The organism is Thioclava electrotropha, from assembly GCF_002085925.2.
Classification (GTDB): domain Bacteria; phylum Pseudomonadota; class Alphaproteobacteria; order Rhodobacterales; family Rhodobacteraceae; genus Thioclava; species Thioclava electrotropha.
Genome location: NZ_CP053562.1, coordinates 1,302,524 through 1,417,866, shown reverse-complemented (window position 1 = coordinate 1,417,866; position 115,343 = coordinate 1,302,524). Strand labels below are relative to the sequence as shown.

The 115,343-nt window shown below is 64.7% G+C and carries 80 protein-coding genes, 1 tRNA gene and 1 pseudogene (2 of these 82 running past the window's edge); 32 read left to right on the top strand and 50 right to left on the bottom strand.

The window, feature by feature from the left end; genetic code table 11:
- A protein-coding gene (locus tag AKL02_RS06780; protein ID WP_083074946.1) for an acetyltransferase domain-containing protein crosses the window boundary here: on the top strand, positions 1-121 show its end. The gene continues 632 nt to the left of window position 1, outside the view; the window shows 121 of its 753 coding nt (coding positions 633-753); its start codon lies beyond the left edge, outside the window; it ends in the stop codon at positions 119-121.
- A 121-nt stretch (positions 122-242) separates the two neighbouring features.
- A complete protein-coding gene (rnd, locus tag AKL02_RS06775) occupies positions 243-1,406 on the top strand; it encodes a ribonuclease D (protein ID WP_078599356.1) in 1,164 nt (387 codons plus the stop codon).
- A gap of 231 nt (positions 1,407-1,637) precedes the next feature.
- Here the strand turns inward: rnd and AKL02_RS06770 are convergent, their stop codons facing one another.
- Positions 1,638-2,135, bottom strand: a complete 498-nt coding sequence (locus AKL02_RS06770; protein WP_078599357.1) for a hypothetical protein — start codon at positions 2,133-2,135, stop codon at positions 1,638-1,640.
- 138 nt (positions 2,136-2,273) lie between these two features.
- Between AKL02_RS06770 and AKL02_RS06765 the strand changes: the two genes are divergently transcribed.
- The gene (locus AKL02_RS06765; RefSeq protein WP_078603846.1) at positions 2,274-2,702 is read left to right on the top strand and encodes a SufE family protein; all 429 of its coding nucleotides are present in this window, start codon (positions 2,274-2,276) and stop codon (positions 2,700-2,702) included.
- 247 nt (positions 2,703-2,949) lie between these two features.
- Here the strand turns inward: AKL02_RS06765 and AKL02_RS06760 are convergent, their stop codons facing one another.
- From AKL02_RS06760 to AKL02_RS06745, 4 genes are all read right to left on the bottom strand, one after another.
- Entirely contained in the window at positions 2,950-4,383 is a 1,434-nt protein-coding gene (locus AKL02_RS06760; RefSeq protein WP_083074943.1) for an NAD(P)(+) transhydrogenase (Re/Si-specific) subunit beta, read from the bottom strand.
- 15 nt (positions 4,384-4,398) lie between these two features.
- On the bottom strand, positions 4,399-5,973 hold the full coding sequence (locus tag AKL02_RS06755; RefSeq protein WP_083074942.1) for a Re/Si-specific NAD(P)(+) transhydrogenase subunit alpha: 1,575 nt from the start codon (positions 5,971-5,973) through the stop codon (positions 4,399-4,401).
- Between the two features lie 287 nt (positions 5,974-6,260).
- Complete coding sequence (locus tag AKL02_RS06750; RefSeq protein ID WP_232621728.1) at positions 6,261-6,707, bottom strand: methyltransferase family protein; 447 nt, start codon at positions 6,705-6,707, stop codon at positions 6,261-6,263.
- Between the two features lie 8 nt (positions 6,708-6,715).
- Positions 6,716-7,204, bottom strand: a complete 489-nt coding sequence (locus AKL02_RS06745; protein ID WP_083074940.1) for a hypothetical protein — start codon at positions 7,202-7,204, stop codon at positions 6,716-6,718.
- Between the two features lie 135 nt (positions 7,205-7,339).
- Here AKL02_RS06745 and moaA point away from each other — a divergent pair.
- Positions 7,340-8,348, top strand: a pseudogene (gene moaA / locus AKL02_RS06740) (GTP 3',8-cyclase MoaA).
- A gap of 152 nt (positions 8,349-8,500) precedes the next feature.
- Positions 8,501-8,908 (top strand): universal stress protein, encoded by a 408-nt coding sequence (locus tag AKL02_RS06735; protein ID WP_078570191.1) that lies wholly within the window; start codon positions 8,501-8,503, stop codon positions 8,906-8,908.
- 32 nt (positions 8,909-8,940) lie between these two features.
- Here AKL02_RS06735 and AKL02_RS06730 read toward each other — a convergent pair whose 3' ends face one another.
- The 7 genes from AKL02_RS06730 to AKL02_RS06700 form a co-directional block, all read right to left on the bottom strand.
- A complete protein-coding gene (locus AKL02_RS06730) occupies positions 8,941-10,113 on the bottom strand; it encodes a M20 aminoacylase family protein (protein ID WP_083074937.1) in 1,173 nt (390 codons plus the stop codon).
- Positions 10,114-10,170: 57 nt separating this feature from the next.
- The gene (locus tag AKL02_RS06725) at positions 10,171-11,013 is read right to left on the bottom strand and encodes an energy transducer TonB family protein (protein ID WP_083074934.1); all 843 of its coding nucleotides are present in this window, start codon (positions 11,011-11,013) and stop codon (positions 10,171-10,173) included.
- Positions 11,010-11,423, bottom strand: a complete 414-nt coding sequence (locus AKL02_RS06720; protein ID WP_083074931.1) for an ExbD/TolR family protein — start codon at positions 11,421-11,423, stop codon at positions 11,010-11,012. The genes AKL02_RS06725 and AKL02_RS06720 overlap by 4 nt, the downstream gene beginning before the upstream one ends.
- Positions 11,420-11,803, bottom strand: a complete 384-nt coding sequence (locus AKL02_RS06715; protein ID WP_083074928.1) for an ExbD/TolR family protein — start codon at positions 11,801-11,803, stop codon at positions 11,420-11,422. Before AKL02_RS06715 ends, AKL02_RS06720 begins: the two co-directional genes overlap by 4 nt.
- A 10-nt stretch (positions 11,804-11,813) precedes the next feature.
- Positions 11,814-12,503 carry a MotA/TolQ/ExbB proton channel family protein gene (locus AKL02_RS06710; RefSeq protein ID WP_083074925.1) on the bottom strand — a complete coding sequence of 230 codons (690 nt, stop codon included), beginning with the start codon at positions 12,501-12,503 and terminating at the stop codon, positions 11,814-11,816.
- Positions 12,504-12,539: 36 nt separating this feature from the next.
- Positions 12,540-12,615, bottom strand: a tRNA-Thr gene (locus AKL02_RS06705).
- A gap of 48 nt (positions 12,616-12,663) precedes the next feature.
- Positions 12,664-14,226, bottom strand: a complete 1,563-nt coding sequence (locus AKL02_RS06700; protein ID WP_083075559.1) for an ABC transporter permease — start codon at positions 14,224-14,226, stop codon at positions 12,664-12,666.
- 278 nt (positions 14,227-14,504) lie between these two features.
- Here AKL02_RS06700 and AKL02_RS06695 point away from each other — a divergent pair, with 278 nt between their 5' ends.
- Positions 14,505-15,380, top strand: a complete 876-nt coding sequence (locus tag AKL02_RS06695) for a hypothetical protein (protein WP_078539602.1) — start codon at positions 14,505-14,507, stop codon at positions 15,378-15,380.
- A gap of 48 nt (positions 15,381-15,428) precedes the next feature.
- Here the strand turns inward: AKL02_RS06695 and AKL02_RS06690 are convergent, their stop codons facing one another.
- On the bottom strand, positions 15,429-15,680 hold the full coding sequence (locus AKL02_RS06690) for a DUF2312 domain-containing protein (RefSeq protein ID WP_078539603.1): 252 nt from the start codon (positions 15,678-15,680) through the stop codon (positions 15,429-15,431).
- A 206-nt stretch (positions 15,681-15,886) separates the two neighbouring features.
- On the opposite strand from AKL02_RS06690, the gene AKL02_RS06685 reads away from it, so the two are divergent.
- Positions 15,887-16,102 (top strand): hypothetical protein, encoded by a 216-nt coding sequence (locus tag AKL02_RS06685; RefSeq protein WP_083074923.1) that lies wholly within the window; start codon positions 15,887-15,889, stop codon positions 16,100-16,102.
- Positions 16,103-16,131: 29 nt separating this feature from the next.
- Here AKL02_RS06685 and AKL02_RS06680 read toward each other — a convergent pair whose 3' ends face one another.
- Positions 16,132-18,117, bottom strand: a complete 1,986-nt coding sequence (locus AKL02_RS06680; RefSeq protein ID WP_165756912.1) for an enoyl-CoA hydratase-related protein — start codon at positions 18,115-18,117, stop codon at positions 16,132-16,134.
- Between the two features lie 167 nt (positions 18,118-18,284).
- Entirely contained in the window at positions 18,285-18,623 is a 339-nt protein-coding gene (locus AKL02_RS06675) for a TraR/DksA family transcriptional regulator (protein ID WP_083074916.1), read from the bottom strand.
- Positions 18,624-18,817: 194 nt separating this feature from the next.
- Here AKL02_RS06675 and AKL02_RS06670 point away from each other — a divergent pair, with 194 nt between their 5' ends.
- On the top strand, positions 18,818-19,243 hold the full coding sequence (locus tag AKL02_RS06670) for a YeeE/YedE family protein (protein WP_078519514.1): 426 nt from the start codon (positions 18,818-18,820) through the stop codon (positions 19,241-19,243).
- Positions 19,243-19,743: a DUF6691 family protein gene (locus AKL02_RS06665; protein ID WP_078539606.1), complete on the top strand. Its 501-nt coding sequence runs from the start codon at positions 19,243-19,245 to the stop codon at positions 19,741-19,743. The genes AKL02_RS06670 and AKL02_RS06665 overlap by 1 nt, the downstream gene beginning before the upstream one ends.
- Before the next feature lie 46 nt (positions 19,744-19,789).
- Here AKL02_RS06665 and AKL02_RS06660 read toward each other — a convergent pair whose 3' ends face one another.
- The 6 genes from AKL02_RS06660 to AKL02_RS06635 form a co-directional block, all read right to left on the bottom strand.
- The gene (locus AKL02_RS06660) at positions 19,790-21,022 is read right to left on the bottom strand and encodes a FliM/FliN family flagellar motor switch protein (RefSeq protein ID WP_083074913.1); all 1,233 of its coding nucleotides are present in this window, start codon (positions 21,020-21,022) and stop codon (positions 19,790-19,792) included.
- A gap of 81 nt (positions 21,023-21,103) precedes the next feature.
- Positions 21,104-23,830: an ATP-binding protein gene (locus tag AKL02_RS06655; RefSeq protein WP_083074911.1), complete on the bottom strand. Its 2,727-nt coding sequence runs from the start codon at positions 23,828-23,830 to the stop codon at positions 21,104-21,106.
- Between the two features lies 1 nt (position 23,831).
- Positions 23,832-24,170, bottom strand: coding sequence for a hypothetical protein (locus tag AKL02_RS06650; protein WP_232621727.1), 339 nt, complete (start codon positions 24,168-24,170; stop codon positions 23,832-23,834).
- On the bottom strand, positions 24,170-24,565 hold the full coding sequence (locus AKL02_RS06645) for a response regulator transcription factor (RefSeq protein WP_078539609.1): 396 nt from the start codon (positions 24,563-24,565) through the stop codon (positions 24,170-24,172). Before AKL02_RS06645 ends, AKL02_RS06650 begins: the two co-directional genes overlap by 1 nt.
- Positions 24,566-24,616: 51 nt before the next feature.
- Entirely contained in the window at positions 24,617-25,975 is a 1,359-nt protein-coding gene (locus AKL02_RS06640; protein WP_083074908.1) for a helix-turn-helix transcriptional regulator, read from the bottom strand.
- A 74-nt stretch (positions 25,976-26,049) separates the two neighbouring features.
- Positions 26,050-26,217, bottom strand: a complete 168-nt coding sequence (locus tag AKL02_RS06635; protein ID WP_165756911.1) for a hypothetical protein — start codon at positions 26,215-26,217, stop codon at positions 26,050-26,052.
- A 171-nt stretch (positions 26,218-26,388) separates the two neighbouring features.
- Here AKL02_RS06635 and AKL02_RS06630 point away from each other — a divergent pair, with 171 nt between their 5' ends.
- Complete coding sequence (locus AKL02_RS06630) at positions 26,389-27,537, top strand: mechanosensitive ion channel family protein (protein WP_083074905.1); 1,149 nt, start codon at positions 26,389-26,391, stop codon at positions 27,535-27,537.
- A 44-nt stretch (positions 27,538-27,581) separates the two neighbouring features.
- On the opposite strand, the gene AKL02_RS06625 is transcribed toward AKL02_RS06630, so the two are convergent.
- The 8 genes from AKL02_RS06625 to AKL02_RS06590 all read right to left on the bottom strand — a co-directional run bounded on the left by AKL02_RS06625 (position 27,582) and on the right by AKL02_RS06590 (position 35,045).
- Positions 27,582-28,046, bottom strand: a complete 465-nt coding sequence (locus tag AKL02_RS06625) for a hypothetical protein (RefSeq protein WP_083074902.1) — start codon at positions 28,044-28,046, stop codon at positions 27,582-27,584.
- A 108-nt stretch (positions 28,047-28,154) separates the two neighbouring features.
- The gene (locus AKL02_RS06620) at positions 28,155-29,141 is read right to left on the bottom strand and encodes an ABC transporter substrate-binding protein (RefSeq protein WP_078519523.1); all 987 of its coding nucleotides are present in this window, start codon (positions 29,139-29,141) and stop codon (positions 28,155-28,157) included.
- A 71-nt stretch (positions 29,142-29,212) separates the two neighbouring features.
- Positions 29,213-30,061, bottom strand: a complete 849-nt coding sequence (locus AKL02_RS06615; RefSeq protein ID WP_078519524.1) for an ABC transporter permease — start codon at positions 30,059-30,061, stop codon at positions 29,213-29,215.
- Positions 30,058-30,921, bottom strand: a complete 864-nt coding sequence (locus tag AKL02_RS06610) for an ABC transporter permease (RefSeq protein WP_078519525.1) — start codon at positions 30,919-30,921, stop codon at positions 30,058-30,060. Before AKL02_RS06610 ends, AKL02_RS06615 begins: the two co-directional genes overlap by 4 nt.
- Positions 30,922-31,023: 102 nt before the next feature.
- Positions 31,024-31,812, bottom strand: coding sequence for an ABC transporter ATP-binding protein (locus AKL02_RS06605; RefSeq protein WP_078546451.1), 789 nt, complete (start codon positions 31,810-31,812; stop codon positions 31,024-31,026).
- Positions 31,809-32,231 (bottom strand): VOC family protein, encoded by a 423-nt coding sequence (locus AKL02_RS06600; protein ID WP_078539616.1) that lies wholly within the window; start codon positions 32,229-32,231, stop codon positions 31,809-31,811. The genes AKL02_RS06605 and AKL02_RS06600 overlap by 4 nt, the downstream gene beginning before the upstream one ends.
- A gap of 6 nt (positions 32,232-32,237) precedes the next feature.
- The gene (hydA, locus tag AKL02_RS06595) at positions 32,238-33,689 is read right to left on the bottom strand and encodes a dihydropyrimidinase (protein ID WP_078569361.1); all 1,452 of its coding nucleotides are present in this window, start codon (positions 33,687-33,689) and stop codon (positions 32,238-32,240) included.
- 105 nt (positions 33,690-33,794) lie between these two features.
- Complete coding sequence (locus tag AKL02_RS06590; protein ID WP_083074899.1) at positions 33,795-35,045, bottom strand: Zn-dependent hydrolase; 1,251 nt, start codon at positions 35,043-35,045, stop codon at positions 33,795-33,797.
- A 127-nt stretch (positions 35,046-35,172) separates the two neighbouring features.
- On the opposite strand from AKL02_RS06590, the gene AKL02_RS06585 reads away from it, so the two are divergent.
- Positions 35,173-35,835 (top strand): TetR family transcriptional regulator C-terminal domain-containing protein, encoded by a 663-nt coding sequence (locus AKL02_RS06585; RefSeq protein WP_083074897.1) that lies wholly within the window; start codon positions 35,173-35,175, stop codon positions 35,833-35,835.
- A gap of 4 nt (positions 35,836-35,839) precedes the next feature.
- Here the strand turns inward: AKL02_RS06585 and AKL02_RS06580 are convergent, their stop codons facing one another.
- A complete protein-coding gene (locus tag AKL02_RS06580; protein ID WP_083074894.1) occupies positions 35,840-36,691 on the bottom strand; it encodes a hypothetical protein in 852 nt (283 codons plus the stop codon).
- A 173-nt stretch (positions 36,692-36,864) separates the two neighbouring features.
- On the opposite strand from AKL02_RS06580, the gene AKL02_RS06575 reads away from it, so the two are divergent.
- The gene (locus AKL02_RS06575; RefSeq protein ID WP_083074891.1) at positions 36,865-37,446 is read left to right on the top strand and encodes a VOC family protein; all 582 of its coding nucleotides are present in this window, start codon (positions 36,865-36,867) and stop codon (positions 37,444-37,446) included.
- A gap of 256 nt (positions 37,447-37,702) precedes the next feature.
- Here the strand turns inward: AKL02_RS06575 and AKL02_RS06570 are convergent, their stop codons facing one another.
- Positions 37,703-39,028, bottom strand: coding sequence for an omega-aminotransferase AptA (locus AKL02_RS06570; protein WP_083074888.1), 1,326 nt, complete (start codon positions 39,026-39,028; stop codon positions 37,703-37,705).
- Between the two features lie 201 nt (positions 39,029-39,229).
- On the opposite strand from AKL02_RS06570, the gene AKL02_RS06565 reads away from it, so the two are divergent.
- The gene (locus tag AKL02_RS06565; protein ID WP_176535974.1) at positions 39,230-39,880 is read left to right on the top strand and encodes a TetR family transcriptional regulator C-terminal domain-containing protein; all 651 of its coding nucleotides are present in this window, start codon (positions 39,230-39,232) and stop codon (positions 39,878-39,880) included.
- Between the two features lie 112 nt (positions 39,881-39,992).
- Entirely contained in the window at positions 39,993-40,634 is a 642-nt protein-coding gene (locus tag AKL02_RS06560) for a hypothetical protein (RefSeq protein ID WP_083074885.1), read from the top strand.
- A gap of 10 nt (positions 40,635-40,644) precedes the next feature.
- Here the strand turns inward: AKL02_RS06560 and preA are convergent, their stop codons facing one another.
- Both preA and AKL02_RS06550 read right to left on the bottom strand, forming a co-directional pair.
- On the bottom strand, positions 40,645-41,946 hold the full coding sequence (gene preA / locus AKL02_RS06555) for an NAD-dependent dihydropyrimidine dehydrogenase subunit PreA (protein WP_078519535.1): 1,302 nt from the start codon (positions 41,944-41,946) through the stop codon (positions 40,645-40,647).
- Positions 41,947-41,949: 3 nt separating this feature from the next.
- A complete protein-coding gene (locus AKL02_RS06550; protein ID WP_083074883.1) occupies positions 41,950-43,293 on the bottom strand; it encodes an NAD(P)-dependent oxidoreductase in 1,344 nt (447 codons plus the stop codon).
- Positions 43,294-43,587: 294 nt separating this feature from the next.
- Between AKL02_RS06550 and accB the strand changes: the two genes are divergently transcribed.
- Positions 43,588-44,088: an acetyl-CoA carboxylase biotin carboxyl carrier protein gene (gene accB, locus AKL02_RS06545; protein ID WP_078540411.1), complete on the top strand. Its 501-nt coding sequence runs from the start codon at positions 43,588-43,590 to the stop codon at positions 44,086-44,088.
- Between the two features lie 10 nt (positions 44,089-44,098).
- Positions 44,099-45,442 carry an acetyl-CoA carboxylase biotin carboxylase subunit gene (gene accC / locus AKL02_RS06540; RefSeq protein WP_078546441.1) on the top strand — a complete coding sequence of 448 codons (1,344 nt, stop codon included), beginning with the start codon at positions 44,099-44,101 and terminating at the stop codon, positions 45,440-45,442.
- Positions 45,443-45,487: 45 nt separating this feature from the next.
- Here accC and AKL02_RS06535 read toward each other — a convergent pair whose 3' ends face one another.
- Positions 45,488-46,198: a DUF1698 domain-containing protein gene (locus tag AKL02_RS06535; RefSeq protein WP_083074881.1), complete on the bottom strand. Its 711-nt coding sequence runs from the start codon at positions 46,196-46,198 to the stop codon at positions 45,488-45,490.
- Positions 46,199-46,269: 71 nt separating this feature from the next.
- Here AKL02_RS06535 and aat point away from each other — a divergent pair, with 71 nt between their 5' ends.
- Entirely contained in the window at positions 46,270-46,908 is a 639-nt protein-coding gene (aat, locus tag AKL02_RS06530) for a leucyl/phenylalanyl-tRNA--protein transferase (RefSeq protein ID WP_083074878.1), read from the top strand.
- Here the strand turns inward: aat and AKL02_RS06525 are convergent.
- From AKL02_RS06525 to AKL02_RS06505, 5 genes are all read right to left on the bottom strand, one after another.
- The gene (locus AKL02_RS06525; protein WP_078519540.1) at positions 46,872-47,282 is read right to left on the bottom strand and encodes a DUF2155 domain-containing protein; all 411 of its coding nucleotides are present in this window, start codon (positions 47,280-47,282) and stop codon (positions 46,872-46,874) included. The two genes, aat and AKL02_RS06525, sit on opposite strands and share 37 nt — an antisense overlap.
- Positions 47,279-47,749, bottom strand: coding sequence for an outer membrane lipid asymmetry maintenance protein MlaD (mlaD, locus tag AKL02_RS06520; protein WP_078519541.1), 471 nt, complete (start codon positions 47,747-47,749; stop codon positions 47,279-47,281). Before mlaD ends, AKL02_RS06525 begins: the two co-directional genes overlap by 4 nt.
- Positions 47,750-47,761: 12 nt before the next feature.
- Positions 47,762-48,136, bottom strand: a complete 375-nt coding sequence (locus AKL02_RS06515; protein ID WP_078519542.1) for an NADH:ubiquinone oxidoreductase subunit NDUFA12 — start codon at positions 48,134-48,136, stop codon at positions 47,762-47,764.
- Between the two features lie 292 nt (positions 48,137-48,428).
- The gene (gene clpX / locus AKL02_RS06510; RefSeq protein WP_078519544.1) at positions 48,429-49,694 is read right to left on the bottom strand and encodes an ATP-dependent Clp protease ATP-binding subunit ClpX; all 1,266 of its coding nucleotides are present in this window, start codon (positions 49,692-49,694) and stop codon (positions 48,429-48,431) included.
- Positions 49,695-49,812: 118 nt separating this feature from the next.
- Positions 49,813-50,442, bottom strand: coding sequence for an ATP-dependent Clp protease proteolytic subunit (locus AKL02_RS06505; RefSeq protein WP_078519545.1), 630 nt, complete (start codon positions 50,440-50,442; stop codon positions 49,813-49,815).
- A gap of 222 nt (positions 50,443-50,664) precedes the next feature.
- Between AKL02_RS06505 and AKL02_RS06500 the strand changes: the two genes are divergently transcribed.
- Positions 50,665-53,268: a methyl-accepting chemotaxis protein gene (locus AKL02_RS06500; RefSeq protein WP_083074875.1), complete on the top strand. Its 2,604-nt coding sequence runs from the start codon at positions 50,665-50,667 to the stop codon at positions 53,266-53,268.
- A 42-nt stretch (positions 53,269-53,310) separates the two neighbouring features.
- Here the strand turns inward: AKL02_RS06500 and AKL02_RS06495 are convergent, their stop codons facing one another.
- Both AKL02_RS06495 and uraH read right to left on the bottom strand, forming a co-directional pair.
- Complete coding sequence (locus tag AKL02_RS06495) at positions 53,311-54,609, bottom strand: urate hydroxylase PuuD (protein ID WP_083074872.1); 1,299 nt, start codon at positions 54,607-54,609, stop codon at positions 53,311-53,313.
- 122 nt (positions 54,610-54,731) lie between these two features.
- Entirely contained in the window at positions 54,732-55,088 is a 357-nt protein-coding gene (gene uraH, locus AKL02_RS06490; protein WP_083074869.1) for a hydroxyisourate hydrolase, read from the bottom strand.
- Positions 55,089-55,414: 326 nt separating this feature from the next.
- Between uraH and AKL02_RS06485 the strand changes: the two genes are divergently transcribed.
- From AKL02_RS06485 to AKL02_RS06465, 5 genes are read left to right on the top strand one after another with little or no spacing between them, the layout of a single operon-like run.
- Positions 55,415-56,218: a UDP-2,3-diacylglucosamine diphosphatase gene (locus AKL02_RS06485; RefSeq protein WP_083074866.1), complete on the top strand. Its 804-nt coding sequence runs from the start codon at positions 55,415-55,417 to the stop codon at positions 56,216-56,218.
- Entirely contained in the window at positions 56,215-57,354 is a 1,140-nt protein-coding gene (locus tag AKL02_RS06480) for a ceramide glucosyltransferase (RefSeq protein ID WP_083074863.1), read from the top strand. The genes AKL02_RS06485 and AKL02_RS06480 overlap by 4 nt, the downstream gene beginning before the upstream one ends.
- A 4-nt stretch (positions 57,355-57,358) precedes the next feature.
- Positions 57,359-57,934: a DedA family protein gene (locus AKL02_RS06475; protein ID WP_078519551.1), complete on the top strand. Its 576-nt coding sequence runs from the start codon at positions 57,359-57,361 to the stop codon at positions 57,932-57,934.
- Entirely contained in the window at positions 57,931-58,674 is a 744-nt protein-coding gene (locus AKL02_RS06470) for a glycosyltransferase family 2 protein (protein WP_083074860.1), read from the top strand. Before AKL02_RS06475 ends, AKL02_RS06470 begins: the two co-directional genes overlap by 4 nt.
- Positions 58,675-58,708: 34 nt before the next feature.
- A complete protein-coding gene (locus AKL02_RS06465; protein WP_083074857.1) occupies positions 58,709-60,133 on the top strand; it encodes a dihydrolipoyl dehydrogenase in 1,425 nt (474 codons plus the stop codon).
- Here AKL02_RS06465 and AKL02_RS06460 read toward each other — a convergent pair.
- Together AKL02_RS06460 and AKL02_RS06455 are read right to left on the bottom strand one after the other, a co-directional pair.
- Positions 60,130-60,882, bottom strand: coding sequence for a beta-keto acid cleavage family enzyme (locus AKL02_RS06460; protein WP_083074855.1), 753 nt, complete (start codon positions 60,880-60,882; stop codon positions 60,130-60,132). The two genes, AKL02_RS06465 and AKL02_RS06460, sit on opposite strands and share 4 nt — an antisense overlap.
- Positions 60,879-62,201: an aspartate aminotransferase family protein gene (locus tag AKL02_RS06455; RefSeq protein WP_078603876.1), complete on the bottom strand. Its 1,323-nt coding sequence runs from the start codon at positions 62,199-62,201 to the stop codon at positions 60,879-60,881. The genes AKL02_RS06460 and AKL02_RS06455 overlap by 4 nt, the downstream gene beginning before the upstream one ends.
- A 141-nt stretch (positions 62,202-62,342) precedes the next feature.
- Here AKL02_RS06455 and AKL02_RS06450 point away from each other — a divergent pair, with 141 nt between their 5' ends.
- From AKL02_RS06450 to AKL02_RS06435, 4 genes are all read left to right on the top strand, one after another.
- Positions 62,343-63,206: a MurR/RpiR family transcriptional regulator gene (locus AKL02_RS06450; protein ID WP_232621726.1), complete on the top strand. Its 864-nt coding sequence runs from the start codon at positions 62,343-62,345 to the stop codon at positions 63,204-63,206.
- 57 nt (positions 63,207-63,263) lie between these two features.
- Positions 63,264-64,238 (top strand): TAXI family TRAP transporter solute-binding subunit, encoded by a 975-nt coding sequence (locus AKL02_RS06445; RefSeq protein WP_078519556.1) that lies wholly within the window; start codon positions 63,264-63,266, stop codon positions 64,236-64,238.
- 108 nt (positions 64,239-64,346) lie between these two features.
- Positions 64,347-66,962: a TRAP transporter permease gene (locus tag AKL02_RS06440; RefSeq protein ID WP_108722302.1), complete on the top strand. Its 2,616-nt coding sequence runs from the start codon at positions 64,347-64,349 to the stop codon at positions 66,960-66,962.
- Positions 66,959-67,390: a universal stress protein gene (locus tag AKL02_RS06435; RefSeq protein WP_083074852.1), complete on the top strand. Its 432-nt coding sequence runs from the start codon at positions 66,959-66,961 to the stop codon at positions 67,388-67,390. Before AKL02_RS06440 ends, AKL02_RS06435 begins: the two co-directional genes overlap by 4 nt.
- A 102-nt stretch (positions 67,391-67,492) precedes the next feature.
- Here the strand turns inward: AKL02_RS06435 and AKL02_RS06430 are convergent, their stop codons facing one another.
- Entirely contained in the window at positions 67,493-68,158 is a 666-nt protein-coding gene (locus tag AKL02_RS06430; protein WP_083074849.1) for an acyl-homoserine-lactone synthase, read from the bottom strand.
- 73 nt (positions 68,159-68,231) lie between these two features.
- On the bottom strand, positions 68,232-68,807 hold the full coding sequence (locus AKL02_RS06425; protein ID WP_165756909.1) for a response regulator transcription factor: 576 nt from the start codon (positions 68,805-68,807) through the stop codon (positions 68,232-68,234).
- Positions 68,808-68,933: 126 nt separating this feature from the next.
- Here AKL02_RS06425 and AKL02_RS06420 point away from each other — a divergent pair, with 126 nt between their 5' ends.
- The 5 genes from AKL02_RS06420 (at position 68,934) to AKL02_RS06400 (ending at position 74,033) form a co-directional block, all read left to right on the top strand.
- Positions 68,934-69,365, top strand: a complete 432-nt coding sequence (locus AKL02_RS06420; RefSeq protein ID WP_078539643.1) for an autoinducer binding domain-containing protein — start codon at positions 68,934-68,936, stop codon at positions 69,363-69,365.
- A gap of 316 nt (positions 69,366-69,681) precedes the next feature.
- Entirely contained in the window at positions 69,682-70,734 is a 1,053-nt protein-coding gene (locus tag AKL02_RS06415) for a UDP-glucuronic acid decarboxylase family protein (RefSeq protein ID WP_083074843.1), read from the top strand.
- Positions 70,731-72,545 (top strand): glycosyltransferase family 2 protein, encoded by a 1,815-nt coding sequence (locus AKL02_RS06410; protein WP_083074841.1) that lies wholly within the window; start codon positions 70,731-70,733, stop codon positions 72,543-72,545. The genes AKL02_RS06415 and AKL02_RS06410 overlap by 4 nt, the downstream gene beginning before the upstream one ends.
- A 32-nt stretch (positions 72,546-72,577) precedes the next feature.
- On the top strand, positions 72,578-73,489 hold the full coding sequence (locus tag AKL02_RS06405) for a glycoside hydrolase family 26 protein (RefSeq protein WP_108722301.1): 912 nt from the start codon (positions 72,578-72,580) through the stop codon (positions 73,487-73,489).
- A gap of 253 nt (positions 73,490-73,742) precedes the next feature.
- On the top strand, positions 73,743-74,033 hold the full coding sequence (locus AKL02_RS06400; protein ID WP_083074838.1) for a hypothetical protein: 291 nt from the start codon (positions 73,743-73,745) through the stop codon (positions 74,031-74,033).
- A 54-nt stretch (positions 74,034-74,087) separates the two neighbouring features.
- Here the strand turns inward: AKL02_RS06400 and AKL02_RS06395 are convergent, their stop codons facing one another.
- From AKL02_RS06395 to AKL02_RS06375, 5 genes are all read right to left on the bottom strand, one after another.
- The gene (locus AKL02_RS06395) at positions 74,088-74,894 is read right to left on the bottom strand and encodes an efflux RND transporter periplasmic adaptor subunit (protein WP_078603883.1); all 807 of its coding nucleotides are present in this window, start codon (positions 74,892-74,894) and stop codon (positions 74,088-74,090) included.
- Positions 74,895-74,906: 12 nt separating this feature from the next.
- Entirely contained in the window at positions 74,907-76,901 is a 1,995-nt protein-coding gene (locus tag AKL02_RS06390; RefSeq protein WP_083074835.1) for a preprotein translocase subunit SecA, read from the bottom strand.
- Complete coding sequence (locus tag AKL02_RS06385; protein WP_083074833.1) at positions 76,894-79,044, bottom strand: hypothetical protein; 2,151 nt, start codon at positions 79,042-79,044, stop codon at positions 76,894-76,896. Before AKL02_RS06385 ends, AKL02_RS06390 begins: the two co-directional genes overlap by 8 nt.
- Before the next feature lies 1 nt (position 79,045).
- Entirely contained in the window at positions 79,046-80,761 is a 1,716-nt protein-coding gene (locus tag AKL02_RS06380; RefSeq protein WP_133051912.1) for an efflux RND transporter periplasmic adaptor subunit, read from the bottom strand.
- A 287-nt stretch (positions 80,762-81,048) separates the two neighbouring features.
- Positions 81,049-115,343: the 3' portion of a matrixin family metalloprotease gene (locus AKL02_RS06375; protein ID WP_133051911.1), read on the bottom strand. It continues 5,005 nt past the right edge of the window; the window shows 34,295 of its 39,300 coding nt (coding positions 5,006-39,300); its start codon lies off the right edge, out of view; it ends in the stop codon at positions 81,049-81,051.

The following is a 115,343-nucleotide window of genomic DNA, read 5'->3' as shown; positions in this document are numbered from 1 at the left end:
TCAGACGCGCGGGGTGATGAAAGTCGCGCTGTTCGCAGGCCGTCACACCCTCCCGATCTACCTGATCCACCAGCCCATCCTCTATGGGCTGACCTGGGCCGCGTTCCTCCTGCAGCACTGAAACTGGCGCTTCTGCCACGCAAACCGGGCCGCAACACGCGCCACCCTTCCCTTTTGCCCCATGAAGGTCTAGGGAATTTGCACCTGCGCGGGATGAGCCCGCACCGAATTGAAAGCGCGATATGCAGACCATCACCACGACCGAGGCCCTCGCGGCCTTCTGCGAAAAGGCCAAGCAAGAGCCCTACGTCACCGTCGACACCGAATTCCTGCGCGAGCGGACCTACTGGTCCAAGCTGTGCCTCGTGCAGATGGCGCTCCCCAATCATGGCGAGACCGAAGGCGAGGCCGTTCTGGTCGACCCGCTGTCCGACGATCTCTCGCTCGAGCCGCTCTACGATCTTTACCGCCACAAGGAGACCGTGAAGGTCTTCCACGCCGCGCGGCAGGATCTGGAGATTTTCTACACCGACGCGCAGGTCTTCCCCGATCCGCTGTTCGATACGCAGATCGCCGCGATGGTCTGCGGCTTCGGCGAGCAGGTGGGCTACGAGACGCTGGTGCGCAAGATCGCCAAGCAGTCGCTCGACAAGTCCTCGCGCTTCACCGACTGGTCGCGCCGTCCGCTGACCGAGGCGCAGAAGAAATACGCCATCGCCGATGTGACCCATCTGCGCGTGATCTACGAATTCCTAGACGAACAGCTGAAGAAAACCGGCCGCGACGCCTGGGTCGAAGAGGAAGAGGCGGTTCTGCTGAACCCCGAGACCTATATCAACCGCCCCGAAGAGGCGTGGAAGCGCGTGAAGACGCGGACCAATTCGGGCCGCTTCCTCGCCATCGTGCGCGAGCTGGCGCAGTTCCGTGAGGGGTACGCCCAGAACCGCAACATCCCGCGGAGCCGTATCTTCAAGGATGACGCGCTGCTGGAGCTGGCCTCGACCAAGCCCTCTTCTATCGAAGAGCTGGGCAAGTCGCGACTGCTGCTGCGCGAAGCCCGCAAGGGCGAGATCGCCGAGGGCATTCTGACGGCGGTGCGTGAAGGGCTGGAGATGCCCAACGAGAAGCTGCCCCGCCCCGACAATCAGGCCCAGCAATTGCAGGTCGACACCGCGCTCGGCGATCTGCTGCGGGTGCTTCTGAAGGCGAAATCGCAGCAGGCAGGCGTCGCCGCGAAGCTGATCGCGACGTCCTCCGATCTGGATCGCATCGCCGCTGGCAAGCGCGACGTCGCCGCCCTGCAGGGCTGGCGTGCGGAAGTCTTCGGCAGTGACGCGCTGCGTCTGGCCAAGGGCGAAGTGGCGCTGACCGCCGATAGCGGCGCGGTGAAGCTGATCGACGTGTGAGGTCACCGGAGGGCTGCGCCTGACCGCCGGGTGGGCGCACCCTTCTTTGGTGGTCTTCGCTTTATCCCTGAAAGTTTCGGACGCGTTCAGTGCGCGCGCTGACACCCCACAAGCGCCCGCCCGAGGGGGCGGTCGGGCGCTGCCCGGGCCGCTGTCGCGGCTGATCCGGGCAAGATGACAAGAAAAAGGCCCGGGTCGCCCCGAGCCTCACCTATTCAGATCAAGCCAAGCTCAACGCGCGACGGACCGCGCGTTGGAGACGCCCTGCACCACGATTTTGCGCACGCCCTGCAGCTTGTAAGTGCTCAGGAACGCAGCCGCCGAGACCTCGCGCGACTGCGGGGTCATCACACGGCGCGCATCGGGGCTTTCAGCGGGCGGCGGCGAGACCATGAAGACATAGGTCACCGTGCCGTTCTCATCCGGCGCACCGCCATTCAGCGGGACCAGATCGGTATCCCAATAGCCCTGCGTCGGCGGCAGGCCCATCGCGGTGATGATCGCACCCGAGGGGATCTTCTCGACCGAGAGCGAGGAAACCTGCGACACCTGCTGCTGGTTCGGCTTGCCGACCTTCACGGGGTAGCCGCCGCGCGGCGCGAGTGTTTCCACCGGTGCAGCCGTGTCGCGCCCGAACCAGTTGAACGGGTTGAGCTTGCTGTCACGGATTGTGCCGCAGCCTGCGGTGGTGAGCGTCAGGGCAAGTGCCGCGATCAGGGCTTTGTTCATGATGGCTCCGATACTGTCCCGGGTCTGGACCCGGATTTGTGGTAGCCCATTGTAGCGCTTTTGAAAAGCCGCGTCTGGACCCTCGGGCGCGAACCCGTTACCCAATAGGCAATTCCCTGTCCGTAGGAGCGAGTAACCATGGCGCGCGAAGCCTTTGAAGAGATTGCCGAGACCTTCGAATTTCTCGACGATTGGGAGGACCGCTACCGTCACGTGATCGAGTTGGGCCGCGAATTGCCGCCCCTGGACGATGCGGTGAAAGTGCCCGCGACCAAGGTGGAGGGCTGTGCGAGCCAGGTCTGGCTCCTGCCCCGGATCGAGGGCGAGGGCCCGCAGGCGACATTCGATTTTCAGGGCGAGAGCGACGCGATGATCGTGCAGGGCCTGATCGCGATCCTGCATGCGCTCTATTCCGGGCTGACGGCCGAGGATGTACTGAAGGTCGACGCCCCCGCCGAGCTGGGCCGTCTGGGCCTGAACGACCACCTCTCGGCGCAGCGTTCGAACGGGTTGCGCGCGATGGTGGAGCGGATTCGCAAGCTGGCCGGTGAAGCCGTGGGGGCGTAAGGCCCTAGATTTTCCACCTAGCGACAGAGGGACGCGCCCGAGCCTCGGGTGGGCGCGTTGCAACGAATGTGGCTGGGCAGTTTATCTCGTAAGCCCGCACTACCTCCATACCCGCGCCGACATCGCCAATGCGCCCTCCCGGGGGGAGGGTCGGGCGCGGCCCGGGGCTGGTCGCCCCGAGCCAGTCATCCCAAACGAAAACGGCCGGTCCATCGACCGGCCGTTTCCAATTTCCTCGCCCTGCCGATCAGTCGATCAGCGGCAGCAGCTGGTTCACCGAGTCCTTGGCGTCGCCATAGAACATCCGGGTGTTCTCTTTGTAGAAGAGCGGGTTCTCGATGCCCGAATAACCGGTGCCCTGACCGCGCTTCGAGACGAAGACCTGCTTGGCCCTCCACACTTCCAGAACCGGCATGCCAGCGATCGGCGAGTTCGGATCTTCCTGTGCGGCGGGGTTCACGATGTCGTTCGAGCCGATGACGATCACCACGTCGGTATCGGGGAAGTCCTCGTTGATCTCGTCCATTTCCAGAACGATATCGTAAGGCACTTTCGCCTCGGCCAGCAGCACGTTCATGTGGCCCGGCAGACGGCCCGCGACCGGGTGGATCGCGAAACGGACTTCCTTGCCTTGGCTGCGCAGCTTGCGGGTCAGTTCCGACACCGCTTGCTGAGCCTGCGCCACCGCCATGCCGTAGCCCGGCACGATGATCACGCTATCGGCGTCGCGCAGCGCGGAGGCCACGCCGTCGGCGTCGATCGCGATCTGCTCGCCCTCGACTTCCATCGCGGGACCGGAGGTGCCGCCGAAGCCGCCGAGGATGACGCTGATGAACGAGCGGTTCATCGCCTTACACATGATGTAGGACAGGATCGCACCCGAGGAGCCGACCAGCGCGCCGACGACGATCAGAAGATCGTTGCCCAGCGAGAAGCCGATCGCCGCCGCGGCCCAGCCCGAATAGGAGTTCAGCATCGACACCACGACCGGCATATCGGCGCCGCCGATACCCATGATCAGGTGGTAACCGATGAAGAAGGCCAGAAGCGTCATCGCGATCAGCGCCCAAGCGCCTGCCCCGTTCAGGAAGGCGATCAGCAGGATCACCGAGAGGATCGCGGCTGTTGCGTTGAGGATGTGCCCGCCCGGCAGCTTGGTCGCCTTCGAGGTCACCTTGCCGGCGAGCTTGCCGAAGGCCACGACCGAGCCGGTGAAGGTCACGGCCCCGATGAAGACGCCAAGGAACAGCTCGACGCGCAGGATCGACAGCTCGACCGGCGTCTTATGCGCGATCAGAGCGGCAAAGCCCTTCAGCGCGTGCTGTTCTTCCATGCCCATCGCGCCGACGCGCGCCATCTCGATATAGGCGTTGTAGCCCACGAAGACGGCGGCGAGACCGACCAGCGAGTGCATCGCCGCCACAAGCTGCGGCATTTCCGTCATCTGCACCCGGTTCGCGACGAACCAGCCGATGATGCCACCGGCCGCGATCAGGATGACCGAGAGAAGCCAGAGGCCCGAACCGGGGCCGATCAGCGTCGCCAGAACCGCGAGGCCCATGCCGACGATGCCATACCACACGGCCCGTTTCGCGCTTTCCTGCCCCGAAAGGCCGCCCAGCGAGAGGATGAAGAGAACTGCCGCGACGACATAGGCGGCGGTCGAGAATCCGTTTTCCATTACGCTCTCCCCCTCTTACGACTTCTGGAACATGGCGAGCATGCGCCGGGTGACCATGAAGCCACCGAAGATGTTGATCCCGGCCATGAACACCGACATCGCAGCGAGCAGGATCACGAGCCACGAGCCCGATCCGATCTGCAACAGCGCGCCGAGGATGATGATCGACGAGATCGCGTTGGTCACAGCCATCAGCGGCGTGTGCAGCGAGTGCGAAACGTTCCAGATCACCTGGAAGCCCACGAAACAGCTGAGCACGAAGACGATGAAGTGCTGCATGAAGCTGGCCGGTGCGACGAGGCCCACGCCCAGAAGCACGATCGCGCCCACGGCGAGCAGCGTCACCTGATTGCGGGTCTGCTTCTTGAACTCGGCCACCTCGGCGGCGCGCTTCTCTTCCGGCGTCAGCTCCTTGGCCTTTTCCTTCGGCTTCTGCGCCGCGATCGCGGCCACCTTGGGTTTCGGCGGCGGGAAGGTGATCTCGCCCTGATAGGCCACGGTCGCGCCGCGGATCACGTCGTCTTCCATGTCATGGACGACGACACCGTCCTTCTCGGGCGTCAGGTCCGTCATCATGTGACGGATGTTGGTCGAGTAGAGCGCGGAGCTCTGCGTCGCCATGCGGCTCGGGAAATCGGTGTAGCCGACGATGGTCACGCCATTGTCGCTCACGATCTTCTGGTCCGGCACGGTCAGTTCGCAGTTGCCGCCGCGCTCGGCGGCGAGGTCCACGATCACGGAGCCCGGCTTCATTGCCTCGACCATGTCCTTGGTCCACAGCACCGGGGCGTCACGGCCCGGGATCAGAGCGGTGGTGATGACGATGTCGATATCGGGCGCCAGTTCGCGGAATTTGGCAAGCTGGGCTTCACGGAACTCCGGCGAGGACGGCGCAGCATAGCCACCCGTCTCCGCGCCGTCTTTCGCGGCCTCCTCAAAGTCGAGATAGACGAACTCGGCGCCCATCGACTCGATCTGTTCGGCCACTTCGGGACGCACGTCGAACGCGTAGGTGATCGCACCCAGCGAGGTCGAGGCGCCGATCGCGGCGAGACCCGCGACGCCTGCGCCCACCACGAGCACTTTCGCCGGCGGAACCTTACCTGCCGCCGTCACCTGACCGGTGAAGAAACGGCCAAAGTTGTTGCCTGCCTCGAGCACCGCACGGTAGCCCGCGATATTGGCCATGGACGACAGCGCATCCATCTTCTGCGCGCGCGAAATCCGCGGGACCATGTCCATCGCGATCACGTTCGCACCGGTCTTCTCCGCGGCTTTCAGAAGCTCTTCGTTCTGGGCCGGGTAGAAGAACGAGATCAGGGTCTGGCCGGGCTTGAGGCGCTTGACCTCTGTATCGTTCGGCGGCCGAACCTTGATGACGAAATCCACCTCTTTGAACAGCGCGGCGGCGGTCTTGATGACGGTCACGTTCGCGGCCTCATAGGCCTCGTCTGTGAAGCCGGCCCGGACGCCTGCTCCGGTCTCGATGAAGCACTCATGGCCCAGCTTTTGCAGCTGCAAAGCCGAGTCGGGCGTCATGGCGACCCGCGCCTCGCCCTCGAAAATCTCCTTTGGAGCTCCGATTTTCACTCTAACTCCCCCTTGGATAGCGGTGCGTTTAGCCGATGGCCTGCGCACCCGGAATCTTGCGTCGTACTCCTTAGCATCGCGCAATAATGTTTCACAAGCACCGATGGGCCGTAAAACCTTGTTAATCGGTCACGGCGCGCCTCACCGGTTCGTGTATACCATTGAATACCGAACTTTGGGGCTTTTTTTCTTTTTATATCCGAGCCTTACCGGCACTTTCTTACGCTGCGACCCGATTGCACCGTCATCAGCTTTTTTGACGGGCGCAGCACTTTGCCGCGGCTCGATCAGAGCCAGCGGCGGGTCCGGGCGCGGTAGGCGGCGAAAGCCTCGCCGAAATGCGCGGCGATCCTAGCTTCCTCGCCGAGAATGTAGCGCCGCGTGATGAACCACATAAAGACCGGCACCAGCAGCAGCCCCAAAGGCGCGTGCCAGATCAGCGCCAGCCCCGCCAGCACCAGCGCATCGCCGAGATAGATCGGGTTGCGCGACAGCGCGAAGACGCCGGAGGTCACGAGGTCCGACGGGTCACGGCGCGGGATGAAGGTGGTGCGGTGAAGCAGCATCTGCCACACCGCGGCCAGCATGAGTGCGAGCCCAAGCGCGATCGCGATCATCCCGAGCGCGCGATCATAGCGAAACGGCATCGGCACGATCTGCCCCAGCGCCCAGACCAGCGCCGCGAAGAGCACCAGCCAGAGCGGCGGAATGTCGATCTCGCGCAGAGGGTTCATCGCGCTGCTTACAGTTTGTAGACGGTGAGTTCAGGCAGATCGGTCAGCGGCACCTCGAGCAGGCGCAGCGCCGGCAGCGACACTTCCGAGCCCGAGCCAGCCGCCTTGCCCGACGGGATCAGCGTGACCTTCGCGGATTTGCCGGTTTTCGGGTCTTCGATCCGACCGGGGGCTTCGCTTTTGACCAGCCCGGTCTTTACCCAGAAGCCCGGATCGGCCGGATCGCCAAGGCTCGCGATGGTGGTGCCAAGCTTGGTCTCGCCGCCCACGGGTTTCTTCGCCGCCTCCGCGCGCTGCTCCGCGGTGGTGGTATCAAGGGAATCGGCGGTTTTCGCACTCGGCTTCGGGATCGGCGCTGCGACCGGAGCGGCGGCGTCGGGGGCTGCCGTGGTCGCCGGGCCCGCGGCGTTTGGGCCGTTGAGTCCCAGCGTGGCGCAGCCCGCCATCGGCATCATCAGCGTGAGCGCCAAGATCGGGCGGGAGAGGGGTTTGCGCATTCGAAATCTCCTTAAAATTTCGTCGAGCCTATGCGCAGTCCGAGGCGACTGCCACCCCCCGCTCTGCGCCCTGCCCGCACGTGATCCACGCGACGACCCTTGCCGCCCCGCCCGCCGCGCCTTACTTTCCGAACCATGGATAACACGCCCCTCATCGACCCCTTCGCCCGCCCTATCGACTACTTGCGGGTGTCGGTCACCGATCGCTGCGATTTTCGCTGCACCTATTGCATGGCCGAGCACATGCAGTTCCTGCCGAAAAAGGAACTGCTGACGCTCGAAGAATTGGACCGGCTCTGCTCGACCTTCATCCCGCCTTGGCGTGAAGAAGCTGCGGATCACCGGGGGCGAGCCGCTGGTGCGGCGCGATATCATGACCTTCTTCCGCTCGATCTCGCGGCATCTGGAGACCGGCGATCTGCGCGAGTTGACGCTGACCACCAATGGCTCGCAGCTTGCGAAATTCGCCGATGATCTCGCGGCACTGGGCATGAAGCGGATCAACGTCTCGCTCGACACGCTCGATGCCGACAAATTCGCGAAGATCACGCGCTGGGGGCGGCTCGAACAGGTGCTCAAAGGTCTCGAGGCCGCGAAACGCGCGGGCCTCAAGGTCAAGATCAACACCGTCGCGCTGAAGGGCTTCAACGAAGACGAGCTGTTCACCCTCATCGACTGGTGCGCGGCGGAAGGCTTCGACCTGACCTTCATCGAAGTGATGCCGATGGGCGAGATGGGCGACGATCTGCGGCTCGATCAATACTGGCCGCTCTCGGATGTGCGCAAGGCAATGGCCGAGCGGTTTACCCTGACCGATCTGGCGGAATCGACCGGGGGCCCGGCGCGCTACGTGCGCCTTGAGGAAAGCGGTCAGAAGGTCGGCTTCATCACGCCGCTCACGCATAATTTCTGCGAGAACTGCAACCGTGTGCGGGTGACCTGCACGGGCGAGCTGTTCATGTGCCTCGGCCAGGAGGACAACGCCGATCTGCGCGCGCCCCTGCGGGCCAGCGAGGACGATGCAGCCCTGGAAGCCGCGATCCGCGAGGCGATCTCGCGCAAGCCTAAAGGCCATGATTTCGACTATTCGCGCCAGACCGTCTCGGGCCAGATGTCGCGCCACATGAGCCATACCGGCGGCTGAGCCTCACCAAACCTGCGTCGGCTACGCGCGTGGCGCAGGTCTCGGGCAACTCACGGGAATTTGGTGGCGCTGCCCACCTCCGGGGTGACTCAAATCAATGCGCAGGGCCAGACCGTCTGGCAGGCTCCCGACAAAGAAAGGGAGCCAAACCAATGTATTCCAACATTCTCGTGCCCGTCGCCTTCGACGAAGATCACAACCCCGATGCCGCGCTCAATGTCGCGCGGGCGCTGGCAGGCGACGGGGCGCGCATCACCTTGCTGCATGTGATGGAAGACGTCCCCGCCTATGCGATCAACTACATGCCCGAGGGCTATGCGGAGGAATTGCGCGAGACGCTGGAGCATGACCTCGCCACGCGCGCGGCGGAGTTCGACGCGGGCGCCTGGGCGATCGTCGAAGGTCAGCCCGGCCATGAAATTCTCGACTACGCGGAAAATATCGGGGCCGATTGCATCGTGATCGCGTCGCACCGTCCGGGATTTGGCGATTACCTGATCGGCTCGACCGCCTCGCGCGTCGTGCGCCATGCGAAATGCGCGGTCATGGTCATGCGCTGAGACCAGCGCGGGCTATGGTGATGCGCTGAGGCTCACTCGGCAGGCAGACGCGCCTCGATCATGCCGACGAACCAGCTTGCACCCGCAGGCAGGATCGCGTCGTTGAAATCGTATTCCGCGTGATGGAGCGGCGCGCTGGGGCCGTTGCCGATGAAGCCATAGGCCCCGGGGCGCACCTCCAACATATAGGCGAAATCCTCCGCCCCCATCATCGGATCGACGTTGCGATCGCAAGTGCCTGCCACGGCCTCGGCCACCTGCGCTGCGACCTCGGCCGCCGCCGCATCGTTGCGGGTGACGGGATAGCCGCGCCGGTAGTCGACCTCTGCCGTCGCCTCATGGGTCGCAGCCACGCCCTGCGCAATCTCGCGCAGTCGGCGCTCGGCCAAATCGCGGGTCGCGGCGCTCATCGTGCGCACCGTCCCACCAAGGCTCACCGAATTGCCAATCACGTTGAGCGCTTTCGAGTCGGTCTCCAGCGTCGTGACCGACAGCACGATCTCCTCCAGCGGATCGGTCGCGCGGGACACGATGCTTTGTAGCGCGAGGATCAGGTGGGCGGAGATCGGCACCGGGTCGATCACTTCCTGAGGTTTCGCGGCATGGCCGCCCTTGCCGGTCACCACAATGTCGAAGAAATCCGCCGCCGCCATCATCGCGTCAGGCCGGATGCCGAAGCTGCCCGGTTCCATCCCCGGCATGTTGTGCAGCGCGTAGACCTCCTCGATGCCGAAGCGCTCCATCAGACCGTCCTCGATCATCGCCTTGGCCCCGGCCCCGCCCTCTTCGGCGGGCTGGAAGATCACCACGGCACGGCCCGCGAAAGCGCGCGTCTCGCAGAGGTATTTCGCCGCTGCGAGCAGGGTCGACGTGTGCCCGTCATGGCCGCAGGCATGCATCTTGCCCTCGACCTCGGAGGCATGTTCAGCGCCGGTTTTCTCGCGGATCGGCAGCGCATCCATATCCGCGCGCAGCCCGACACAGCGCAGCCCACCCTGGCGCGAGCCCTGCCCCTCGATCACGCCGACGACGCCCGTGCGCCCGATCCCCTCGACCACCTCATCGCAGCCGAATTCGCGCAGCAGCTCGGCCACGCGCGCGGAGGTCCGCGGCAGATCGTAGAGCAGTTCGGGATTGCGGTGAAAATCGTGCCGCCATGCGGTGGCTTCCGCGTGCATTTCGGCAAAACGGTTCTTGATCGGCATGCTCGCTCCTTGGTTGCGCGCACCCTGCCTCGCCTTGCCGGCGGGTGCAAGCCGCGCTCAGCGGAAGGCCATCGGCAAGGAGAAGCTGTAGCTGGGTTTGCCCAAGCCTTGCGGCGCTGCGGGGAAACGGCCTGCCCGGCGCACGGCGTCGAGCGCCGCCCGGTCGAGCGCCGCATCGCCCGAGCTTTGTGCAACCGACGCGCCGAGGAGCCGCCCGTCGCGCGCGATATTCAGCGCCACCACCACGCGGCCCGCGCCTGCCCCGGAGGGCGTTTGCTTGGCGCGTTCGATCCGGGCGCGGATTTCTCCGCCCCACGATCCCATCAGGGACCGGATCTGTCCCGCCGAGAGCGTCGCCGCCGGGGCCGCGCGCCGGTCGCCCGCCGCCCCTGTGTCGCCCTGCCCCTTCGCCTTCTGCTTCGGCCGGGCCGGGGCGGGCTGCGAGGCCTGTTTCTTCGCGGGTGCTTTGGGTTTCGGCTTCGCTGGTTTCGGTACCGGCGGCGTGGGCTTGGCTTCGGGTCGCGGCATGTCGGGTGGTGCGGGCTCGGCCTGTTCGGGCAGCGCCGCATCGGGCGCAGGTGGCGCGGTCAGCGTGGGGGCATTCGCGGTTCGCGGCGCGGGGTCGGTTGGCTCGGTCGGGGGTTGAGGCGCTTCGGGCGCGGTTGGAGCCTCAGGCTGTGTCGCCGCGACCTCCGTCTCGACCTCGGGCGGGCGCTCCCACTCCGCCACGCGCGCGGCCATGGACGGCGAAGACGGCGCAAGCGAGACGAGCGCGTCGCCCCCGTCGCCTGCCGATTGCGCCCCGCCCGCAGGCGCAGGCTCCCAGACCATCAGCACGCCCGCATGGACCGCCAACGCCGCGCCGAGCGCGCCCGCGAAGGCCAACCCGCGCAGCGTCATTTGCCCCGCACCACGAGTTTGAGATCGGTGAAACCGAGACCCGCCAGCTGCGGCATCAGCTTCGCCAGCGCGTCGCCGGGAAGCTGCCCGTCCGCGCGCAGCGTCAGGCTGTCGGCGCAATCGCCGCAGTCCGCGCGCGCATCCTGCGCAGCCGCCCCCAGCGCCGCAATCGCCACATCGCCGCGCGCCTCTCCATAGGCGATCTCGCCTTCGGAATTCGCAAACAGGACCAGCGCGCCGGGATCGGCCTTGCCCTCACCCGAAGCCTCGGGTGGCGTGACTTCGAAGGGTGTCGGCTGGGCCAGCGTCGCAGCCAGCAGGAAGAAGATCAGCAGCAGGAAGACAACGTTGATCATCGGCAAAAGCGGCTCGGGAAGACTGCGCCGCGGCGGATCGGTGAAGAGCCTCATGGCACCAGCACCAGATTGCTCAACCCCGCGCCCCGCAACGCCTCGATCACTTGGGTCAACGCGCTCAGATCGCCCTCTTTCGGACGCAGCACGACCGGATCGGAGGGTTGATCCATCAGCGGCTGCAGCGCGCCTGCCAGATCAGAGAGCGCGACCGACTGCCCGTTCAGGCTGACCGTACCGCCTTCGCCCACATCGACCAGACGCGGCGGCCCGGACCATTCCGCGCCAGACGTGCCGCCGCCCAAAGTCAGGTCGAGCGTGCGCTCCACCCCGAAGCGCGAGGCGAGCATGAAGAACACCAGAAGCAGGAAAACCACGTCGATCATCGGCGTCAGCGCCGGGCGACGGCGGGGGCGCGGTTGACCGAAGGCGAACATCGCGCGCGCCTCACTCGGCGGCGGCGCGGGGCCGCTCGGTGAGCGTGGCGGGCGCGCGGGCGAAAATGCGGGTCGCGGCGTCTTCCATATCGTGGCGCAAGCGGTCCACCACCGCGTCGAAGCCCGACAGCGCGATCTGCGCCGGGATCGCCACCGCCATGCCCGCCGCCGTCGTCAGAAGCGCCTCCCAGATGCCGCCTGCAAGCGTCGCCGGATCGGCCTGAACGCCCGCCTCCTGCAACGCGCGGAAAGCCGCGATCATCCCCGCGACCGTGCCCAGAAGCCCCAGAAGCGGGCCGATCACCACAGCCAGTTCCAGTGCGCGAAGGCCCGAGCGTGCCCGTGCCAGCAGGTCGCGCGCGACGCGGCCGGTCTCGGCCTCGGCCCCGGCCCGATCAAGCTGCGGATCACGCAGGCTCGCCATCGCCGCTCGGGCCAGCTGCGCGCGCAACGAGCGCCGCCCGGCCAAAGCCGCCTCGGCCCCGTCGGGATCGCCTGCCGCCCAGGCCGCGATCGCCGTCTGGCTATGCGCTCCGCCCGACCACGCGCCGGCGGCCAGCAAATCCCAGATTTTCCAGATAATCACCGCGAGCGAGATCACAGACAGCGCCGCAATCGCCCACATCGCCGGACCTCCAAGCACGAGCGCATCGAACATGCGCCCCGGAAGAGCTCCGGAAATCTGAGCGGTGTCGTCCATCGCGCCCTCCAATGCACGCCCACTGGCGCGGTGAGGTGGTGCCGGCGGAGGGACTCGAACCCCCGACCCCCTGATTACAAATCAGACGCTCTACCAACTGAGCTACGCCGGCGTGACGGGCCCGCAATAGCGCGGCTTGGAAATTCGCGCAAGACGCCGCTCAGCGGGAACGGGCAAGATCGGCACGGGCCTGATCCGCACGAGCGAGGATCGCGACCGCGACAAGGCCCACCGCGCAGACCAGCAGTGCGGCGGGCGAGGCATCGCCGAGGTTCTCGAGGCTCGCCTTTTCCTGCGTGCGCGTGGCCAGCGTCTCGAAATTGAACGGGCGCAGCAGCAGTGTCGCGGGCAGCTCCTTCACGCAATCGACGAAGACCAGAAGCAGCGCCGAGCCGACCGAGCCGCGCATCAGTGGCAGGTAGAGGCTGCGCAGAACGCCGCCCGGCGTGCGCCCCAGCGAACGCGCGGCCATCGGCAGCGAGGGCGGCACGCGCCCGAAGGCGGCGTCGCTCGCGCCTTGGGCGATGGCGAAGAATCGCACCACATAGGCGAGGATGATCGCAAAGGCCGAGCCTGTCAGCAGCAGCCCGGGATCGTGGCCGGTGATTGCCAGCACGGTGTCGGCCAGCATGTGATCGAGACCGGCGAGCGGGATCAGGATGCCGACCGCCAGCACCGCCCCCGGCGCGGCATAGCCCAGCGTCGTCAGCGGCAGCACCGCGCGCGGCAGGCGCTGCCCCGACAGGCGCACCCCGTAGACCATGAACAGAGCGAGCGTCACCGTGATCACGGCGGCCGCACCCCCGGTCAGGATCGTGTGCCACAGCGCGAGCCCGAGGCCCCGGCCGAACCACGCCTCGGGATTGGCGAGCGCATGACCGCCCATCACCGCGACCGGCAGCACGAAGCCCAAAGCCACCGGGAGGACGCAGGCCAACATCGCCACCCAGCCAGCCGCACCCTTCAGGCGCTGCGGCTGCACCGGGCGTGCCTGACGCGCGCTTTGGTAATAGTGGACGCGGCGGCGCGAGAGCTTCTCGAGCATAAGAAGCGCAAGGACGATCCCGAGGATTACCAGCGCGAGCTGCGCGGCCCCGCCCGCATTGCCGCCCGAAAGCCATGTCGAGAAGATGCCCGTCGTCAGGGTCTGCACGCCGAAATGATCGACGACGCCGAAATCCGCCACCGTCTCCATCATCGCGATCGCGGCGCCCGCGGCGATGGCGGGACGCGCAAGCGGCAGGCCCACGCGCCAGACCATCCCCCAAGGCCCGGTGCCGAGGGCGCGGGCGACCTCGTAGCTGGCACCGGATTGCTCGCGCAGGGCCGCGCGGGTGATCAGGTAGATATAGGGGTAAAGCGCGGCCGAGAGCACGACCACCGCCGCCTCGCGCGAGCGGATCTCGGGGAACCAGTAATCACGCGCCGAGGCCCAGCCGAAAGCGCCGCGCATCGCGGTCTGCACCGGGCCGGAATAGTCGAGGAAATCGGTGAGAGCGTAAGCGCCGACATAGGCCGGGATCGCGAGCGGCAGAAGCAACAACCATTGCAAGATGCGATGCCCCGGGAAGCGATACATCACCACGAGCCACGCAGCCCCCGCCCCGATGGCCGAGGCCAGAAGCCCCACGCCGCCCGTCAGCACCGCGGTGTTGATCAGGTAGCGCGGCAGCACCGTTGCGATCAGATGCGGCCAGATATTGTCGCGCGGATCGAGCGCCATCCACCCGACAGCCAGGATCGGCGCAAGCACCAGCACCGCGATCACCACGGCCCCGAGCGACCAGAGCCCGCCCGCCGCACGCAAGCGTCCGCGCAGGGCAGGCGCAGGGCGGACCGAGAGGGATTGGGCGGATTTGGGCACGGGCTTTCCCGATCAGTTTTGTCGGAATTGTCTCGCCCCTCCTACCCCGAAACACATTTGCCTGTCCAGAACGGAGCGGCTAGAGTGAGCGGCAACAATAAGGGCTTGACCGGCCAGACGATATTGAGGCGCGCAGAATGAAAGTCGTTTTCCATCTCGGAGCGCATTCGACCGATGAAGATCGCATCGTGGGCGCGCTTTCGAGCAATGACCGGCTCCTCGAGTCTCACCGCATCGCCGTGCCCGCGCCCCGCAGCTATCGGATGGTGCTGCGCGATGCGCTGGTCTCGCTGAAAGGCGGCCCTGCGCCGCAGGATGTGCAGGACGCGATCATCGAGGCGAGCACCGAGGCGCCGGTGCTGGATCGGCTGGTGTTCAGCCACGCGTTTTTCCTGTGCATCCCCGAGCGGGTGATCACCAAGCGCGGCTTCTACGCGATGGCACCGGGCAAGCTCGCGCCGCTGGCGAACCTCTTTCCCGATGCGGAGACCGAGTTCCATCTCGCGCTGATCAACCCCGCGAGCCTGATCCCGCAACTCGTCGCGCGGCTGCCCAAGCGCAGTTACGAGCAGATCATGGAAGGCCACGACCCGCGCGAGCTGCGCTGGGAGCCGCTGATCCGTCAGATGGTGGAAGCCGCGGGCGGGCGGCGCTTCGTGATCTGGTGCAACGAGGATTTGCCGCTGATCTGGCCCGAAGTGCTGCGTTCGGTCGGCGGGCTGCCGGAGGATCAGGCGCTCAAGGGCGACATGATGGTGCTGCGTCAGATCATGCCCGAGGAGGGGATCGAACGGCTGCGCAGCTATTTCGACGCGAACCCGCCGAAATCGGTGCTGCACCGGCGCAAGATCGTGGCGGCCTTCCTCGACAAATACGCCCAGCCCGAGGCGCTCGAGATCGAGGCACCGCTGCCGGGCTGGACCGATGAGCTGGTCGACGAAATCACCGCGCAATACGATGCCGACGTCGCCGCAATCGCGCGGATGCCCGGTGTGGAATTCATCGCCCCCTAAGCAAAGGGCGCGGTTCGCGCCGGATGATCGTCCGGCGCGCAATGGCGCTCAGCCCATCCCCAGCGCGGATTTGTAGAGGTCGAGAATCGCCTCTTCCTCGGCCACGTCATCCTTGTCGCGTTTGCGCAGGGCGACGATCTTCTTCAACACCTTGGTGTCGTAGCCGCGGGCCTTGGCCTCGGACATGATGTCCTTCTGCTGCTCGGCGATGTCTTTCTTCTCGGCTTCGAGGCTCTCGAACTGCTCGACAAACTGGCGCAGCTCATCGGCGGTGACATTGTAGGCGGCATCGTTGGGCATGGGCCTCTCCTGCTTGCGAACGGGGGTCGGCGCTCTGACTAGCCCGAGCGTCTGCGCGCATCAAGAGGCGGCGCGCGCGGATCGGCGGGTTATGGAAGGGCACCCGCCCCTCCCGCTTATTCCCGCAAGATCACGGGCGCCTGCGTTTTTCTTGCCATACCCCCCGCGACGGGCTAGGCAGGCGCGCGCAACTTTCGGAGGCCGCAATGGAAAATCTGATCTGGGCAGGGGCCGTCGTCTCGGTGATCGGGCTGTTCGGCATCCTGTATTGCATCGTCAAAGTGGCCAACGCCAAACGCGCCGGCCTGCCCGATGAAGAGCTGCGCGCACGGCTGCAAAAGATCATCGCGATCAATATGGGCGCGCTGTTCGTGTCGGTGATCGGGCTGATGATGGTGGTGCTGGGCATCTTCCTCGGCTGAGGCGGCCCTGCCCCCAACACCCACGCCCCTCAGGCGTCGTCGAGATCGGCGAAGCATTTCCCGTTGCGGATCAACACATCCCAGAGCGTGACCGGCTCGGGCGCGCCCTCTTCGGCCAGCTCGCGCAGCAGCTTTCGCGTCCCAAGAAGGCCCGCGCGGTCGGCGGCGAACATCACGCCACCCATCTGCGGTGCAAAGCCCAGCACATGGAGCGCCGCGACGTCGATATCGCCCGCCCGATGCGCCTGCGCGTGCTGCAAGAGCCCCGCGCCGCAATTGGCAAGCTCGGCCAGAATCCGGGCGCGGATGTGCGCATTAGACAGACGGCGCGGCACGATCCCGGCCTCGTCGCGCAAAGCCGCCAGCGCCTCGGCCTGATCGGGCACCGGGCGCGGCGTGCCCTCGGACCAATCGTAAAAGCCCTGTCGCCGCGCGCCGGTCGCCGCGGCATCGAGCGCGAGCAAGCTCAGAAGCGGGCCGAACGGACGATGCAGCCGCACGAAATCCTCCAGCACGGCGTCGACGCCCAACCGGTCGGCCAGTTCCAGCGGCGGGCGCGTGCCGCCTGCCTCGCGGACCGCCGCATCGACCTGCGCGACCGAAGCCCCAGCCAGCACCGCGCGCTCTGCCGCGGCGATATAGGCGACGCGCAGATGATCGGCGATGCCGCCCGCGCCCGGGCCACTGCGCAATACCTGCGCCCCACCCTGCCGGAGCAGCCCAGCCATCGCGTAGAGATCGGCAGGCAGCGCGCCCTCGGGCGGCACGAGCTCACACAGATCGCCGGTGCAGCGCAGCCCGAAGTCCTCCGCGCCGTCAGCCAGATCATCGGCGTTGCGCGCGCTCAGCGGCGCGGGCGGGAAATTTCCTTTGCCCGAGGCGATCAGCGCATCCGAGCCCGACAGCCCCTCGCGGGTCATCGCCGCGCCAAGCCGCGCCCAATCGGCCTCGCGAATGTCGGGTGACAGAGCGCCGGACTGCACCGCGATCTCCTGCTTGCGCGCGATATCGGCAAAAGCCGTCTCGATCGCGGCGGGGTCGCTTGCGCCGAACACGACTTCGTGCCCGGCGGCAAGCAAGCCTCCGGCCATCGCGGCGGGCTGATCCCAAAGGCCGATGCGCAGCGGCGCGGGCGCGGTAGGCGTGCCCTCGCCGGGCAGATGCGCGGCGCGGCGCGTGGCCCGTGCGGCGTGGCGCAACGCCTGTGACAGCGGCGCCTCGAGCAATTCCTGCAAGGCGACCGCCTCGACATCGAGCGCCTCGTCGAGCGGCAGCAACAGCGCGCCTTCGACCACTTCGAACAGGCGCGCGCCGACCGGCGCAAGCGCGCCCTTTCCCAGCTGTGCCCGCAGCGGCGCGAGATCGTTGAGATAGGTTGCGGGATCGTCGAGCGCGGTATCGGTGCGCGGTACACCCTCGGCGATCAGCATATCGAGAGCGGCGGCAATCTGGCTGCGATCGGTCGCGCCCAGCACAAGATCGCATTGGCCCTGTCCCCGGGCGGGCTCGGCCTCGACCTCCTCACCGGCGGCAACAATCGCAAGCGCCCGCGCGCCGCCGATCCGCCGCGCGAGCCGCACGAGGCCGCCTGCCCCGACGAAACCGCCAAGCGCGAATTCCGGTGCGGCGAAACAGGTATCGGGATCGGCGATGCGCAGATCGGCGGCCTGCGCCAGCGCCATCGAGCCGCCCGCGATCCGCCCGGAGAGCCGCGCAAGCACCGGCAGGTCGAGCGCCCCGAGTCGTCGGCAAAGCTCCGACAGGCTCGGCACCTCTTCGCCCTTCGCCGGGCGCGGCGTGATCGCGTCGAAATCTTCCAGCGGATCGGGCGCGCAGGGCCAGCCCGAAGCCCCGCCCTGCAGGACCAGACCGCGCAGGCTCGCGTCGCCTTCGACCCGGTCGAGCACGCCGCCGATCGCGCGGCGCATCTGGGCCGTGATACCGGCCCGCGCGCCCTGATCGTCAAGCGCCGCGAGCGTCAGCCAGGCCAGCCCGTCCTGTGTGCGAAATTTCACCCGGTTCGCCATCGTCCCCCACTTGTGGCGGGGCATTCCGTGCGAGCCACCGCCGCGCGAAGTTTAAAGCGAAGCAGGTTCAAAACAAAAGGGAAATCGCGCAACCCCGAGGGAGGCGCGCAGGGGCAAACGACTGCCCCTGCCCCTTTGAAACGATAGGCCAGAGGTTACTGGCGGGTCGCCTTCGCGCCCGGTGCATGCGCCCGGCAAAACGGCGTTGCGGGCAGCAGATCGAGCCGCGCCTCGTCGATACGCTCACCGCAGGTGACGCAATAGCCGTATTCGTCCGCCTCGATCCGGGCCAAGGCCGCGTCGATCGCGCGAATCTCGGACTGCGCCGACTGGCCGAGGTCTTCGAGAACCTCGTCGCTCTCATGCTCGATCGCGGCGTCGTCCCAATCTTTTTCTTCGTGGCTCTCAAGCTCGGATTCGACCTGCGCCATCCGCTCCGAGAGTTGCGCCCGGCGGGTTTCGAGTTCGCTCTTGCGCGTTTCAATCGACTTCATCCTGTCCTCCTTGATCGATACAACCACCTAAACAGGCAAGCATTTATCCGCCTTGACGCAAATCAACCGGTCGCACTCACGCACATATGCAGATATCAAATTGCTTGCACTCTCACGGGCGTGAGGTCTAGCATTACAACTCTGACGGGTCCGGGAGAGCCCGTTCGACACGCAATTGAGCACAGGGAGAGCTCATGCATCAAGATTGGATTTGGGGCCTCGTCGGAGGCCTGATGATTGGCGCGGGCGCGGGCCTGTTTCTGCTGGTCAACGGACGGATCATGGGCGCAAGCGGCATTATCGGCGGGCTGGTCGACGGCTCGGGCCGCGAGACCGTGTCCGAGCGCGTGGCCTTCCTCGGCGGGCTGATCGCGGTGCCACCGCTTCTCGTGCCGCTTTACACAACAGTCGACACCCATATGACCAGTTCAGTCTGGGTGATCGTAGCCGCAGGCCTGATGGTGGGCCTGGGCACGCGGATCGCGAATGGCTGCACCTCGGGCCATGGCGTCTGCGGCATCTCGCGATTTTCGCTGCGCGGGATCGTCGCCACCGCCTTCTACCTGCTCGGCGGTGCGCTGGTCCTCGTGATCTTCCGGCATTTTCTGGGAGTGATCTGATGCGCAATTTCTTCGCATTCCTCTCGGGAGGGCTGTTCGGCGCGGGGCTTCTCGTGGCGGGCATGGTCGACACGAAAAAGGTGCAAGGCTGGCTCGACGTATTCGGCGATTGGGATCCGACGCTGGCCTTCGTGATGGGCGGCGCGGTGAGCGTGATGTTCTTCGTCTGGATCTTCGCGAAGCGCCGCGAAACCTCGATGCTGGGCTCGCCGATGCCGGGGCCATTTCCGAGGCTCGTGGACCGCAATCTCGTGCTCGGCTCGCTTCTGTTCGGCGCGGGTTGGGGCCTTGCGGGGCTGTGCCCCGGCCCCGCGATGGGCTCGCTGTCCTTCAATGGCTGGGAAGGCTGGCTGTTCCTGATCGCCATGGGGGTCGGGATGGCGCTCGCACCGCGGGCGAAAGCGTGGCTGAGCCTGTTGGATCGCAGCACGCTGGAAGTGCCGCCCTGCGAGAACGGGACCAAAGAGACGCCCGCGACCTCGGCGACGCGCGGCGCATAAGCCGCCGCCGCAGACCGCATTCGCGCTCCCTTGGGCTGGGGTGCGATCACATGCCCGATTGGATCTTGAGCGGCGGCAGCGCGTCGTCTTCCGTCGAGGAGAGCGCATCAAGATCGAGTGGCTCGCCAAAATCCATGTCGGGCTCAAGCCCGTCCAACCCGCGCGGCTCGGGCGCCTGGGCGGCATCGACGCCCTCCTCCGGATTATAGGCCGGATCGAGCGGGTCGCCGAGGCTGGACAGGCCCGGCACCGCGTCGAGCGTCGGGGCCTCCGCATAGGGCGGCGCCCCGGCATCGAAAACGTCCGCCCCCCGGCCAACGCCATTTGCCGCCTCGTCTTCCTCGCGCAGGCGCAGCGCACGTAGCCCGTGGCTCTGGCCGAGACGGGCGAGCGAGAGCTTGCGCCGTCCCTGCGCCTCGAGCGTGATTTTCTCCAACGCGTCCTCCGGGATCGGGATCTCGGTGCCGGGGCGCAGTGTCAGCACGGCAGAAAGCGGCAGCGTGACGCGGTGCAGGACCGCTTCGAGCTGCGCGGAGGCCGCCAAAATGGAGCGTTCGAACGTGTCGGACCAGTCCCGCGCGGGGTCTTCGGGGATGAAGCTTTCCGCCTGCGGCCCCGCACCGCCCACCACATTCTCGGCCGCCGCAGACGCCGTGCGGCGCATCGCGGCGCCCCGCCCTTCGCGCGGAACCGCCCAAAGGAAGCCGCCGCTGCGTTCGCCCCCAGTGCCGAAGCCAAGCTGCGCCGTCCAGACGCGGTAGCTGACATCTTCCAGCAGTAGACCAAGCGGCCGGGGATCGTCGAGATGCGAGGCGAAACGGAAGCCCCCAGCCCAGGAAATCGCCGGGTCACTGATCAAACCCTCCTCGATCTCGGCCAGCACCGCATCGACGAAATCGGCGGCGATGGCGGCATCGATCCGGGTGGGTTTGCGCGGAGCAGGCATGGTCTTGCCGAACCGCCCCATCGTCTGCATCTCGATCAGCGTGGCCAAGGTGGCAGGCGGCAAGGCTAGCACGCCAAGCGCCTCCCCCGGCCCTTCGATCATCGCAAGCAGCGACAGATCTTCGAGCATCTCGGGCAGATCGGCGAGTGACCGCGTCGCCTCCTCGATCGAGGCGACCTGCAGCGGCAGTTCGAGCATATCCTGCGCGACCTTGGACAGCGCGAGCGTGATCGCGCGCGCAGGCGTAATCGGGGCCGCGCCCGCAACCGCCTTCGCCGCCTCGGTCTTACGCCGCAGCACCGATGTCTCGCGCTCGTGAACCATGGCCTCCATCCACCCGCCTTCGGGGTCTCATGGCTCAGCTTTGGCAGATCGAGGTTTACAAAACGTTGAAAATGCCCCGAGTTTCGCGGCTTAGCGAGAAAGGGCCGCGCTCTCGGGCGGCTGATCGGAGGGCGCGTGCTGATCGCTGCGCCTCAGCGGCAGACTGATACGGAATGCGGCCCCGCCCTGCCCGGGCACGTAATCGATCGTGCCGCCGAGATTGGTCATGATCTCGCGGCAGATCGCGAGGCCGAGGCCCGCGCTGCCGGCGCGGCTTTGATCGGTCAGGCGGGCGAATTTCTCGAAGATCAGCTTCTGGCTCTTCTTCGGAATGCCCGCGCCGTTGTCGATGAAGTCGATCTGCACGCGCTTGCCCCGGCGCTTCACCTCGATCCGCAGCACCGCCTTCTCGGCATCGCAATACTTCCGCGCGTTCGAGATGAGGTTGATCATCACCTGCACCAGCCGATCGGCATCGGTGAAGATCGGCATATGCTCGGTCGGGAAATCGCGCTCGATGCGGAAGGCGCGCTCGGGCTGGGTCGAGGAGGCCGATTGCACCGCGCGATTGATCAGATCGTGAAGATTGGCGACCGAGACATTGAGCTGCGCGCGGCGGTTTTCCAGCACGGAGAGATCGAGCAGATCGTCGAGCAGACGCGTCAGGCGGCGCGCTTCCTCATGGATGATCTCGGCATATTGCGCGCGCATCGAGTCCGGCAGATCTGGCTCCATCAGGATTTCCGAGAAGGCGCGGATCGAGGTCATCGGCGTGCGCAGCTCGTGGCTGATCTGGCTGAGGAAGCTGTCCTTCTGCACCGACAGGTCCTGCAGCTTGTCATTGGCCTCGCGCAGCGCCCGCGCCACCCGGGCCAGTTCCTCGGACTTCGCCTCGAGCCGCGCGGTGTATTCCTTGGCCTCCGCCGTCTCGCCCGCCACGGCGATCAGGTCCTGCATCGACACCGAGGTGCCCCCGGTCAGTTGCGCGATCATCGCATGCGCCGTCGACGCCCCGACCGAGCCCGCCAGTTTCCGCTCCAGCCGGGCGAGAAAATCGGGCGTGGTGTCGGGCAGGAACCCGGCCTTGCCCTGCCCCGCCGCCTGCGCCTGAAAGAAATGCTGCGCAGGCTCGGCGCCCAGAATACGCTGGGACATCGACAGCAGATCCTCGGCCTCGGCACCGCCTTGCACCCAAGAGCGCGCGGCGGGGCTTTGATCGTAGATATTGACGAAGGCCACGCCCTGCAGCCGCTCCATCGGGCCGGGGAAGGACAGCATCGAGAAGACTAGAAAGGCCAGCGTGTTGAACAGCAGCGACCAGAACAGCGCATGCAGCAGCGGATCAAGCCCCGCGATCCCGAACAGCGCATGCGGGCGCAGCCATTCGAACCCGAACAGCCCGTGATCCAGAACAATCTGCGGTATCAGCCCGGCATCGCCCACCGAGGGCAGAAAGAGCGTATAGGCCCAGAGCGCGAAGCCGATCACCAGCCCCGCCGCCGCCCCCACATGGGTCGCGCCGCGCCAGAAGATGCCGCCAATCAGCGCGGGAAGCACTTGAGCCGCGCCCACGAAGGCGATCAGGCCGATCGCCGCCAGCGCCTCGGAGCCGCCCGACATCCGGTAATAGGCATAGCCCATCGCGAGCACCGCGATGATCGAGACCCGGCGCGACATCAGAACCAGCCCACGCACATCACCCTGAGCGCGCGGCCCCTCCCGGCGCAGAGCCAGCCACAGCGGCGTTACGATATGGTTCGAGACCATCGTCGCGAGCGCAATCGCGGCGACGATCACCATCGAGGTGGCCGAGGAAAACCCGCCGAGGAAGGCCAGCAGCGCCAGCTTCCCCTGCCCCTCCGACAGCGGCAACGTCAGCACGAACAGATCGGGGTTCGCGCCCTCGGGCATCCGCTCCAGCCCCATCACCGCGATCGGCACGACGAAGAGGCTCATCAGCATCAGATAGGCCGGAAACGCCCAGCTTGCGGTCGCGAGGTGCCGCTCGTCGACATTCTCGACGACCAGCACCTGAAACATGCGCGGCAAGGTCAAGATCGCGGCCGCGGAGACGAAGGTCAGCCCCGCGAAACGTCCCGGATGGAGATCCCATTCCGCGATCTTCGAAGCGTCGATCCGCGAGAGCATGTCCATAGGCCCGCCACCCAGCCCCCAGACGACGAAGACGCCCACCGCGACAAGCGCGACCAGCTTGACCACCGCCTCCAGCGCAATCGCGGTGACGACGCCGTGGTGCCGCTCGTTGGCGTCGAGGTTGCGGGTGCCGAAGAGGATGGTGAAGATCGCAAGCCCGCCCGCGATCCACAGCGCCGTCGCCCCTTGGTCGGGCAGCGCCCAGCCCTCGGGCGTGCCAGCCGCGAAGACGCCGAAGCTCAGCGTCACCGATTGCAGTTGCAGCGCGATGTAGGGCGTGGCGGCGGCGACCGACATCAGCGTGACGATGACGCCCAGCGTATTCGACTTGCCGTAGCGGCTGGAAATCAGGTCCGCGATAGAGGTCACGCGATGGGTGCGCCCGATCCGCACCAGCTTGCGCAGCACCCACCACCAGCCGACGAAGACCAGCGTCGGGCCAAGATAGATCGTCAGGAATTCCAGCCCCGAGCGCGCCGCGTAGCCGACCGCGCCGTAGAAGGTCCAGGCGGTGCAATAGATCGACAGCGACAGCGTGTAGATCACCGGCGAGCGCAGGAAGCGCAGGCGGCGGCGCTGCGCGCGGCGTTCGGCCACGAACGCCACCGAGAAGAGCACGATCACATAGGTGAGGCAGACCGCGACGAGATTATTGAAGGGCATCTCAGCCCTCCGGCGGCGGCGCGTCCGACGCGCGGTCAGTGGGTGCGGCGGCGGTCGGGGCCTCGGCCTCGCCATTGCCTTCTGGCACGTCCTCTGCGTTGAGCACCGGGCCAAGCCCGCGGGAAATGGCGAAAGCCGCGACGATCAGTACGATCCAGACCGCGAAAAGGTAGAGCCCGCCGCGCCCGGTATCGGGCACCGGGGTCTGCGCAGGATGCCACAGACCCGGCATCATGATCAGCACCAGTCCGACAATCGGCAATAGCCGCGCCGCATCCATTAGGCGGCGGCGGCGATAGGAACGGCGGGCAAGAAAGAGCGGCTGGCCCGTCTGCGGCATCAGGCGGGCTCCCGGCGCGCAGCGCCCCCGCCGGTGATCGCTTCGAGCTGGTCGAGCACGTCGCCATTGGCAAATGGCTTGGCGAGGAAGGCCGTCGCCCCGGCGCGGGTCGCGGCATCGCGGTCGCGCCCCTGCCCGCGCGCGCTGAGCATCAGAACGGGCAAATCGCGCAGCGCGGCATCCGCGCGCATATCGGCAAGGATTTCGAGACCGGAGCGCCCCGGCAGCATCAGATCGAGGATGATTGCATCGGGCGGATCGCCAATGATGCGCGCCATTGCCCGCGCACCGTCTTCGAGCACCGACACCGTCCAGCCCGCACGCGTCAGGATGAACCGGATCGCTTCCGCGATATGCGGCTCGTCCTCGATCAACAGCACCTGTCTTTGCGCCATAGCCATCCCCCTCACCCGACTATCGCCACCGTGTCGCGCCCTGTCAAACCCTCACGCCCTCCCCGCCGACGCATCCGCGACGATCGAAGGCTCGCGCCGCCCAGGACACTCGCCACGCGGACAGATCCGGCACGACGCGCCGATCGGACGCGCTGGCGCATCAGCGCTCTGCGCGGGCGCCGGCAGGATCAGCATGGTGGCGCGCATCAGCACCGGACCGTCGAACCCCGTCGGGCGCGGCTCGGAGACGGCATAGGTCAGGAAGCGTTGCGGCAAGCGCCCCGCCATATCGACCAGCGCCCGGATCGGCTGCATCGGCCGCGCGAGCGCCTCATAGAGCGGCCAGAGCGGACAGGCGGCTGCGAAGCGCGGCAGCAGGAAACCGGGGGCTGCGCGGCGGAAGGTCAGCGTGCCCGAGCCGTCGCAGACCACCAGCCCCGGTTGCCCCAGACCCGGCGCGCCCGCAGGCAGCGCCGCGAGCCGCCGCAACACCTGCGCGAGCGGCACGGCGAAGCGCGCAGCCAGCGCGCCCGGATCGGGGCCGAGCTCGGCCAGAGCCGCCAGCACCGGGTCCAGCGGCAAGGCGCGCGCATCCTCCGCCTGCCTCTGCAGATGGCCGCGCGCCAGTTCCCGGGCCGCCGAGGACGCCAATTCCGGCGCGCCCGCGATCAGCTCGGCCGGATCGGTCCCGCCTCCCTCCAGTTCCGGGAAATGCCAGCCGCGCGCCTCGAGCCACGCCTCCAACTGCTCCTGCGGCGAGGACAGGCCGGTCTCGGCGGTTTCCATCTCGTCGAGATAGCCGACCAGAGCCTCCGCCGTTCCCGATAGGCGCAGGCTTTCCTCCTGGATCGTGTTGAGAAACCGCGCGCGCCATTCCGGCTCGATATCCTCGGTCTCGACAAGGATCGCGGCGGTGGAGCGCAGCGAGGTCACCGCCGAGAGCACCTCATGCAGCGAGGTCAGCAGGAACGGGTCCTGCGCCATCCGCTCGGCATAGGTTTCGACCACGCGCTCCAGCTCGGCCAGCCGCGCCTGACGGTTCACCAGAAGCGCGGCCCATGCGGGAAAGCGACCGACGAATTCCTCGATCCGCTCGAGATCGGGCGCGGCCTGACTGGCACTGCCCGCGCTATTGCCGCCGCCTGTCTCGGCCAGTTCCAGCGACGCGACCGCTTCGCGCAGCCCGGCGAACAGCGCGCCTTCCGCCCCCTCGCCCAGCGTGACCGGATCGACGCCCATCGCGCCTGCGATCCGCTCGATCAGGGCATCGCTGACCCGGCGGCGGTTGTGTTCGATCAGGTTGAGATAGGCGGCCGAAATCCTGGAGGCCCGCGCCAGTTCGGCCTGTTTCAAGCCAAGCGCATTGCGCCGCTCGCGGATGCGGGTGCCGGTCAGCGGGGAACGGGCCATGTAAACTCCTCCTGCACCCGTTTTTACAAACAAGTGCAGAAGAAGAAAATAGTTTTACAACGGTTTACAGGACCTCAGCAGGATCCCGTTCCAGAGGGCGCGACCGTGGCCATGCCCGATATGCCCCCGACACCCGGCTCGCATTCCCCGATATCGCGTTCAAGCTGCGTACAGCCTGCAAACGCGACCAACGCGACGAGCGCGGCAAGCTGTGCGGCGGTTGCGAAAAAGCGGTTTTTCATGGCTCTCTCCAATTCTCGGCATGGGACGATTTCCCCATATGTCATTCTACATTGCCGGCCTGTTCGCTCTATGATCGACGTCAATTCCCGGCCCGATTTGACAGCTCCGCCCGATGCGCCATCATCAATGCGGCAGCGCAGCATAGCGCGCGGCAATTCGCGGAGACCCGGATGGAGCCCGAGACGATCGAGACCGAACTGGCCAGCGCCATCGATACGGCGCAGAAATTCCTGCCGGACTGGGCGGTGGCGCTGATCGCCTATGTGATGGCGGCGCTGATCGCGCTGCTGCTGTTTAGGGTGTTGTTCACGGCGCTCAACCGCGCGGTGGCCGATCGCGATCTGTTCTGGCGCTCGCTGGTCGCCCGCGGGGCGCAACCGATGCGGTTGATCCTGCTGATCGCGGCGCTTGGCTTTGCGAACGGGCTCGCGCCAGCCAGCGCCGCAGTCACCGGTGCAATCACCCATATTCTGTTGGTCGCGCTGATCCTGTGCCTCGCCTGGATCGCCTATACCGCGCTCTACATCTGGACGACGATCCACCTGCGGCGTTTCAAGCTCGACGCGGAAGACAACCTGCTGGCGCGCAAGCACGTCACCCAGACCCGCATCCTGATGCGCGTGGCCAAGGTGATGATCGTGATCCTCGCGGTCGCAGCCGCCCTGATGACCTTCCCCGCCGTGCGCCAATATGGCGTGTCGCTTCTGGCGGCTGGCGGGGCCGCGGGTATCGTCGTGGGTCTCGCGCTGCAGCCGGTGCTCAAGAACCTGTTCGCAGGCATCCAGCTTGCCCTGACCCAGCCGATCCGCATCGACGACGCGCTGATCGTCGAGGGCGAATGGGGCAATGTCGAAGAAATTACATCCACTTACGTTGTCATCCGCATCTGGGATTGGCGGCGACTCGTGGTGCCCTTGAGCTATTTCATCGAGCAGCCTTTCCAGAACTGGACCCGCGAAAGCGCCGATCTGATCGGCACCGTCATGATCTATCTCGACCACACGGCCGACGTCGCCGCAATCCGCGCGAAGGCCGAAGAGATCACTCGCGCCGATCCGCTCTGGGATGGCAAGGTCTTCGCCCTGCAGGTGACCGATTTCCGCGAGCGGGTGATGGAGGTGCGTATCCTCGCCTCCGCGCGCAACGGTCCGCGCACCTACGATCTGCGCTGCCATATTCGCGAGGAGTTGGTGGCGTGGATTCAGGCCGAAATGCCGCATGCCCTGCCCCGCACCCGGGCCGATCTGTCGCCAGCGGAAGCGGCATTCCTCGGCACGCCCTCCGGTGAATCCGCATCCGGCGAGATGCCGCCCGCATAGGTGCTTGCCCCATCCGTCTTCCGTGAAGTCTCGGCATCCCGGCGCTAATCGAAGGCCCCGAAATGCGCCCCGTAATTCACCGCCCGGTTGGAGCACTTATCCATCGCATCCACGAGCCATTGGCGATCGGGCACAGGTCTGCCGATCAGATGGTGCCCGAGCGCATCTTCGCCCTTCGCGATATTGCCCGCGACATCGCCGCTGAATGTCAGCAGGCGCTTCAGCCAGAAATCCTGCGCCTGCCCGATATATCCCCCGCTTCCGCCGCCCGAGAGCGCACGGACCACGGCAAGGCAATAGGCGGCCTCGATCGGCTGGGTGGGCGTGTCGAAGAGGTAGCTCGGCGGGGCGGCGAACTGGCTTTTCCAGGCGAGGAAGAACAACCCGCCCGCGACCCCGATCGCGAGGACCGCGTAGAACGCGGTCAGGGCCGGGTGCGTGCGCTGCTGGCGCTTGCGGGCCCGTGCCCGGGCGCGCGCACGCTGCGCGGTCATTGATCGATCGGCCATGCGAGTGCCTCCTGGCGCTCAGCAAAGCCGATTCCCCTTAAGAAACCCCGAATATGAAAAAGCCCCCCGGCGCACCGGAGGGCTTCGTGTTTCGCGAGAGGGTCTCTCTTATTCGAGGCCAGCCTTGTCGGTCACATCATGGGTCCAAGCGCCTTCCGGCTTCTTGGTGATGACCGGGTCCGAACCGCCCGACATCAGAACGTCGACCGTGCGCTCGTAATCGGCGGGGTCGAGCGTGCCGTTCGAGCCAGCGGTCAGCTTGGAGACTTCTTTCATCATGCCGACTTGGTGCTCCATCGTCTGCGCACCGGTCTCGTCATTGTCGAGAATGATCTGTGCGGCCTCGTCGGGATGCTCCTCGGCGTATTTCCAGCCTTCCATCGAGGCTTTCACGAACTTCGCCATCTTGTCGACGAAGGCCGGGTCCTTGAGGTTCTCTTCGAGCACGTAAAGACCGTCTTCGAGCGTCGCGACGCCTTCGTCTTCATACTTGAAGGTCACCAGCTGGTCGGGCTGAATGCCCGCTTCGAGCACCTGCAGATACTCGTTATAGGTCATGGTCGAGATACAGGCCGCCTGCTTTTGCAGCAGCGGATCGACGTTGAAGCCCTGCTTGAGCACGGTCACGCCATCGTCGCCGCCCTCGGTCGAGATGCCGAGATGGTTCATCCAGCTCAGGAAGGGGTATTCATTGCCGAAGAACCACACGCCCAGCGTATGACCGGGGAAGTCCTCGGGGGTCTTGATGCCGCTTTCCTTGAGGCAGGTCAGCATCATGCCCGACTTCTTGAAGGGCTGGGCGATGTTCACGAGCGGCAGCCCCTTCTCGCGGGCTGCCAGCGCCGCCGGCATCCAGTCGACGATGACATCGGCGCCACCGCCTGCGATCACCTGCTCGGGCCCGATATCGGGGCCGCCCGGCTTGATGGTCACGTCGAGGCCCGCATCCTCGTAGAAGCCCTTGTCGAGCGCGACATAGTAGCCCGCGAACTGGGCCTGCGTGACCCATTTCAGCTGCAGCGTCACGTCCTCGTTGGCCCAAGCGGCCCCCGCCATGGTGAGGCTTGCGGCCACCCCTGCGATCAGTTTCTTCATCTTTCACTCCACTGTTGGCCCCGGATCTTTACGCCCGGGATTTTAGGTTTTTCTCAGGCTCTTCCTTGCCCTTACGTCCGGGCCCGTTGCGACGGGTGCCAGAAAGTCACCAGCTTCTCGATCAGGGCGACAAGCCCATAGAAGCCCGAGCCCGCGAGGGCCGCAACGGTAATTTCCGACCACACGAGCGGCAGATCAAGCTGCCCCACCGCGGTCGAGATGCGAAAGCCCATTCCTTTCGTCGGGCTGCCGAAAAATTCGGCAACGATCGCACCGATCAAAGCCAGTGTCGTCGCGATCTTCAACCCATTGAAGAGAAACGGCATCGCCGCAGGCAGGCGCATCTTGAAAAGCCCCTGCCAATAGCTTGCGGAATAGGTCGCCATCAGGTCGCGCTGCAGCGCATTCGTGGCCGCCAGACCCGCCACCATGTTCACGAGGACGGGGAAGAAGACCATGACCACGACGACCGCCGCTTTCGACTGCCAGTCGAAGCCGAACCACATCACGAGGATCGGCGCGATCCCGACGATCGGCAGGGCCGCGACGAAGTTTCCGATCGGCAGCAGCCCGCGTTGCAGGAAGGGCGAGCGGTCGATCAGGATCGCCACCACCACTGCAGCACCACAGCCGATGATATAGCCCGACAGCGCGCCTTTCAGGATCGTCTGCACGAAATCCTCGCGCAGCACATCGGTCGAGGCCATCAGGCTCGCCGCGATCTGGCTCGGGGCGGGCAGGATCACCGGGCTGATATTCAGCCCGCGCACCAGACCTTCCCACAGAAGCAGGAGAGTGATGCCGAACAAGGCCGGGATCAGGAAACGCGCCCAACGCTCCGAGCCATGATGGCGCGCGAGCCAGGTATTGAGGGCCCAGGCCGCCAGCCAGAAGACGATTGCGAAAATAAGCCAGCTCATTGCACCATCCCCATCCGCTTGAGGGTGATTTGTTCGATGATGCCGACCACCACCACGAGGATCGCCGCGAGCGCTGCCGCTGCGAACAGAGCGGACCAGATCTGCACCGTCTGCCCGTAATAGCTGCCCGACAGAAGCCGCGCGCCAAGCCCGCGGGTCGCGCCTGCGGGCAGTTCGGCAACGATCGTGCCGACGAGGCTCGCCGCCACACCCACTTTCAGCGAGGCGAAGAGATACGGCATCGACGACGGCAACCGCAGCTTCCAGAAGGTCGCGCCCTGGCTCGCATTATAGGTCTTCAGCAGATCGAGCTGCATGTGATCGGGCGCGCGCAGCCCCTTCACCATGCCGACGAGCACGGGGAAGAAGCTCAGGTACGCCGCGATGATCGCCTTGGGCAGCAGCCCGGTGATCCCGAGGCTCGCCAGCACCACGATCACCATCGGCGCGATGGCGAGGATCGGGATCGTCTGGCTCGCGATTGCCCAAGGCATCACGCTCAGATCCATCGCTCGGCTATGGGTGATCCCCACCGCCAGCAGGATGCCCAGACCGGTGCCCAGCGCGAAGCCCGCAAGCGTCGCCGACAGCGTGATCCAGCCGTGGAAGACAAGGCTGCGCTTGGAGGTGATCTTCTGCCCGGCCACACCTTCCCAAAGCCCGACAGCCACCTGATGCGGGGCGGGCAGGACGGGGCGTTTCTGGGTCAGCGTGTCGGTGACAAGCTCGGAGAACGTGACCTCTTCACCGGCGCGTGCCGCCTGATCGTAGGTCCATTGCGAGTTCATCCAGACGGTCGCTGCGTACCAAAGCAGCAAGATCGCGGCCAGAACCGTCAGAACGGGTGCGATCATCTTCATGAGACCGCCCTCCCCTTCGGCTTGGCCGAAATATCCTCGGGGGGTGAATGGCGCAGCCAGAGGGGGGCGGACACCCCCCCGCTCGCGGTAGAGGTCATCGCGTCATTCATCATAGGCATGCCCCGCCCGAAGCCCCTCGCGCACCCGGTGCGCGATTTGCAGGAATTCCTCGCTGTCGCGGATGTCGAGCGGACGCGGCCCTTTCGGCAACGTGCTCTCGATCACCTCGTGGATGCGGCCCGGACGGGGCGACATCACCACGATCTTGGTCGACAGATAGACCGCTTCCGGGATCGAGTGGGTCACGAAGCCGATCGTCTTGTTGGTGGCCGACCAGAGCTTGAGAAGCTCTTCGTTGAGCTTGTCGCGCACGATCTCGTCGAGCGCGCCGAAAGGTTCGTCCATCAGCAGGATCTCGGCGTCGAAGGCCAGCGCCCGCGCGATCGAGGCGCGCTGCTGCATGCCGCCCGAAAGCTGCCAGGGGAACTTCTTCCCGAAGCCTTCGAGGTCGACCAGCGAAAGCACTTTTTCAACACGCTCTTGCTGCTGCGCCTTGGAATAACCCATGATTTCCAGCGGAAGTTTCACATTTCCCGCAATCGTGCGCCAAGGGTAAAGACCTGCCGCCTGAAACACATAGCCGTAGCTTCGCGCCTTGCGGGCTTCTTCCGGCGAGATGCCGTTCACGGTCAGCGAGCCGCCCGTGGGCGTCTCCAGTGCCGCGATGCACCGCAGGAAGGTCGTCTTGCCGCAGCCCGAGGGGCCGATGAAGCTCACGAATTCGCCCTTCTCGATATCGAGATCGATATCTTTCAGCGCGTGAACCGAACCGTCCCCCGTCTGGAAAGTCAGATTGAGCCCGCGGGCCTGAATTACCGGTGCTGCCGTCATCCGCGCCTCCACAGGGTTTTATCCGCAATCTCGACGCTGTTGCCCGCCGGGTCGCGCAGGTAGATCGACCGCGCCCCGTTCGGCCAATAGAAGTCGGCCTCAATCTCTACGTTGTTGTCCCTCAAATGTCGTTCCCATTCGTTGAGTTGATCCGCGTCCGCCGCGAGGCATACATGCCCCGGTCCAACCGCGCCATGCGGTGGAACGGGCAGCGCCGCCTCCGGGTCGGGTGGCTGCTGCGTGGCCTGAGCGATGAAGGTCAGGATCACGCTGTCGCCACAGCGGAAAAAAACATGCCGCCCGTCGCGACGGGTTAGCCGCTCGAGCCCCAGCAGCCCGCCGTAGAAGGCTTCGGTCGCGTCGAGATCCTCGACGTAGACCGCAGCCTCCAAAACGCCGGAACTGACCGGGGCCGCCATTGCGCCTTATACCCCGGTCGCCGGGATACCGCTGCGTTCGACCGGACGCGGGGCGGTGAGCTCTTTCCAGGTGGACAGAGCCTTGGTCACTGGCATGCCCGGATCGCGGGCAACGAATTCGCCGTGGCCCTCGGGCGTCTGGATCTTGCCATCGGCCCAAGCGACGACACCGCGGCTGAGCGTGTAGCGCGGCAGACCTTTGACCTCTTTGCCCTCGAAGACGTTGTAATCGATGGCAGATTGCTGCGTCTCGGCCGAGATCGTCTTGGTCGCTTCCGGATCCCAGACCACGAGATCGGCATCCGCGCCGACCAGAACCGCACCCTTCTTCGGATAGACGTTGAGGATCTTCGCGATGTTGGTCGAGGTGACGGCCACGAATTCGTTCATCGTGATCCGGCCGGTCTCGACCCCATAGGTCCAGAGCATCGGCATCCGGTCTTCCAAACCGCCGGTGCCGTTCGGGATTTTGGTGAAATCGCCCACGCCATAGCGCTTCTGCTCCGTCGAGAAGGCGCAGTGATCGGTCGCGACCACCGAGAGCGAGCCCGACGCCAGACCCGCCCAGAGGCTATCCTGATGCTGCTTGTTGCGGAAGGGCGGCGACATCACGCGGCGTGCGGCGTGATCCCAATCCTTGTCGAAATACTCGCTCTCGTCGAGCGTCAGGTGCTGGATGAGCGGCTCGCCCCAGACGCGCTTGCCCTGCATCTTGGCGCGGCGGATCGCCTCGTGGCTCTCCTCGCAGGAGGTGTGCACGACATAAAGCGGCACGCCTGCCATATCGGCGATCATGATCGCGCGGTTGGTGGCCTCGCCCTCGACCTGCGGCGGGCGGGAATAAGCGTGCCCCTCGGGGCCGTTATTGCCATCGGCCAGCAGTTTCGCGGACAGCTCCGCCACGACATCGCCATTCTCGGCATGGACCAGCGGGATCGCGCCCAACTCGGCGCAGCGCTTGAAGCTCGAATAGAGCTCGTCATCGTTCACCATCAGCGCGCCCTTATAGGCCATGAAGTGCTTGAAGGTGTTGATGCCGCGCTCGGTCACTTGCTTCATCTCGTTGAAGACCTGCTCGCTCCACCAGGTGATCGCCATGTGGAAGGAGTAGTCGCAATGCGCGCGGGTCGACTTGTTGTCCCAGCGCTTGAGCGCTTCCAGCAGGCCCTCGCCCGGCGCAGGCAGCGCGAAATCGACGACCATCGTGGTGCCGCCCGCCAGCGCGGCACGGGTGCCGGATTCGAAATCGTCGCTCGAATAGGTGCCCATGAAGGGCATCTCGAGATGGGTATGCGGGTCGATCCCGCCCGGCATCACATAGCAGCCGGTCGCGTCGATCTCTTCGTCGCCTTTCAGGTTCGGGCCGATCTCGATGATCTTGCCGCTGTCGATCAGCACATCCGCCTTGTAGGTCAGATCGGCGGTGACGATGGTTCCGTTCTTGATGACTTTGGTCATTGTTTACCTCCCACGAAGGTCTTCCGCCTTCGATTTGGTTCAAATATCCCGGGGGTGAGGCGCATAGCGCCCGCCGAGGGGGCAGCGCCCCCTCCTCCGCCCGTCTCAGCTTACGATTTCCGCGGCCTCCAGCACGGCGTGGAACAGCACATCGGCGCCCGCGCCTGCCCAGTCCTTGGAGATATCCTCGGCCTCGTTATGGCTCAGCCCGTCGACGCAGGGGCACATCACCATCGCCGTCGGCGCGACCGCGTTGATCCAGCAGGCATCGTGGCCCGCGCCTGAGATGATGTCGCGATGCGAATAGCCCAGACGCTCGGCGGCGCTGCGCACGGCGCTCACGCAGGTCGGATCGAAGGTGACCGGGTCGAACCCGCCGGTCTTCTCGAACTCCACCTCAAGGCCCATCTCGTCGCAGATTTTCTTCGCTCCCTCGCGCAGTCGCTTTTCCATATCCTCGATCACGCTCAGATCGGGCGAGCGGAAATCGACGGTGAACACGGCTTTGCCGGGGATCACGTTACGCGAATTCGGGTAGATGTCGATATGGCCAGCCGCGCCCACCGCATGGGGCTTGTGCGACCAGGCGATTTCGTCGACCAGTTCCAGCACGCGCGCCATGCCGAGGCCCGCATTCTTGCGCATCGGCATCGGGGTGGAGCCGGTATGCGCATCCTTGCCGGTGATCGTCACCTGGGTCCAGCTGAGGCCCTGCCCGTGGGTGACGACGCCGATATCCTTGCCCTCGGCCTCGAGGATCGGGCCCTGCTCGATATGCAGTTCGAACATCGCATGCATCTTGCGTGCACCGACCTCTTCGTCGCCGACCCAGCCGACACGCTTCAGCTCGTCGCCGAACTTCTTGCCTTCCGCATCTTCGCGATCATAGGCCCAGTCCTGCGTGTGGATGCCCGCGAACACGCCCGAGGCCAGCATCGCCGGGGCGAAGCGCGTGCCCTCTTCGTTGGTCCAGTTGGTCACGACGATCGGGTGCTTGGTCTTGATCCCGAGATCGTTCATCGAGCGCACCGCCTCCAGCGCGCCGAGCACACCGAGGACACCATCGTATTTGCCGCCCGTGGGCTGCGTGTCGAGGTGGCTGCCCATATAGACCGGCAGCGCATCGGGGTCTTCGCCCGCGCGGGTCGCGAACATGTTGCCCATCGTGTCGACGCCCATCGTCATGCCGGCATCTTCGCACCATTTCTGGAACAGCGCGCGGCCTTCGGCATCCGCATCGGTGAGGGTCTGGCGATTATTGCCCCCGGCGACGCCGGGACCGATCTTGGCCATCTCCATGAGACTGTCCCAAAGGCGATCGGGATTGATGCGGAGGTTTTCTCCGGGTGCTGACATTTCATAACTCCCTGTCGGCTGCGTGGGGGTTATCCCCTCTTGCGACGAATCTTTTTCTGACCGTATGGTCAGGTTGAGTGGGCCACGGTCTGACCATTCGGTCAACAAAAATCAGGACGTATTTTGAATGAAAGATGATGAGAGCGGCAAGCGCACAAAAAATGGGCAAGCCAGCCGGGGAAGCCGCGCCGAGGCGCGGCGCGCCACCGAAGAGGCGATCCTGAAAGCCGCCGAGAGGGTCTTCGCCGAGGCCGGATTCGGCGGTGCCACGATGCAGTTGATCGCGGATGTCGCGGGGCTCCCGAAAGCCAATCTGCATTACTATTTCGAGACGAAAGAGTCGCTCTATCGCCGGGTCGTAGAGCGCATTTTCAACATCTGGCTGGAGGCGGCCGATGTGTTCGACGAGGCAAGCGGACCGGCCGAAGGGATCGGCGCCTATATCGACGCCAAAATGGAGATTTCGCGCAATCACCCGAACGGCTCGAAGGTCTGGGCGTCAGAGGTGATGCACGGCGCGCCGGTGATTCAGGATTACCTCGAGACGACGCTGCGCGACTGGACCGAGGGCCGCGCGGTGATCATCCGACGCTGGATCGCGGAAGGCAAAATGGCCGAGGTCGACCCGCATCACCTGCTCTACATGCTCTGGGCGACCACCCAGCACTACGCCGATTTCTCGCATCAGATCGAGACGCTGAACGGCGGCGCGCCGCTGAGCGACGCTCAGTGGGAGGAGGCGAAGAGCTGCGTGAAAAGCATCGTGCTGCGCGGGATCGGCGTGAGCTGATTGCTCAATTCGCCGCTGGGTCGGCGGTGATATTCGGCGCGCCGACGGGGGCGACATCCGATTTTGCATCCGCCGCCGGGGCTTGCGAAGCCGCCTCCGATGCCTCCGACTCTTCCGGCAGCGTCTCGGTCTCGACCGGGCGCATCGGTGCCCCGGCCACGCCCGCGGGCAGATGCGTGTCGGGCAGTTTCGCGCCCAGAAGCTCCTTTCCGTCCGAGATCGGCTCGACCGGATCGGCCTCCAGGCCCACCGCCTCCGCGCCGGTATCCGAACACACGTAAATCGCACCGCCCACGACCACCGCCGTGGCCGCGAGCGCAGGGGTCGAGGCCCCCGCCAGCACGCCAAGCCCGGCATCGCGCAGCTTCTTTTGCAGGTTTCCGGCCTGATCGGAGACGATCATGCCGCCGATTTTCTTGCCCAGAACCTTGCTCGCCGCATCGCCCACGGCGCTTTCGGCCTCATCGCGCAGATCGCCAGCGGCCTTTGCGGTGCCCTTGATACGTTCGCAGATGCTCTTCGACGGTTTGCGGCAGAGCCCGTAGGCGTCGCGCTCGCCCCGGTCATAGCCCAGATAGGTCTCGGCCTCCTTGTTCCATTGCAGACAGAACGGGGCGCGGCTTTCGTCATCCATCTCGGGTGTCAGGGCGCGCAGAGTGACCAGCGCCGGGCAGGTCACCTCCCCCTTCTCGCCAAACAGCTTCTCGCGCAGCGAGCGGCTTTCCTTCAGCGCCGCGTTATCCGCATCGTAGACGTAGGAATAGGTCTTGCCGCGAATGGAGGTCTCGCACGGGACCAGTTCTGCCATGGCAGGCAGCGGGCAGATCAGGGCAAGGACAAAGGTCAGGCGCAGCATCGCGAGTCTCCAAGCATCATTGCGCAACATAGCCCCCGCCTCCGCCGCCACAAGGTCGCGCAATTTGGCGAAACGGTGCTCGGCGGGGTTTCGCGCGGCACCGCACAGATCCTGTTTCTAGACCTGCGCCCAGCTTGGGTTAACTTGGTTGCAAGAGAGATAGGGAGAAAGACATGCGCAAGATGCAGGTGCAGGGCGTCCATCACATCACGCTGACCGGGGCGGACCGGCAGAGCTCGATCGATTTCTGGGAAGGGCTGCTCGGGATGCCGTTCATCTTCGACCAACCCAATCTGGACAATGCCGACGAGGGCCATCTCTATTTCGACCCGGGCGACGGGCGGCTGATCACCGTTTTTACGAATGAGAGCCGCAAGCCTGTCCATGACCGCACGCCCACCGATCCGGGCTGCGTGCATCACATCGCCTTCAACGTCTCAATGGCGACGCATCGGCAGGTCGTGGCGCGGCTCGATGCGCGCGGGATCGCGCATTCGGGCGTGAAGGATCGCGGCTTCATGGATTCGATCTATTTCAAGGATCCGCTGGGGCTGCTGATCGAACTGGCCACCTACAAGTTCGAGCCGCCGCGCGGATCGTCCCATGCCGAGGTGATGATCGAAGCGCATCGCATCCGCGTGGCCCGCGGCGACAAGGCGATCGGTGGGGAACATCTGGCCGATGCGATCGAGATGATCGTGGAGCGCTCGCAGCAATCGCTGAGCGAGGATCGCGGGGCGAAGAACCCGTATTGAGGTACCCATATTGGGGCGGCGCAGTGAGGGCCGCGCCCGACCTCGGGTGGGCGGTCGCGTCACCTGTGGCCAGGCACTTAATCTCGCAAGCCCGCATGTCGGCTATACCCGCGACGACATCGCCAATGCGCCCTCCCGGGGGGGAGGTCGGGCGCGGCCCGGGGCTGGTCGCCCCGCGCCCTCAAGCACCACGCCGCAACAAAAAAACGGCCGCGCAACCCTGCGCGGCCGTCTTGTCATCTCGGCTTGAGCCCGATCACTCGACCTCTTCGAGTACCTCTTTGAGCGTGCCGACCAGCTCGTCGATCTGCTCTTTCGAGATGATCAGCGGCGGGCTCATCGCAATGATGTCGCCGGTGGTGCGGATCAGGATGCCTTTGTCGTAGGCCTTCAGGAAGGCCGAGAAGGCGCGCTTCGTGGGTTCGCCCGCGATCGGCTCCAGCTCGACCGCGCCGATCAGACCCTCGTTGCGGATGTCGATCACGTTGCGCACGCCCTTGAGCGAATGCAGCGCCTCTTCCCAATAGGGGGCAAGCTCGGCGGCCCGCTCGAACAGGCCCTCTTCGCGATAGGTCTCGATCGTCGCGATCCCGGCGGCGGCGGCGATCGGGTTGCCCGAATAGGTGTAGCCGTGGAACAGCTCGATCATGTGCTCGGGGCCGTTCATGAAGGCGTCGTGAACCTCAGCCGTCGCCAGCACCGCGCCCATCGGGATCACCCCGTTGGTGAGACCCTTCGCGGTGGTCATCATATCCGGCACGACACCGTATTTCTCGGCGGCGAAGGCCGCGCCCGTGCGTCCGAAACCGGTGATCACCTCGTCGAAGATCAGCAGGATGCCGTGCTTCTTGGTGATGTCGCGCAGCTTCTGCAGGTAGCCTTTCGGCGGCAGCAGCACGCCGGTCGACCCCGCGACCGGTTCCACGATGACGGCGGCGATAGTCTCGGCGCCATGCAGCGCGATGATGCGCTCGAGATCGTCGGCCAGATGCGCACCATGCTCGGGACAGCCTTTCGACCAGCGGTTTTCCTCGGGCAGATGGGTGTGCGGCAGGTGATCGACTCCCGGCACGAGCGGACCGAAAACCTTGCGGTTGGTGACGATACCACCGACCGAGATGCCGCCGAAGTTCACGCCGTGATAGCCGCGCTCGCGTCCGATCAGACGGGTGCGAGCGCCGTCGCCGCGCGCACGGTGATAGGCAATCGCGAGTTTCAACGCTGTCTCGACCGATTCCGAGCCGGAATTGGTGTAGAAGACATGCGCCATCTCGTCGGGCGCGATGTCGAGGATGCGGTTCGCAAGCTCGAACGCGATCGGGTGGCCCATCTGGAAGGCGGGCGCGTAATCGAGCTCGGCCGCCTGTTTCTGGATCGACTCGGTGATCTTCGGACGGCAATGGCCCGCGTTGCAGCACCACAGACCGGCCGTGCCGTCGAGCACCTGACGCCCGTCCGAGGTGGTATAATGCATATCCTTCGCGCCCACGAACATGCGCGGGTTCTTCTTGAACTGGCGGTTCGCCGTGAAGGGCATCCAGAAAGCGTTGAGATCGTTGGGGGACTTGCGGTCGAGCGCCATGGAAAAACTCCGGTCGGGCGGCCGGGTCGAGACACGGCCGGATTGTCTAGTTTGACCGAACGGTCAGACTCACGCTAGCACAGCTTAGGAACCAGTCAAGCGGCCTTCAATGCGCTCTAAAAGCGCACTCTGCTTCCCCGTAGCGATTGATCCCGCAGCAACGCTTCGGTTAACATAAAACACGAACTGGGAGACAAATATTTGGCAGACGACCTCGACCCGCGCGACTTCACCAGCGACGACGACGGCAAGCGCCCGCTGACCCGCATACAAAAGGTCAATCGCGGCAAGATTCTCGAGGCGGCGCTGGACGTGTTCTCCGCGCATGGGTTCCGCGGCGCGACGCTCGACCAGATCGCGGCGGAAGCCGGGCTGAGCAAGCCGAACGTGCTCTATTACTTCCCCTCGAAAGAGGCGATCCACGCGGCGCTGCTCGAAGGTCTTCTCGATATCTGGCTTGCGCCGCTGCGCGCGATTGACCCCGCGGGTGAGCCGCGCGAGGAAATCATGCGCTACATGCGCCGTAAGCTCGAGATGAGCCGCGAGATGCCGCGTGAGAGCCGCCTGTTTGCCAACGAGGTCTTGCAGGGCGCCCCCCGGATGGGCGCGGGATTGTCCACCGATCTCAAGACCTTGGTGGACGAGAAAGCCAAGGTGATCGAGGGCTGGATCGCCGAGGGGCGCCTTGCGCCGGTCGATCCGCATCATCTGATCTTCTCGATCTGGGCGCTCACGCAGCATTACGCCGATTTCGATACGCAGGTGCGTGCGGTGCTCGGCCCGGGCAAGGACCCGATCGAAGGGGCCGCGCCGTTCCTCGACATGCTATTCGCGCGGCTGCTCGCCCCGTAAGCGGTTAAGCCTTCCGTAACTATCACCGAAGTTTCTGCCTGATCTTAACGGTTCGGTAACGCCCCCGGCGCAGTCTGAAGTTGCGTGGGGGCGCAGGAATATGGAGCTCGGGATGGACCGGATTTCGGGGTTGATGCCTCAGGTCGGGTGGTCGCCTCTGTTGACGGTGGCGGCCCCGAAGACAGCGCCTGCCAGCACGGTGGAGGCGGCGGCGAATGCGGCCAATACCAACGGCGGCCTCGGCGCGAATGTAGACACCCAAACGTCGCAGGATCGCGCGCAGCAGGTGCGTGCCCTGGAAGCGCGCGCGGCACGCGGCGCCAGCGCGCTGAAGGAGGAAGGGCAGGATCGCGGCACGGAGGATGCAAGCCAACCGTCCCGTTCAACTGGCAGACGCGATGGGGGTGCACGCCCCGATCCCGATGCCTTGACCGGCCCGATCCCGACATTCGAGGTCACGCCGCTCGAGGCTCAGGCCGCCGCGCTCTGGGCAGCGCCGGACCTCGTGGAATCTTCGGACACTTCCGTCCCGGAGCCCGTGCAGCCCGCCGACACGATCCAGACCACCGACACATCGGCGGAGGAGCGCGCGGAGGTCAAACCGCCCGACACCGCCAAGGAGTCGCGTGCCGAGCCTGCGCCGCAGGCGGAAGAGAAAAACGACGCGCCCTCAGATCATCGGAGCGGCGCGTCGCAGGAGGGATGGTCTCAGGTTGCCCCGCAGGTCGCGCCGAACCTCGACGTGACCCGCTAGGCCCCTGCCCTTACTCGGCTGCCGTCGCAGCCGAGGGGTTGTTGGGATGGCTCGTCCAGTTGGCGTAATCGCCGACCGTCTCGCCAGTGCGCGGATCCACCTCGCCCTTGTCCATCTTGCGCATCGTGATGCACTCGACCGGGCAGACTTCGACGCAGAGGTTACAGGCCACGCATTCCTCGTCCTTGACCGAGTAGACGCGATCTTCGGTCACCGCGATCGCCTGGTGCGAGGTGTCCTCGCAAGCGGCATAGCAGCGACCGCATTTGATGCAATCGTCCTGATTGATCTCGGCCTTGGTGACGTAGTTGAGGTTCAGATACTGCCAATCGGTCACGTTCGGCACCGCGCGCCCCACCAGTTCGGAGGTCGAGGTGAAGCCCTTGCGATCCATGTAATCGCTGAGGCCCGAGATCATTTCCTGCACGACCTTGAAGCCATAGGTCATCGCCGCCGTGCAGACCTGCACATTGCCAGCCCCGAGCGCCATGAACTCTGCCGCATCGCGCCAGGTGGTCACACCACCGATGCCCGAGATCGGCAGGCCCGCCGTTTCGGGATCGCGCGCGATCTCGGCCACCATGTTCAGCGCGATCGGCTTCACCGCCGGACCGCAATAGCCGCCATGAGTGCCCTTGCCGTCGATCGTCGGCTCCGGCGCGAAATCGTCCAGATCGACCGAGGTGATCGAGTTGATCGTGTTGATCAGCGAGACCGCATCCGCACCGCCGCGCTTGGCGGCCTCCGCCGGGCGGCGGATGTCGGTGATGTTGGGCGTGAGCTTCACGATCACAGGCAGGCTGCAATATTGCTTACACCAGCGAGTGACCATCTCGATATATTCGGGCACCTGCCCGACCGCAGAGCCCATGCCACGCTCGGCCATACCGTGCGGGCAGCCGAAGTTCAGCTCGATCCCGTCGGCACCGGTTTCCTCGACCAGCGGCAGGATCGCTTTCCAGCTCTCCTCGTCACAGGGCACCATCAGCGAGACGATGATCGCGCGGTCCGGGTAGTCCTGCTTGACCGCCTTGATCTCGCGCAGGTTGGTCTGCAGCGGACGGTCGGTGATCAGCTCGATATTGTTGAGACCGAGCAGACGGCGATCCGCGCCATAGATCGCGCCGTACCGCGGGCCGTTGACGTTGACGACGGGTGGACCTTCCGAGCCCAGCGTCTTCCACACGACCCCACCCCAACCGGCTTCAAACGCGCGGCGGACATTGTATTCCTTGTCCGTCGGCGGCGCGGAGGCGAGCCAGAACGGGTTGGGGGATTTGATACCGATGAATTCAGAAGTCAGATCGGCCATCTCTTAGCCCTCCATCAGGAATTGGTGGATTTCTTCAGCCGCATCGCGCCCCTGCGCGACCGCCGTCACGGTCAGGTCTTCGCCGGCATGGGTGCAATCGCCCCCCGCCCAGACCCGTTCGACCGAGGTGCGGCCTGCGCCGTCCACCTTGATCTTGCCGCCCGCGACTTCGACCTTCGGAGGCATGTCGCCCAGCGTCTGACCGATCGCCTTGAAGACCTGATCGGCGGATAGTTTGAAGGTCGCGTCGGTCATTTCCAGACCGTCGGGGCCCTTCTTCGTGTAGGCGAATTCGACCTGACGCACCGCGCCGTTGCCATGGATGGCGATGGGGGCGGCGTTCTCGATGATGTTCACGCCATGGGTCAGCGCGTGCTCCTGCTCGACCGTGCTGGCGGGCATCTCGGCGCGCGAGCGGCGATAAACGAGGGTCACGTTGAGCGCGCCCAGCAGTTTCGACTGCACGGCAGCGTCGACCGCCGTCATGCCGCCGCCGATCACGACCACGTCGCGCCCGATCGGCAGTTCGGCCAGATCGGAGGCCTGACGCAGCTCCGCGATGAACTCGGTCGCGGGGCGGATGCCGTCCTTGTCCTCTCCCTCGAGGCGCAGTGCGTTCACGCCCGACAGCCCCATCCCGAGGAAGACCGCATCGTAATCTCCCAGCAGCTCGGCCAGATCGCCATCCCCGACGCGGCCCAACTGCCAGTTCTCGACGATGGTGATACCACCGATCTGCATCAGCCAGTCGACTTCCGCCTGCGCGAAACCGCCCGGCGTCTTGTAGCTGGCGATACCGTATTCGTTGAGCCCGCCCGGCTTCGAGCGCGCATCGTAAACGGTGACCTCGTGGCCCTTCATCGCGAGACGGTGCGCGCAGGCGAGACCCGCAGGCCCGGCCCCAACGACCGCCACCGATTTCCCGGTGCGCTCGGCGCGGGTGTAGGGATGGCTCTGCTTGGCCATCAGCGTATCGGTCGCGAAACGCTGCAGCGCGCCGATCTCGACCGGCTCGCCTTCCGAATCCATGCGGACACAGGAGCCTTCGCAGAGGTTCTCGGTCGGACAGACACGGGCGCACATGCCGCCCATGATGTTCTGATCGAAGATCGTCTTCGCTGCGGCTTCCGGCGTTCCGGTCGAGATTTGCCGGATGAAGAGCGGAATATCGATCGCGGTCGGGCACGCTTCCATGCATGGCGCATCATAGCAGAAATAGCAGCGATCGGCCGCGATGCGGGCTTCTTGCGTCCCCAGCGGCGGCGCGTGATCGGCGAAATTGGTGCAGTAGCTTTCCGGGTCGAGCCGTGCTGGCGCGATCCCTTCGGTGAGCTGGCTATTGGACACTTGCGGGCTCCCTGTCAGTTTTTCTTATTCCCTACGCTCGCACAGGATTGAATTTTATCAAGTGGTAAAATATGCCGCAGCTCGGCGGGTCGCCAATTCCCGCCCGATTGCCCGGTAGTTCAGCGCCCCCTACCCCACCCTTGCTCAATTATCGGGCAATCACGAGATCGCGAAACCCTGACACGAGGACGGCCGATGCGGCTTTTCACCGCGCGTTACCTCGCGTATAACCGCCTCCAGCACCAAAGAGCCCCGCAGAATGGGCTCCATTTCAAAGCACCCTTCGAGGACCGCATGACCAAAAATACCCGTGACAACGACGTGGCCTTCATTCAGGCCCTTGCCGAACTGCTCAATTCGAACGAGCTGACGGAAATCGCCGTGACGCGCGATTACGCGCAAGATGACAGCCTGAAAGTGCGGGTGTCGAAACAGACCAATATTGTGCAGGCAGCCGCGCCTGCGCCCGCAGCTGCCCCCGCTCCGGCGCCCGCAGCGGCCCCGGCGGCGCAATCCGCAGCCTCCGAGCAAGCCGCCCCCGTCGAAGACCCCGCCGATCACCCCGGCGCCGTGGCCTCGCCCATGGTGGGCACCGCCTATCTCTCGCCCGAGCCGGGCGCATCGGCCTTCGTGAAGGTCGGCGATCAGGTCAAGGAAGGCCAGACGCTGATGATCGTCGAAGCGATGAAAACAATGAACCACATCCCCGCCCCGAAATCGGGCACGGTCAAGCGCATCCTCGTCGATGACGGTCAGCCGGTCGAATACGGTTCGACCCTGATGATCGTCGAATAAGGGGGCCGGTATGTTCGACAAGATCCTGATCGCCAACCGGGGCGAGATCGCGCTGCGCGTGATCCGTGCCTGCCGCGAGATGGGGATCGCCTCGGTCGCGGTCCATTCGACGGCGGATTCGGACGCGATGCATGTGCGCATGGCCGATGAATCGGTCTGCATCGGCCCGAATTCCTCGACGCAATCCTACCTCTCGGTCCCCGCCATCGTCGCGGCCTGCGAGATCACGGGCGCGCAGGCGATTCACCCGGGCTACGGGTTCCTGTCCGAGAATGCCGCCTTCGTGCAGGTGCTCGAGGATCACGGCATCACCTTCATCGGCCCGTCGGCCGCCCATATCCGCATCATGGGCGACAAGATCACCGCGAAGGAAACCGCGAAGAACCTTGGCATTCCGGTCGTTCCGGGCTCTGCGGGCGGTGTGCCCGATACCGAGGCCGCAAAGCAGATCGCCGGCGATATGGGCTACCCCGTCATCATCAAGGCCACCGCCGGCGGCGGCGGTCGCGGGATGAAGGTCGCGAAATCCGAAGAAGAGCTCGAGGTTGCCTTCCGCACCGCGCGCTCCGAGGCGAAAGCCGCCTTCGGCAACGACGAAGTCTATATCGAGAAATACCTGCAGAAGCCGCGCCATATCGAGGTGCAGGTCTTCGGCGACGGCAAGGGCCGCGGCGTCCATTTGGGCGAGCGCGACTGCTCGCTCCAGCGCCGCCACCAGAAGGTGCTCGAAGAGGCCCCCGGCCCCTCGATCACACCCGAAGAGCGCGCGCGCATCGGCGGCATCTGCGCCGACGCGATCGGTGAGATGGGCTATTCCGGTGCGGGCACGATCGAGTTTCTCTACGAGGATGGCGAGTTCTATTTCATCGAGATGAACACCCGTCTTCAGGTCGAACATCCGGTGACCGAGGCGATCTTCGGCGTCGATCTGGTGCGCCAGCAGATCAAAGTCGCAGCCGGCGAGCCGATGGAATTCGATCAGGACACGCTCTCGATCCGCGGTCACGCGATCGAGGTGCGGATCAATGCCGAGAAGCTGCCGAATTTCGCGCCCTGCCCCGGCAAGATCACCCACTATCACGCGCCGGGTGGCCTTGGCGTGCGGATGGATAGCGCGCTCTATGACGGCTATTCGATCCCGCCCTATTACGACAGCCTCATCGGCAAGCTGATCGTGCATGGCCGCGACCGCCACGAGGCGCTGCAGCGCCTGCATCGCGCGCTTGGCGAGCTGATTGTGGACGGGGTGGACACCACCGTGCCGCTGTTCAACGCGCTCCTGCAGGAGCCCGATATCCAGAGCGGCAACTACTCGATCCACTGGCTGGAACGGTGGCTCGAAAAGAACCTCTGATCGGTTCGAAATTTGCGAAAACGCCCCCGGTTTCGGGGGCGTTTTTCATTTCGGGGTCAGCAGGCAGGTGCCGCGCTTTTTCTCTTTGTCCTTAGGGCGATAGTAATCCCCGATATGCTGCCGCTGGCCATTCCCGATCTGCTCCCAGTCCAGCCAGTGGCAGTCGTAATCGAGCACATCGGCCATCGCACTCATCGCCGGGAAAGAGGGGACGCCGATCAGCGCCTTTTCCTGCCCCTCGATCTGCGGAATCGAGTTCAGCTCGTTATCGGTACGCTCGCGCATCAGCAGGATCACCGGACCAGGTCGCTGCGCGAATTCGCTGTCCACGATCACCAGTTCCGGCCCCAGTTGGCGCACCAGCTGGAATAGCCGGAAATGGTCCATGACATGGTAGAGGATACCGAGGACGCCCACGACGTCGAAGCGCTCGCCCGCGTCGATCAGCTTCTGCATCCCGTCGAAGATGTCGTCGCAGATCAGCTTCACCTTCTCGCGCAGATGCGCGCGGGGAAATTGGTCGAAGCGGTCGATCAGCTCCTGCCGCCCTTCGATTCCCACCACTTCCGACGCGCCCGCCGCCGCGAAGGCATAGGCCCAGCGGCCATCATGCGCCGCCAGATCGAGCACGCGCTTGCCCGCGATCTCCTGCTCCAGCGGCTTGATGATCATCTTGTGGCGCAGGTTCATCCGCTCCACCGTGCCGGGATCTTCGGCGTATCGGTCGATCTCGGGGAGGAAATCGTAGAAACCCATATTTGCGCTCGGCCCCGCTCTGGTTCATCTTGTTGGCGAGCCTAGGCGTAACGGGAAAACCGGGCAAGATAATGACGGACAGGTTGAGCGCGGAACTACTTTTGGCGGGCTATGCGCAGGGCATCTTTCCGATGGCCGAAAGCCGCGACAATCCGCAATTGCATTGGTTCGACCCGGCTTTGCGCGGGATCGTGCCCTTGGACAAATTCCACATTTCGCGCTCTCTGGCGAAGGTAATCCGGCGCGGGGATTACAACATTTCAACAAATGCGGCGTTTCGGGGCGTGGTCGAAGGCTGCGCGGATCGTGACGAGACGTGGATAAACGGCCCGCTCTTCACGCTCTACGATCAGCTCCATGCGGCGGGCTTCGCGCATAGTCTGGAGGTCTGGCAGGACGGTGACCTCGCGGGTGGCATTTTCGGGATCACATTGGGCGGCGCGTTCTTCGGCGAAAGCATGTTCTCGCGCCGTCCCAATGCCTCCAAAGTGGCGCTGACCTATCTGGTGGACCGGCTGCGCCAGACCGGTTTCACCTTACTCGACACGCAATACATCACACCGCATCTGGCCTCGATGGGCGCGATCGAAGTGACCCGGATCGAATATCGCGCGCGTCTGGCTCAGGCGCTGACGCGGGAATGCGACTTCACCTCAGGCGTGCCCCCTGCGCCTCAGTCGCTTTTACAGCGGATGACCCAGACGTCGTAACGCGGGTGATCGAGCGCCGACAGCGCGGGACTGGAAGCGATCATCCAACCTGAGAAATCAGGCTGCGGCTTGTCCTCTTCGGTCACCGTCACATAGGCATAGGCATCCGAGGAGGGATCGTCGGCCGGGTAACGGCATTCGCGCAGCGTCACCTTGATGAACCCGTATTTCACGCTCTGCCCGACATTCAGATTGATGTCCGAGGCGATGCCCGACACCTTGTCGAGCCCGCGGAGCATCGCGCCCGTACCGTCGGCCAGCCCTTTCGCGGGCTCATCCTGCGGAATCTGGTCGTCCGGCGTCGTTTGCGTGAAGTCCTGCGCCGCAGCGAGCCCGGGAACGAGCGCCGCGATCAAAACCAAAGCGCGGATCATTGCGCCCCCTCCCCTGCGCCGTCGCCACTGCCGCCACCTGCGAATTTCAACATCAGATTCAGCATCGAGACCGCGCTTTGCGTGTCGAGAATTTCATCGCCGGGCTTGAGGTCGTCGATCGCCCCGCCCGGGATCAAGTCGATATAATTCGAGCCCAGGAGCCCGTCTTGCGTCACGGCAATCACCGTATCCTCAGGCAGCGCGACGCCGTTTTTCACCGAAATCGTGGTATCGGCGAAGAAAGTTTTCGGGTTGAGCGCGACGTTCGTCACCGTCCCGACCTTCACGCCCGCAAGCCGCACATCCGTGCCGGGCACGACGCCCCCGATCGACCGGAACGACGCATGCAGCGGGTAAGAGCCGCCATCGGCGCCAATGCCCATGCCGCGCCCTGCCCAGACCAGAAAGCCCAGGGCCACGACCAGCACGATCGCGCCGGTGATGATCTCGGTGCGGTTTTCGCTCATAGCGGGTTGGCCTTACTCGGGCTGCCAAGCCTCGTAATCGCGGCGCTCGACCGGATGCGCGAGGCGAATCGACCCCGGCGGCACATAGGCCGCTTCGGTGCCGGTGTGGTTTGCCTCATGCGGCTTTTCCCAAGGCTTATGGGCCAGCGGCTTGTCGGTCGGCGGCTCGTCATAGGTGAAGTGCATCCAGCCATGCCAGTCCGGCGGGATGCGGCTCGCTTCGCTTTCGCCATTATAGATCACCCAGCGGCGCTTGGCGTCCTTGGTGCGGTAATAGATGTTGCCTTGCTCGTCCTCGCCAACTTTCACGCCCTTACGCGCGGTGAAAAGCTGCGTGCCGACGGTCGAGCCGTTCCACCAGGTGAGAATTCGAAGCAGAAACTTCATGGGGCAACCTCCGCAATGCGTCTCGCCTGTTATATCCGCTGGGGCGTCGAGGTCCAGTGCCCGTGCGGGGATCAGGGCGCCTGCGAAGCGGAATTTGGTACCTCCAGCACAGCACGGTGCAAAAATCGCATCGTCGAGCGGCCGTCCACAACGAGCCATTCGCCCCCGCACGCCTGTCTGTGGAAGGTTTAGCGAAGCCTTTTCACAGCAACACGGCCTACGTGAGGCACATGACAAAAACAAAAGGGCGAGCCGAAGCTCGCCCCTTGCCTAATTCTTGGCAGCACCGCGATCAGCTCGCCGATTTGCCTTCTTTCTTGGCTTCGGCATAGATCAGCAGCGGCTTGGCGTCGCTCTGGGTCACGGCCTCTTCGTTCACTACGACCTCTTCGACCTCTTCCATGCCCGGCAGTTCGAACATCGTGTCGAGCAGGATGTCTTCCATGATCGACCGCAGGCCACGTGCACCGGTCTTCCGCTCGATCGCCTTCTTGGCGATCGCGGTCAGCGCATCGTCGGTGAAGGTCAGCGATACGCCCTCGATCTCGAAGAGACGCTGATACTGTTTCACCAGCGCGTTCTTCGGCTCGGTCAGGATGGTCACCAGCGCCTCGGCATCGAGATCGGTGAGCGTCGCGATGACCGGCAGACGACCGACGAATTCCGGGATCAGGCCGAATTTCAGCAGATCTTCGGGCTCAAGCTCCTTGAACAGCTCGCCGATATTACGCTCTTCGCTATCCTTAACATCCGCTCCGAAGCCCATCGCTGAGCCCTTGCCGCGCTGCGCGATGATCCGGTCGAGGCCCGCAAAGGCGCCGCCACAGATGAATAGGATATTCGTCGTGTCGACCTGCAGGAATTCCTGCTGCGGATGCTTGCGCCCGCCCTGCGGCGGCACGGAGGCCACGGTGCCTTCCATGATCTTCAGAAGCGCCTGCTGCACACCCTCGCCCGACACGTCGCGCGTTATAGACGGGTTGTCCGACTTGCGGGTGATCTTGTCGACCTCGTCGATATAGACGATGCCGCGCTGCGCCCGCTCGACGTTGTATTCCGAGGCCTGAAGCAGCTTGAGAATGATGTTCTCCACATCCTCGCCCACGTAACCGGCTTCGGTCAGCGTGGTCGCATCCGCCATCGTGAAGGGCACATCGAGGATGCGCGCCAGCGTCTGGGCGAGAAGCGTCTTGCCGCAGCCCGTCGGACCGATCAGCAGGATGTTCGACTTCGCCAGTTCGATGTCGGTCTTCGTGCCGTGGTTGAGGCGCTTGTAGTGGTTGTGCACCGCAACCGAGAGCACGCGCTTGGCATGTTCCTGACCGATCACGTAATCGTCGAGCACCTGGCAGATATCGCGCGGGGTCGGGACGCCATCGGTGGATTTCAGCCCGGCCGATTTCGTTTCCTCGCGGATGATGTCCATGCACAGCTCGACGCATTCGTCACAGATGAACACGGTCGGGCCCGCGATCAGCTTGCGGACCTCATGCTGGCTTTTGCCGCAGAACGAGCAGTAGAGCGTGTTCTTGCTGTCGGAGCCGTTCGAGTTCGCCATCTCTTACCTCTGCTGCCCGGGCTGCCCCCGGGCTTCGTGAATTGGCCTGTCCCATCAAGACTAGGACAGGCCAACCGTCACCTCAATGTCAAAATCGCCCCGAAGTTAAGCGGGAGGATCACTTTTCTCCGTCGTCGCTGACGCGGCTCTCGAGGATCTCATCGATCAGACCCCAGGACTTCGCTTCTTCGGCGGACATGAAGTTGTCGCGCTCGAGACCGGCCTCGATCGTGTCGTAGTCGTTGCCGGTGTGCTTGACGTAGATTTCGTTCAAGCGACGCTTGAGTTTCTCGGTCTCGCGGGCGTGGATCATGATGTCGGTCGCCTGACCCTGATAGCCGCCCGAGGGCTGGTGCACCATGACGCGGCTGTTGGGCAGCGAGAAGCGCATTCCCTTTTCGCCCGCGGTCAGCAGCAGCGAGCCCATCGACGCCGCCTGCCCGATCACCAGGGTCGAGACCTTCGGCTTGATGTATTGCATCGTGTCGTAGATCGAGAGACCCGACGTCACCACGCCGCCCGGCGAGTTGATATACATCGCGATCTCTTTTTTCGGGTTCTCGGCCTCGAGGAAGAGAAGCTGCGCGCAGATCAGGGTCGACATGCCGTCATGGACCGGCCCCGACAGGAAGATGATGCGCTCTTTCAGCAGGCGCGAGTAGATGTCGTAGGCACGCTCGCCGCGCGAGGTCTGCTCGACCACCATCGGCACCAGCGTGTTCATGTAAAACTCGTGGGGATCTTTCATCTCGGCCCTTCCTGGTCGTTCGACGCTGTTCATAGCGTGTGATCTTTACAGAAGTCTTAGTGACCGCATCGGGGACCTTCAAGGGCGCTGACCCCGCGCGAAGGGCTGCCGCGGCGCAAATATTGGCCGTCGGCGGGTGCGTGTTAATCGCATGGAAAGGGTCTGGACGTAGCGTGTCGGCGATTTTGCGGGAATGCGCCCGTGTGGAAAAATGAGGCGGACATGTCCAAATCCGAGGCTGGTGCAAGCGCCTGGCACACCGTGATGCTCAAATTGCTGATCCTGATCGCGGCGGCGGGGTTCGTGTTCGCGACGCTGATGACGCTGCTCACGATCAATTCGAACCATCGTCGCGCCAATGAGGCAGCGCGGGCACATCTCGACCAAATCCTGCCGATGCTCGGCGATTCGGTGACGGATGCGCTGATCACGGGGCGGATCGCGGATGCGACGCATGAGTTAGAAAACGTGCTCGCGGGCTCGGACGGTGCAGGCCAATCCGCAATCGCGCTCAACAGACGCGGCACCGTTATGACCGAGGCGGGCGCGCCCGATCCCGCGCTTATCGCTCTGGCGCAAAGCGCGCTTGAGGCCAACGACAGGGCGGTCTCGGCAGATGGGCTGAGCGAGGCGATTCCGCTGCGCATCTCCCCGGAGGATCCGCCGATCGCCGCGATTGCCCTGCGCTGGAGTCCGGCCCCCGCCATCGCTCGAGCGCAGAAGGACATGGTGCGCAACCTCGCTTTCACCGCTTTGATTTTCGCGGGCATTCTCGGCGGTGTGATGCTGGGCGCGCGCTGGCTGATCACCCGCCCCCTCACCCGCGTGACGGAGGCGATGCGCTCCGTGGCCGGGGGACAACTCGATACGGACATCCCGGCTACCGGTCGCCGCGACGAAATCGGTGCGATCGCCCGCACTCTGGGGACCTTCCAGTCCGAGCTCGCGACCGCCGAATCGCATAACCGTGCCGCACGGATGCATAGCGCCGCGCTCGAAAGCGCCACCGTCGCGATCATTCTTACCAACAACGACCACGTCATCACCTTCGCCAATGAGGCGGCCGCGGAATTGCTGCGCCCCTTCGCTGCGGAAATTCGCGCCCACAACCCGGATTTCGATCCCGACAAGCTCTTGGGAACGCGCGCGGATCGCATCTTGCCGGCGGGCACGACAACGGCCGCCGCCCTCGACGATGGCGCGCGCGACACGCTCACGCTCGAAGGACGGATGCGTGCCGGGGCGATTCTCGCCCTCGTCAGTCCCGTCATCGACGAGGCCGGGGAGAAGATCGGCCATGTCTCGCAATGGCGCAACATCACCGAAGAACAGCGAAACGCCTCTTTGATTTCCGCGATCGACGCCAACCTGCTACGAGTCGATCTGCGCCCTGACGTGACGATCGACACGGTCAACGACGCATTTGCCGAGGTTTTTGGTGCGCCCCGCGCAAAGATGGAGGGAATGTCCGTCGCCGGTCAGATCACCTTCGAAGGGCAGCCAGTCTGCGAAATCCTCCAGCGCGACCCCCAGCCCTTTGCGGGCATGCTCGTGCTGCGCTGCGCCGATGGCCGTCAGGCCTGGCTCGAAGGCTCGGTCAATCCGATCCTCGATACGGACGGCAAGATGGTCATGTTCAGCGTTCTTGCGAGCGACCGAACGCAACAACATCTGGAAGCCGAAGCCCGGCGGGCCGAGCGAAGCGCGATGATGGCCGCCCAACAGAACATCGTGGAGACGCTGAAATCGGCCTTGGCGGGGCTCTCTGCCGGGGACCTCATGGCCGAGATCACCACCGAATTCGAAGGCGACTACAAGGCTTTGCGCAGCGATTTCAACAGCGCGATCGGCGATCTGCGGGGCGCGATGCGCAAGGTGCTCGACAATGCCGGATCGATCCGCACCGAGGCGCGGCAGATCTCGTCGAGCTCCGACGATATGGCGCGACGCACCGAACGGCAGGCAGCCACGCTGGAAGAAACCGCCGCAGCGCTCAACGAGATCACCGCCTCTGTCGAGGCCGCCGCCCGCGCTGCCGGTCGCGCCAACGACCTCGTCGAAACCGCCCGGCGCAGTGCCGAACAAAGCGGCCACGTCGTCTCTGAAGCCGTGCAGGCCATGTCGGAAATCGAGCAGAGCTCGGAACAGATCAGCCGGATCACCAGCGTCATCGACGAGATCGCCTTCCAAACCAACCTGCTCGCCCTCAATGCCGGGGTGGAGGCCGCCCGCGCTGGCGAGGCAGGGCGCGGCTTCGCCGTCGTCGCCTCGGAGGTGCGCGCACTCGCGCAACGCTCCTCGGATGCGGCGCGCGAAATCGCCGAACTGATCGCGAACTCCTCGGCGCAGGTCAAGCGCGGCGTCGGCCTCGTCGGCCAAGCGGGCGATGCGCTCGGCGGGATCCAGTCCTCCGTCTCCGATCTCCTCGCCTATGTCGCGGACAGCGCAAATGCGACACAGGAGCAAAGCGCAGGCCTGACGGAAATCAACTCCGCCGTGACCCAACTCGATCAGGTCACCCAACACAACGCGGCCATGTTCGAAGAAGCACTCGCCGCGAGCCAGGTTCTCGAACGCGAGGCGATGGAACTCGGCGCGGCAATGGGGCAATTTAAACTTGGCGAGGCTGCTCCGGATGAGGGGGCCGATAGCACGTCGCCTGCAGAAAATGCGGCTGCGGCAGAAACCTCCCCCGAAACGTCCGGGCCCACAGCATCCGCGCCGCAGCAATCAGCCCGCCCCAAATCGGCTCAGCAGGTCAGCATGTCGGGCAACACCGCGCTGGCGGTGCCACCACCCTCAGATGACGATTGGGAGGATTTTTAACCGAAGAAGGAACTTGCAGAATGCATTGACGCGGGACGCCAATCACGACGCGTTGGGATGGGGCGCAGCGATCATGGCCTCCGCCCGATCCGTCTCGCCTGCGCCTTTCGTCCCGGCCTCGCCCGCCCGGAACCAAGCCCGGATGGCGGCGCGCTCCTGCGGCTCCATGTAGCTCAAATTCGCGGGGGGCATCGCATCGGTCAGCCCGGCTTGCACATAGATCTGCCGTGCGGCGGCGGCAATTTCGCGCGGTGTCTCCAGCTTGATGCCCTTCGGCGCATGACCGATCCCTTCATAGCCGGGCTCGTTCGCATGGCACATCGAACAGCGCCCCATGACGATCCCGCTGACCTCGTCGAAGCCGGGTGCAGCGGCGAAGCGCTGCTCGAAGGGGGTAAGCATCGCGCTGTCCTCCATGTCCTCGCCAGCATCCGCTTTCGGAATCGCGGACAGCCAGACGATCGCGACGAACAGCGCCGCGGTCGCCCCCCATGTCCACCACGGCTTGCCCTTATGGGCGTGATGGGTGTTGAAGAAATGCCGGATCGTCACGCCCATCAGGAACACCAGAGAGGCGATCAGCCAGTTATACGCGCTAGCGAAGGCCAGCGGATAATGGTTCGACAGCATCAGGAAGATAACCGGCAGCGTCAGGTAGTTGTTATGCGTCGAGCGCTGCTTGGCGATCTTGCCGTATTTCGGATCGGGCGTGCGCCCCGCCATTAGATCCGCGACCACGATCTTCTGGTTCGGTATGATGATCAGGAACACATTCGCGGTCATGATCGTCGCGGTGAAGGCGCCCAGATGCAGCAGCGCCGCGCGGCCCGAGAAAACCTGCGTATAGCCCCAAGCCATCGCGACGAGAATGACGTAGAGGCCCAGCATCAGCCGCGTGTTGTTCTCGCCAAAGCTCGATTTGCAGATCAGATCGTAGAGGAGCCAACCCAGCGCGAGCGAGCCGATCGAGATCAGGATCGCCCCCCACACGGGCAACTCCATCACCCGCGGGTCGATCAGGTAGAACTGCGCTTGCGTCCAGTAGAGCACCACCATCATCGCAAAGCCCGAAAGCCACGTCATGTAGCTTTCCCATTTGAACCAGGTCAGCCGGTCGGGCATCTGCGCGGGTGCGACGAGGTATTTCTGAATATGGTAAAAGCCGCCGCCATGGACCTGCCACGCCGCGCCATGCACCCCCTTGGGGGCACCGGGCTCGGGCACCAGCCCCAGATCAAGCGCGATGAAATAAAAGGACGACCCGATCCACGCGATCGCGGTGATCACATGCAGCCAGCGCACCGCAAACTGCACCCATTCCAGAAAAAACGTGTAATCCATCCGTCATCCCTCGTTTTGCGCTCAGAGTTTCCCAAGCCACGCCCGAGCGCAAGCGATGGCGCGGCGGAACCGCCCGAATTTTGTCCGGATGCTCAAATCGCAAGCAGATGGAGGACCCGCGCTCAGCTGCCGCGATAGGTGGAGTAGCCATAAGGCGAGAGCAGAAGCGGCACATGGTAATGCGCCCCGGCGTCATTCATGCCGAACCGGATCGGGATTTCATCGAGGAACAGCGGCTCTGGCGCCCCCTGCCCGCTCGCCCTCAGATAGTCGCCTGCGGCGAAGACCAGCTCGAACTGGCCGGTGCGAAATCGCTCCACCGGCAGGATCGGCGAGTCGGTGCGCCCATCGGCATTCGTCACCATTTCGGCCAGCACCTCACGGTCGACCCCGTTGAGCGCGAAGAGCGTGATCTTGAGCCCTTCCGCCGGGCATCCCCGTGCCGTGTCGAGCACATGGGTGGTCAGATATCCTGCCATCGCGTTCTCCTTCGCCAATCGTCGAGACCGCGATCACTATGCTTTCGGGTGAAACAAACCGCAAGATATCGTGCGCTCACCGGAAGTTGCTTAGTATTTCACATGCTTATGGTTGATCACCGCACAGCTGCCTCTAGGTGACATTACAGGTTCACGTAGCCGTCACATCCATGTCACGTCGAAAGGCGATGGGCAGCGCAGCAACGAGCGGAAGGACCCTATGGGCAACAACATACAGCCTGTGATTTTCCCGACTGTTTCCGCTCCGCTTCTCCGCGCAGGCGCCGGGTGCCTGCCCTTCCCTGCAGATCCACCGGAGATGTGACATGAGCCGATCGCGCCATCACAACAAACAACGCTACCGCAGCCTTTTCCTGTCGGATTTCCACCTCGGTTCGCGCGGGTGCAGCCCTGGCCCGATCCTCGACTTCCTTCAAAGCGTTCAGGCCGACGCGATCTACCTCGTCGGCGATATCCTCGATCTCTGGCATGGCGGACCCGTGCAATGGGGCGACATTCATGCCGAGATCATCGAGACCCTCGAAGCTCATGCCGAAGCCGGGACGCGCATCGTCTATCTGCCCGGAAACCACGATGCGGCTTTGCGCTCGCCGGGGATGAATTTCCTCAGCTTCGAGCTTACCGAGACCGCGCTGCATGTCGGCGCGGACGGGCAACGCTACCTCATCGTGCATGGCGATCAATGCGATGCGCGCATCCTGCGCTGGCACGCGATGACCCGTTTCGGGAGCCGGATGGACGCGCTGTTCCGCGGCATCGATGCCTGGCTGCGCCGTCGCCGCGATGTCTCCGAGACCGAGCGCACCCTGATCCAACTCGCCATCGAAGGCATCAATCAGCTAATCGCGCGCGGCTCGGGCTATGAGCATCGGCTGATCGCGCTGGCCTCCGAAGCCGGGGTCGACGGAATTATCTGCGGCCACTCGCACAAGCCTGCTTTGCGCGATGTCGACGGGCTGACCTATGCCAATTGCGGCGATTGGGTGGACAGCCTGACCGCCCTGGCCGAGGATAGTTCCGGCGCATTGCAACTTCTTCAATGGGGCGCGGAGCCCGCTGCGGTCACCGAGACCGGCACCCGCCCCGCCGTCGCAAAGGTACGCGCATGACGATCCTTCTGCTGTCCCTCGCAGCCCTTCTGGGCCTCACCCTCACGGCGCATCTTCTGAGCGCCGCGATGACCGCGTGGCGCGAATCCCGCCCCGCTAAACCGGTGCCCGACGAGTTGCCCTTCATCGCGCTGATGCGCCCGGTCTGCGGGGTCGATCCCTTCGACGCGGAGACGCTGGGCTCCTCCTTCAACCTCGACTACCCGAATTACGAGGTGATCTTCTGCGCGCCGTCGGAGCGCGATCCGGCCTGCGCGCTGGTCCGCCGCCTGATCGAGGAGAACCCACAGGTGCGCGCGCGGCTTCTGACGGGGCTCGACGCGGTGTCGGGCAATCCGAAGCTCAACAACCTGCACAAGGGGCTGTCGGCGACCGAGGCGGAGTGGCTCGCGATGGCCGACAGCAATCTGCTGCTGCCGCGCGACTACCTGCAGCGGCTGGTGGCGGAATGGCGGCCCGGCACCGGGCTCGTATCCGCCCCGCCGGTGGCCGAGCGCCCGGGCAATCTCTGGGGCGCGGTGGAGGCGGCTTTCCTCAACACCAATCAGGCGCGCTGGCAGGTGACCGCCGACATGATCGGGATGGGCTTCGCGCAGGGAAAATCTCTGTTCTGGCGGCGCGATATTCTGATGGCGGGCGGCGGTTTCGCGGCGCTGGGGCGCAACATGGCCGAGGACGTGGCCTCGACCAAACTGGTGCGCCGTCAGGGCCTTAAGGTGCGGCTGACGCGGCACCTTTTCGCGCAACCGATCGGGATGCGCTCGGCCCGCGCGGTCTGGGACCGGCAGTTGCGCTGGTCCAAGGTGCGCCGCGACGGATTCGTGATGATTTTCGCAGCCGAGATCGCGCAGGGCCCGTTCCTGCCCTTCCTCGCCGCGCTTACCCTCGCCGCTTTGGGCGCGATGCCGTGGATCGCCCTGCCGCTTCTGGTGGCGCTGTGGTACGGTGCCGAGGTGCTGCTCGCCCGGATCGCGGGCTGGCCCGCCTCGGCGCGCGACATCGCGGGCTTCGCGATCCGCGACGCGATGCTGCCCGCGCTGTGGCTGATGACATGGTTCGGGCGCGATTTCACCTGGCGCGGCAATGACATGACCCACCGGGACGTCGCCCGCAGCGACGCCCCCGTCACGGAGTAACCTGATGATCGGCCTCGAGACGATCTCCGTATTGATGGCGAAACACGGTCTGGCCGTGCTGGCGCCGATTGCGGTGCTCGAAGGGCCGATCGTGACGGTGATCGCGGCGTGGCTCGCCAGCCAGAACATGTTCTCGGTCTGGTCGGTCGCGATCATCGTGATCCTTGCCGATCTCGTCGGCGATCTGGGGCTCTATGCGCTTGGCCGATGGGGGCTGAACCGGATGCCCAAGAAATGGCGCGACAAGCTGGGCCTGAGCCGCGCGCGGCTCGTGAGTGCGGCGCGGCACTTCCAGAACAAAGGGGTCAAGACGCTGGTCTTCGGCAAGCTGACCCATTCGGCGGGCGCGCCGGTGCTGGTCGCGGCCGGGGTCGCGCGGATGAATGTCTGGGTTTTCATGCTCACGAACCTGATCGCGACGATCCCGAAATCGCTGGCCTTCGTGGCGCTCGGCTATTGGCTCGGTTCGCATATCGGGAAGATCGACAGCTGGCTGTCGAAAGGCTCGCTGATCCTGCTGGTCGTGATCATTCTTGGTGGCACGATCTGGTTCTTTCGCCGCAAGAGGTCGCACACATGACGACGATCACCTGCATTCTGCCCGCCTATAACGAGGCCCCGCGGATCGGCGCGGTGCTGGAGCGTGTGCTGGACCATCGCCAGATCGCCGAGGTGATCGTGATCGACGACGGCTCGAGCGATGGCACCGCCGAGACCGCAGAAGGCTATCGCGACGCCCATCCGCATCTGCGGGTGCTGCGCCAGACGCAAAATGGCGGCAAGACGGCCGCCGTGGCCGCCGGGATCGCGGAGGCCGCGGGCAGCCATCTGCTGCTGCTCGACAGCGATCTGCTGGGGCTGACCCATGCCGATCTGGGCGCGCTGATCGCGCCGGTGGCGAGCGGGGAGGCCGATGTCACGATCAGCCTGCGCCGCAACGCGCCGCGCATCTGGCGGATGATCGGGCTCGATTACATCTCGGGCGAGCGGGTGATCCCGCGCGAGATGCTGGGCGCGCGCCTCGACGCGCTCAACGCCCTGCCCCGCTTCGGGCTGGAAGTGTTCATGAACCGGCTGTGGATCGCAGAGCGCGCCCGGATCGCCGTCGTCTCCTGGCCCGGCGTCGACAGTCCGATGAAATCCGCGAAGCTCGGCAACTGGCGCGCAGGCGTCGCCGCCGACGCACGCATGATCCGCGATATCTTCCGCACCATCGCGCCGCATCGCGCGTTGGGTCAGATCGTGGCGATGCGCAGCCTGCGGGTTCGCGGCGAGGCGCAGGCTTTACCGCGCAAGTGGTTGGAACGTATACCTCGCTGAACGGTTCGGTTCACGACAGATCAGCGGAGGTTTCATGTCACAACACGCGCGCGTCGTTATCATCGGCTCTGGCTCGGCCGGACTGTCTGCCCTGCGCGAAGTGCGCCATGCGACCGATGACTTCCTGATCGTCAACGATGGCCATTGGGGCACGACCTGTGCCGAAAGCGGCTGCATGCCCTCCAAGGCGCTGATCGAAGCCGCCAACGCCTTCCACCGCCGCCACGATTTCGAGGCCTTCGGGATTTCCGGCGCCGAGGCGCTGCGCATCGACGTACCCGCCGTGATGGCGCGGATGAAACGGATGCGCGACGGGTTCACGAAATCGCCGCGCAAGGTCCCCAAAGCCCTTGGCGACAAGGCGATCTCGGGTCGCGCCACGCTCCTCGGTCCGAACCGGATCGAGATTGAAGGCCATGGCGAGGTGACCGCCGATGCGATCATCCTCGCGACGGGTTCGTCGCCGGTGCTGCCGGGGCCGTGGAAGACCTTTGGCGAGCGCATCCTGACCACCGACACGCTGTTCACCCTCGACGATCTGCCCAAGCGGATCGCGGTGATCGGCATGGGCGCGATCGGGGTGGAGCTGGCACAGGCGATGGCGCGGATGGGGATCGAGGTCGCGGGTTTCGACGCGCTGGAAAGCGTCGCCGGCATGACCGACCCGGAGGTCGCAGCGGTCTTGCGCGACGCGATCGCGGCGGAGCTGCCGCTGCATCTGGGCGCCCCGGCGGAGATTTCCGAAGGCGATGCGGGCAGCCTGATCGTGAAAGGCGCAGGCGGCGTGGAATTCGAGGCCGATGCCGTGCTCGCCGCGATGGGACGCCGCCCCAATATCGCGGGGCTCGGGCTGGAGACGCTGGGCGTGCCGCTCGACGATCACGGGATGCCGGAGGTCGACGCCTCAACCACCCAGATCGGCGATCTGCAGGTCTTTCTGACAGGCGACGCGAATGCCATTCGTCCGATTTTGCACGAGGCCTCGGACGAAGGGCATATCGCGGGGCGCAACGCCGTGGCCGACGCCCCGCGCTGCTATAGCCGCCGGACCTCGATGGCCATCGCCTTCAGCGCGCCCAATGCGGTGCGCGTGGGGCAAAGCTTCAAGGACCTCGAGGGGCAGGACATCCTGATCGGCAGCGCGGATTTCGCAACGCAATCGCGCGCCCGGCTGGCCGAAGAGGCGTATGGCATGCTCCGCGTCTATGCCGAGCCCGAAACCGGCAAGCTGCTGGGCTGCGAGATGGCGCTGCCCGAGGGCGAGCATTTCGCGCATCTCTTCGGCCTCGCGATCCAGTCGGGCATGAGCGTTTTCGACATGCTGGCGATGCCCTTCTATCACCCGGTGGTCGAGGAAGGCCTGCGCAGCGCCCTGCGCGAAATTTCCAAGCAGCTTCCCGATGAGGACCGCTCGGACCTCTCCGATTGCCCCGAAAAAGGGCATCCGGCGCTCGATTAAAGGGCTGCGATCTCGGCCACGCGCGCGGCGTTGTCGGGCGCGGTGGTGCCGTCCGCCATCACCAGCGAGTTCTCGAACCCGACCCGCGCCTTGCCGCCCTTGGCGAGCGCATTGCGCAGGCAGTCGGTCTCGCCCGAACCGAAGGCGCAGATCGCCCAGTCCGGGGTGATCGCCTCGGCCTGCATCCAGTCGAGGAACGGGTCGAGCATCGCAGGCGTCGAGACCTGCCCCGCAACATAGCGACCCATCACGAAGATCAGTTGCAGCCCGGGATCGCGCAGCAGGCGATCCGGCAGTACATGCACCAGCGCCTCGGCATCCTCGCGGGAGTAGAGGATATGCTGGATCGCGATCCCACGTTCCGCCGCCTCTTCGTAAAACCGTATCGCCAGCAATTCATGGTCGCGCAGCATCTCGCGCGCCGAAACCGAAACCATCTGCGCGCCCGAGTTCAACGCGACGTAGCGCTGATGCCCCGGTTCGTAGCGCCCTGCGGACTCGGTGGTGATCTGGATCGCCATCTCGCCCAGACGCGGGTGCAGATGGGCCAGCGCCTCGGCATAGGCGCCAGTATCGAGCAGATGTCTGCCCGCATCGTCGCGCAGATGCAGATGCAGCGCCCCTGCCCCGGCGTCACGGCAGGCCAGCGCGGTCTGCGCGATCTCGTCCAAGGTGATCGGCAGCGCCGGGTGATCGGTCTTCGTCTTGGTCGCCCCGTTCGGCGCGACCATGATATGCGGCAGGCTCACCCGAGAACCTCGCGGATCGCGGTGCCGAGCTTGTCCACCAATTCCCCGATCTGGTCGTCGGTGATGATGAACGGCGGCGCGAGCAGAATGTGGTCGCCGCGCTGGCCGTCGATCGTGCCGCCCATCGGGTAGCAGACGAGCCCCGCCTCGAAGGCTGCCGCCTTGAGCTTCTTGTTGATGGCCTTGGCCGGGTCCATCGGCTCTTTCGTGGCGCGGTCGGCTACGATTTCGAGGCCGCGGAACATGCCCCGCCCGCGAATGTCGCCGATATGCGGATGCTGGCCGAACGCCTCGCGCAATGCCGCGTCGAGCACTTCGCCCTGCTGCGCCGCCCGCGCGACCAGTCCGCCCTCGGTCAGCTTCTTGACCACCGCATCGCCCGCAGCGGTCGCAGTCGGGTGGCCGATATAGGTGTGGCCGTGCTGGAAGAAGCCCGAGCCGTTGACGAAGGCGTCGTAAATCTCGGAGGTGCAGAGCGCCGCCCCGATGGGCTGGTAGCCCGCGCCGAGCCCCTTCGCGATGGTGACGATATCGGGCGCAATCCCGTCCTGCTCGCAGGCGAACAGCGTGCCGGTCCGGCCCATCCCGCACATCACCTCGTCGAGGATCAGCAGGATGCCGTATTGATCGCAGATTTCGCGGATGCGCTTGAAATAGCCCTTCACCGGGGGCACCGCGCCCATCGTGGCGCCGACGACCGGCTCGGCGATGAAGCCGATCACGTTCTCCGCCCCGAGGCGCTGAATCTCGGCCTCCAGCTCGTTGGCGACGCGCAGACCGTATTCCTCGGCCGTCTCGCCTTCCTCGCGCCAGCGGTATTCATGCACGGGCGCGATATGGCTCACATCGATCAGCAGCGGGTTGAACTTCTCGCGACGCCACGCATTGCCGCCAGCGGCCAGCGCGCCCAGCGTATTGCCGTGATAGGACTGGCGGCGCGCGATGAAATGCGACCGGCTCGGCTCGCCCTTCTCGACGAAATACTGCCGCGCCATCTTCAGCGCGCTTTCCACCGCCTCCGATCCCCCGGACGTGAAATAGACGCGATCCAAGCTCCCCGGCGCGTGAGCGATGAGGCGATCTGCCAGTCGTTCGGCGGGTTCGGAGGTGAAGAAACTCGTGTGCGCGAAGGCGATATTGTCGATCTGAGCCTTGATCGCCGCAGTCACGTCAGCGTCAGAGTGACCGAGGCAGGAGACCGCCGCGCCCCCGGACCCATCGAGATATCGCTTCCCGTTGGCGTCGAGGATGTAGATACCGTCGCCCTTCACCGCCAAGGGCGGATTGGACTTCGTGTGGCGGGGGAATACGTGACTCATATCGGTCCCTCCTTCGGGACAAGAATGCGTGAGGATCGCTGATTACCCCATGAAACATATGTTTTGCGCATTGACAATATATGAAACAATTGAAACGGTCACCTCAACGCGATAACTGGTGATGGAACCTGGGGAGGAGCATTGTCCGGCAGTTTCGAACAGCGATTGGCTGCGCAATATGGCAACCTTTCCGCGCGCTTGCGTGAGGCGGGAGACTATATTGCAGACAACCCGGTGAGCATCGCCACCCGTTCGCTGCGCACGCTGGCGAGCGAATCGAACCTTGCGCCCGCGACCTTCACCCGCCTCGCCCATGCGCTCGAATACGAGAATTTCGAAGAGCTGCGCGAGACCATGCGCGACCAGATCGGTCGCCGTGTGTCCCCCTTCGCGGACCGCGCCGATCGGCTGCAGAAGGATGCCGTCGATCCGCAGAGCAGCTTCCTCAACCGTTATGCCGCGGCGACGCAGGACAATATCGCAGCCCTGACCGCCGCGATCGAACCGGGACGTCTCGAGGCCGTGGCCGACAAGCTCGCCGCTGCACGCCGGGTGGTGCTGCTGGGCGCGCTCGGCTCGACGGGGATCGCGGAATACACCGCCTATATCGCCAATTTCCTCGGCGATAACTGGGAGCTGGGCGCACGGGCGGGCTCGTCGCTGGGCGCCACGCTCGCGGGGCTCGACGAGCGCGACGCGGTTCTGGTCATCACCAAGCCGCCCTTCGCGCGCTCCACCATCCGCAGCGCGATCCATGCCCATGAACAGGGCGCCTATGTCGCGCTGATTACCGACAGCCGCAGCTGTCCGGCGCTGCACGCGGCCGATGAGACCTTCATCGTGCCCACCGACAGCCCGCATTTCTACACGAGTTACGTCGCCACGCTGTTCTTGCTCGAAGCAATTCTGGCGCTGGTGGCGAAGCGCGCGGGACCCCGCGCAACCGAACGGATCGCCGAGGTCGAACGGCGCAACAGGCTTCTCGACGAAGTCTATGCGCGCTGACCGACGCGGACCGTATCTTTGAACCGAGACCCAAAAACGACCAACGGGAGTTACTCAATGAAAAAGTTCTTCAAACTCGGGGCCATCGCGGCCGTCGCCGGTGCGCTGTTCGCGCCCGCGGCGAACGCAGCCGACGAGACCTTCATCACCATCGGGACCGGCGGCGTCACGGGCGTCTACTACCCGACCGGTGGCGCGATCTGCCGCCTGATGAACAAGAGCCACAAGGAAACCGGCGTGCGTTGCTCGGTCGAATCCACCGGCGGTTCGGTCTACAACATCAACACGATCCGTTCGGGCGAGCTGGACTTCGGCATCGCCCAGTCGGACTGGCAGTACCACGCCTACAAGGGCGACTCGAAGTTCTCCGATCAAGGTCCGTTCGAGAAGCTGCGCGCGGTGTTCTCGATCCACCCCGAGCCCTTCACCGTCGTCGCGCGTGCCGATAGCGGCATCAAGAACTTCGCCGACCTCAAGGGCAAGCGCGTGAACATCGGCAACCCCGGTTCGGGTCAGCGCGGCACCATGGAAGTGCTGATGGACGCGATGGGCTGGAAAACCTCGGACTTCGCGCTCGCAACCGAGCTGAAGGCAGCCGAGCAGTCGAAAGCGCTCTGCGACAACCAGATCGACGCGATGGTCTACACCGTGGGTCACCCCTCGGGTTCGATCCAGGAAGCCACCACCTCGTGCGACGCGACCCTCGTGAACGTCACGGGTGACGCGGTCGACAAGCTGGTCGCCGACAACCCCTACTACGCGAAAGCCACCATTCCGGGCGGCATGTATCGCGGCAACCCCGACGACACGCAGACCTTCGGTGTGCGCGCGACCCTCGTGACCTCGGCCGATGAGCCCGATGACGTCGTCTACGCTCTGGTGAAGTCGGTCTTCGACAACTTCGACGAGTTCAAGAAGCTGCACCCGGCTTTCGCGCATCTGACGCCGGAAGAAATGGTCACCAAGGGCATCTCGGCTCCGATCCATCCGGGCGCTCTGAAGTACTATAAGGAGCAGGGCTGGATCAAATAAGCCCTGCGTATAACTGGGCGGGCGCGCTTGCGTGCCCGCCTTTTTTAGTTTCAGCTTTAAGATCATGCCGGAACAGGCGGACGGCCCGTTGGGCCGCTAGGGGGAACGATGGCGGAAAATCGCGCCTTGAACGAACAGGAATTACAGGAGCTCGTCCAGGCTTCTGACAGCGGGGCACGCAGCCCCAAGGGATGGGTCGGGCTCATGGTCGCCGTGGTGGCGCTGAGCTGGTCGATCTTTCAGGTGCTTCTGGCTTCGCCCATCGGGCCGTATGTGCTGCCGGGCGACCTGATCAACAACGCCCGCCAGATCCATCTGGCCTATGCCATCTTCCTCTCGGCGATGGCGTATCCGCTGTTCAAATCCTCACCCAAGGACCATGTGCCGTGGTATGACTGGATCCTCGCGGTCGGCGGTGCGCTGCTCTCGATGTACGGCTATTTCTTCTACCAGAAGATCGTCGACAATGGCGGGCTCGCCGATATGCAGGACGCCTATATCTCCGTCCTCGGCATCATCTTCCTCTTCATCGCAGCCTATCGCACGCTCGGGCCCATCATGGTCCTGCTGGCGATCGTGTTCCTGTGCTACGTCTTCTTCGGCTCCTCCGAGTTCTTCCCCGAACAGATCCGCTGGGCCGGCGCGAGCCTGCGCAAGGCCATGTCGCATATGTGGATCACCTCCGAGGGGGTGTTCGGCATCGCGCTTGGCGTCTCGACCAAGTTCGTCTTCCTCTTCGTGCTGTTCGGCGCGCTTCTCGAGAAAGCCGGCGCGGGCAACTACTTCATCCAGATGGCCTTCGGCGCGCTCGGCCATCTGCGCGGCGGCCCGGCAAAAGCCGCCGTCGTGGGCTCTGCCGCGACCGGCCTGATCTCGGGCTCGTCGATCGCGAACGTCGTCACCACCGGCACCTTCACCATTCCGCTGATGAAGCGCGTGGGCTTCTCGGCTGAGAAGGCGGGTTCGGTCGAGGTGGCCTCTTCGGTCAACGGCCAGATCATGCCCCCGGTGATGGGGGCTGCCGCCTTCCTGATGGTGGAATATGTCGGCATCTCCTATCTGGAGGTCATCAAACACGCCTTCATCCCGGCGATCATCTCCTACATCGCACTGTTCTACATCGTGCACCTTGAGGCGGTGAAAAACCGGATGCCGACGATCGGCGACCGCGTGGTCTCGGTCTGGCGCACCGCCTTTGGCATGTTCGCCTTCTTCGCGGGCTTCGCGGCCCTGTGCTACGCCACGCAATTCCCGGTGCGCCTCATCACTTCGATGGTGCCCGAAGGCGCGGCCTGGGTTCTCGCCCTGCTCGTCGTTGTGGTCTATCTCGGCCTCGTCTGGGTCGCTGCGAAAGCGCCCGATCTGGAGCCGGACGATCCGAATTCGGAGATCGTGAAGCTTCCCGAGATCAAGGACATCTATAAGGCGGGCCTCTACTACCTGCTGCCGATCGTCGTGCTGGTCTATTTCCTGATGATCGAGCGCAAATCGCCGGGCCTGTCGGCCTTCTGGGCCTCGTTCCTGCTGTTCTTCATCCTGCTTACGCAGAAACCGCTCAAGGCGATGTTCCGCGGCGAGAGTGCGCCCATGAGCCGCTTCCGTGAAGGTGTTCTCGACCTGATCGGCGGCATGATCGATGGCGCGCGCAACATGATCGGGATCGGTCTGGCCACGGCCACCGCCGGGATCATCGTGGGCACCGTCTCGCTGACCGGGATCGGTCAGGTGATGGCCGATTTCGTCGAGTTCCTCTCGGGCGGCAACCTGATCCTGATGCTGATCTTCGTGGCGATCCTGTCGCTGATCCTAGGGATGGGCCTGCCGACCACGGCGAACTACATCGTCGTCAGTTCGCTAATGGTGGGCGTGGTCGTCCATCTGGGCGCGCAATCGGGCCTCGTGGTGCCGCTGATCGCGGTGCACCTGTTCGTGTTCTACTTCGGGATCATGGCCGATGTGACGCCACCGGTGGGGCTAGCGAGTTTCGCGGCGGCGGCGGTCTCTGGCGGCGATGCGATCAAGACGGGCTTCACCGCCTTCTTCTATTCGCTGCGCACGGTCGCCCTGCCCTTCGTGTTCATCTTCAACACCGACCTGCTGCTGATCGACGTGACCTGGTATCAGGCGATCTTCGTCTTCATCGTGGCTACGATCGGCATCCTCGTCTTCACCGCAGGCACGATGGGCTGGTTCATCACCCGTTCGAAGATCTGGGAGACGGTGGCGCTGCTTCTGATCGCGTTCACCCTGTTCCGTCCCGGCTATTTCATGAACATGATCGAGCCGCCCTATAACGAGGTGCCGCCTGCCAATATCACGCAGCGTCTCGACAAGGCGCCGGTCGGTCGCGAGTTGCGGCTGGTCTTCTCGGGGCCCGATTATACGACGGGCGATCCGAAGGACATGACGGTGCTGGTCAAGGTGCCCGAGGGCGCGACGGGTCAGGACCGGCTCGACAAGCTCGGCCTGAGCTTCACCGAGACGGACGGCAAGATGGTCGCGGACGAGCCGATGTTCGGCACGGAGCTGCAGACCAAACTGCAGGGCTTCGACTTCTACGGCGACAATCCCGTCACCCTGTCCAACGTGAAGGTGCCGAACGACCAGCTCCCCAAAGAGCTGATGTTCATCCCCGCCTTCGCCCTTCTCGCGCTCATCGCTTTCCTGCAAAATCGGCGCAAGGAAGACGACGACGCGGCCTTTGCTGAAGGAGAACCGGCATGACCAATACCATTCTCTGCGCGATCGACATGAACCGCCCCAAGACCGAGCGCAAAGTGCTCGAATGGGCGGCGCGGCTGGCCAAGATGGAAGGCGCACAGCTCGACGTGATCACCGTGGTGCCCGATTACGGCTCGGCGGTGGTCGGGGCCTTCTTCTCGGACGATCACACCGCGAAAGCGAAGGAGCATGCGCGCGAGCTGCTGCATGACTTCGTCGCCGAGGTGGTCGGCCCCGAGGTGAACGCGAAGGTGCGCCACATCGTGGGCGTCGGCACCGCCTATCACGAGATCCTGTCGCTGGCCGAAAAGGACGGCGCGGACATGATCGTGCTCGGGGCGCACCGTCCCGATCTCAGCGATTACCTGCTCGGGCCGAACGCCGCGCGGGTCGTGCGGCACTCGAATTGCTGCGTCTTCGTCGTGCGCTGAGCGCGCGACCGACGCCAAAAGCTAAGGGCGCGCCCGGACGATGGGCGCGCCCTTTTTCTATCGGAGCCCGGATCAGGCGGCCCCGGAACAGGCTGCCCTAGATCAGGCGGCAGTATGCAACTGGCGCGGGGCCGACTGAGCTGCGATCACACAGGCTTCGGCCATTTCACGACGCCGCTGCGTGGAATATTCCGCAGGCATCCGCAGCGCCGCGTATTGGCGCCCATCCTCGTCGTTGCGGTAGGTCGGGCCCATCCGGCTCACATCGTAGCCAAGTTGGCGCAGCGCGCGCATCAGGGCGAGCGAGGAGAGGCAGATCAACTCGTCCGCGCCGCGTTCCCCGGCGCGCTCCACCAGCCCGTCGACGATGAGCCGCAGACAGGTCGAGCGTTCCGCCTGCGTAGTCAGCGCGTCGGAAATCACCAGCCGCGTGCATTCCCAGACCCTCTCGCTCGCGATTTCGGTCGGCAGGATTTCCGGCGGGATATGGGGCAACTTCCCCAGATGCGCGTCGCGCAGCATGTAGGTGTTGCCGCCCCAGATCGCCGCGGTCGACATGACCCTTGCCCCGCCCACCACCTGCCCGTCCTTCAGCACGAGCGAGTAATGCGCCAGAGGCGTATCGTATTGATCCATTTCTACTTCGTCATTATGCGGCACGTCCCAACCGAGCGTGTCGACGAAGACCTCCTTGCGCAGGCGCAGGAAGTCGTAAAAAGCGGTGCCGAAGCGGTGAAGTTGCGAGAATTCGAAAGTGCAGTTTTGCATTGGAGCCTCCTTCTGGATAGCTCCATCGAAACCACGAATTTGTGAAAAATTCACTCTTTTAGGTTGTATAAACCTAGATCAGTCGCCTTGAAGTCGCGATTGCGAGCATTTCAATCGCATTTCGCGCCCCCAGTTTTCGGCTCGCAGAAGACAGCCGCGCTTTCACGCCGCTTTCGGAAATTGCGAGTTCCGCGGCGATCTGTTTGATCAAGAGCCCGTCGGCGCGGAAGCGGATCGCCTCGATTTCGGCATCCGTGAGCGAGCGTTGCGAGGCGTCGACATGCAAGGCCTTGAGCATATCGAAAGCTTCATGAAGCTCGGCATCGGTGAAATCGCGATCCGACCGGAACAGGACCGCGTGGCTGCGTCGCCCGGCATCGCTTGGCGTGTTGTAAGAGATTGTGGCGGCGTAGGTCAGCCCCATCCGGCGGGCCATGCCGACGACGTCTCGGGGATCGTCCTCCAGGTCGACCCAGCGCACATACCCGACATTGTGGTAGACCCAGTGCATCGAAGGGTCCTGCACGACCAGACCGTGCTGGGTGTACATGTCGACCCAGTCGCTGTTCAGACGGTTGAGTTCGGCTTCGGGAAATGCATATCCAACCCTGAGCGCGAGGTAAAACCCGGCCGGGGCGATTTCATTCAATCGCTTTTCGCAATCCCTCAGTTCCATATTCTGATGGTCAATTCACTTGCACTCACTGCGGTCGCAGCCTACCGTCGCACGCGTCGCTGCAGCCTTGTACCAACAACCTAAAGACGAATTCCCGTGATGGAAACAGCAAACCGCAAGGAAATCGCCAGCCTGCTAGAGGACCTCGGGCAAACCTGCGACACCGGTTTCGCATTTGCCCTGCATATCCGCTTCACCCGCCCGAACATCCTTTATCGCACATATCCCGAGCCATGGATCGACGAATATAGCGAAAAGGGCATGATGATGGACGACCCTGTCGTCCTGTGGGGCTTGCAGCATGTGGGTATCGTGCGGTGGGACGATCTTGACGACCCCAAGGGGGTTCTGAAAGGTGCGAAATCCCACGGACTTTATAATGGCCTGACCTGCGCAGTGCTGGAGAACGGCTCGCGCTCGATTTCGGGGTTCACCCGATCCAGCGCCCCCTTCTCCGAGGACGAAGCGCAAGACCTGCTTGAGAAGACCCGGCGCCTGCACAACCTGACGGCGGGCCTTTCCGACCTTTGAGAAAAGGCGCTTTTGCCCTTCTCTCGGCTCGATTGTCCAAGTCGAATCAAGGGATAGGCGCGAAGACGAGAAGTCGAACCGGCAGCGCCGCACTCAACCTTAGCGTGCAAACTTCATCTATCGGAAGGTCGATTTTTTTCGGCCTTCCGAATTTCGGTCGAAAAGCTTTGCTTTCGCTTGATCGGCCCGAAAATCGCCCCCTACCCTTTTGAAATATCTGTAATCGGGATCGACGGGCCTGGTCCGGCCCAGAGCGATTAAGTTGACCTCAAACCGGACTGGGCAGTCGTTGCCGTTCTTCTGTGGGGGGGAGAACATGACGCATCTGCCACGTTTCGAGACGCAAGATATCTCTTGGGCGCCGCCGCGCCGGCATAGGGGGCAGCTACGTTGCCTGGTTGCCGGAGGGGCCGGGTTTCTGGGGTCGCATCTGTGCGACCGGCTGATCGAGGCCGGTCACTCGGTGATCTGCATCGACAACCTGCTGACCGGGCGGACAAAGAACATCGCCCATCTCATGGAACATCCCGATTTCACCTTCCTCAGGCATGACGTCATCGCGCCGCTGCAGATGTATGGCGAGCTCGACCGGATCTACAATCTCGCCTGCGCGGCCTCGCCGCCGAAATATCAGCTGGATCCGCTGCACACGTTCCAGACCTGCGTCGCGGGGTCGATGAACCTTCTCAGCCTGGCCGAGCGGACCGGCGCACGTATCCTGCAAGCCTCGACCTCCGAGGTCTATGGCGACCCGGACATCTCGCCCCAGCGCGAAGACTATCGTGGCCGGGTGAATACCACCGGCCCCCGCGCCTGCTACGACGAGGGCAAGCGCGCGGCGGAGACGCTTTTCCACGACCTTCAGGCCATTCGCGGCATCGACACGCGCATTGCGCGGATTTTCAACACCTACGGGCCCCGTATGGACCCCGAGGATGGGCGCGTGATCTCGAATTTCGTCACGCGGGCGATCCGTGGCGCGCCGCTCCAACTCTACGGCGGTGGCACGCAGACGCGCTCGCTGTGCTATGTCGATGATCTGATCAGCGGGCTGGTCGCGCTGATGGAAAGCGAGACGGTTGGGCACGATCCGGTGAATCTGGGCAATCCGGGCGAATATACCGTCGCCGAGCTGGCCCATATCGTGCGCGACATGTGCGAAAGCCGCGCGCCGCTCGTCGTCTCGGATCTGCCGCTCGACGATCCGATGCAGCGCTGTCCCGACATCACCCGCGCCGAGACCCGGCTGGGCTGGCGTCCGGAGATCGCGCTGCGCAGCGGTCTCGTGCCGACCATCGCCTATTTCCGCGCAGAGATAGCGGGCGTTGAAACCGCAACCGCCCCGATAACCGCAACGGCCGCCGAATGATCCAGCGTCCCGACATACGCGCTGCGATCGAGGCCGGACACCTCGCGCCCATCCTCACACCGAGGCAGGCATTGCGCTATCGGGTGCTGTTTGCGCTATGGATGCTCGCGACGGTCTATTTCTGGAGCTGGTGGCTGACACCGTCGCATATCCTTGCGACGGTTCCCTATTTGATACTCACGGGTGTGCTGATCTGGCTTCTGGCAATGCAGATCTACTTCTTCGTGATCTTCCTGCAGGCGGTCCGCCCCTCCTCGCCCCTTCCGGAGCCGGGTCGGTGGCGCGTCGCGATGATCACGACGAAAACTCCATCCGAACCCTTTTCGGTCGTTCGTCGGACATTGGAGGCGATGCTCGCGCAGGACTATCCGCATGACACGTGGCTCGCCGACGAGGCGCCCTCGCCCGAGACACGCGCATGGTGCAAGATCCACGGCGTGAAGATCTCCAGCCGCCACGGCATCGCGGACTACCACCGGCAGGAATGGCCGCGCCGGACGCGCTGCAAGGAAGGCAACCTCGCCTATTTCTACGACCACTGGGGCTATCGCGACTATGACATCGTGAGCCAGCTCGACGCCGACCACGTCCCGCAACCGGGCTATCTGTGCGAGATGCTGCGCCCCTTCGCCGATGATGCGGTGGGCTATGTCAGTGCGCCGTCGATCTGTGCGTCCAATGCCAAGGAAAGCTGGGCCGCGCGCACGCGGCTTTATTTCGAAGCGGCCTTCCACGGAGTTTTTCAAGCGGGCTACACTGCAGTATTCGCGCCGATGTGCATCGGCTCTCATTACGCTGTGCGCACCTCCGCGCTGAAGGAAGCTGGCGGTCTTGGTCCCGAACTCGCGGAAGATCACTCGACCACGCTCCTGATGAACGCGGCCGGCTGGCGCGGCGTTCACGCGATCGACGCGATTGCGATCGGCGATGGTCCGGCCACGGTGACCGACCTGATCACGCAGGAGTTCCAGTGGTCGCGCTCGCTGCTGAGCCTCCTTCTGCGCTACATGCCGGACTATGTCGGCAAGATGCCGTGGCGGCTGAAGTTCCTCTTCGTACTCTGCCAAAGCTGGTATGTCTTCTTCGCGCTCTCGATGTCGATGATGTATGTCGCCCCGATCATCGCCATCAGCTTCGACATGCGCTTTGCCGACGTGACCTATCCCGCCTTTATCGGACATGTGCTGCCCGCAGGCACGGTGACGCTGATATTCGCCTTCATGCTGCGGCGCGATCAGTTCTTCCGTCCGCACGACGCCAAGATCATCGCGTGGGAGAAAGCACTCTTCGTGATGATGCAATGGCCTTGGGTGCTCTGGGGATGCGTGATGGCCGTCTATGACCGGCTGTCGGGCAAGTTCGTCGATTTCCGGATCACGCCGAAAGGCGAAGCGGCCTCGACGATGCTACCCGAGCGGATCATCGCCGTTTACGGTGGACTGGCCCTGGGGGCCTTGCTGCCGGTTCTTCTGGTGGACAACGTCATCGAGGCGCGCGGGTTTTACCTCCTCTCCATGTTCAACGCCGCGTTCTATTTCGTCTTGCTGAGTGTGATCTTCGGCGCGCGCGCGCGCCGCGTTCAGATCGATTGGCGCGGCTGGCCGCGCGACATGGCGGTTCAGATGGGCACGCTGAGCGTCATCGTCTCGCTCAGTTTCGGAGCCCTTTGGCTCCGCGGCGGCGAAAGCGTCTACGCGCTCATGATCGGGCTGAAATCGGTTCAGCTCGCAAAGGTCGAATACATCGTCTCGGGGGCTGGCATGGGCGCTCCGGGACAAGCGAAGTTCCACGTCAAACCGAGCTGGAAGTGACGGGGCTGCGCACTGAAAAGGAGGAGACTGACATGGCTAATGATTTGATGACCCGTCGCGAGATGATGGCCGGAGCCGCGGCGTTGGGACTGACAGTATCGGCGCGGCCGGCGTTCGCTGCGGATGTCAGCGTGCCGCCCGGCTCCTTGCCGTTCGGGGTCTATGATCCCGATGGTGACTTTGCGGATCTTTCAGGCGTGGTGATCGAGCACCTGTTCCTGCCCTGGGAGGACGTTTTCCTTCCCTCGCTGAACGATGCCGACAGCTACGCGCTCGAACGAAACCGCGCGCTTCTGGTGACACTGGAACCGTGGACATGGTCGCGCTCGGAGCGCAACACCGCGCAATATCTGCGCCGCGGCATCGAGCGGGGCGAATACGACGCCAACATGATCGCGGTGGCCGATGTGCTGGCGACGCTGCAAAGCCCGGTCACGCTGCGCTTCGCCCATGAGATGGACGATAAATCCGGCCAGTTCATCTGGTCGGACTGGAACCCCGACGACTACATCGCGGCCTATCGCCGGATGACCGATGTCGCCCGCGACCGGGCGCCGAAGATCAACCTGATGTGGTCGCCGCTGGGCGACGAGAACATGGGCGACTATTACCCGGGTGACGATTACGCCGACATCGTGGGCCTCACCGTCTTCGGGCTGCAGGCTTGGGACCAGGCCAAGTTCGGCCGCGATCAGACCTTCGACGACATCTTCGCGCCCCGCTACGCGCGGGCTGCCACCTATGGCAAACCGGTTGCGGTGGCCGAGCTCGGCTATGTCGGCAACCAGTCCTATGTCTCGATGTGGCGCGACCGGGTGCGTCAGGAATTGCCGGACTATCCGAGCCTCGTCGGTGTCAGTTACTTCAACCAGCGCGAGGTTTACCCGTGGCCCGAAGGCTTCGGCGCGCCGGATTGGCGAATCAAGAACCAAGTTCTGACCTGAGCCACCATAGGTAGTGGCGATTTTTCGCCTACAACACCACTGCTAGACAAGACATTGAAGCTGCGCGGGAATTTCTCTCGCGCAGCCTCTTTGCATTTCGCCACAAATCCGCCTGCTTCCCGCCACGTCACCTACCAACTTGACCCGTAGGCTGAGATCGACCAATCCTGCTGGCACGAGGACGCAATCGGCCCTCTTCCGCGCAGACGGGAGGGGTCAGACCGCAACGTGAGCAGACAGGATTACAGTTCCGATGACGTTTTTATCCGTGAAAGCGGCCCGCCTTGTCGTGGCCGGCCTGATCTTTGCAGCCCCGCTGAGCAGCGCCCATGCGCAACAAGCCGGCATGCTGGACCTCAAACCAATCCGTGTTTCCGCCAAAAGCACCGCCGGTCAGGGCGGCGCAAAATTTGACTGGCTCGCCGGTCGCACCAGCAAAGACCGCACCACGCCGCGCGTCGTGCAGACCCGGTTCATCGGCAAGGGCAAATGGATTTGCTCGCCCGCCGGTTTCGGCAAGAAAGCAAGCTGCTTCCAGCGCTGAACGCCGCCCCTACGCCTTAAGTGATGGCCCCGTCCTGACCGGGCCACGTCACGCTCATTCGGCGGGGAAACCCACGGTGCAGTCGATCCCGGCGGGCAGCTTGCCTTCGGGATTGGGCAATGCGAGGCGCACCCCGAACGTGTCCGACGCCGCATCGAAGACCTTGTCGACGACGCTCACCGTCGCGTCGTATTCGCCGCCCACGGGTGCTGCGGGATAGACCTTCAACACCTGATCCTTCTTGACGCGGTCATACATCGACGTCGGCAGGAAGACCTCGACATGCAGCGGGTCGATCTGCGCGAGCTGCGCGATCGGCGCTTGCGAGTAGACATATTCGCCCGGCCCCATCATCCGCGTGATCACCAGCCCGTCGATCGGCGAGCGGATCTCACGCCGCGCCAGCTGCGCCTCCACCCTTTGCAGATCGAGCTTCGCCAAATGTTGGTCCATTTGGGCCGAGCGCAGCTCCAACTGGGCCACTTCGGCATTGGTCTGGGCCTCCTGCACCTGCGCATCGGCCATCACGTTGCGCTTACCCATCTCGGTCGCGCGGTCGGCGGCCTTTTGCAGCAGCGCCACTTTGGAACGCGCGATGTCGATCGGCCCCTCGTCCTGTGCACGCTCCTTGGCATAGGTCAGCTGCGCCTCTTCGGCCTTGGATTCCAGCTTCGCGATCGGGTCGCCCTTCTTCACCGTATCCCCGCGCGAGACGAAGACCTGATCGATCACCCCATCCACGGCCGAGCCGATCTCGAGCACCTGCCCCGGATCGATCAGGCAATCGAAGCGCTCCTGATCCTGCGCGAGCGCCGCGCCGGGACCGAGGGCGAGAAGGAGGGTGATGGAAGTAAGCCGCATGGGTGGTCCCTTTCAGTTGCCCCTGCCGCTGAAGGCGAGCAGGTCTTCGAGATTGTCGTCGGCGCGCAGAAGCGCCTTGCGCACGCCGGAATGGCGCGCTTCGGTCGCGCGTTGCGCAAGCCGGGTCACGGGCGCGCCGATCAACCACGGCACGCGCCCCTTCCCGCTTGAAAACATGCGGATCAGACCGGAAAGCCGGGTTCCGTAGAAGACCCGCAGCAGGTCGTCGTCGAGCGACACGAAGGTAACGAAGCTCCCCGGATCGCCCTGCCGTCCGCAGCGCCCGAACAGCTGGCGGTCGATGCGGCGCGCGTCGTGGCGACCGGTCGCGATGACATGCAGCCCCCCTAGGTCGCGCATCTGCTGATCGATGCGGATATCGGTGCCGCGCCCGGCCATGTTGGTCGCGACCGTGATCCGCCCATGCCCGCCCGCTTCGGCGATGATATGGGCCTCGTGCTCGGTCTCGCGGGCGTTGAGAACGCGATGCGTCAGCCCCTCTTCTGTCAGGAGCGCGCTGATCTCTTCCGAGGCGGCGATGGATTGCGTGCCGATCAGGATCGGGCGGCCCGTCATATGGACGCGCTTGGCCTCGGCCAGAACGGCGCGCCATTTCTGATGGGCAGTCGCGTAATGGCGCTCGCCGAGGTTCTTGCGGCGCGAGCGGCGGTTCGTCGGGATGCGCTTCGTGCGCAAACGGTAGACCGCGCGCAGCTCGCCCGAGACCTCGGCCGCCGTCCCGGTCATGCCCGCCAGCGTCAGGTAGCGGCGGAAGAAGCGCTGATAGGAGATGCGGATCAGCGTCTCTTGCCGCCCGGTGATCTCGCAACCTTCCTTCACCTCGATCATCTGATGCAGCCCGCGCTCCCACGAGCGGTCGGACATCACGCGGCCTGTGTATTCGTCGACGATCTGCACGCCCGCCTCATCGACGATGTAATGCTTGTCGCGATGGTAAAGGTGCAGCGCCGAGAGCGCCTGCCGCGCCAGTTCCTCGCGATGAATCTCGGTGGCCCAGACGCCGCCGAAATGCGCGCTGAGCTGGCGCAGCCGCGCCTTGCCCAGATCGGTCAGTTCGACCTTCCATTCCTTCTCGCGCACGGTGAAATCGCGCGGCCGGGTCAGCTTGCGCCCGATCTCGACGGCGCGCTGATAGGTCTGCTCCAGCCCCGAATGATCGCCCGCCCGGGTGATGATCAGCGGCGTGCGCGCCTCGTCGACCAGCACGCTATCCGCCTCGTCCACGATTGCGTAGCACAGTCCGCGCATCAGCAGCCGCTGGCGTTTCGGATCGGTCTTCGACAGCCCCTCAAGCGCCATATGCAGCGCGCGGGTCTCGCCTTCCAGCACCAGCCGGTCCTTGAGGTAATCGAAGGCCAACTGCTTGTTCGTGCAATAGCAGATGTCGCAGGCATAGGCCGCCTGCCGTTCCTCGGGGTTCAGCCCTTCGATGATCACGCCGACACTGAGACCCAACGCCCGATAGAGCGGCCCCATCCATTCCGCGTCGCGCGCGGCAAGGAAATCGTTCACCGTCACGATATGCACCGGCACGCCCGAGAGCGCCATGATCGCGGCAGGCAGCGTCGCGGTCAGCGTCTTGCCCTCGCCGGTGTCCATCTCGGCGATCCGCCCGCGCAGCATTGCGCGCCCGCCTAGAAGCTGCACATCGAAGGGGCGCATCTGCAGCGAGCGTTCGGACTGGATGCGCACCAGCGCGAAGGCACGGGCCACCAGATCGGCGCGCAGCCCCTTCACCCGCAGCTTCTGCGCCACCTCGACACGAGCATCGTTGAAGGCATGCGCCTCCAGCTTCGCCAGCGCCTTCTCCTCCTTCGCGACACGGCGCAAAAAGCCCGCGCCTGCCGCCGATTTGATCGAGAAGAATTGCGACACCCGCCCCACCGCGCTCGCCATCACCCGGTCGAGCGTGCCGAGGCGTTCATCCTCGCGCTCGGGGTAGAAGGCGGTCAGCAGACCGGGGCGTTGGACGAGCATCTCAGACATCGTAGATCCTCAGGAACAGCTGGCGCAGCGCGCGATAGGCCTGAAATCCGATCGGCAAGGTGCCATGCGAGAAGCGCACCTCGACGCGCCGCCCCAAGAGCGGCAGCGCCGCATCGGGGGCCATTTCCAGTTCGAACTCGAAGACCCGTTGCAGCGTGCGCAGGCCCTTGGTGTCGCCCGGATCGACCGGAACCGTGCCGCCGCCCTGCAGCCCCAGCGCGGGCGTCGGCAGGTCGCGGATGCCGCCGGGCACTTCGCGCACGATGGTCGCGGGATAGCTCTGCCCGCCATATTCGACCGGCATCACATCGACGCGGCCCGTCGCGTTGCGCACCAGATCGACATCGTCCTGACCGACCACGACGCGCAGCGCCGCCGTGTCTTCCTCGGTCAGAACGTAGGAGATCACCTGTCCGCGTTTGGCGAACCTTCCCTGCAGATCCTCGCCATTGGGCACAACGGCCAGACCCGCGCGCGGCGCGCGGATCGACAGCTCGTCGAGCTGTTGGGCGAGCCGGTTGCGGTCCTCGCGGGTCGCGGAAATCTCCGCCGCGATCATCTCGGCCTCGACCCGGTCGGTGCGCACCGCCGCCTGACGTTGCAGCTCCAGCCCCGCCAGTTGCGAGTCCAGCACATCGAGCCGCGCGCTGAGCAGCGGATCGTCGAGCTTGATCATCACCTCGCCCGGCTGCACCGCGTCATAGGTCGCAACCGGCACCTCGGTCACGAAACCGCTGGTGCCGACGCGCACCTGCGCCTGCTCGGAGGGCCATGTCACGCCGCTGACGACGGATCGATACGGCGCGGGCAGGACGAACAGGATCACGAAGAGCGCGGCAAGGATCGCGCTTGTCACAAGGACCGCACGCGGCCTGTTGGAGCGGAGTTTCGGGCTGGAAGACAGAAAGGACATGGATTTGCCTATGGGCACGAGGATCTGTGTCGTGATCGCCCAGGCCGCCAGCAGCACGCCGATGAAGAAGAAGCGGCCGGCGATATAGGTGATGATCGCGAACATGATGAAGAGGCGATAGATGAAGGCGGCGATCCCGTAGAACAGGAACCAGCGCTTCTCGGCGGGCAGCGAGGTGACGGGCTCCGCCTCCTTCATCCCAAAGAGATATTTCTGCGCGAGATAGGCGTAGTAGCGATTGGCGCGCTGGCCGAGATTGGGGATCTCCAGCCAATCGGCGAAGACGTAATAACCGTCGAAGCGCAAGAGCGGGTTGCCGTTGAACAAAAGCGTCGAGACGCCGCCTATCAGCATCACGTTATAGGCGACCGCATGGGCCGCGCCCGCCTCGGCATTGAGCCAGACGAAGAGTGCGATCGACGCGAGGAACAGCTCCACCATGATCCCGATGCCGCCGACCAGCATCCGCTGATACTTGTCGCGCAGGGCTGAGGCTGCCGAGGCGTCGACATAAGGCACCGGCACCAGAACCAGCAGCATGATCCCGATTTCATGGACCTCGCCGCCGTTCTTCTTCACGGCATATCCGTGGCCCAATTCGTGAAACGCCTTCACCACCGGATAGACCAGCCAGAGCACGAAGAGGTTCTTCGGCGTCAGCACCCGGTCCGCGATATTGTCGGTGATCGCGCCGAAATTGATCGCGGCGAAGATGAAGCCCGCGAGCACGACGAGCACCCAGATCACCGCGAAGGTGCGGGTGAAGAAGGGCCGCACGAAGGGCATGTTGCGGGTCAGGAAAGCGTCCGGGTCCCAGATCGGGATGCGGATGGCGAGCGGCGACCAGATCTTCTGCTTGATCTGCATCGACTGGTGGCGCTGGTAGCGGCGGAACAGCTCGCGCCCGTCGGGCGGCACGTCGCAGATCAGCGCGTCGGCTGCGTGCAACTGCCCCATCAGCCGGATCGCCTCATCCTGCGTGGGGGCCTTCTCGCCAAGCTGCTCGTTGGTGGTGTTCCACAGCTCGTCCATCGTGCGCTTGCCGTTCATCAGCCCGACGAGCCGCCACGCAGCCGGCGAGATGCGATGGAAGCGCCCCGTCGCAATATCCTGAATGACGAACCAGACGCGCCCGCGATAATCGTGCCGGTGGATCGCGACATGCCTGCGCAGGCGCGGTTTGAGATCCTTCACCCGATACCAAGACGGAGAGAAGAGCGAGGTGGCCATGTCACGGCCACCAGGACCAGAGCGTCATGCGCACCCAGAGAACGATCCGCCGGGTCCAGATCCAGACAAGGCGGTGTTCCTCGACCTCGATCTTGGCGACCCCTTCCATGCCCGGACGCAGCGCATCGATCGGCCCGTCGGTCACGGAAGCCTCGACGAGGAACTTGTTCGCCCCCGCTTCGGCATTGGAGATCGGCGTGATCCGGTCGACCTGCACTTCGATCGGGGTGTCGGGCAGCGAGGCCAGAATGAGCGCGCCGCTCTCGCCCGCTTTCACATCCTTCACGTCGCGCTCGTCCACACGCAGCATCACGCGGTAATCATCGAGGGGGGCGACCTGGAACAGCACGTCACCGCGCTCGATCGGCGCACCCAGCGCCTGCGTCAGATCGCCCGAGACCACGACCCCGTCGAAGGGCGCCTTGATCACCATCCGCCCGATCTCCTGATCGAGCAGTTCGATCTGCGCATCCGCCTGTTCGATCTGGCTTTGCAGGATCAGCGCCTTGGCGCGCTCGCGCTTGGCCATGGCTTGCGAATATTCGCGGGTCTGCTTGGACTTCTGGCTTTCCCATTTCAGCCGTTCGAGCCGCAGGTCGCGGTCGTCGAGCTTGGCCATCACCTCGCCCGCCTTCACGATATCGCCCGCGCGCGCATCGGCCTCGGCCAGATAGCCCTCGATCGGCGCCGAGATCGCGCGCTGGATGCGGCCTTCGACGGTCGCATCGGCGGTCACGCGATACATGCCCTTGGCGAACCACGCGAAGGCCAGCAGAGCCACCAGCGCAATCGCGGCCAGTTTCAGCGCCGCATGATTGGGGCCGAACAGCGCCTTGAACGTGTTGACGCTCGCATCCCATGTCTTCGCGGGCAGCCAGCGATCCTCGCGCCGCTTGATCGCCAGAACGGGACCGAGCAGCACGCCCGCATATTCCGCCATCTGGATCGTATCTCGCCCGAACGGCTCGCCCGCCGGGCGTTCCAGCACCAGCGCGCCGACCAGCTTCTTGTCCTCGGTCAGCGGCACCGTGCAGAGCGTCGCCCCGCCCTCGGTTTCCGACAAGGCCGCATGGGCGCGCAGCACCCGTTCCGAGCCGTCCTCGGGCGGCGGATAGCTCAACACCGCCTGCTGGTCGATCGCCTCGTCCATCGCCGCCTCGATGGCACGCACGAGGTTGGACCGCTTGCCGAAGCTCGCGGAATTCGACAGCGCCCGCACCCGCGCGTGGCGCCCGCGGGTCAGGCCGATCGCGACCAGTTCGCAATTCAGAACGCCCGCAAGTTCCGAGGCCACCGCGGTCGCCGCTTCGGTGAAGCGGTCGTGGTGCAGGCTGGTCGCGAGCAGTTCGATCACCGAGGCGAGGCTGTCGCCCGAGCCGCCCTGCTTGCGGCGCAAGAACGCCTCGAGCCAGCCCGAGCCCCATTGCAGCTGATCGATCGCAAGGTCGGTGCGCGCGTCGGGATGCGTGCCGATCTGGATCGCCGCCGCACCGCGCAGATGGCCCTCCATGCGGATCGGCACCGCGATGGCCGCGCCGCCTTCGCTCAGCGTCTCGATCACCATGCGCTCGGCATGGATCGCGCCGTCGATGGCTGCCATCAGTTCGCGTTTCGGTTTCGCATTCTCTGGCCAGACCGCAGCGGGTTCGAACCGGCTGCGCCCGATCCCGGCCAGCACCACCAACCCTTGTTCCAGACCTGTCACCTGTCGGGCCATCGCGGCCAACCAAGCCTGCGATACCTGCGCGCGGTCTGTCCCTGCTTTCAGTCTGCCGAGGGTTTCGGAATCCAGAAATACCGAGCCCGTCGCCTCGCCAGACGTTGTCCCTGCATGTTGCTGCAAAATTGCTCCCTCGAGGGTGCTCCCCAGCGCCCTTCCCGTGTCCGCTTATGTCCCTGAAAGTGCCGATTGAACGGCCAAACTTGCTCCCTTACGCAAAGTAAACGAGCAGTTCCGGATTCAATCAAGAAAAAACGTGGCAGTTGAACGCATTGGCCCCTGCGTCAGCCTTTCGCATTGCGCGATTGTTTACCCGTATTGCCTGAATTGCCTCGGGTCGGGGTCGTTGTTGCCGGTTCAGGCTCGGTGATCGGGGCCGCACTGGGCGCGGATGTGGTGTCGCTGGTGGCGGCATCCTGCGGACCGGCGTCAGTCGCAGTGTCGGAAGCGGTATCATTCGGGGTGTCCGGCACAGGGTTGGCCGCGGGCGTGGCGTCCTGAGCCGCGAGGGTCGGGTCCATCCAGGTGGCCGCATCGCTATCGTCAGCCAACCCGAGGATATGGCCGAATTCATGTTTGAGCGCGTCGACGAGGTTCAGCCCATCGCTGCCATCGAGCGACCAGCCATGCCCTGCCCCATCCGCGTCGAGCGTGATCGCGCCCTCGGCGGTATAGCCCAGAAGCGTACCATCGAGCGAGGCGATGGAAATCTGCACCGCTTCCAGCTTGGCAATCTCTTCGGCGGTCAGGCCCAGTTCCTGCGCGATCTCTTGGAGCGCCTGCGCACGCGCCGCGGCCAGAAGGTCTTCATCGAGCATCGCACCTTCTGGCACCTCCGCGACCGAGACCGCATGAAGCGCTTGCGCCGCCTCGATCGTCAGCGACCAGCTTTCCAGCGTGCCGGTCTTGCGCTTCGCTCCGTCCACGATCTCCAGCGTCCAGACACCGCCCGACATCTTGCCCTCAAGCGCCGCCAGATCGCCAACCGGGCGATAGGTCACGCCGTAAGGTGCCGTGGCGCCGGTGATGCTCTCGCCCGCCGCATCGTCGAAGCGCGTGTCGATCGCCGTGCCATCAAGCGCGGCGAACAGCTCGATCCGCGTGCCATCGGGCGCGATCAGCGTCACGGTCAGGTCGCTCAGCCGCTCATGGGTCAGGCTCAGCGTCACGTCGAGATCGGCGATCACCACATCCGAGCCGACAAAGAGGCTCTGCGTCGTCACGCCCTGATCGGCAATCGCGATGGGACCTGCGGAATTGTAGTCGTAGATCAGCGAACCGGTGTCGGGCGTGAAATAGGCCGGGTCGTTCGTCGCGAGGCGCACATCGTCGAAGCTCGCCGCATCGAAGGCCATCAGACCGACCGCACCATCCGCAACCGGGGCGTAGAAGGCATGGCCCAGCACTTCATGGCCGTTGAGCGCGAGGCTGACCGTGCTGCGGGCGAGCGTGATCTCGAGCTTGTTGGACTGGCTACCGTCGATGGCGATGTCGTAGCTCGCGGTTTCCACGAACCCGTCGCGCTGCGTGTAATAGCCGATCGAGACGCGGTCATTGGCGGCATCGATCACGGCGTATTTGTAGCGCCCGTCGGTGTAGCTGTCGAAGACGAAGCCCGCGCGCCCATTCGTTTCAATCTGCGCCGCGATCCGCGTGACGGAAGTCTCCGCGATCACCAGATCGGACAGCGCGATGGCGGGCACACCGGTGGGCTGGGCATCCAGCGCGCCTGCATTGATCTGCCAGGCGGTATCGGTGGCGAAGCGATCCGCGATCCCGTCCGAGAAGTCCTCGGTCTCATCGAGGGTAAATTCCGGGGGCAGCACCTGCACCGCGATATTGTCGAGCTTGGTCACCGAGTTCTGCGCGCCGATCCCGACATAGCCGGAGTTCAGCCCGTGGGTGACGCCGTATTGATCGACCCGCGCATCGAAGACATGAGTGAAATATTCCTGCCCGTCGATCACCAGCGTCGCCGTCAGCCCGTTGATCGCGAGCAGCAGGTTATAGGGCGTGTCGGGCTTGGCCTGGACCGGGGTCTGCTCCAGCACGATCCAGCCATCGGCGGTGCGGATGCCCATCTCGAACTTGTCGGTCGAGATGTTCACACCGGCGAATTTGAAGTCGGTCGGCGACTGGTAATCGAAGATCAGATAAGCGTTCGACTTCAGGCCCGCCGTGGGCTTGCCGCCGACGATGGTCGCCTTCATCTCGAAGTAGCTGGGCAGCGCATCACCGATATAGAAGACCGAGACCGCATCGCCGCCAAGGCTCTCCGGGCTCACCGCGAAGGCGCCGCCCTCGACCGTCCAGACCCCGCTATCGGCGGCGAAGCCCTGCGCGTCCTTGCCGCCACCGTTGCCGTTGAAATCGGCCGAGCGCAGCACGTCACGGCGACCGCCCGGAATATTGCCCGGCTGCGGATCGTTCGGCGCGCCGGTCTGATCCTGCCACGCATCGTCCTTCTGCATCACCAGCCCCAGCTCGCCCCACGGCTCGCCGTTACGGTCGGCGTTGTAATCGCCGGTATCGGCCGCGCGGGTCGGATCGGCGCCGTCGGAGGCCGAGAGATCGTAGAGATACTCCTGGATTTGCGGGGCCAGCGCGCGGGAGATCGTGAAGGCACCGAAGGGTGCGAAGGGCACGATATAGCTGTTGAACTCGCCCACCCAGTCGATCAGGCGGTCGCCACCGGTATTGCCGATCATGATGTCGCGACCGGCACCGCCATAGACGATGTCCTCATAGCTCGACGACGTGTCGGGCGTATCGTTCGCGCCAAGGACCGAGCCATCCGCGTCGCGGCTATGGTCGTCATCGACATCAATCAGGTCGTCGCCCCAGCCGCCATAGACATGGTCGCGCCCGGTGCCGCCGACGAGCCAGTCATTGCCCAGATCGCCGAAGATCACGTCGTTGCCGTCGCTATAGACCGGGCTGCCATCCTGCTCGAGCGTGCCGACCTCCGGCGCGCCCGGATCGGCCGGATCGAAGCTCGCGAAGAACACCAGACCGTCGGTCGCCTCGGAGAGCGAGACGTAATGGCCAGCGGCGTCGATCACGATCACATCGCGCGGGTTGTATTCGTCATAGGCCGCGAACTCGCCCGCATAGAAGGCGTTGTAGCCCAGCGCATTGCCCTGCGTGGCCGTGGGATCGGCGGACCAGAACGGCACCGTGTAATCCGAGCGCACGAGCACGCCCGCCACACCCGGCGCCAGCGCGTCGTTCGGATAGGCGAGATACCAGGCCTCGGCCAGCGCCTCGGCGCCCGAGACCAGATCGTCGCCCGCACCGCCATGCAGGAAGTCGTCGCCCAGACCGCCATAGATGATGTCATCGGCATAGGCCGGGTCCTGCAGCGGATCGTCGGTCTGGCCATCGGCGGTCAGGAAGAAGGGCGTCAGGTTCACGGCCTTCTTCAGCGCGCCTTGGACGTTGATATCGGCCTGCTGGATCTTGCCCGGGGTCGAGATCGTCTGCGGGCTAACCGGCGCGACACCGTAGAGCGGCTCGCCATAGCCACGATCGTTGCGCGAGGTCCAGATGCGGCCATCGTCGCCCAGCACGCCATCCTGACCGGTGCCGCCCGAGATCCAGTCGTGGCCCCAGCCGCCGATCAGATCGTCGTCCTGACCTTCGCCATAGAGCACGTCATTGCCGCGCATGCCGTAGATCGCGTCGTCGCCGCCCTCGCCGTGGATCTCATCCGCGCCGCCATTGTCGGCCAGCGCATCCGCGCCCGAGACATCCGGGCCGCCGGTATGGTAGTCGAGCAGCTCGACCGCGCGCACCACCAGCCAAGCGTCGGAATGATCCTCGCCGCCAACCGCCGTGCCCGAGGCCCGCGCCGGATCGAGCGTGTCGTAGTTGAAGCCGATGAACCCGGTCGCGCCGACCAGACGCAGGATGCGGCCATTGTCGCCAAGGATCACATCGGCGTCGCGGGCATGGGCGTTGGCGCCGCTCTGACCGTAATCGTTGCGGCTCAGCGTCACCGGGTCGCCCTGCCCGCCGAAGAGCATATCGGCGCCGTCGGGACGGAAGGCCTCGGTGACATTCGCCGTGGCCAGCAGATCGAGGCTGAAGCCCTCACCGGTCGCCCGCGCATCATGGATGTAGAGATCCGAGGAGCCGCCAATGATGTCGTCCTGACCGAGCCCGCCGAACACGATGTCGTCGCCGCCATTGGCTTCGATATAGTCGTCGCCGTCGCGCGCCGCGTCGATGCTGCGGGTCGGGTTCACGCTGAGCGTGCCGTCGGCAAGGCGCGTGGCGTAGCCGTTATCGGTCGCGTCATAGGCGGTGGTGAGCGCAAGCCCACGGAACGTGGCCGAACCATCGCCCTGGATCGCATCGTCGCCAAGCTGGCCGAAGATCACATCGTCATCCGCGCCGCCTGCGAGGTAATCCGCACCGTAGAGGTCGGTCCGGGTCGCCTCGTTCGTGTCGGTGTGGTCGAAGAGGGCGATCAGCCGCTCTTCCACGCCGGTCGGGTTGGTCTGTGCCGTGGTCCCTGCGTTCGAGCCGGTGCCGTCATCGGCAGCGTCATAAATAGTCAGCGTGCCATCGGCGAGCATCCGGAAGCGCAGGCTCTCGGCCGCGTCGGTGCGGATAACGATGCCATTGTCGCCAAGGATCACGTCGTTGTCGGTCGCATTCGGGTCGAGCGCCTGCGCGTCCAGATCGAACCAGGCGCTGATCACCGGGCGATCCTCGAACAGCACCGCACCGTTGCCGTCGATACGGTCCGCGCCGTCATCGCCGCCCGGACGGTTGTGACCGCCGATCAGGTCGTCGTCGCCATTGCCGCCATAGATCACGTCCGCGCCCTGCTGGCCCAGCACGATATCCGCGCCATCCTCGGCGAAGATCATGTCGCGCCCGCCGCCGTCCAGCTCGCTGCGCAGGATCGAGTAGAAGTCGAACTGCGTGGTCAGCTCGGTCAGGTTCAGCGGCAGCAGGTCGGCATCCACGCCACCACCCGGCTGCGCGACGATCCGGCCGTGATCGCCGAAGACCAGATCGTTGCCCGCGCCTGCGAAGATCGTGTCATCCGCCGTGCCGCCGATGATGAAGTCGCGGCCCGCGCCGGTGGCGATCAGATCGTTGCCGCCGATCATCGCACCGGTGTCAGTATAGCGATCCTCGGTCGTCGCGATCTCGTCGATATCGGTTGCGTCATTGTCGAGGCCGACCCAGTCGATGAAGCCGGTATCGCCGATCACGATATTGCCCGCATCATGCAGCGTGGTCACCGAGTCGGTCGCGGCATAGACCTCGTCGATCTTCACGTTGATCGCGTCGCCGCCAGCCCCGCCGAGCACGATATCGTAGCCGATGCCCGCAAGGATCACGTCATCGCCGCCAACCTCGGGCGCGGTGGTCTCGATCCGGCCCAGCGTGATCGCTTGGGTGCCGAAGCGCGGCGCATCTTCCGTCGCGGCCACGATCCGACCGTTATCGCCCAGCACGATATTGTCGCCCTGGCTCGCGTTCACGTAGTCGCCCGAAATGACGGTCTCGCCATCGCCCCAATCGACGCTCAGAGCCCCGCCGTCGACACCCGCGATGATGATATCGTCGCCGCCGCCGGTCACGATCCAGTCGGCCCCGCCGATCGCCTCGGCGGTCGAGGCGATCTCGTCGATGTCGGAGGCATCGCCATCCGCCTTGACCCAGTCGATATAGCCATTGTCGCCAAGGACGATATTGCCCGCATCGCGCAGGGTCGTATCGCCCACGGCCACGTCATAGACCTCGCCCTCGGCCACGCGGATCACGTCACCCGCCGTGCCGCCCAGCACGATGTCGAAGCCAATGCCCGCAAGGATCACGTCATCGCCGCCGATCTCGGGCGTGGTCGTCTCGATCCGGCCCAGCGTGAGCGGCTGCGTGCCGAAGCGCGGCGCGTCATCCGTGGCAGCCACGATCCGGCCGTTGTCGCCCAGCACGATATTGTCGCCCTGGCCCGCATCGACATAGTCACCCGCGATCTGTTGCCCTTCGGCGAGGATCGTCGCGGCGATGGTTTCGCGGTCGCGCGAGCGGGTGCCGTCGATCAGTGCGTCAATGATCGTCTCGCCATCTTCACCGGCGAGCACGATATCGTCGCCCAGACCCGTCACGATCCGGTCGGAGCCGCCATAAGTCTCGGCGGTGGTGGCGATCTCGTCGATATCGGTACGGTCGCCGTCAGCCGAGACATAGTCGATGAAGCCGCTGTCGCCGATCACGACATCCATGCCGCTGTCGGTCGCGCCGTCGGTGGTGATCGTGTCGCCATTGACGCCGCCCAGCACGATATCGTCGCCGCCGAGCGTGGTGATCGTGTCCGCACCGCCGATGGTCGGGTCGATCGTGTAGATCAGTGTCGGCGCGACATCGGTGCCGTCATTGACGTGATCCGGGCCACCCGAGCCGAGCTTGAGCGCATAGCCCGTGCCATCCGCGGTGAGGTAGTCGATCCGGCCGCGATCACCGAAGACGATGTCATTCGCGAGCCCCGAGGTGATGCGGTCATCGCCCTGCCCGCCGAAGATGATCAGCGGCAGCGTGCTGAGGGCGGCATCGACGATATCGTCATCGGCGAATTCCAGATAGTCGCGGGCATAGCCCCAGTCGGGCGCGTAATTCGCATCATGCGGGCCTTGGGTGTTGAGCGCGAAGGCCCCGTCCTCGCCCGCCTGCAGATCGACGGTCACGTCGTCATTGCCGAGACCGGTATTCAGAACCGTCAGCTCGCGGCCGCCTTCGATATCGCGCGCATGGGTGCCGTCGATCGCGATCGCATCCGAGCCGAAGCCGGTCCAGTAGGTGATACCACCCAGGAAGTTGCCCGCCGCATCCGCGCCATAGGTGATCGGCGCGGGCGCGATGCCGACGACGAAGATCTCGCTGACGCTCGACAGCTCGGTATCGTCGCCCCAGGCGGCAGCAGCGGCCAGCGCGGCATCGCGGTCATCGGTGATCTCGGCGCGCAGATCGGTGGTGCCGTCGCCCTGCACCGTCGCCTCATCCGAGATCATCAGCTTGTGGCGGCCGGTGCCCGCTTCGATGTTGAGCATGCCTTCGATGTTCAGCAGGTGGCCGGTCAGGAAGGTCGTATCGGTGTCGAGCCCGAAGCCCGCCTCGGAGGAGACATAGATCCGCTCGTCGCCCGCGCCGAGGGTCAGCGTGGTATGGGCCGTGGTGCCGCGCACGTTGATCACGTCATTGCCCGCGCCCATGCCGATCTCGAGATATTCGACACCATAGTAATCGACACCGTCCATCCGGATCTCGAGCTTGGCCAGATCGGTCTGGATGCCCAGCGGGCCGAGCAGATAGTCGAGCGCCGGGTCGCCGCCATTGACCACGACCGAGATCCGTTCGCCCGACCGCGAGGTGATCACGAGCACCGTGCCCTCGACATGGGCGATGATATTCGGGCCCTGCGCATCCATGATCTGGGCTGCCAGCGCCGCCGCCACATCCGCCGCCGTGTCGCCGGCCAGCGCGGTATAGACGAAGGAGGACAGCGCGAAGTCGCCCGGGAAGGCATCGTCGAAGAGCGGCGTCGCCAGATCGGTCAGATCGATCGTGAAGGTGTCGCCCGCGCTCGGCTCGGCGATATCGATGCGCGCCTCCAGCACATCGCCGGTCAGGCCGCGCGTATCGACAGCTTCCACCGTGGTCTGAGCCAGCGCGCCCTGGAAGGTCAGGTAGATCGTGTCGCCGAAGCGGTCGACCGCGAAGTTCTTGGTGTAGGGCAGGAACGGACGGCTGTTATTCGGGTTCAGGATCGGCTCGAGGATCGCGGCGATCTCTTCGGCCGTCGCGTCATAGGCGATCGGGTCGGAGATACGCAGATCCATGTTGCCCAGCACATCCGGCACCATGAAGGCCAGCGTGAAGGTGCCGCCCTCGGCCGCGATGGTGATCGCCTGCATCTGGTTCAGGCCCGGATCGGTGGTGCCCTTGATGACTTCGGTCACCTCGATATTGGCGGTGGTGTTCGCGTCGCTGGTGATGCCGCTCGCATCGACGATCAAGTCGGGCAGATCGACGCCACCGGTCGGGCCGCCGAAGATGACGGTGTAGATATAGCCGCTATCGGTCGCCTCGACGCTCACCTCGGCATCGGTGCCGTAATCGGCAAAGACCGTATCGATCGCGGCCTTCATCGCTGCGGCATTCGCATCGAAGGCCACCGTGACCGGCGTGCCATCCGGCAGAGCCAGCGTGAAGCTGCCGCCGGTGCCGCGGGTCTCGATCTGGATACGCTCCGCCACCGAGGGCATATCGAGCCCGGCCACGCGCGCGCCGTCCAGGACGAGGACATTGTCGTTCAGATCGGCGCTGTCATCGAGGAACAGACGGTCATTCTCGCCCGCGCCCATATCGACGATCAGCAGGCCGGTGATCTGGTCGACCACGCCCTGATCCGAGCCGACATAGACCTGATCGTCGCCATTGCCGGTGCGGATGATCGTGTGACCGGCAGTGGTCTTCACGTAGATCACGTCATTGCCTTCCGCGCTGTCGATGATGGTCTTGCCGCGATGGGTGCTTTCGACGGTGAAGGTATCCACGTTGCGGCCCAGACGGATGTCGACCACTTCGAGGCCGGTATAGTTGACGCCGCCCGCGATTAGCTCGCCGCCGATATAGGTGTCGCCGCCCATGCCCAGACCGGAGAGGTGGTTCTCGGTCAGCACGCCGCTGTCGATGGCCGGGCTCTCGTTGTTGAAGACGGTGAGCGTGTCGATCTGCTCGGCCTCGTCCACGCGCAGGTTCGGATTGACCGGGGCATAGGTGATGAGCGCGCCCGGATCGGTGTCGAAGTCGGCGGGCGGCGTGCTCTCCAGCACCATCTGGCTGCCCGAGACGACCGGCGCATAGACCGAGGAGATCCGCGCCGCCAACCCTTGGGTAACCGAGCCGAAGCTGCCATCGGAGGCGACCGAAGCCGGGGTGGCCGCACCGTTGATCGTCAGCGCCCAGTTCGCGCCGCTCACCGGCGGCTGGATCAGATGGAACGCGGCCGCGGTCCAGTGGATATTCGCGTCGTTATAGAGGCTCTGCACCGGCGCGCCGCCGATGGTCGAGGTCAGGCCCGCATAGGTGGTCACCGCGATATCGAAGGCGGCTGCATCGGCGCGTTTCACATGCAGGCGGGTCTCGCCCAGCAGGTTCACCGTCGCCACCGCTTCATATTCGGCGGAGGCGTCGATCAGCGCGGCCAGTTCGCGCAGCACGATCGAGCGGTAGGCGTGCTCGGTATCCGGCGTGTAGCTGAAGTCGGTGCTGTCGAGCGTCACGGTCACGGTCTCGAACGCGGTCACGTCGCCCGCCAGATCGACCGAGGCCGTCAGCCAGTCGATCAGCGCCAGATCGCTTTGATCGGGGGTGCCGAAGAACCAGACATAGCTCGCCTCGACCGCATCCTGCGTGCCGACCATCAGCGTGAGTGTCATGCCCGCATCGTTGACGAGCGAGAGGATGTCTTCCGAGACGCTCGCGACATCGACACGGCCGCTCAGCGTGCCATCGGGATCGATGGTCGCGATGTCGTAGATCGTGGCGGTGTCGTTGATGCGCGGATCGAAGCCCGGACGCTCGCCGTAATCGCCGTTCACATGGGTCAGCTCTTCGGGATCGATGGTGATCACGGTGCCGCCACCGGTCACCGTCCCGGTCACGCCATCAGCGAGCGGAATGTTCGTCTCGCCCGGCAGCAGCACCGGCACGCGCAGCGACACGTCGGTATCGCTCTCGCCGCCGATGATCGAGACCGGGCCGCGGATCGAATTCACGCGGTCGTTGAAGGCGCCGAAGACCTGCGCGTCGCCGCCATCCACGATGGTGTCGTCGATCGCGATCACGGTGACCTGCTGCGGGGTCATCCAGTTGGTGTTATCGAACTCGACGAACTGACGCGCCGCGATCTCGCCCGCCTTCTGGCCGCTGACCGAGGCCGAGGCTGCGTAATCCGCCGCCGGATCGGCCAGTTCGCGGATCGAGATCGCGCGACCATCGACGATCACCTCATAGGCGCGCGGATCGCCATTCGCGGTACTCGCATCATTCGCGAGGTTGATCTTCGCACCCAGCGCGGCAGCGATGTTCGACAGCGACTGCCCGGCGCTCACGGTATGCGAGAAGCTCTGGCCGTCAAAGTTGACCGTCCAGACCTCGCCCACCGTGGGCACGCCCATCATCTCGAATTCGAGGACGTTGGCGAAGTTGAAGTCCTGCACGGTGCGGGTGTCGATGCTGCCCTGGCTGTCGCCCGCGATGCCGACCTCGACGAAGAAGCGGGTGAACGTCGCCGCGGCATCGACCGAGATTTCGATCGCGCCATCGGCGGTGAGCGTGGCGTTGTAGCCCGTGACGCCATTGATCGCGGCGATCAGGCCCGCAGCAACCGCATCAAGATCGTCGCCCGCCTGAACCGTGTAGCCGACCGTCTGGGCGCCTGCGCGGAGGTCCACATCGTTGAACAGGGTGACCTGCCAGGTCTCACCTTCGACCGCCTCCCCTGCCAGCGACAGGGCTGCAAGCGGGGCAGCGACCTGAACCTGCACGAGTTCGTTCTCGCCGAAGTTCGCATCCGCGTTGAACGCCTCTTGCGAATTGTAAGTACGGGTCGGCAGCGGGGTCACATCGACGCGGACCGTGTTGTCGCCGCTCAGCGCACCGGTCAGCACGACCGAGAAGCTGTCCACGACCTGCACATCGCCCGGCGCACGCTCGGCCAGATCGGTCGAACCACCGGTCTGGATGATCTCCACCGTCGGCGCGTCGTCATCGAGCACGGTGACGTCGAGCGGCGCGGGCGCGAGATTGTCGCCGTTGCTGCCCACGACATAGCTGTAGGGCGTGAACTGCTGCGCGAGTTCGGCATTGGTGATGTTGGTGCCGATCTCATAGGCGAGGCTCGTGCCCTCGGGGATGACGATCGGGATCATCGGCGCCGCGAAGGCGATGCGGGCAAGCTGCCAATGGGTCTGCGACTTCACCGCATCCGCGCTGACATAGGCGCCGCCGGTCCGGGTGTCCGCCGCGTCGGGGCTCGTCTTGCGCAGCACTTCGATCGAGAAGGCTTCGATGCCGCCCGCGCCCGGGGTGCGGAAGATGAAGATCTCGCCCAGATCGTAGCTCGGCGGCGTCAGGCTCGCATCGCTCGCGATTGCGATCGAGGCGTCTTCGCTATCGAGCGGCAGCAGCGAGAAGGCCGTGGCCGAGGTCAGCGTAATCGCGCCATTGGCATCGACCACCGCCGTGATCCCGAGATTGGCCGCGTTGATCTGCGCTGCGAGCTCGTCGGAGATGCCCGCGATCCCGCCCAGCTCGTCGCCCGATTGCGAGGTGTAGCTGATGAGCTGACCATCGACGAGAATGGTCCAGGTCTTCGCCCCGGCATTGGAGTAGATCGCGCCTTCGACCGAGGGCAGCAGCGTCGCTTGCAGATAGCCCGCCGAGGCCGAGTAATCGGCGCCCGCGAACTGCGCGACCAGCTTGTTGACGATGTCGCTCATGGTGTCGCCGAATTCGGCGGTCGCCTGAACCTGCAGACCGTCGAGCTTGATGATCCAGGTCGCGCCATCGACCAGCGTGCCATCGGCGGCGAGCGTGCCGTCGGCCAGCGACGCGCCTAGGCGGAAGGCCACGATGTCATAGGCGCGCTTGCTGGTGGCCGCATCGACGCTCAGTTCATCGCTCGAGAACTCGAACGCGTCGCCCGAGATCGAGACATAGATGTCGCCGGTGGGCGTGAAGAGATAGCCGGAGGCGGGATCGCTCGTCTCGATCAGGAGCTTGAAGGAGACGCCCGCAGCAGCCGCGATGCTGCGCGTGGCACCCGTGCCCGTCATCGTTGCAGCCTGCTCGGCGTCCGCGTTCACCAGCGTCGCGAAGGCATCAGCGATATCCGCGGCGGTGGCGGTCTGATCGAGGCGCGCATCGACGACGATCGTGCCCTCGGTCACGGTCGAGAGATCCGCCACCACTTCGCCGATCCCGACGCCGACCACATAGTCGATGCCGCCCAGCGTGAGCGTGTAGATCTCGGCCACGGCCATATTCGGGCGCAGAATCGTCAGATCGGCCGCGGTATAGAGCACCTCGGCGCTGCGCGGCTGGCTGATGTCGCGGTTGATATTCGCCGCGACCCCGCCGGCCACATCCGCATAGGTCGCACCGAGGAAGGCGTCGCGGGTGTCTTCGAAGATCGTGGGCTGGATGCGGGCGTAATGCACACCCTCGTCGGCGCTGTCGTTCACCGCGGTGATCGTCACGAATTTCGCGGTATTCCAGTTGGAGCCGTCGAAGTTCACGACATTCGAGGACAGCGTCACATTGCCATCGACGGCGAAGTTCACCTGCACCGGACCAGTCGGCGCGCGGCTCAGCATCACGGCGAAGCGGTCATTTGCGGCAAGTGCAGCCGCCTCGGCCACGATGGTATCGCCCGCGAGATCGATGGCCGAGGAATTGTCGACCGGGAAGATCAGCAGCTCAGCCACTTCGTCGTCGATCACATCGACCAGCATGTTCGGCACGGCGAGATTGTCGAAGCCGGTATCATCGGCGCGGCTGTCGCCCTGGGTTACGGTATGGCGCAGCTGGACGATACCGCGACCCTCTGCCACCAGATCGTTGATCGCGGTGACGGTCACGTATTGCGGCGTATCCCAGTTGGCCGCCGTGAAGTGCAGCACCGTGCCCGAGGCCGAGCCGTTGACCAGCACACCCTCGGCGCCCGCGGCCACATCGCCCTCGGTGCCCAGCGTCGGCGAGATCGTGATGTAGACGTCTTCGTCCGGTGCGCGCGAGAGCGCGATCGCGTAGCGGGTGACCGACATGGTCGGATCGGCGGTTGCGGCCTCGAAGACGCGCAGCACGCTGGAGCCCGCCTCGCCATCGGCGTTGAAGAAGACCAGATCGGGCGCGTCATTGTCCTTGATCTGCGAGACCGGATCCTGCGCCCAGATCGCCTGATAGCGCGGATCGGTGCTGTCGACCGTGGTCTGGATCAGGCCGCTGTGACCGTTGAGACCGTTCGACACGACGGTGATCGCGCCGCCCTCGGTGACACCGTCGAGATCGGAGCCGCCGAGGTTCACGCTATCCGAGCCCAGACCGCCCACGATCTCCAGCAGCACGCCCTCGGAAGTGCTCTCGATGAAGAAGGTGTCGTTGCCCTGCAGCGCGTCGACCACCAGCTTCTCCATGCCGGTGTAGGAGATGAACAGCCCGCCGCCATAGACGCCGTTCTTGGTGATCACGTAGTCGTCGCCCATCTCGGTGCCGATAACGGTCATCGTGTCGAAGCCGTCGCCGCCGTCGATGCGCACCGGCGCGTTCACCGCGTATTGGATGAAGTCGGCGCCCTGCCCGCCATTGATGTTGGTAAACGGCGCGGCCGGATCGTTCGGGTCGACGCGAACGAAGGAGCGGACCTGGAACGTGTCGTCATCGGCCTCGCCATAGAGGAACAGCTCGGCCTTGTTGGAATAGACGGTGAAGCTGTCCTCGCCGTCGCCGCCACGGATCGTGGTGTCGAAGCTGACGCCGTTCGACAGGAAGCCGACGGTGACCTGCGTGGTCTCGTAATAGTCGATGCCGCTCAGGCCGTTATAGGGGTTCTGCTCGTCGCGGAAGGAGGCGAAGAGCTGGCCGATCTGGAACGTGTCGTCGCCCGCATCGCCGAAGGCCTGAACGCCCGCGAGCGTGTCGTCGAAGACGAAGAGGTCATTGCCCGCACGCCCGAAGACCCGCAGATCGGCGTCGATGGCGGAGTTGTATTCCACACGCTCGACCACGGTGTTGAGGATCGTGCCGTCCTCGGCGATCGGCAGCGCCGCGACCACGCCCACATCGAGGTCCTGATTGGCGCGGAACAGGAACAGGTCGCGCCCGTCCGTGCCGCGGATTTCGGCGCGGTCGATGCCGTCGAAGGCGGTGCCGGTGTCGAGGATGCGGATCGTGGAGTTGCCCGCGCTCGCCAGACCGATGTCATAGAGGTCGCTGCCCGCCTGACCGTCGATATCCAGCTCGAACCCGTCGATGCCGTTGAGGAAGGTCTGGGTGCCGTCTGCGTAGTAGTTGACCTGCACCAGATCGTTGCCCGCACCGAGGTTGAGGAAGGTGCGGCCCGAGATCTTCTCGATGGTGATCGCATCCGAGGTGGCATCGCCCGTCGCGGTCTCGTCGCCGGTGTTCAGCGTGGTGATGCCCGCATGGGTGTCGGAGACGTGGAAGCCGTTATTGCCGTTGCTGAGCGACAGTTCCAGCTCCTCGAAGCCCGCATAGACCACGCCCAGCGTCATGCCGAGGCCGACGATCTCGGTGCCGCTGAGATAGCCGCCCTGATCGGGCAGCGTGTCGCCCGCATCCGACACGACCAGCGTGTCGCCATGGTTCACGATGGTGCCGTCGACCTCGTAGGTGACCGGATCGTTCGCGCCCGCATCGATCGTCAGGTAGCCGAAGAGGATCGCGTTCAGCGTGCCGTCATTGGCCAGCGACGTGTCGGGATCGTCATCGGTGACGGTGACCGCATCGTCGCCCGCGTCGGTGTCGATCGTGGTCGGGCCGTTGATCGCGAAGACCTTGATGATATCGGCGCCGTCGCGGGTCTCGAGCGTGGTCACGTCGCGCTTGCCGGTCGACTTGAGGGTGACGTCGTTCACACCGTCGCCCAGATCGACATTGACGTTTTCGAGCGCGATGTAGCGGATGCCCGCAGTCGCAGCGGTGAAGCCATCCACGAAGATGAAGCCCTCGACCGCCGTGCGATCTTCCAGCCCGATCACCCCGGTGGTCGCGCCGGTATTGCCGCTGTCGTCGATGTTGAGCGTATCATTGCCACGATCTGCGAGGATCGGGCCGCTATAGGTGTCATAGGCGTCGATCTGGATCAGCGCGGCGATGCCCGAGAGCGTGCCGCCCAGCGGGGCCGTGCCCGGCTCGGACGAGGCGGCGGAGCCGAGATTGATCACGTCGTCGCCGATGCCGCTATTGATGTAGATCGGCAGATCGGTCGCGGTGACCGCGATCACGTCGGCGCCTTCGCGGGTATCGACTTCGATCACGTCGAGATTGCTGTGATCGATGCTGACGGCGGCCGCGCCCAGCACCTTGCCAGCCGCATTGGTGTAGCGCGAGGCGGCCATCAGGCCCACCGACAGCGCGACATAATCGTCACCCTGCGAGCCCAGATAGACCAGCTTGTCGGCGTCGGTCGTGCTGCTGTCGGTGATATGAACGGTGAAGCCCGAACCGAGCGGGGCTGCGATGATGTAATGCTCCAGATCGCCGCTCGCATCCGAGCCCTTGTTGTCGAGCGTCACGGTTCCGTTGAAGGCGCTGACGCCGATCGCCAGACCGCCCACCGTCACCGAGCCGCTCAGGTCATTGACGACGAAGGTGTTGTTGACGCCGTCGCCGCCGGTCAGATCGACCGCCTCGAAGATACCATTCAGACGCTCCACCGTGGTCTCGCCCGCGCCAATACCGGAGGTGCTCCACAGATCGGCGTCGCCCGGCACCATCGTGCCATCGGTCGTGCCGTCCGCATAGGCCGTGGAGCCGTCCGCCTGGAAGACCTTGCCGACGAGGAACAGGTTTTCGTAGAGGCCCATATCCTCGCCCGCGAAGACCTCGATCAGCGTGTCGGTCTCGTTCGCCTCGTCGGTGTCGCGGAAGACATCGAGCCCTTCGCCGCCCGTCACGGTATCCGAACCTGCGCCGCCATCGATCACGTCGTTGAAGATCGAGCCGATGATCCGATCGTTGCCGCCCTCGCCTTCCAGCGTCAGCGCGATCAGGTCATGGGTCAGCGGGGTCGCATTGGCCGGGTCGCCCGCAGCCACGGCCGGGCCGGCGGTGATCTTGTCATTGCCGCCCGCCGCCGAGATGCGCAGCGTGTCGCCCTTGGCGCGGATCGTGTCGTCGAAGGTGACGGTCACGGTGCCGGTCGACCAGGCGGCGACGAGGATGAATTCCTGATCGGCCACCGCGCCCGCCTTCAGCGTGAAGGTATCGACGCCGCCGGTGCCGTTGAAGATCACCGCATCGGCCACACCGTCGCTCGCGCCGTCGATCTCGGCCACATCCTTCGCGGGATCGGCGGATTCCACGACCAGATCGTCATCGATCCGCATCGTGTTGAGATCGGTCTGGCCGAGCGGATTGACCGTCAGCGTGTCGGTGCCGCCGAGCAGATGGATGATCAGCCCCTCGACCCCGTCGGCCTCGAACCCGCTGCCATCGGCGTCGAGCGCCTGCAGAATGCCGGAGTCAGAGGGCTTCTGGCCGATCGTGACCGTGTCGGGGTTCGCGGTGCCATAAAGCAGGATCGTATCGGTGCCGCCGCCACCGTTGATCACCTCAACGCCGTCGGAGGCGAGGCTGCGGAAGATACGGTCATCGTTGCCGCCGCCATTGATCGTGTTCGCACCGCCGCGACCGTCGATCTCGTCGTTGCCGCCCTCGCCATTGATCACATCCGCCGCCGCGCCGCCGATCAGGCGGTCCGCGCCGGTGCCGCCATAGATCGTGGCGACGCCCGTGCCGTTCTGCAGCACCACGTCATCGCCGCCGAGCGCGTAGATGGTGATCGGCACCAGCGCGTCCGAGACGATCCGGTCATTCGCGCCCGAGCCGTAGATGATCGAGCCAACCGCGACGCCGCTGCCGATGCTGATCTGATCGCCCAGATCGCCCGCGGTGCCGCCCTCGGAGGCCGAGTTGATCGTGACCTGACCGTCGCCCTCGTAGGCCACGGTATCGACACCTGCGCCGCCCACGAAGAGGATCGGCACGGCGACGCCGTCGCGCACGACCAGCAGGTCATCGCCGGAGCCGCCATAGCCGCGGATTTCGTGGACGTGCTCGAAGACCTGCTCGCGGCCCGAATAGATCACGCGGATCGTCTGCGCGCCGTTCACGACCGGGGTGACGGCCTCGATGATATAGGTCTCGCCCTCTGTCGCTTCGCCGATGCCGCGCTTGGTATTCGCGTCGCCCATGTTCAGCACGAGGATCGTGGAGGTGTCATCCCAATCCTTGTAGGTGCCCGAATTGGTGTCGCCGTTCAGATCGCCCGCGAGATAGATCGGGGTCGGGAATTCGACATAGCCCACGGTGAAGGACATGCTCACCGAGACCTTCACGAAGAGCACCTTCACGCTCGCGCTGGCCGAGATCACGATCGGCACGCGGCCGGTGCCGGTCGCGGTGGCCGAGAAGCTGATCGAAACCGTGGCCCAGCTGATGTTGAAGGCGCGCAGCGAGACCGAGGCCGAGCCCGAGACGCCGAGCTTGTAGACATCCGCCGCATCGTCGAAGAGGTAATAGACCCGGATCGAGAAGTTGCCCGTCAGGCCGAAGCTGTTCGAGCCCAGCACGAGGCGACCGCTCAGCGACAGATCGAAATAGCCCTTCGAGTTGAACCAGCCGTTCACGCTCATCGTGGCGAGACCGAAGAAGTCCATGCTCGCGTTGAAGTCCACGCGCCAGGCGTTGTCCGTGACCTCGATCCGGAAGCCCGCTTCGAACTTGAGAACCTTCAGGAACTCGACCTTGCCGCTGAGATCGAGCACGAAGGAGTTGCGCTCCAGCACACGGCCCGAGATCGTCACGTCGCGGCCGACGGTGTTGAGCATCAGTTTCCCGCTGGCTTCGATGTCGATCACCAGCGCGATATTGGCGTTGATGCTGACATCCAGAAGCAGCGCGAGACCGTCGAGTTCACCTGTGCCGGAGTTGAAGAACAGCACCGCGCCGCCTGCGGCCGAAATATTGAGCCCGGCAAGGCCGAAGGTCACATCGAACTCGACGCGGAACTCGCTCGCGTTGAGGCCGATATAGACGCGGCCCGAGGCGGTCGCGAGGCCAACGAAGTTGACCGAGCCCACGATCTCGAGGCTGAAGCCCGAGGCCACGGTGACCGAAATCGTGCTCTCCTGCCCGCTGGCATTGATGGTCGGAATCTCGAGGGTGCGCGCAGTCGAGAAGGTGTTGAGCTGGAAGGTCGCGTCGCCAGTCACGGTGATGACGGTTGCGAGGTCGATGTTGAGATCGATCTCGGCATAGATCACCAGCCCGCCATCCGCGATCACGAGACCGCCGGTCAGACCGAACTCTGCCACGCCCACGAGCTTCGCCTGCACATCCAGCGTCGCGACCAGTTCGAAATCGGGCGCGGTGCCGATGCGGAAGGTGAAGACGCCCGTCAGTTCGATCACATCCGAGACGACCAGCGTGCCGGTGACCTTCAGGAACAGCCCGTTCTCGACCGAAATCGTGCCGTAATAGAAGGTGCCGTCAGTGTTGGCGGTCGCATCGCCGTTGGCGACGAGATCATTATATTCGCCCTGCGTGACGATCGTGTAGCGATCCTGCGTCGTCGCGTAGGTGTTGAATTCGAGCATGATCGAGAGCGACCCGCCGAGGCTGACGCCCGGAAGCTCCAACCCGCCGACCAGCGACAGCTGCGCCCGCCCGACCACGCCCGGATCGCTCGCGCCGATATTCGCCTCGAGATAGAGCATCCCCTCGACCGCGCCGAAATTCGCGATCCGGCCGGAAACCGTCCCCTGGATCGTCAGGGAGTCGCCGGTGCCCGTGACGGACAGGAAGCCGTTGAGTGTGACCGAGTCGAAGAGCGTCACCGAGCCGCTGATCTGGACCACGAAATAGGGGCCCGCATCCTTGGTCATGTCCCGTTCGTTCTGTCCGAGGATCGGCGGACGCTCGAAGATTTCGAAAGTCGTCGGAACATTCGGCGGCAGGAACGGCACGAGCGCGTCGGGCACATCGAAGGTCTGGGTGATGCCGGTGGTGTTGAAGAGCACCATGACCTCGGCCTCGAAGCGGAAGACGTCTTCCGCGATATTGCCGAAGCTGCCGGCATTGTTCGCCGCGTCCGTATTCTCGCCGCCCGCATCGCCCACGCTCACCTCGAGCGACAGGCTACCCGCGACGCCGGGGTGGTTCGAAACCCCACCGAAATCGATGATCAGAAGGCCGACCGCCTGGCCCGAGATCACGTTGAACACATTGGCGCTGGCGGCAACGAAAACCTCGATCCCGTCTTGCGAAATCTTCAGATAGAAGGCGCCGGTCAGCTCCGCATAGACGTTCACGGTCGGGACGACATCCGGATCAGATGCCCCCGGGTCGGTCAGCTTGATCGCGCCGCCGATATAGAAGACCACCGAGTTGCGCGTCAGCTCGTAGGTCTGGTCTTCGGAATGCAGCGTCGCGGTGCCGTCGAGGCTCTCGATGAAGTACTTCTTCGCGCCGTCCGTAATCCGCCAGCGCGACTGGGTGTTCAGCTCGCGCACCAGTTCGATCTTGGCCTCCGAGCTGAGCGTGACGCCGAATTCCGCGAAGGTGGCGCGCACTTCCGTGCTGACGGCCTGCTTCTCGTAGAAGCCCTCATTGGCCTGGCTCGGCAACGCGCCGAGATCTGCCACGGCCACCGTGTCGTCGTCGCCGCCCGAGATGCGCTCGAGCTGATCGCCGAGGATGCCTTCGAGCGACAGGGTCTCGACCTTGTCCTCGCCGGACATGTTGATCATCAGTGTCGCGTTGCCCTTGATCCAGACGCCATATTCGTTGAGAGCCTCAAAGTTCGGCTGGATGGTGGCCACGCCCCAGAACTGCGGCAGGCCGCTCGACAGACCGCCGGTCTCCAGCACAAAGCGCGCTGCGGCCGAGCCGATATTGCCGAGCTTGTAGACCGTGATCGTGCCCGAGGCTTCGAGCGCGAAGCGGAAGACCTTGGAGCCGTCGGCCTTGATGTAATCGCCGAAGGTCAGTTCGGCCTGCGCGCGCAGTTCGACCAGCGGCTCGTCGAGGATACCTGCCGAATTCAGCGTGATCGAGCCGGAGACGCGGATGAAGAAGACGCGGGTGGTGGCCGGGTCGGCATCCTCGCCGGGCTGGCCGCCCTCCTGCATCTGGTCGATGACGCGGAAGCTCTGCTGGCTCGCGCCGCCCTCGTTGCCCTGCAGGTCGGACCAGCTGCCCTCGTTGAAGGACACCGTGACCGTGCCGAGGCCGAATTCGCGCGAGACATAGTAGCGGAAGGTGCCGTCACCCATGTCGGTCGGGGTGAGGTCGAGCAGATCGAGATTGGCCCCGCCTGCCCCGCCAAGGGTGAGCTCGTCGCCGTCGATCGTGGCCGCGTCAATCGCATAGAGCGCGTTGAGGCTCGGATCGCCCAGCGTGTCGAAGGTGATGTCGATATAGGAAGCAGTGTCGGTGGGCTTGATCGAGAGCGTCGTCGGATCGATCGCCTCGGAGGCAGCGGCCCCGTAGGTCCATGCGCCCGCCGCATAGGTCAGGGTCAGCACCGCGCCGTCGGCGGCGTCGGCGGAGTCGAAGGTCACAGCGAACTCGCCTGGGGGACCACGGGCTTGGACCCCGGTGATCGTGATCGAGTTGCCGTCGATATCGGTCAGCGTGAAGTCGGAGGCCGCGAGGCTGCTATCGATCAGCGTCTGGCTCGTGCCGAGCGACAGCGCCACATAGGTCGCCGTCGGCGCGCTGGCGCCCAGACCGATCTGGCCGGTCGTGACCACCAGATCTTCGCTATTGGTCGCGGTGATCGCCTTGATCGTGCCGCCATCGGTGCCGATCCAGTCGAAGCTGCCCGAGATGAACTCGACCGAGACATTGTCATCGAGGTTCGAGCCCGCGAAGTCGCCCAGATACCAGATGCGGAAGATCGGATTGCCGTTCGCATCGTCGCCCATGTAGGTCGGCGCCTGGCTGTCATCTACTTCGATCGTGTAGCCGGTCGCGCTCAGGATCACCTCGGCACCGGCATCGGTGATGCTCTCGAGATCGACGCCGGTGGCATAGCTCGGCAGCTCGAAGGTGACGTCGATGAAGCCGCGCTCGTTCAAGGGCGCCTGCCCCACCGAAGCGCCTTCGACCGGGTCGGTCAGGCTCGCACCAAGCTGGACGAGGCGGAAGCTCTGGGTCTTCGCGTCGTTGTCGTAGCTTCCCGAGCCGAAGCTGGCTGCGGCGTAATCGACCTGAACGGTGCCGGCGGTGAACTTGCCGGTGAGGAAGTAGCGCACGGTCAGCCCGTCGCCCACGATCAGAGCCGAGGAAACGGTGACGCCATTCGCGCCGGTGCCCGAGAAGCTGATCTCGTCGCCCAGCGTGCCGAAGTCGATCTCGTCGCCATAGGTCGGCGTGTAGCGCACATCGACGAAGGCCACCGAAAGCGTGCTCGCATCGAAGGAGACCGGGCCGGTCGCATCGTCGGCCGTGCCATCGGCGCGCAGAACGGTCGGCTGATCCTCGAACGTCGCGATACGCGAGATCGTGGTGTCTGCCGCAGCCACGCCGGTGGTGAAGTAGCGGAAGATATAGTCGCCCGAGGTCGCCTGCGGGTTCAGCCAGACCGGGGCCAGCGTGTCGTCGAAGGTGATCGAGCCGCTGCCGCCGAAGGCGAATTCCGAGGCGAGATCGGTGATCGAGCCCACATCGAGCGCGCCGCCCACCGGGCGCTCGAAATGCAGATCGACATAGCCGCGCCCGTTCACATCGCCCAGCCCCGTGCTGCCCTCATTCGCCGGATCGACCAGATCGCCCTGCGGGCCAGAGACGGTGAAGGACAGTGTCTGGACGCGGTTCTTGGCCGCATCGCCGAAGCTGTTCGCGGCCAGCGTCACGTCATGGCTGCCGATGCCGAGCGAGCCGTCTGCGAAGACGCGGATCGTGCCGCCCATATCCATCAGTTCGGTGATCGTGAGGCCGGTCACAGTCACGTCGCCGATGGCCAGTTGATCGGTGATGTCCTCGTCATAAGCCCCGCTCAGCGCGATGTCGAAATAGGTGCGGTCGCCCGGCAGGTTCGCGGCGTCGTTGGGGGCGGAGTAGGTCGAGCCGCTCTTGACCACGATGGTCGGGGCGCTCAGCGCCGCGGTCGAGAAGAAGGAGATCGACGTGATGTCCAACTCCAGCGTGATCGTCTGCGGGTAGAGTTCGCCAGTGAGCGAGGCGGGCTCCGCCGGGTTGCCCTCATCGATGAAGGTCTGCAGCGAGTAGATGAAGGAGATCTTCGTCGGATCATTCGGATCGTTTTGCAGCAAAGCCGGCGCGCCCTCGCCCAGCTCGACACGGAAGGTGCCGTCGCTCAGGCGCGAAGTCTCGTCAGTGTCGGTCTGCACGGTGAACTCGGCCGCGAGGTCGAGCACCGAAGCCGGGTCGAGCACGTAGCCCGTCGGAATATTGGTGAAGGTGATCTCGACCGAACCTTCGGTGATCTCGAGATTGGCCACCACGCCCAGACCGTCCTCACCGCTCTTGATCGCCGGGTCGGTGGTCGGGTTCGCGCTGTCGGAATAGCGGTAGGACCAGCCCTGCTCGACCGCCGCGATGGTCAGATCGCCATAGGTCTGGCCGCTGTCGAAGCTGCCGGTCAGCCAGTAGCGATAGATCGGGGCCGCGTCGGTGCCGCCCACGCGGACTGGGGCCACACCATTGTCGATCTGCACCGTGCCGAGGCCCGCGCCGGTCAGCGTGAATTCCGCCCCGCCATCGGTGATCGAGGCCGCGTCATAGACGAAATCGCTGTCGGGCACGTTCGGGAACTGGATGTCGATATAGTTGCGACCGTTGAGCAGGTTCACGTCGATCGCAGCGCCTGCACCCGGATCAACCATGATCGCGGTCGCGCCTTCGACGGTGATCACGCTGTCGCCGGTGGCGCCCGCATTGCCCGCCGCATCGGCCCAGGCGCCGGTGAAGGTGAGCGTATAGGTGCCCGGCGCAAAGTCGAAATTCGCGGTCGTGATGGCATAGGCGAACTGGGTGATGCCCTCTTTCTTCAGGAGCGCATAGAGTTCGGCGGGGGGCGTCGGAAGATCGCTGACTTTATCGGCGCTGTCAGAGGCGACGATCCTGCCTTCGGCATCGAGACCGAGCGTCTTCAGGCTCGCCGTGCCGTCATCGTTCATGAACATCGCGACCGGAACCGGCGTATCCGAGAGTCCGACAGCCGTATTCACCGTGGAGCCATCCGCAGCACCGGTGCGCGTCAGGGTGAACTCGTCATTCGTATCGAGGATCGAGCCGTAATCGAGCGAGCCGCTGCCTGCGGGATCGAAGGTCACGATGATGCGCTGATCGGCATTGGCGAGGTTCACGTCGACCGTGTAGCCGTCACCGTCCAGCTGATAGGGCGCGCTGAGCGAGGCTTCAGGCTCGACCACCGAGAACACGGCATCCGGCGTCGCGGTGTTGTTCTTGCCGGTCTGGGTGTCGTTGTTCGCCCAGGTATCGGCGGTGAAACGCACGGTGTAGTCGCCGACGGCGAGCTGGTTGTTCGTCAGGTCCGGATCGGAGGTGTCGATGAAGTAACGCACCTTGCCGCCGCCGATCGCGATGGCGCCAAGGAGGTCGATCTCGTCGCCCTCGTCATTGAACAGCTTGAACGGCGCCACACCGTTGGTCGCGATCGCGGCCAGAGTTTCGGCGGTGATCTCGCCACCGATCTCGGCGATGAACTTGATATCGACCCACGGCCCCGCGACAGCCGGGTCGCCGCTTTGGGTCGTGTTGTCCTCATCCGCATAGACCGTCTCGTTGGTCGCGGTCTCGGTGTAGGACCACGCCTGGAACAGGAAGGTGTAGGTCACCGAGTTCACATCGCCCGTGCCGGTCAGCCAGAAGCGGAACGTGTCGTCACTGACCTGCGCCGGGGCCTGCGTGTTGTCGAGGGTGAAATCGCCGCCGGTGATCTCGATCTCAGGCGTCAGGTCGAAGACCGAAGCCGCATCGACCGTCGCACCGTTCACCGTCGGGAAGGTGATATCGATATAGGCGCGCTCGTTGAAGTTGCCGACGCCGGTCACGCCGCCATCGCTGGGCCCGTCGAGGCGCTGCGTCGGCGTCGCGGCCTGTTCCTCGACCACGGCGAATTGCGTGGCCTCGCCGAGGATGTCCTTGAAGCCGAATTGCAGCGAGCCCTTGATCGTCAGCAGATCGACCTGATCGGGGATCTTCACCAGCAGAAGGATCGTCGCCTCGCCGGACGCGATCTTCGACAGGTTCGCGTAGAGCCGTGCCGAGAGCGACAGGTTGTCGGCTGCGAAGTTCAACTGGCCGATCACGAGGATCTTGCCGTCGGTCGAGATCTTGATCGTGACCTGACCGTTGAACACCGCCTGCGAGGTGTAGATCGAATAAAGCTTGGCCGAGCCGGTAATGATCATCGGCGAGGTGAAGGCCGCCGCAAACCCGCCGCCCGCCGCCGAGCCGTTCTGGATCGCGATATACTGGTTCACGACCTGCTGCTGCACCGAGTTCAGCCAGTCATCGATCGACACGTTCAGCGGCAGCGCGAAATCGGGGCCGTTGAGCTCGTCGGGATCGGTGATGTCGGGCAGCGACTTGAAGAAGTCCACGCCGCCGGTGAAGTCGTTGATCGCGAGACCCGAATTCGGCTCGAGCAGGATACCGCCCGGCACCGAGCCCGAGACCAGCACGCCGAGCGGTCCCAGTTCCGACAGAGCGAAGCGGATCGTGAAGCCGCCCAGACCCGAGAAGGAGAAGCCCGCCTCGACGCCGATGAAGAAGACGCGGTCTTTCACCGGGCTCGTCAGGTCGAAGGTGGAGAGTACCTGATTGCCCTCGCCGATCCGAATGATGCCGCCGATCAGCGCGCCCTCGATCTCGCCGCCGAAGGCGTTGCCGCCGATCTTCACACCGATCGAGTCGATGCCGATGATCGGGAACGCGCCCTCCAGCAGCAGACCCACATCGATGCGGATGCCCTCGACCGTGCCCTCGAAGGTCAGCCCGTCATAGCCCTGCAGCCCGGTGATCGACGCCGACAAGGTGAGGACGAAATCGCTCGGGTCGGCCTGAATGTCGGGCCATTGCACGCCGATCTCGGTGATCTTGATCGGCAGCCAGCTCGGCCATTTGAAGTTCGCTCCGGAGGCCCCGCCCACGCCGATGAAGACGCCGAAGCCCTGCTTGGTGACGAAGGTGCCGTCGCCGAGGAAGGCGAACTGGCGCGCCTCGCCCGAGAGGTTCAGCGAGCCGATCTTCAGTTCAGCGCCGATCGACACGAAGCTGATCAGCTCCTCGTCATCCGCAGCCCCGGTGTCGAGCGACAGGCCCACCCCCTTCAGCTTGAGGACCGAGCCGATATTGATCTCGAACGTGTCGAGCTCGAAGATGAAGCCGTCGACCACGCCATCGGTGAAGGTCAGGCCGGCCTTCAGCGCGAGCGTGTCGTTCACATCCTCGCCCGAGACGCGGTCGGTGACCTTGGCGTTGATCGCCTTGCCCGGTGCGAAGGTCGCCCCGCCAGAGCCGACATAGATCGTGCCGTCGAAATTCACCTCTTGGCCGAAGATCAGCGAGAAGTCGGTGACGCCGATGCGCAGGTCGTCGAATTCGAGGATCGAGCCGAACGTGATCTTGCCGGTCGCACCGTCGGTGCGCTGGACCGCGCCCGTGCCGGTGCCCGAACCCGCGCCGGTGCCCGAATAGATGATCTCGCCGCGACCGATGCGGAAGCCATTGTCGTAGATCGTGAGGCCGCGCACGCCCTCAAAGGTCGTGATCTGGCCCGCGATGCCGAATTTCGGGAAGGCGACCTTGATCGTGTCGATCTTGATGATCTCCTGACCCGCGCCCTCCGGCGTACCCGCGACCGGGGTATCGGGCGCCGTCCACGAGGGATCGTATTCGACCTTGATACGGTCGGCCTCGAACAGGACCACATCGGGGATCGAGCCCGTCAGCTTGTCGGCGGTGATCGACCACTTGCCGGTGAGCGAGACGACCGGATCGTCGCCGCCGCCCGAGATCACGCCCATCACGTCGATGCCGATATCGAACTTCACCAGCAGGTTGGTCAGAGTGATCTGGGTGCCGCCGCTATTGGTCTGGGTGCCGTCGGCATTCTGCGTCGCGGTGCCACCGAAGGCGAGCGAAGCGCTTTCCGCTCCGACCGAGATCGTCAGGACCAGCAGACCGTCCTTGAAGCCGAGCTTCGCGAGACCGACCTTCGGCGCGAGGATCGAGACCGGGCCGACCTTGATCGGGGTCGCGGCCTCGGCCGCCGGCAGTTCCTGCACCTTGAAGATCTGCACATAGGCGGTTGTCTTCGCGGGCGACGCGACCGAGCCGTTCTCGCCTCCGAACCAGTAGACGACATCGTCGGCGGTGCTGTTCAGATCAGTGCCGCGATCGGTGTATTTCCAGGTGCCGGTGATGAATTCGACCTGCACATCGCCCACGTTGAAGGCCGGGTTCGCCTGCGAGGTCGAGGTCGAAGTCGGCGTGCCGACCACGCCCGTGCCAGTGGCGGTCGCGGCGGGCGGCTCGGCGAAGACGTAATAGCGATAGGTCGTCTTTCCGATCTTCTCGACCGTGTAGGTGCCGTTGGTGTTCGTCAGCAGATTGACGTTCGACGCGCCGCCCGTGCGCACGAAACGGATCTCGTCGCCATTGATCGAGCTTGCATCGAGGATCTCGCCATTGGGCAGCACGAAGGTGACGTCGACATAGCCCTTCGAGTTCAGCATCGATTTGTCGATCACCGCGCCATTGAAGGGCGAGGCGAGCTCGATCGAGGGCGCGGCGGTGATCGTGGTCAAATCCTGCGGATCGGTCGCCGGGTTCGCGGCAGGCGCATTCTGAACCGGCGACTTGCGGATCGTGAAGCGCTCGTATTCGGCGGCACTTTGGGCCCCAGCCGCATCGCGCCAGGAATTGGCGAGGAACTGCACCTCATAGGTGGTGTTCGCCGACAGGCTCACAGGCGTGGTGATCTGGTAGCGATAGGTCGGGCGCGCCGTGCCTTCGACCAGCACCCCTGCCCCGTCGACCGTGATCGCCGCCGTCGTGTCGCCATAGCGCGCGGTGATGGTGAATTCCGGATCGATATCGGTGATCGAGTCCGGGTCGATGCCCAGCGGATAGGCCGGGTAGGCATCCGCATCGAGACGGTTGGTGTTGTAGAAGGTGACGTCGATATAGGTGAAGCCGTCGAGATTGATAATCTGGCCATTGAGCGGCGAGGCAATATCGGCGGTCAGCGGGCGCAGGTTCGTCGTCGGCGTCACCGAGACGGTCTCGCCGAAGAGCGTGTAGCCCGTCACCCGCATATCGGTCAGCTGGAAGCCGGTCGCGCCGCCGAAGCTGAACTGGGCCGCGCCTTCGATGCCGAAGCTGTCGGCGCCCGGCGGCGTCACCGTGATCGAGGTCTCGGGCGCATCGACCGAGATCCGGCCATCGGGCGTCTTGTTGAACAGCACGTCGTTGGAGCTGATCACCAGCAGATCGCCGGTCTCGGCCACGCCGAAGCTGATCTCGACAGAGCCTTTCACGCGCTCCATCTGCGGGGCGGCGAATGTGATCGCAACCGGGGTCGCCGAGGTGCCGCCTTCGAGCAGCGGGAAGCCGGTCACGGTGGTCGAGAAAGCGGTGCCCGAGGTGTTGAGCCACACTTCGACCGTGCCCGAAATATTGAGCCCCGGAATGCCCAGCGCCTGCACCTCGCCCTTCGCATAGACCGCGAATTTGCGGTTGGCGGAGGTACCGAATTCGAAGATCGCGATCGTGGTGTTCGAGATCAGCAGCCCGATATCGTCATTGGGATCGTTCGGGTCGCCCGCATCGCCGAGGAAGATCGAGATATTGCGCCCCATCTTGCCGCTGGTCGCGCCCGCCGGCAGTTCGGCCGGGAGAATGTCGCTCAGGCTGCCTTCGATGGTGAAGTAAGGCTCGTAGCTCAGCTTCACCTCGGCCAGCGCGATCTGGTTCACATTGGCCTGACCCTGGAAGTCGAGAATGTAGGTCGCGTCGCCCACATCCACCTCTTCGTAGATATCGGTGCGCGAGGTGGTGTTGATGCGGATGATCGCGCTCGCCGAGACCTCGAAGCCTGCCCCCGAGCCTTGCGCGCTCGCCTCGATCTGTGCGGCGATGCCGTTCTGCGACAGCGTGGCCGAGCCCGAATAGATCAGGATCACGCCCTTCGCGTCTTCGATGGTGTAGCCATCGCCGTTCGAGTCCGTATAGCCGCCCGTGACCCCGGTGAAGGCGATGGTCATGTGCTTGGTCTGGTTCGGCGCAATCCCGGTCGTCAGCTGCGAGAACATCAACGTGCCGGTCAGGCTGATCTCCGGCGAGGCGCCCACGTCGAGCGTGCCGTCATTGTCGGTGTCGGTCGCGTTGAAGTCGACATAGAAGGCGGCGTTCTCGACTTCGACCCGCAGGAACTGGCCGCGCGGCAGATCGAGGATATCGCCATTCGCGAACTCGACATAGACCGCCTGGATTGAGGTGTTGATCTCGAGCGTCGCCGTGGTGCCATTGCCGATCTGATAGGCGTTGGTGCCGTCGTCGAACGCGATATCGGGAAGCGTAACCGAGAAGCTGCCCGCCATGCCCTGCGGCATCAGATAGAGCAGCGCGTCGCCGGTGAATTCATAATCGCCGAATGTCAGGGTGATGTCGGTCAGCGAGATTTTCGAGTAGACCGCGCCCGTCGCGCTGGTGGTCTTTTCGAAGGACAGATCGCCGGAGAAGGCAAAGTCGGCATCGTCTGCGCTGGTGGGCGTATCGCCCGAGAGGTTCACGAGAAGCTCGATCCCCGTTCCCACCGGATCTCCATAAGCCGAGACCGAAAGGAAAGTGCCCGCATAGCCAAGGCTGTAGAACGCCTGAAGCGGGGTCATATCTGCAAAGGTCGTGGCACCGGGGTCGAGGCCCGTCACCTCCGTAAAGTCGAAGCCCGTGAGGATCGTCTGGGCGCCCGCTCCCGCGGTGCCCGACTTGCCTTGGTTGAGCTTGAGCTCGACGCCACTCGCACTGATCGCGACGCCCGGAATTCCGGCAAGCGCGACCTCTTCGATCGAAGCGTAGAGCGCGGTGTATTTCTCGCCGCCCACCACCGCGACGCCATTGGCATCGACCTGGCTCAGCATGGCGAGACGGAAGGAGAAGTTGGTCAGGACCAGACCCTGCGCACCCGAAGTATCGGCCATCGGCTGCACGACCGGGGTGTCGCCCGAGGTATCGACCTCGAAATACGGCCCGCCGGTGCCAACGAAGGCGCTGATGCCATCGCCCGAGATTTCGGTCGCAGCGAAAGTCTTCTGGTTCGGCGCGGTGCCCACGGTCAGGGTCGCGCCCTTCTGGAAAGCCACTTGCCCGGCGAGGAAGACGTAATCCTCGAAGCCCAGCACCACGAAGCCGGACGCTGCAAGGATCGCGCCATTGGCATCGAGCGTCACGGTATCGGTGTCGCTCACCTTCACGTCGAAGCCGCCACCATCGAAGCTCGCAAGGTTCAGCGCTTCCTTGGCCTGCGTGCTCAGGAGTTTGCCCTGGTTCAGCTCGACCTCGAGCCCGTAGCCCGAGAGGGTGACCCCGTCGATGCCCACCAGCTCGACCGTGCCACCGGCTTTCAGCGCCATGTAAGAGGCTGCCGCCGGATCGGTCGCGGCCAGCGCCACGCCATTCGCGTCGACCGTCTTGAACATTGCGAGCGCGAGATAGGCGTCCGTGATCTTCAGGCCGACCGCATCGCCCTGATCGTCGAAGCCCTTAGTCAGATCGTAGCCGGTGCCGACGAAGATGTTCACATGCTGCGCGCCGACCGTCACCGCCTTGAGGTCGCGGCTCGTGCTCGTGCCCGCGACGAGGGCGGAGTAAATCTCGCTCGACTGGGTGAAGGCGAACTCGCCCTGAATGAACACATAGGAGTCGAAGCCGATAGTCAGCGAGCCCGACACTTCCAGCGTCGCCACGGTCAGCTCGTCGAAGGTGATCGTCTCGGCGCCGACCGTGATGTCCCAGGTGCCGCCCACCCCGCCATAGGTGAAGTCGAGCGTGTTGTAGGGCGTCGTCTCGTTGCCGCCGCGGTTCATGATCAGCGTGAGCGAGCCATCAACCGTGACATTGTCGACGCCGATCAGCGAAGCCCCGCCCGTCGCCTTCACGACCATCCAGCTCTTGAGCGGGGTCGCGGTCGGGTTCGCCGGATCGAGCGGCATTTCCTTGACGATATGCAGACCCATGCGCTGCAGCGAGAGCGCCACGCCCGTCGCATCGGAGGTGGCATCGACCTCGCCATTGGTGATCGTCGGCGTGCCGACCCCTGCGAAGACCACTGCATCCGAGATGCCGATCGACAGAACCGAAGCCTCGAAGGAGGTGGTCGAGCCGACCATGCGGGCTGCGACCTTGTCGGTCTTGGTCAGCGTGATCTGACCTTCGATATGGACGAAGTTCTCGATGACGATGGTGGCACCCGCGAAGAGCGAGAAGCCCGACTGGCTCATGTCGAGGACCGTGTCAGTGGTGGCCGGGTCGACGTCATTGCCATTGGTCGCAGCAAGTAGGTCCTGACCGGTGAGCATGGCCAGGCCATCGCTCCATTCGGTCGAGTCGAGATTGATCGACTGACCCCAATCGAGCACGTCGATCACACCGGCCGCATCATTGGCCTTGTTCATCTCGAGCGACAGCGTGTCGAGGGTGATATCCACCAGATCAACCCCGGTCAGCGACGCCGAGGCGATATCGGCCTTGAGCGCGGTGAAGGCGCGGGTATCGGTAAGCGGATTGGCCGCCTTGATCGAAGCGAGCAGGATATCGGCCTTCGCGATGGTGATGCCGGGGCCATCGGGGATGCCGATGAAGAACTTCGCCTCGTAATCCGCCGGGGCGTCGCCGCCATTCGCGGCCTCGTCGGCGGGATCGATGCTCAGGCTGATCCGGGTCAGCACCGCATCATTCATATCGGTGGCGATGTCGAAGGTGCCGTCGTGGTTCACATCCACATCGACGATATCCTGCGACAGCGTGAATTCCGCGCCGACATCGACGAAGCCGAAGGCGTTGAGCGTCAGGTAGCCCACGACCTGCGTGCGGTCTGCGCTGGCGTCGAAAGTGACCACCTCGTCATTCGGGCCATAGGTGAAGGAGACCGGACCTGCAGGGTCGTTCGCGGGGTCGCCCTGCGCGGGCGTGCCGTCCAGATCGATCGAATTCCAGTTGAAGAAGGTCGTGGTGTCGTTCCCGGCGGGCTTCGTCGCGTAGTAGTCGAGCGAGAAGGCATTGACCGTCAGTTCCATCCCCTCGGGCAGACCGGCGAGCGTGCCGCCTTGGATATTGCCCAGCACCGCCGTCGCCGAGGGCGTGGTGGTCGCGGGCAGCGTGCTGTTTGCAGGCGGGGTCGCCTTGATCAGCGCAAGCGCGATATCAGCGGAAGCCACCGACAAGCCCACACCGCCCGGCTGGCCGACGAAGAGGTTCTCGACATGCAGGCCGATCAGCATGAGGCTTGCGTTTTCGAGACCGTCGGAGGTGCTGTCCAGCTCTGCCTCGATCTGGTTGCGCATCACGATGTCGAAGGTGGCCGAGCCGGTGACGAAGCCGAAGATATCCAGATCCAGACCGCCTGAGATCACCAGATCCGTGCCGTCTTCGGGGGCGACCGCATCGACGCCCAGATCCTGAATGATCGGCGCCCAGTCGAGTTGATCGCTATTGATCGCGTCGCGCCCGTTCAGCGTGAAGTCGAGAGAGGTCACCGTCAGGTCCAACCCCTGCGGCAGGCCGCGCGGCGAGATCGTGTCGGCATGGGCGGACATCGCGGTCCAGCTGCGCGCGACGGCGCTCGGGTTTGCGACCAGATCGACCACCTCGGTCACCGAGATCAGATCGAAGGCGAGCCCTTCGGCCGCGAAGCCCGTTCCCGCATTGGCGACCGCGTCGACCCGGTCGAATTCGTCATAGGTGAACTCGCCGCCCGCGCCGACGAAGACATAGGCGCCGTCGATCGAGAAGGAGAAGGCCTTGGCGCTGATCGTGCCGCCCTGCGGATCGTCGACGGTGAGATCGCGGATCACACCCGACAGACCACCCGCCAAGAGGATCGCCCCTTCGATCTGCAATTCGACATAGGCGCCGAATTCAATGCCGAAGCCCGCGTCGAGATTGGTGATATCGGCCAGCGCGTTGATCTGATCGACGTTGGTCGCGCCCCAGTCGAGCTTGTTACCGTCCGCATCCGCGCCGTTCATCGCGAAGTAGAGATCCTTCACCGTCGCGGTCAGCGGAAGGCCCTGCAAGCCCAGCTGATCGACGCGCAGCGACAGGGCCATCCAGCTGCGGGCGACGGCGGGCGAGGTCACGGTGGCGGGGTCTTCCGACACCATCACCAGTTCGATCGAGCCGCCCCGCGCCACGAAGCCCATACCCTGATCGGGGTCGATCGTGCCGTCGTTCTTGAGCACACCGTCGACACCGGCGAAGAAGTTCAAATCGCTCAGGGTGAAGATCAGAACCTTCGCCCCGCTCAGCGTGCCATCCGCATCGATTGCGGTGGCGACCGCCACATCGGCGAGCAGGCTCTTGATCGAGAAGGTACCCGTCGCGATCACGACGCCTGCCACGTTCAGCTCCGACACGGTGCCGGTCACCGACAGGATCGCGGTCGCGTCATAGCCATCCGTGCTGTCGGTGATCGTCAGGCCCAGATCGAGGCCCTTCCAGTTCATCACCGAGTTGTTGGCCGCGTTCAGCGGGTCTGTGTAGCCGAAGTTGGCTTCGACCGCGACATCCGAGATTTTCAGCGTGAAGCCCGTGAGGCCGGTCACGCCGACGCTTTGCGAGGTCACGAGGATTGCCGACCAACTTTTGACCGTGCGGGTCTCGACCACACCTGTCGTCAGCGGGTTGTCGGCGGTCTGGGTCACCGAGGCGAACTCGATGCCCACGTTGTTCGCGTAGATGCCAGCACCCTCGGTCGTGCTCACATCCGTGATCTTGCCATCGGTGCGGGTGAAGACACCGCCCTGCCCCGCGAAGAAATAACCGCCGGTCAGCGCGAAGGTCATCACCGAAGCGCCCTCGACGATCAGCCCGTTGCCGTCGTCGAGCGTCTCGGTCCGGATCTGACCCGCCATCGTGCCCGCGACGGTCACGAAGCCGTCGACGGTGAACTCGACATAGCCGCCGAAGGCGATGTTGAAGCTCGCGCCCATCTCGGTCACGTCGAACAGATCGACCGAGGCGAGATTGCCGATCTCGGTCACGCCGGTCGCGGCCCAGTCGATCCGCTCGCCATTCACCGCATCCGCGCCGTTGAAGCCGAAATAGAGATCGAGCCCCTGAACAGTAACCGTGTTTGGCAGGCCCTGCAGGCGCACCGTGGCTACGTCGAGCGCAACGGCGGTCCAGCTGCGCGGCACTGCCGGAAGCGTCACGCTCAGCGGATTTTCCTTCACCAGCACCAGTTGCAGCGAGGCGTTCTCGGCCACGAAACCGGTGCCCTGATCGGGGTCGATCGTGCCGTCGCCCAGAAGCGCGCCGCCGACACCTGCGAAGAGGTTCAGATCCGACAGAGTGAAAATCAGGATATTCGCGCCCAGCACTGTCTCGGTCGTCATGCCGGAAGGCACGATGATGTCGCTCGCGAAGCTCTTGATGCCGAACTTGCCCGAGGCCACGATCACGCCCGCCACGTTCAGTTCCGACACGGTGCCGGAGACCGAGAAGCCATCGTCGCGGGTCAGGCCGCCGGTGGCATCCGCGAGGCTCAGCAAGTCGAGCCCGGTGACGCCGCCCAGCGAGGCCCAGTTCAGGAAGGTGCCGTCGATGGCTGCGAAATTGCCGTCTACCGCGAGATCGGCCAGGGTGATCTGGAAGGCGTCGATGCCGCGCAGACCGAGGCTCGCGACGGTGACGCGCAGCGCGGTCCAGCCGATGGTGACGGTCTCGTCGTCCCATTGCGTAGCCGGATCGTTGTCATTCGTCGACGCATCATCGGTCAGCACGCCGAGGCGGGTCACCTGCGCGAATTCCAAGGCATCGCCCGCCTCCATCGAGGCGTAGATGCCGGTGCCCTGATCGAGCAGGCCGGTCACCTCATTCGTGGTCGCGTCGCGGTCGAATGCGCCGCCCGCGCCGACGAAGATCTGCGCGCCGGTGATCTTGAAGCTCGTGATATCGGCAGCGGTCAGGGTGATTACGCCGTCATTGATATCGGCCGTCGAAATCGACCCCTCGACCGTGCCATAGACCAGCACGAACCCGTCGAGCGCCAGATCGAGCGTGCCGCCGAAGGCGATGCCGGTATTGGCGTTGATCTGCGCAATACCTGGGTTCTCGGCCGGATCGACAATGGCCGACCAGTTCAGCTTGGTCGCGCCCATCGAGGCCGTGTTCATGCGGAAGTAGAGACCGGTGACCCCGAGCGCGAACTCGTTGGGCAGGCCGCGCATCCCGACGTAATCGACCGAAAGCGACAGCGCGCTCCAGCTCTTGGGTGTCGCGGTGCCGAGTTTCTCTTTCACGACGATCAGTTCGAGCGTGCCGCCCGACGCGAGGAAGCCCGTGCCCTGATCGGCAATCGCGGTGGGCGCATTCGCATCATCGAAGGCACCGCCGACACCGGCGAAGAAGTTCACATTCGTCAGGGTCAGCCGCGTGACCTGCGCATCGGTGATCGCCGCCTGGATGGTGTCGTCGATCGTCTCGGTCGAGGCCGAGAAGTTGAAGGTCGCCAGCGCGAAGACCGTCTCGGAAATCTCGA

What these genes read in the sequence shown, in the direction of transcription:
- AKL02_RS06400 (WP_083074838.1), top strand. Translation starts at nt 73,743, where the DNA reads ATGACGTTTTTATCCGTGAAAGCGGCCCGCCTTGTCGTGGCCGGCCTG.
- AKL02_RS06745 (WP_083074940.1), bottom strand. Translation starts at nt 7,204, where the DNA reads ATGCGCAAACCCCTCTCCCGCCCGATCTTGGCGCTCACGCTGATGATG.
- AKL02_RS06625 (WP_083074902.1), bottom strand. Translation starts at nt 28,046, where the DNA reads ATGGCCGATCGATCAATGACCGCGCAGCGTGCGCGCGCCCGGGCACGG.
- AKL02_RS06605 (WP_078546451.1), bottom strand. Translation starts at nt 31,812, where the DNA reads ATGACGGCAGCACCGGTAATTCAGGCCCGCGGGCTCAATCTGACTTTC.
- AKL02_RS06620 (WP_078519523.1), bottom strand. Translation starts at nt 29,141, where the DNA reads ATGAAGAAACTGATCGCAGGGGTGGCCGCAAGCCTCACCATGGCGGGG.
- AKL02_RS06685 (WP_083074923.1), top strand. Translation starts at nt 15,887, where the DNA reads ATGGAAAATCTGATCTGGGCAGGGGCCGTCGTCTCGGTGATCGGGCTG.
- AKL02_RS06515 (WP_078519542.1), bottom strand. Translation starts at nt 48,136, where the DNA reads ATGAAGTTTCTGCTTCGAATTCTCACCTGGTGGAACGGCTCGACCGTC.
- AKL02_RS06495 (WP_083074872.1), bottom strand. Translation starts at nt 54,609, where the DNA reads ATGGATTACACGTTTTTTCTGGAATGGGTGCAGTTTGCGGTGCGCTGG.
- hydA (WP_078569361.1), bottom strand. Translation starts at nt 33,689, where the DNA reads ATGACCAAAGTCATCAAGAACGGAACCATCGTCACCGCCGATCTGACC.
- AKL02_RS06585 (WP_083074897.1), top strand. Translation starts at nt 35,173, where the DNA reads ATGAAAGATGATGAGAGCGGCAAGCGCACAAAAAATGGGCAAGCCAGC.
- AKL02_RS06615 (WP_078519524.1), bottom strand. Translation starts at nt 30,061, where the DNA reads ATGAGCTGGCTTATTTTCGCAATCGTCTTCTGGCTGGCGGCCTGGGCC.
- AKL02_RS06760 (WP_083074943.1), bottom strand. Translation starts at nt 4,383, where the DNA reads ATGGAAAACGGATTCTCGACCGCCGCCTATGTCGTCGCGGCAGTTCTC.
- AKL02_RS06390 (WP_083074835.1), bottom strand. Translation starts at nt 76,901, where the DNA reads ATGTCTGAGATGCTCGTCCAACGCCCCGGTCTGCTGACCGCCTTCTAC.
- AKL02_RS06590 (WP_083074899.1), bottom strand. Translation starts at nt 35,045, where the DNA reads ATGTCAGCACCCGGAGAAAACCTCCGCATCAATCCCGATCGCCTTTGG.
- AKL02_RS06750 (WP_232621728.1), bottom strand. Translation starts at nt 6,707, where the DNA reads ATGAACCCTCTGCGCGAGATCGACATTCCGCCGCTCTGGCTGGTGCTC.
- AKL02_RS06465 (WP_083074857.1), top strand. Translation starts at nt 58,709, where the DNA reads ATGTCACAACACGCGCGCGTCGTTATCATCGGCTCTGGCTCGGCCGGA.
- AKL02_RS06395 (WP_078603883.1), bottom strand. Translation starts at nt 74,894, where the DNA reads ATGCGGCTTACTTCCATCACCCTCCTTCTCGCCCTCGGTCCCGGCGCG.
- AKL02_RS06725 (WP_083074934.1), bottom strand. Translation starts at nt 11,013, where the DNA reads ATGACGCTGCGCGGGTTGGCCTTCGCGGGCGCGCTCGGCGCGGCGTTG.
- AKL02_RS06405 (WP_108722301.1), top strand. Translation starts at nt 72,578, where the DNA reads ATGGCTAATGATTTGATGACCCGTCGCGAGATGATGGCCGGAGCCGCG.
- AKL02_RS06765 (WP_078603846.1), top strand. Translation starts at nt 2,274, where the DNA reads ATGGCGCGCGAAGCCTTTGAAGAGATTGCCGAGACCTTCGAATTTCTC.
- AKL02_RS06475 (WP_078519551.1), top strand. Translation starts at nt 57,359, where the DNA reads ATGATCGGCCTCGAGACGATCTCCGTATTGATGGCGAAACACGGTCTG.
- AKL02_RS06730 (WP_083074937.1), bottom strand. Translation starts at nt 10,113, where the DNA reads ATGCCGATCAAGAACCGTTTTGCCGAAATGCACGCGGAAGCCACCGCA.
- AKL02_RS06710 (WP_083074925.1), bottom strand. Translation starts at nt 12,503, where the DNA reads ATGGACGACACCGCTCAGATTTCCGGAGCTCTTCCGGGGCGCATGTTC.
- AKL02_RS06655 (WP_083074911.1), bottom strand. Translation starts at nt 23,830, where the DNA reads ATGCCCTTCAATAATCTCGTCGCGGTCTGCCTCACCTATGTGATCGTG.
- AKL02_RS06770 (WP_078599357.1), bottom strand. Translation starts at nt 2,135, where the DNA reads ATGAACAAAGCCCTGATCGCGGCACTTGCCCTGACGCTCACCACCGCA.
- AKL02_RS06455 (WP_078603876.1), bottom strand. Translation starts at nt 62,201, where the DNA reads ATGAGTCACGTATTCCCCCGCCACACGAAGTCCAATCCGCCCTTGGCG.
- aat (WP_083074878.1), top strand. Translation starts at nt 46,270, where the DNA reads ATGACGGACAGGTTGAGCGCGGAACTACTTTTGGCGGGCTATGCGCAG.
- AKL02_RS06610 (WP_078519525.1), bottom strand. Translation starts at nt 30,921, where the DNA reads ATGAAGATGATCGCACCCGTTCTGACGGTTCTGGCCGCGATCTTGCTG.
- mlaD (WP_078519541.1), bottom strand. Translation starts at nt 47,749, where the DNA reads ATGAGCGAAAACCGCACCGAGATCATCACCGGCGCGATCGTGCTGGTC.
- AKL02_RS06440 (WP_108722302.1), top strand. Translation starts at nt 64,347, where the DNA reads ATGGCGGAAAATCGCGCCTTGAACGAACAGGAATTACAGGAGCTCGTC.
- AKL02_RS06600 (WP_078539616.1), bottom strand. Translation starts at nt 32,231, where the DNA reads ATGGCGGCCCCGGTCAGTTCCGGCGTTTTGGAGGCTGCGGTCTACGTC.
- AKL02_RS06485 (WP_083074866.1), top strand. Translation starts at nt 55,415, where the DNA reads ATGAGCCGATCGCGCCATCACAACAAACAACGCTACCGCAGCCTTTTC.
- AKL02_RS06735 (WP_078570191.1), top strand. Translation starts at nt 8,501, where the DNA reads ATGTATTCCAACATTCTCGTGCCCGTCGCCTTCGACGAAGATCACAAC.
- AKL02_RS06630 (WP_083074905.1), top strand. Translation starts at nt 26,389, where the DNA reads ATGGAGCCCGAGACGATCGAGACCGAACTGGCCAGCGCCATCGATACG.
- rnd (WP_078599356.1), top strand. Translation starts at nt 243, where the DNA reads ATGCAGACCATCACCACGACCGAGGCCCTCGCGGCCTTCTGCGAAAAG.
- AKL02_RS06385 (WP_083074833.1), bottom strand. Translation starts at nt 79,044, where the DNA reads ATGGCCACCTCGCTCTTCTCTCCGTCTTGGTATCGGGTGAAGGATCTC.
- AKL02_RS06715 (WP_083074928.1), bottom strand. Translation starts at nt 11,803, where the DNA reads ATGTTCGCCTTCGGTCAACCGCGCCCCCGCCGTCGCCCGGCGCTGACG.
- AKL02_RS06410 (WP_083074841.1), top strand. Translation starts at nt 70,731, where the DNA reads ATGATCCAGCGTCCCGACATACGCGCTGCGATCGAGGCCGGACACCTC.
- AKL02_RS06415 (WP_083074843.1), top strand. Translation starts at nt 69,682, where the DNA reads ATGACGCATCTGCCACGTTTCGAGACGCAAGATATCTCTTGGGCGCCG.
- accB (WP_078540411.1), top strand. Translation starts at nt 43,588, where the DNA reads ATGACCAAAAATACCCGTGACAACGACGTGGCCTTCATTCAGGCCCTT.
- AKL02_RS06380 (WP_133051912.1), bottom strand. Translation starts at nt 80,761, where the DNA reads ATGGCCCGACAGGTGACAGGTCTGGAACAAGGGTTGGTGGTGCTGGCC.
- AKL02_RS06470 (WP_083074860.1), top strand. Translation starts at nt 57,931, where the DNA reads ATGACGACGATCACCTGCATTCTGCCCGCCTATAACGAGGCCCCGCGG.
- AKL02_RS06660 (WP_083074913.1), bottom strand. Translation starts at nt 21,022, where the DNA reads ATGGAGGCCATGGTTCACGAGCGCGAGACATCGGTGCTGCGGCGTAAG.
- AKL02_RS06430 (WP_083074849.1), bottom strand. Translation starts at nt 68,158, where the DNA reads ATGCAAAACTGCACTTTCGAATTCTCGCAACTTCACCGCTTCGGCACC.
- AKL02_RS06670 (WP_078519514.1), top strand. Translation starts at nt 18,818, where the DNA reads ATGCATCAAGATTGGATTTGGGGCCTCGTCGGAGGCCTGATGATTGGC.
- AKL02_RS06560 (WP_083074885.1), top strand. Translation starts at nt 39,993, where the DNA reads ATGGACCGGATTTCGGGGTTGATGCCTCAGGTCGGGTGGTCGCCTCTG.
- AKL02_RS06505 (WP_078519545.1), bottom strand. Translation starts at nt 50,442, where the DNA reads ATGAAAGATCCCCACGAGTTTTACATGAACACGCTGGTGCCGATGGTG.
- AKL02_RS06645 (WP_078539609.1), bottom strand. Translation starts at nt 24,565, where the DNA reads ATGGCGCAAAGACAGGTGCTGTTGATCGAGGACGAGCCGCATATCGCG.
- AKL02_RS06640 (WP_083074908.1), bottom strand. Translation starts at nt 25,975, where the DNA reads ATGGCCCGTTCCCCGCTGACCGGCACCCGCATCCGCGAGCGGCGCAAT.
- AKL02_RS06535 (WP_083074881.1), bottom strand. Translation starts at nt 46,198, where the DNA reads ATGGGTTTCTACGATTTCCTCCCCGAGATCGACCGATACGCCGAAGAT.
- AKL02_RS06720 (WP_083074931.1), bottom strand. Translation starts at nt 11,423, where the DNA reads ATGAGGCTCTTCACCGATCCGCCGCGGCGCAGTCTTCCCGAGCCGCTT.
- AKL02_RS06435 (WP_083074852.1), top strand. Translation starts at nt 66,959, where the DNA reads ATGACCAATACCATTCTCTGCGCGATCGACATGAACCGCCCCAAGACC.
- AKL02_RS06700 (WP_083075559.1), bottom strand. Translation starts at nt 14,226, where the DNA reads ATGGCGCTCGATCCGCGCGACAATATCTGGCCGCATCTGATCGCAACG.
- AKL02_RS06445 (WP_078519556.1), top strand. Translation starts at nt 63,264, where the DNA reads ATGAAAAAGTTCTTCAAACTCGGGGCCATCGCGGCCGTCGCCGGTGCG.
- AKL02_RS06650 (WP_232621727.1), bottom strand. Translation starts at nt 24,170, where the DNA reads ATGCCGCAGACGGGCCAGCCGCTCTTTCTTGCCCGCCGTTCCTATCGC.
- AKL02_RS06690 (WP_078539603.1), bottom strand. Translation starts at nt 15,680, where the DNA reads ATGCCCAACGATGCCGCCTACAATGTCACCGCCGATGAGCTGCGCCAG.
- AKL02_RS06570 (WP_083074888.1), bottom strand. Translation starts at nt 39,028, where the DNA reads ATGGCGCTCGACCGCAAGTCCCCCAACGATCTCAACGCTTTCTGGATG.
- clpX (WP_078519544.1), bottom strand. Translation starts at nt 49,694, where the DNA reads ATGGCGAACTCGAACGGCTCCGACAGCAAGAACACGCTCTACTGCTCG.
- preA (WP_078519535.1), bottom strand. Translation starts at nt 41,946, where the DNA reads ATGGCCGATCTGACTTCTGAATTCATCGGTATCAAATCCCCCAACCCG.
- AKL02_RS06575 (WP_083074891.1), top strand. Translation starts at nt 36,865, where the DNA reads ATGCGCAAGATGCAGGTGCAGGGCGTCCATCACATCACGCTGACCGGG.
- AKL02_RS06480 (WP_083074863.1), top strand. Translation starts at nt 56,215, where the DNA reads ATGACGATCCTTCTGCTGTCCCTCGCAGCCCTTCTGGGCCTCACCCTC.
- accC (WP_078546441.1), top strand. Translation starts at nt 44,099, where the DNA reads ATGTTCGACAAGATCCTGATCGCCAACCGGGGCGAGATCGCGCTGCGC.
- AKL02_RS06580 (WP_083074894.1), bottom strand. Translation starts at nt 36,691, where the DNA reads ATGCTGCGCCTGACCTTTGTCCTTGCCCTGATCTGCCCGCTGCCTGCC.
- AKL02_RS06525 (WP_078519540.1), bottom strand. Translation starts at nt 47,282, where the DNA reads ATGATCCGCGCTTTGGTTTTGATCGCGGCGCTCGTTCCCGGGCTCGCT.
- AKL02_RS06675 (WP_083074916.1), bottom strand. Translation starts at nt 18,623, where the DNA reads ATGAAGTCGATTGAAACGCGCAAGAGCGAACTCGAAACCCGCCGGGCG.
- AKL02_RS06635 (WP_165756911.1), bottom strand. Translation starts at nt 26,217, where the DNA reads ATGAAAAACCGCTTTTTCGCAACCGCCGCACAGCTTGCCGCGCTCGTC.
- AKL02_RS06695 (WP_078539602.1), top strand. Translation starts at nt 14,505, where the DNA reads ATGAAAGTCGTTTTCCATCTCGGAGCGCATTCGACCGATGAAGATCGC.
- AKL02_RS06665 (WP_078539606.1), top strand. Translation starts at nt 19,243, where the DNA reads ATGCGCAATTTCTTCGCATTCCTCTCGGGAGGGCTGTTCGGCGCGGGG.
- uraH (WP_083074869.1), bottom strand. Translation starts at nt 55,088, where the DNA reads ATGGCAGGATATCTGACCACCCATGTGCTCGACACGGCACGGGGATGC.
- AKL02_RS06500 (WP_083074875.1), top strand. Translation starts at nt 50,665, where the DNA reads ATGTCCAAATCCGAGGCTGGTGCAAGCGCCTGGCACACCGTGATGCTC.
- AKL02_RS06420 (WP_078539643.1), top strand. Translation starts at nt 68,934, where the DNA reads ATGGAAACAGCAAACCGCAAGGAAATCGCCAGCCTGCTAGAGGACCTC.